Source organism: Nocardioides sp. LHD-245 (assembly GCF_030929495.1).
Taxonomy (GTDB): domain Bacteria; phylum Actinomycetota; class Actinomycetes; order Propionibacteriales; family Nocardioidaceae; genus Nocardioides.
The window spans coordinates 1-113986 of record NZ_JAVFWN010000017.1; the positions used below are offsets into that span (position 1 = coordinate 1).

Genomic DNA, 113986 nt, shown 5'->3' on the forward strand with positions numbered 1-113986 from the left:
GCCGGTTGGCAGGCCCGACATCCGTTCCCCGGGATCGTGATCTGGCGCGATCCCCACGGGGCCCACTACCTGGTCGACCCGACCGGCACGAGACGCATCACCGCCGCGAGCGGTGACGACACACCCACTCACGTCGACATCATGGTCACCAACTTCGTCCTCGACCACGCCGCCTGACCGCTCGATCGATCAGTAGCCGACCAGCTTGGGCTCGGCCTCGATCGCCCGCAGCGATTGCCCCTGCCCGTCGATGGTGACGGTCCCGGGAATGGCCTGCCACCCGCCGTCCGCGATCCGATAGCGGCCGGTGTAGGTCGTCGACAGGCTGGGCAGGTACTCGCCCTTGCGCAGGTAGTTGTGGGTGATCGTGAGATCGGGATACGGCGCCCCCGGCTCGGTCGTGCTCCTCGACTCCCCGTCGCCGAAATGCCACACGAAGGTCGCCGGCGTGGCCTCCAGGGTGACGGGCTGCCCGAGGAGGGTCACGGTCGTGCTGATCGGATCGGTGCTCGTCGTGTAGAAGTTCGTCCTGAAGTTGACCAGGGTCAGCCCGTCGGGTGGCTGGATCGTCAGGGTGCCGGCGGGCAGCTTGAGCTCGGCGAACGCGCGCCGCACGTCCTCGGCTGTGAGAGCTGGGGGCTCATCGGCTCCACACACCATTGCGTTGTCTGATTCGCCGGACTGCGTGCCAACTACAGCTTCAGCTCCGGGGCAAGCCTGCTCACCGATAACGATGTGCGGCCCGGCCGCTCCGTCATCGACCTGTTGTGGAGCGCCGTGGTCCGAACCGGACTGCTGAGACTCGTCCACCTGCTCAACCCAGAACGTTTCATCTGAGGTGCCGGACGAATCACCATCATCCGCATGCGCCGACGGACTGACCAACGACAGCATGACGGCCATCGTCAGAACGCGGGCCTTCAATTGAGTTCCATGACGTCGAGGCGCCAGTGTGTGTCGCCCACCCACAGGACGTAGAGGTTCCAGTCGTCGGCCCCGGGGGCTCGGGCCTCTTTATTGCCGTCGTTCGAGATGATTGTCTGTGCGTCGTGTGAGACCCGAGTTTCGCTGCGGAAGGCGTATATGTCTGACTTTGAAGTCACCTCCGCCAACCTCGTGCGATCGACTCGATGGACACCACCGGCGATCGATCCGCCTGACCGATAGTGTCTTCTGATACCTCGAATGCCCGCCTGACAGCCCTTGCAGGTCGTTGCGGATGCAGCCTTGAGCGCCTTCACATCGCCGGTGACCTGCGCGTAGTTGATCAGGTCCCAGTAGTACGTGATGAACGCCCGGGCGCCTTCCTCGCTCGCCTGCTTGGCCGCCTCCGGAAGCACCGGCTCCGCCGGTGGCGTCGCCGTCGGCGACGGCGTGTCCATGGTCCCGGTCGGGCTCCACGTCGACGTCGGGTCGCGGGGGTCCGGATCGTCGTCGGTGCAGGCGGCCGCGGAGAGCAGCAGGACCAGTGCGGCGGCGAACAGGCCGAGCGCCGGCGGGCCGCCGGCGGTGCGGTGTGTGCGCATGGGTCCTCCCGAGATGTGCAGCGCCCGGACCGGGGACGCGTTCGCGACGCTATCCCGATCCGGGCGGTGCCCGCCACCGAGGCAGCGGCGGGCTGTGGAGGAGCCGGCAGCGCTCAGCGGCTCACCGGGCGCATCACCAGGTGCGCGCCCAGACGCAGTAGTCGGCGGCGCGCAGCCGCTCCAGCGCCTCCGTGGAGAGCGGGGCGGCGGCATCGATGACGACGTACCCGAGGCCGTCCTTGGTCGAGAGCAACTGGTCGACGACATTGTCACCGGCCTCCGCGAAGGTGGCGTTGAGGTCGGCGAGGACGCCCGGCACGTTGCGGTGCAGCAGCCCGAGACGGCGGCCTGCCGGCAGCTCGGGCGGGAGGACGGCAGGCAGGTTGACGGAGAGCGCGGTGCTGCCCTCCAGGGCGAAGCGGGCGAGCTTCTCGGCGACGAACCAGCCGATCTCCTCCTGCGCCTCCTGGGTCGACCCGCCGATGTGCGGGGTCAGGATGACGTTGTCGAGGCCGCGCAGCACCGAGTCGAACGGGTCGCCCTGTGCCTTCGGCTCGGACGGGAAGACGTCGACGGCGGCGCCGGCGATGTGGCCGGAGATCAGGTGGTCGCGCAGCGCCTCGTAGTCGACGACCATGCCGCGCGAGGCGTTGATGAGCATCGCCCGCGGCTTCATAGCAGCGAACTCCGCGGCACCGAAGAAGCCGGCGTTGCCCGCCCGTCCGTCGACGTGCAGGCTGACGACGTCGGAGACCGCCAGCAGCTCCTTGAGGGTGCGCACTCGCCGGGCCGTGCCATGGGCGGGCCGGTCGGCGGTGTCGTAGAAGACGACGTTGAACCCGAGCGCCTCCGCCACGGTCGAGAGCTGGGTGCCGATGTTGCCGTAGCCGACGATGCCGAGCGTCCGCCCGCGCACCTCGTGGCTGCCCTTGGCCGACTTGTCCCACACGCCCTCGTGCATGCGCTGGGTCTTCTCGGGGAGACGGCGCGCGAGGGCGATGATCTCGGCGATGACCAGCTCGACGACGCTGCGGGTGTTGGAGTACGGCGCGTTGAAGACGCCGACGCCCTTCGCGGCGGCCGTCTTGAGGTCGACCTGGTTGGTGCCGATGCAGAAGCAGCCGACGGCGACCAGGTCGGTCGCCTCGTCGAGCACCCGGGTCGTCACGTTCGTGTTGGAGCGGACGCCGAGCAGGTGGACACCGGGCAGCGCGGCGATCAGCTCGTCCTCGGACAGGGAGCCCGGACGCAGCTCCACCTCGTAGCCGCGGCCCTCCAGGGTCTCGACGGCGGCCGGATGGATGTTCTCGAGCAGCAGAGCCTTCACGGCAGAACCTTACGGGGAGCTGATGGTGGGAGCGCGTCCGGCCCAGGTGGCGAGCACGGGGCCCGGGTGAGCTGATCGCGTGACCGACTCAGCTCCAGTCGACGCTGTAGTAGCGCGTCTCCTGGTACTCGCGGATGCCCTCGTTGGCGCCCTCGCGGCCGATGCCGCTCTGCTTGACCCCACCGAACGGCGCGGCGGGGTCCGAGACGATGCCGCGGTTGATGCCGACCATGCCGGCGTCGATCCGCTCGCCGAGCCGCAGCGCGTCCTGGAGCCGCCCGGCGTAGACGTAGGCGGCCAGGCCGAACTCGGTGTCGTTGACCGAGGCCAGCATCTCGGCCTCGTCGGTCCAGGTGACGATCGGCGCCACCGGCCCGAAGATCTCCTCCGACAGGATCGGCGCGCCGACCGGTACGTCGACCAGGACGGTCGGCGGGAAGAACCAGCCCTCGGCGGGGACGCTGCCCTGCACGGCCACCTTCGCGCCGTCGGCCACCGCGGCGTCGACCAGTTTGGTGATGCCGGTCAGGGCCTTCTCGCTGATGACCGGGCCGATCTGGTTGGCCTCGTCCGCGGACGGGCCGACCTTCAGAGCGGAGACGGCGGCCGACAGCTTCGTGACGAACTCGTCGGCCACGTCGGCGTGCACGTAGAACCGGTTGGCGGCGGTACAGGCCTGGCCGCCGCCGCGGAACTTCGCGATCATCGCGCCGGTGACCGCCGCGTCGACGTCGGCGTCGGCGGTGATCACGAACGGCGCGTTGCCGCCGAGCTCCATGCTGGAGTTGAGGACCCGGTCGGCGGCCTGGCGCAGCAGGGCGCGGCCGACGCCGGTGGAGCCGGTGAAGCTGACCTTGCGGACCCGCGGGTCCTCGAGCCAGGCCGTCACGACCGCGGCGGCTGCCGTCGTGGGCACCACGTTGACCACGCCGGAGGGCACGCCGGCCTCGAGGAGGATGCGGGCCACGGCCAGGGCGGTCAGCGGCGTCTCGGCGGCCGGCTTGAGGACGACCGTGCACCCGGCGGCCAGGGCCGGCGCGATCTTGCGGGTGGCCATCGCCGCCGGGAAGTTCCACGGCGTGATCAACGCGGCCACGCCGACGGGCGCGTAGGTGACCAGGGTCTTGGCGTTGCCGGCCGGTGCGTCGCCGTACGTGCCCTCGCCGCGGACGGCCTCCTCCGAGAACCAGCGGAAGAACTCGGCCGCGTAGGTCACCTCGGCCCGGGCGTCGGTGACGGACTTGCCGTTCTCGGCCGCGATCAGGCCGGTGAGCAGGTCCGCGTCGCGGATCATCAGGTCGTAGCAGCGGCGCAGGATCTCCGCACGTGCCCGGGTCGGCGTCGCGGCCCAGGCAGGGAAGGCGGCGGCGGCCGCGTCGACGGCGCGGGTCGCGTCCTCGACGGTGCCGTCGGCGACATTCTCGATGACCAGGCCGGTCGCCGGGTCGTGGACCTCGAAGGTCGTGCCACTCATGGTCGTCTCCAGTCGGTGGGTGGGGTCACGGGTAGAGCCCGCGCAGTTGGTGTGCCTGGGCGACGCGCTCGACGGCGAGTACCGTCGCTGCCGTACGCAGCGGGATGCCGAGCCGGGCGGCAGCCTCGTTGACGGAGCCCCACGCGGCGAGCATTCGCTCGGCCAGCCGGTCCTCGACCTCGTTCTCGCTCCACCAGTAGGCCTGGTTGGCCTGGACCCACTCGAAGTAGGACACGATCACGCCGCCGGCGTTCGCGAGGATGTCCGGTACGACGAGCCGGCCGGCCTCCTGCAGGATCCGGTCGGCCTCCGGGGTGGTGGGTCCGTTCGCGCCCTCGACGATGATGCGCGCCCGCACCCGGCTGGCGTTGTCGGCGCGGAGCACGCCCTCGACGGCAGCGGGGACGAGCAGGTCGACGTCCGCCTCGAGCACGGCCTCCGCAGGGACCTCGTCGCCGTCCGCGAAGCCGACGACCGAGCCGGTCGCGTCGACGTGCTTCTCCAGCGCCGGCACGTCGAGGCCGCCGGAGGCGAACACCGCGCCGTACTGGTCGGACACGGCGAGGACGCGGGTGCCGGCCTCGGCGAGGAAGCGCGCGGCGTACCTGCCGACCTTGCCGAAGCCCTGCACCGACGCGGTCGCGCCCGCCGGGTCGATGCCGCGCGAGCGCAGCGCCGCCAGGGCGACGTGGACCACGCCGCGTGAGGTGGCGGTGGCGCGACCGCGCGAGCCGCCGAGGCTGATCGGCTTGCCGGTGGTGACGCCGAGGACGGTGTGTCCCTGCTGCACGGAGTAGGTGTCCATGATCCAGGCCATCGTCTTCTCGTCGGTGCCGATGTCGGGAGCCGGGATGTCGCGCTCGGGTCCGATGAGCGGGCTGATCTCGCTGGTGTAGCGGCGGGTGACGCGCTCCAGCTCGGCCTGCGAATAGTGCCGCGGGTCGATCCGGACGCCGCCCTTCGCGCCGCCGTAGGGCACGTCGAGCAGGGCGCACTTCCAGGTCATCCACATCGCCAGCGCACGGACCTCGTCGAGGTCCACGTCGGGGGAGTAGCGCAGGCCGCCCTTGGCCGGCCCGCGCGAGAAGTTGTGCTGCACCCGGTGCCCGACGAGAAGCTCGGTGCTGCCGTCGTCGCGGCGTAGTGGGATGCTCACGGTCACCTCCCGGCGCGGGGTGGCGAGCATCGAGTAGAGACCCTCGTCGTACCCGAGCAGCGTGGTGGCCTCCCGCAGCTGCGTGCGGGCGTCGTTCAGCGGCCCGGTCGCCCCCGGGGCTGGGTGGAGGGCGACGGGCTCCTGGAGCGCGGTCATTCAGCTCTCCTGGAAGATCTCGACGAGGAGGTCGAGGGCCTCGGCGAGCAGGTGGTCGGGCATCGAGAGCGGCGGCAGGAAGCGCAGCACGTTGCCGTAGGTGCCACAGGTCAGCACGACCATGCCCCGGGCGTTGGCGGCCGCGGCGATCCGCTTGGTGAGGTCGGCGTCGGGCTCGGGCGGTGTTGAATTCCGGGGCCCGGGCTTGACCAGCTCGACGGCGATCATCGCGCCGCGGCCGCGGACCTCGCCGATGCGCGGGTCGTTCTCCTGCAGCGCGGCCAGCCGCTCGGTCATGGTCTTGCCGATCGTGCGGGCGCGGTCGACCAGGCCCTCGGCCTCGATGGTCTCGAAGACGGCGAGCGCGGCGGCGCAGGCGAGCGGGTTGCCGCCGTACGTCCCGCCGAGGCCGCCGGCGTGGGCGGCGTCCATCAGCTCGGCGCGGCCGGTGACCGCGGCCAGCGGGAGGCCGCCGGCGATGCCCTTGGCGGTCACGATCAGGTCGGGGACGACGCCCTCGTGGTCGCACGCGAACAGCTCGCCGGTGCGGGCGAAGCCGGTCTGCACCTCGTCGGCGACGAAGACGACGCCGTTGTCACGGCACCACGTCGCCAGAGCGGGCAGGAAGCCGTCCGCGGGAACGATGAAGCCGCCCTCGCCCTGGATCGGCTCGATCACGATGGCGGCGAGACTCTCGGCGCCGACCTGCTTCTCGATCACGTCGATGGCCTCGCGCGCGGCCTCGGCGCCGTCCCGGCCACCGTCGCGGAAGGGGTAGGAGAGCGGGGCGCGGTAGACCTCGGAGGCGAACGGGCCGAAGCCCTTCTTGTACGGCATGTTCTTCGCCGTCATCGCCATGGTGAGGTTCGTACGGCCGTGGTAGGCGTGGTCGAAGACGACGACCGCCTGCCGGCCGGTCGCGGAGCGGGCGATCTTGACCGCGTTCTCGACCGCCTCGGCACCGGAGTTGAAGAGCGCCGACCGCTTCTCGTGGGTGCCGGGGGTGAGCTCGTTGAGCTTCTCGGCGACGGCGACGTAGCCCTCGTAGGGGGTGACCATGAAGCAGGTGTGCGTGAACTCGGCGACCTGACGGGTCACGGCCTCGACCACGCGCGGGGCGCTGTTGCCGACGGTGGTGACGGCGATGCCGGAGCCGAGGTCGATGAGCTGGTTGCCGTCGGCGTCGACGAGGATGCCGCCACCGGCGGCGACGATCTGGACCGGCAGGCCGACCGCGACGCCCGAGGCGACGGCCTTGGCCTTGCGCGCGGCGAGCTCCAGCGAGCGCGGGCCGGGGATGGCGGTGACGATGCGTCGCTCCTGCGTGATGCTGGGGCCGCCGGTGGGCTGCTGGCTCATCAGATGTCCTCCGTGGAAGGGATGCCCGGGGTGGCCGGACCGTCTGTCCCGAAGGTAGGGCCGCGGGGCTCTGTCCGCCATGAGCTGTATGCACAATCTGGACTTCTTTGTTGTGAAACACTCGCACCATGGTGACGGTGGCTGACCTGGTCGCGGTGCGCGGTCTCGGGCTGCGCCCGGTGCACGATGCCGCGGGCCCGTCGCTGCGCTGGGTCGCGACGAGCGAGCTGGCCGACCCGACGCCGTACCTCGAGGGCGGGGAGCTGCTGCTCACCACGGGGCTGGGCACGCGCGGCTGGAGCGACGAGTGGGAGCCGTACGTCGACCGGCTGGTCACCGCGGGCGCCGCCGCCCTCGCCGTGGGCGTGGGCCTGACCCACGACCGGCTGCCCGACCGGCTGGTCGCCGCCTGCCGCGCCCGGGGCCTGACCCTGCTGGAGGTGCCGCGCGAGACCCACTTCGTCGCGGTGTCGCGCGCCGCGGCCGAGCTGCTCCAGGACCAGGAGGCCGCGGCGACCCGGCTCGCACTCGACCTGCAGCGTCGGCTGACCCAGGCCGCGCTCGGCCTCGACCTGCGTCCGCTCCTGGAGCGCCTGGCCCAGCTGCTCGACGGTGCGGTGGCCCTGGTCCATCGCGACGGCGAGCCCGAGGAGGGGCCGTTCGGCGCCCACCCGGAGACCCTGGACCTCGCCCTGGTCACCGCCGAGGTGGTCCGGATCAAGGGTCAGGGCCTCGGCGCGGTGTCCACCACCGCCCGCGGCGGCGAGACCACGGTGGTCCGACCGATCGGCATCGCCGGGCGCCCCGAGCTCTACGTCGCGGTGCGCGTGCCCGGCCCGCTCGGCGACCCGCAGCGCTCCGCCGTCAGCACCGCCGCCGTCCTGCTCAGCCTCGCCGTCGAGCGGCGGGCCGAGCGCCGGTCCGCCGAGCGGCGGTTGCTGAGCCGGGCGCTCGAGCTGCTCCTCGCCGGCGACCTGCGCTCGGCCGAGGTCCTGCTCGCCGCCGCCGAGGGCGGCCGGGCAGTGCCCGACCGGCTGCGGGTGCTGCGGATGAGTGGCGCCGAGGATGCCTTACGCGACGCCCTCGACCGGTTGGACGACGAGCTCGCCGGTGAGAGCGTCCTGGCCGGACTGGTCGACGCCGAGCTGGTCGCCGTCGTCGCGCCTGCGCGGGTCCCGGCCGTGCTCGCCGTCGTCACCGGCTCCGGCCTGCGCGCCGGCGTCGGCCGGGCCACGGCGGCGAGCGACGCCCGTCGCAGCGCCGAGTCCGCCGGGCACGCCCTCGACCGCACGACCGGCGCCAGCCCGGTACGCCGCTGGGAGGACGTCGCCGACGCCGGACCGCTCGCGCTGGTGCCCGAGGCGCTCGGCCGGGAGTACGCCGCCACCCTGCTCGCGCCGCTCGACGCCGAGCACCGGGCTACCCTGGCCGCCTTCCTGCGTCACCACGGCTCCCGCGGCGCCGTCGCCGACGACCTCGGGGTGCACCGCAACACCGTGCGCAACCGGCTGGCCGAGATCGAGCGGCTGGCCGGCCTCGACCTCGACGACCCGGCCGCCCGGGTCGGTGCGTGGCTCGCGCTGGAGCTGGCCGCGGACCAGCCGACCGACGGGCTCTAGCGGAGCTCGCTCCGCCGGACCTTTCCGGTCAGCGTCCGGGGGAGCACGTCGAGGAAGGTGTACGCCTTGGGCCGCTTCGGCGGCGCCAGCCGCTCGCGGGCGAAGGTTTGGAGGTCCGCGTCGGTGGGACCGCCGGCGCCGACCACGACGGCCGCGCAGACCCGCTGGCCCCAGTCGGGGTCGTCGACGCCGTACACGGCGACGTCGGTGACGCCGGGACAGGTGCCGAGGACCTGCTCCACCTCGGTCGGGTAGACGTTGACGCCGCCGCTGATGATCAGGTCCTCGCGGCGCCCGTCGAGGTAGAGGTAGCCGTCCGCGTCCAGGCGGCCGAGATCGCCGACGGTGAACGCGGGCCCGTCGGGCGTCTCCCGCCACGCGGCCGCGGTCTTCTCCGGCGCCCCGAAGTACGTGAACCGGGCGAACGGCGGCACCGTGCACCAGATCGTGCCGTCCGGATCGGTGCTCAGCGTGCGGCCGGGCCGGGCGCGCCCGACGGTGCCGGGCCGGGCCAGCCACTCCTCGCTGCGGCACGCGGTGAACTGTCCCTCGGTCGAACCGTAGAACTCCCAGGTCGAGCCGTCCGGGAACGCCTCGACGAGGCGGTGCTTGAGGTCGGTCGGGCAGGGCGCCCCGGCATGTGCGACGAGCCGGAAGCAGGACAGGTCGGGCCTGCCGTGCTCGTCCCAGTGCGCGAACAGGCGCTGCAGGTGGGTCGGCACGCAGAACATCGTGGTCGGCCGCTCCGCCTCGATCGCCGCCGTCACCGCGGCCGGGTCGAACGGGCCCGGGATCACGATCCGGCCGCCCGCGAGGAGCGTGCCGAGCGCGAAGCGCAGCGGGGCCGAGTGGTAGAGCGGGCTCAGCACGAGGTTGACGTCCGCGGGGCCGAGATCCCACAGGTCGCGCTCCTCGGCGACCAGCGCCGCTGCGTCCTCCGGGGACAGCAGCCCCGAGAAGACCCCCTTCGGTACGCCGGTCGTCCCGCTCGTGCAGTGCATCGGCCGGCCCCGGGGCAGCCCGGCCGGCGGGAGGTTGGCGACCACCGCCGCCAGCTCCTCCTCGGTGCGCACCACGGCCGACGGCGCCAGGCCGGCGAGGATCCGCTCCTGCTCGCCGGACGTCAGCCGCGGGTCCAGCGGGATGGGGAAGATCCCCGCGGTGAGCATCCGGAGCACCGCGTCGACGTACCCGTGGGAGCCCGGGAGGAGCAGGGCGACCCGTTCGTTCTCCACGGGGTCACAGTAGGGTCCGCGTGTGCGCGTCGGACTGACCGGGGGGATCGCCTCGGGGAAGAGCACCGTGTCGTCGATCCTGCGCGAGCTGGGGGCGGTCGTGATCGACGCCGACCTGATCGCACGCGAGGTCGTGGCCAGGGGCACGCCCGGTCTCGCGGCCGTGGTCGCGGCCTTCGGGCCCGAGATGCTGACGCCCGAGGGCGAGCTGGACCGGCCGCGGATGGGCGCCCTCGTCTTCGGCGACGAGGCCCAGCGCCGGGTGCTGGAGGGCATCGTGCACCCCCTGGTCTTCGAGCGGTACGCCGAGCTGGAGGCCGCCGCGCCCGCCGACGGGATCGTCGTCCACGACATCCCGCTGCTGGTCGAGTCGGGCCGGGCGGGGGAGTTCGACGCGGTGATCGTGGTCGACGCGCCCGAGGAGCTGCAGATCGAGCGGATGGTCCGGGACCGCGGCTGGACCGAGGAGGACGCCCGCGCTCGGATCGCCGCCCAGGCGACCCGCGAGCAGCGGCGCGCCGTGGCGACGTACCTGATCGAGAACACGGGGTCCCGCGACGACCTGCGCCGGCGGGTGACGGAGGTCTTCGCCGGGCTCGTCGCCCGTTCCGGCCCCGTTCTCGACCAATAGTTGTCAAGCACGGCACAAACGACGCCCGGATCGTCTCCACGCCCCCGGACGGCGTGGTCTACTCCGAGGGCTCGTCGGCGGTGGCGCGGACTCGACACCGCGCCATCGGGAGTCACCACCGGCGGGCATGCCGAGTGGCCCGTCGTGCGATCGCCTCAGGGGTGAGCGTCGCGCGGCGGGCTGCTCCGGCGCGCCGACCGCAGGGTGAGGGAGACCGTCGTCATGGCCGGATCGAGGCATCGGTGCTTCGTCGTGCTCTACGTGGCCGTGCTGGCCTGCCTGGTGACCTTCCAGCTGGTCGTCCTGGAGGGCCACGGGCGCCGTGCGGCGCCCGTGGCCGGCCCCGGATCCTTCGTGCTCGGCCAGGCGGCCGCTCAGGCAGCCATGTCGGGGTCGCCGAGCCGGCGCAGCTTCTGCAGCGCCTCCCGCTCGAGCTGGCGGACTCGCTCCGCCGAGATGCCGTGCTTGACGCCGATGTCGGCGAGCTTGTGCTGCCGGCCGTCGGTGAGGCCGTAGCGGGAGCGGATGATGTCGGCCGCCCGCGGGTCGAGCTGGTCGACCAGGTCGTTGAGGCGGTCGCGGGCCTCGACGTCGAGGACGGTCAGATCGGGACCGGGAGCCGTCTCCTGGGCCATCAGGTCGCCGAGCGAGGTGTCACCGTCCTCGTCGACGGGGGTGTCCAGACTGACGTGCTCGCGGCCCCACGCCATCAGGTCGAGGACCCGGTCGACCTCCAGGCCGAGCTCGGCGGCGATCTCGGCCGGCTCCGGGTCGCGGCCCAGCTGGCGCTCGAGGGTACGGCGGGCGCCGCCGACCTGGTTGAGCTCCTCGACCACGTGGACCGGCAGCCGGACCACGCGGGCCTGCTGGGCGATGCCGCGGGTGATGGCCTGGCGGACCCACCAGGTCGCGTACGTGGAGAACTTGTAGCCCTTCGCGTAGTCGAACTTCTCGACGGCGCGGATCAGGCCGGTGTTGCCCTCCTGGATCAGGTCGAGCATCGGCATCTGGGCCCGGCCGTACTTGCGGGCGATGGACACCACGAGGCGCAGGTTGGCGTTGATGAACTCCGTGACGGCCTTGCGGCCCTCCTCGGCGATCCACTCGAGCTCCGCCTCGCTGGCCTGCTTGGGGGCGCCGCCCTTGCGGCGTCCGACCCGCCCCTGGGCGAGGAGGTGCTCGGCGTACAGGCCGGCCTCGATCGCCTTCGCGAGCTCGACCTCCCGGGCCGCGTCGAGCAGGGGAGTCCGAGCGATCTCGTCGAGGTACAGCCCGACGCTGTCGCGGCCCTCGATCTCCCGCCCGGTGTTCCGCTTCGAGCTCGCCGGCCTCGTCATCGTGGTCGCCATCGCGGTCCCTCCTTCGCCCGTGCGGTGGAAGCCCTCCGCACCTGTGGTTCCAACACCAGGGAGGTACCCGGGATTCCCCAGGACCTTCGGTGTTGCTCTCACCGGCTTTGACGTCCGGCAACCACCAGAAGTTGCGCCGCGCGGCGAATCTCAGGGAGTTCTCAACTTGCCGGCTCCTCCTCGGCCAGGCCGAGCCGGTCCAGGATCCACGCGAGGGAGAACGCCCGGTCCTCCCAGGCGCGGTAGCGGCCCGAGACGCCACCGTGACCGGCGGCCATCTCCGTGCGCAGCAGCACGTCGGCCCGTGGAGCCCGCTCGCGCAGCCGCGCGACCCACTTCGCGGGCTCCACGTAGAGCACCCGGGTGTCGTTGAGCGACGTCTCGGCCAGGATCGGCGGGTACGGCAGGTCGGCGACGTTCTCGTACGGCGCGTAGCCGGCGATCCGCTCGTAGGCGACCGGGTCGTCGCTCGGGTTGCCCCACTCGTCGTACTCGGGGACGGTCAGGGGGAGCGTCGCGTCCAGCATCGTGGTGAGGGTGTCGACGAACGGCACGCCGGCCACGAAGCCGCCGAACGCCTCGGGCGCCTGGTTGGCCACCGCGCCGATGAGCAGGCCGCCGGCACTCGCGCCCTCGGCGACGATCCGCTCGGGTGTCGTCCAGCCGGTCGCGACGAGGTGCCGGGCCGCCGCGATGAAGTCGTCGAACGTGTGCTGCTTGTGCTCCAGCTTCCCGTCGTCGTACCAGTGCCGGCCCATCTCGCCGCCGCCCCGCACGTGGGCGATCGCGAACGCGCCGCCGCGGTCGAGCAGGGAGAGCCGGGCGACCGCGAAGTAGGGGTCGATGGAGGCCTCGTAGGCGCCGTACCCGTAGAGGTGCACCGGCACCGGGCCGGTGCCGCTCTCGCCGCGGACGCCCTTGCGGACGACGAGGGAGATGGGCACCTCGACGCCGTCGACCGAGGGCGCCCAGAGCCGGTGCTCCTCGTAGGCGTCGGGGTCGTAGCCGCCGAGGACCGGCGCCTGCTTGCGCAGCACCAGCTCGCCGGTGCGCAGGTCGTGGTCGTAGACCGCGGAGGGCCGGGCGAGGCTGGTCATGCCCACCCGGATGATCGGCTGCTCGAAGGCCGGGTTGCTGCCGGCGCCCACCGTGGCGAGCTCGCCGGGGAACTCCACGAGGCGGTCGTCCGTGACCGGGTTCTCCGGGTCGTCGCCGAGGTCGAGGATCCGCACCTGACTGCTGCCGCCGCTGCGCTGCTGGACGACCAGGTGGCCGGCGAAGGCGTCGACGTCCTCCAGCCGGACCGCGAGGTCGTGGGGCAGCAGCGGCCTCCAGTCGGCCGGCGCCGTGGGTACGGCGGGCGCGTGGCCCAGCTCGAACTCCGGGCCGGTGGCGTTGTGCAGCACCAGGAACCGGTCCTCGCCGCCGACGACCGCGTGCTCGAGGGAGTACTCCACGCCATCGGTGCGCGTGGCGAAGCAGACCGGCCGGGCCTGCGGGTCGGCCGCGTCGAGGACGTGGAACTCGGAGGTCGTCTTCGAGCTGGCCGCGATCATCACGTAGCGACGGCTGCGGGTGCGGCCGACGCCGACGAAGTAGCGGCCGTCGGGCTCGTGGAAGACCAGCTCGTCGTCGGCCTGCGCGGTGCCGAGGCGGTGCCGCCAGACCTTGTCGGGACGCCAGGCCTCGTCGACGGTCGTGTAGTAGAAATGGTCGGCCCGGCCAGTGTCGGACTCAGCGCCCCAGGTCACGCCGCCGAGGACGTCGGTGAGCACGTCCTCGTGCAGCTCCCGGGTCGCCAGGTCGAGGACGCGGACGGTGTAGCGCTCGTCGCCGACCACGTCGACGGCGTACGCGAGCAGCCGGTCGTCGGGGCTGACCGACGACCCGCCGAGGCTGAAGAACTCGTGCCCCTCGGCGAGCGCGTCGAGGTCGAGCAGCACCTCCTCGCCGGGCAGCGCGGGCTGGTCCGGGGTGGCGTCGGCCGCGGGCTGCGGGGGAGTCCAGTCGTCGGCGTCGGTGACGGGGACGCGGCAGCTCGCGCCGTACTGGCGGCCCTCGAAGGAGCGGCCGTAGTACCAGAACCCGCGGACCCGGGTCGGCACCGAGAGGTCGGTCTCCAGGGTGCGGGCCTTGATCTCGTCGTAGATCCGGCCGCGCAGGTCGGCGAGGTGGGCGGTGCGCTCCTGGGTGTAGGCGTTCTCGGCCTCCAGATGCGCGATGACCGCCGGGTCCTCCTTGACGCGCAGCCACTCGTACTCGTCGGTGCGGGTGTGGCCGTGGTTCGTCGTGGTGACGGGGTGGCGCGGAGCGCTCGGCGGGACGGACATGCCCGGAACGCTACTGCTCATCCGGTTGCTGATCCGAGGGTGGCTCCGCGGGCGGTCGCCAGCGCTCGAGGTCGGGATCGTCGGCGCGGAACGAGCGGACCGGACCCGGCGGGGTGTCGGCGGTCTCGAAGCGCACCGTCACCACCCCTCTGCCCGAGCCCCAGACCCAGCCGCGGCCGTGCTCGGCGTGCACCACGTCCATGCCCGGAGCCCAGGTCGCGCTGCGCCAGCGGGCGCCGGCCTGGTCGGGCTCCCTCGCCTCCTCCGGCTCCTCGGGCTCCGCCGGGGTTTCCGCACCGGGCTCCGGCCCCTCCGCGGCGAACAGGTCCTCCTGGATCCAGTCCGCCAGGCCGGAGACGCCGACGCCGAGCAGCCGGACGCCGCCGGACGTGTCGAGGTCCTCCAGCAGGGTGCGGGCGAGCCGGGCGACCGTGCCGGGGTCGTCGGTGGGCGCGGGCAGGGTCGAGGAGCGGTTGAGGGTCGTGAAGTCGTAGAGGCGGACCTTGATCGTGACCGTCCGTCCCGACAGACCGCTGCTCCGCAGGCGCTTGGCGACCTCACCGGCCTGCCGCGTGATGATCGCGGCCATCTGAGACCGGTCGGTCAGGTCGTTCTCGTAGGTGCCCTCGACGCTCACGGACTTGGTCTCGCGGTCGGCGACGACCGGCCGGTCGTCCTCGGCCCGCGCGAGGTGGAAGAGGGCGCCGCCCTGTGCCTTGCCGACCAGTCGCACCAGCTCGTCCTGGCTGACCCGCTCCAGCTCCGCGACCGTGTGCACGCCGGCCCGGCGCAGCCGCTCGACGGTCGCCGGGCCGACACCGGGGATCACCGACACGTGCAGCGGCCGGAGCAGGTCGAGCTCGGTACCGGGCTGGATCACCACGAGTCCGTCGGGCTTGCGCAGGTCGCTGGCGATCTTGGCGAGGAACTTCGAGGAGGCGATCCCGACCGACGCCGTCAGCCCGCCGGTGGCCTCACGGACCCGGGCGCGCAGCTCCTCGGCGAGCGCCGTCACCGTGGCCACCTCCAGGTCGGGGAGGTCGGCCTGGGCGAGATCGACGAAGGCCTCGTCGAGGGACAGCGGCTCGACCAGCGGCGAGCAGGCGCGCAGCACCGCCATCACCGCGGCGCTGGTCGAGCGGTAGGCCTCGAACCGGCCGGAGAGGTACGCCGCGTGCGGGCACCGGGCGCGCGCCTCCCGCGTCGACATGGCCGAGCGGACGCCGAAGACCCGGGCCTCGTAGGAAGCGGTCGACACCACGCCGCGTCCGCCGGTGCCGCCGACGATGACCGGCTTCCCCCGCAGGGACGGCTTGTCGCGTTGCTCGACCGCCGCGAAGAACGCGTCGAGGTCCAGGTGGAGGACCGAGGCGTGGGCGCGCACGAGCGTCACGTTAGTGCTCACCGGTGACAACCCGGGCCCTCACCTGTCCCCAGGGCGATCTCCCGCCCGGGTCCTCCCCAGGCACCCCCGGTGATCCGGGCGACTGGCGGCCGTCCGCGACACCGTGCTCGTCATGACCACGACCTCCGAGGCACCCCGTCCGCGCACCTCCCTGACCGTCCACGCTCCCGAGGACCTGCTCGCCGCGGCGCCGGTCCTGCTCGGGTTCTGGCCCGAGCAGTCCGTCGTGCTGATGACCTTCGGCGCGCACCACCCGTTCCACGCCCGCACCGACCTGCCGTCCGCGGCCGCGCGGTCCCGGGACGTGCGCCGGCTGGTCGCGGCGGAGCTCCTCGGGCCGGCGCTGCGCCATGACGCCACGCACGCCGTCCTGCTCTACTACACCGACGACACGCCGGCGGCCGAGGCGGTGCACCGCGAGCTGCGGCGCGCCTGCCGGCGTACCGGGCCGGTGCTCGTGACCGCCCTGCTCGCCGACGGCACCCACTACCGCGAGCTCGGCCATCCCGACCCCACCGTCCGGCGTCGACGCCACCCCTACGACGTCCGTGCCCACCCCTTCGTGCTGGCCGCGGCGGTCGCGGGGCGGCGGTTGCACGGCTCCCGCGCCGAGCTGGTCGCCTCGCTCGAGCAGGACCCGGCCGCAGCCGCGGCCGTGAGCAGTGCCCTGGTCGCCGGCCGGCTGGCCGACGCCGGGGTGCCGACCGGCGGGAGGTCGCTCCGCGACGCCGGCGACTGGACCCTGCGTACCGTGCGCGGCCTGCTCGCCGACCAGGCCGTGCCCGATGACGCGGTGCTGGCGCGGCTGCTGTGGGTGATGCAGGCCGCCCGGGTCCGCGACGCGGCCTGGTCCGATCTCCGGGGCCACAACGCCGAGGCGCACCTCCGGCTCTGGTCCGACGCCGTGCGCCGTGCGCCGGACGCCCTCGTGGCGGCTCCGGCCGCGCTCCTGGGCTGGTCCGCCTGGCAGGCCGGCGACGGCGCACTCGCCTGGGCCGCCGTCGACCGCTGCCTCGGCGCCAGCCCGGGCCACCGGATGGCCGAGCACCTGGCCTCCCTCCTCCAAGGCGCCGTGCCGCCGACGCTGTGGAAAGGGGGGTTCGCGTGGGACAGGGGACTCCCGCAGGCATCGTCGACCTCCTGAGCCTCGTTCTGGTGTCGCGTAGCAGGCGAACCGTCCACGGATCGTGGCTAAGGTCGGTGCATGGGAGACGATGTCGCGGCCCAGGAGTTCACGCCCGCCGACCGGACCCGTTACCGGGAGAAGGTCCGTCGCTGTCTCGACGTGTTCGAGCGGATGCTGCGGGAGTCGGCCTTCGACACCGACGATCCGTGGACCGGCGTGGAGGTGGAGCTCAACCTGGTCGACGGCACGGGCGACCCGGCACTGCGCAACGCCGAGGTGCTCGAGGCGATCGAGGATCCCGACTTCCAGACCGAGCTCGGGCAGTTCAACATCGAGCTCAACCTGCCGCCGGGTCCGCTGCGCGCCGGGGGCCTGGAGGGCTACGAGACCCAGCTGCGCGACAGCCTCAACCACGCGGAGCAACGGGCGGCGGCGCTCGGGGCCCACCTGGTCATGATCGGGATCCTGCCCACCCTCGCGCCGGAGCACCTGCGCGCGGAGGTGATCAGTGCCAACCCTCGCTATCGACTGCTCAGCGAGCAGATCCTGCGCGCCCGCGGCGAGGACATCTTCATCGACATCCGGGGCGTCGAGCGGCTGAACGCGACGGTCGACACGATCATGCCGGAGGCGGCCTGCACCAGCACCCAGTTCCACGTGCAGGTGAGCCCCGACCAGTTCGCGGCGTACTGGAACGCGTCCCAGGCCATCGCCGGCATCCAGCTCGCCGTCGCGGCCAACTCGCCCTACCTGCTCGGCAAGCAGCTGTGGTCCGAGACCCGGATCCCGCTGTTCGAGCAGGCCACCGACACCCGTGGCGAGGAGCTCAAGGCCCAGGGGGTGCGTCCGCGGGTGTGGTTCGGCGAGCGCTGGATCACCTCGGTGTTCGACCTGTTCGAGGAGAACGTCCGCTACTTCCCGCCGCTGCTCCCGGTGCTCGACGAGGAGGACCCACTCACCGTCCTGGAGGCGGGCGGCACGCCCAACCTGTCCGAGCTGCGGCTGCACAACGGCACGATCTACCGATGGAACCGGCCGGTCTACGACATCACCGGCGGCCTGCCCCATCTGCGCGTCGAGAACCGGATCCTGGCCGCCGGTCCCACGGTGGTCGACACGGTCGCCAATGCCGCGTTCTACTTCGGCCTGGTCCGGGCCCTCGCCGAGAACGACCGCCCCCTGTGGTCCCAGATGTCCTTCAGCGCGGCCGAGGAGAACTTCCACAGCGCGGCCCGGTTCGGCATCGACGCCGACGTCTACTGGCCCCAGCTGGGCAAGGTGCGGGCGACCGAGCTGGTGGTGCGCCGGCTGCTGCCCCTGGCCCACGAGGGGCTGGCGGCCTGGGGAGTGGATCCGGCGGAGGCCCATCGCTACCTCGACATCATCGAGCAGCGCTGCCTGAGCGGCACCAACGCCGCCGACTGGTTCGCCCGCCGGGTGCAGGAGCGCGATGACGCCGATAGGTACGACGCACTGCGGGCGGTGCTCGCCGACTACCGGCAGCGGATGCACGACAACCAGCCGGTCCACACCTGGGACTGAGAGGGCTCAGGACCGGCGCAGCCGGGTCCACCGCCGACCCACGCCCGAGCGCGGGTCGCACCAGGAGCGGCGGGTGACGACCACCAGGTCGAGGCGGACCCCGAGCTCGCCGCCGGCACAACCGACGGCGGCCGCCCACGCGAGGTCCTCGACGTCGTGGCCCTCGGGCGTACGGGTCAGCCAGATGAGGGGGACGACGTCGGCGGCGAGGTGGTCGCGGCACATCGCCTCCAGAGCCTCGACGCGCAGCGCGAGGTCGAGCGGGCCGTCGCCGGACAGCTCGAAGGAGCGCACTCGCCCGCCGGGGATGCCGACGTGCAGGGCGGGCGGCAGCTGGCAGCGGCCCTCGGCGGCCGCATGGTCGCGCACGGCGCGCCGCAGCACCCGTTCGAGCAGCGTCGGGACCGGCTCCTGGATCATGGGCGGGAGCCTGCCCGATCCGCGGCGGCCACGGGATCCTCCTCCACAGGGAGACGCGCCCTAGGCTCGGCCCATGAGGTCCGGACTGATCAGCGTCGACGAGCTCCGCACCGTCCTCGGAGAGGTGACGGTGCTCGACGTGCGCTACCGGATGGGCGGGCCGGGCGGTCCCGAGGAGTACGCCGCGGGCCATGTCCCCGGGGCGTCGTACGTCGACCTGGACCGCGATCTCGCGGCCGAGCCGGGGGAGCGCGGACGACATCCGTTGCCGGACGTCGCCGTCTTCGAGACGGCGATGCGCCGGGCCGGCGTGAGCCGCGCGCGTCCGGTCGTGGCCTACGACGACTGGGCCGGGCACGCGGCGGCGCGCTGCTGGTGGCTGCTGCGCCACCATGGGCACACCGATGTCCGGGTGCTCGACGGCGGTTGGTCCTCGTGGCGCGCGGCGGGCGGCGAGGCCGAGATCGGCCGGGGTGCGGGGCCCGGCCCGGGTGATTTCACCGCCGTGCCGGGCAGCCTCCCCGCGGTCGACGTCGCCGCGGTGCTCGACGTCTCGGTGCTGGTCGACGCCCGCGCCCCGGAGCGGTACCGCGGCGACGCGGAGCCGGTCGACCCGGTCGCGGGCCGGGTGCCGGGCGCGGTCAACGTGCCGACCAGCCGCAACCTCGACGAGAGCGGACGATTCCGCGACCCGGCGGCGCTCGCGGCCGTCTACGCCGAGGTGGGCGCCGTGCCCGGCGCGGACGTCGCTGTCTACTGCGGATCGGGCGTGACCGCGGCCCACGACGTGCTCGCGCTGGAGCTCGCCGGAGTCACCGCGGCGCTCTACCCGGGCAGCTGGAGCGAGTGGGTGGCCGACCCGTCCCGCCCGGTCGCCACCGGCTGACCTACCAGTGCACGCCCCGGAACAGCTGGGCCATCAGGATCTGCTCGGTCTCGCGGTGGTGGGCGCCGGGTGCCTCCTCGGCCGCGGCGGCGGCCTGAGAGGCGGGCTTCTGGCCCTTCGCCGCGGCCGAGTCCGGGAACACCTGGTAGGCCAGGTTGAGGACACGGAAGGCGGTCCGCGGCGCGATCGTGTGGGCCAGCTCGCCGGCCGTGCCGAGCGCCGTGTTGATCTCGTGGGGCTTGTCGACCATCGCCCTGATCACCACGTCGGCGGCCTGGGCCGGTGAGATGGTGGGGAACTTGTCGTAGATCTTCGTCGGCGCGATCATCGGCGTCCGCACCAGCGGCATGTGGACGTTGGTGAAGGTGATGCCGTGGCCGACGACCTCGGACGAGACGACATTGCTCCATGCGTCGAGAGCGGCCTTCGAGGCGACGTACGCCGAGAACCGCGGCGGGTTGGTCTGCACGCCGATCGAGGAGATGTTGACGATGTGGCCCGACCGCTGGGTGTGCAGCTGCGGCATCAGGCCCATCACGAGCCGGATCGCGCCGAAGTAGTTGAGCTGCATGGTGCGCTCGAAGTCGTGGAACCGGTCCTGCGACAGCTTGAGCGAGCGACGGATCGAGCGCCCGGCGTTGTTGACGACGTAGTCGACGCTCGGCAGGCCCTCGACGAGCTGCTCGCAGAGCCGGTCGATCGCCTCGAGGTCGGAGAGGTCGCAGGGGAACACCTCGGCCCGACCGCCGCGCAGCTCGATGATTGCCTTGGTGGCCTCGAGCTTCTCCTTCCCCCGGGCGACGAGGACGGGGATGCCGCCGGCCTGGGCGACCTTGAGCGCCACGACCTGGCCGATGCCGGACGAGGCGCCGGTGATCACGACGTACCTGTCCTTGAGCGCCGCCACCGCCTTGGCGTCGCGGCCGGTGGCGTCGTCGAGGTTCTCCTCCCAGTAGCCCCACAGCGCCCGGACGTAGGTCTCCAGCGGCGGGACGCTGATGCCCGAGCCGGCGAGTGCCCGCTCGGTGATCCGGGAGTCGAACACCGAGGGGAACGACGTGTGCGCCAGCACCTCGGCCGGGATGCCGAGCCGGCCGACGGTCTGGTCGAGGAGCCGCTGGGCTGGTGCGGAGCGGACCACGGCGTTCATCACGTTCATCGGGCGCAGCGCGCGGGGGATCAGCCCGAGCGGCCCGGCCGTGGTGATCGCACGGTCGACCGGGGTCGCGAAGCGCGGGGCACCGGCCGCGGAGCAGAAGGCGTTGATCATCTCGATCACCGACTGCGGCTCCGGATTGACCAGGTGGAAGGCCTCGCCGTCGTGGCCGGGGACGTGAGCGAGATGGTCCATCGCCTTGGCGACATAGTCGACCGGAACCAGGTTGGTGTCGCCGAGATCGAGCCCGACGAGCGGGAGCCAGGCGGGCAGGGAGTCACGCAGCCGCTTGATCACCGGGAAGAAGTAGTAGGGGCCGTCGATCTTGTCCATAGCGCCGGTCTCGGAGTGGCCCACCACGATCGCCGGCCGGTAGACCCGCCACGGGATGCCGGCCTCCTCGCGGACGATCTTCTCCGACTCGTACTTCGTGCGGTGGTACGGCGAGGGCAGTGGTTGGCCCTCCTCGAACATCGTCTCGTCGAACCGGCCGTGGTAGTCGCCCGCCGCGGCCACCGAGGACACCTGGTGGAACACGCCGGCCCGCAGCTCCTCGGCCAGGGCCAGCGCGTTGCGGGTGCCGTCGATGTTCATCGCGTCGTTCGTCGCGTCGTCGGCGGTGATGTCGTAGATCGCGGCCAGGTGGAAGAAGTGGTCGATCCCACCCGCGTGCTCGGCGACCCACCCGGGGTCGACGCCGAGACCGGGCTGGGTGAGGTCACCGACGACGGGCCGCACCCGGTCCGAGCCCCACTGCCGGATCAGCGCCTCCATGCGCGGGAGCGAGGATGTCCGCACGAGCACGAAGACCGGACCCTCTCGGTGGTCGACGAGCTCGGCGACGAGGTGGCGACCGATGAATCCGGTGGCGCCGGTCACGAAGTAGGCCATGCGCGCACGCTACGCGCTTTTCCTGTCGCCGGGGACGGGCTCGAGCAGTGCTCACCGTCGGCAGCGCGGCGGGAGGCGACCTCCGGGAACTTGCTTTGCTTTCTCGTCGCCGGAGACGCGCTCGACCAAGTCCTATTGGTCGGCAGCGCGGCGGGAGGCGACCTCCGGGAACTTGCTTTGCTTTCTCGTCGCCGGAGACGCGCTCGACCAAGTCCTATTGGTCTCCGCCGCCGAACATGATCTCGTCCCAGCTCGGCACCGAGGCGCGGCCACGCTTCTTCTGCACCGGGCGACGATGCCGCGCACGCTCGGCCTCGGCCGACTCCTCCGCGGCAGCGTCGGCCTCGGGACCAGCGGATTCGGCGGCGGGCTCCCCGGTGGCGCGGATCGGCTCGTCAACCGGGGCGGCGAGCGGCTCGGCGGCCTCGCCGGCCGCGAGGTCCAGGGCCTGGTCGACGGCGTCGCCGACAGCGTCGCCGACGGTCGGCTCGCCGAGGTCGCCCAGCGGGAGCTCCTCGGGAACGGCGGCCAGCCGGCGCTCGCGCACCTGCTGGAGATCGTCGCGGGTCGGCTCGGCGGGCGGCAGCGCGTCGCCGATCAACCAACGGGCGTCGTCGTTGTCGGAGAGGACGTAGTTGCCCGGGGCGTCGTAGGTGAACCGGGCGACGCCACCGCGCTCGGCGGTCTCGAACGTCCCGGTCAGCACCCAGCGGCCGGTGTCGCGCCGGTAGGCGTCCCAGGTGACGGTTGCCGGGTCGCCGCCACGCCCGCGCAGGTGGCCGGTGACGGCGTCGCCGAGCACCCGGCTCTGGTGGGCGCCACCGGCGGACGCGGCCTGCCCCTCGCCCGGGGTGCGGCGCACCGACGCCTTCTGCGCCCGCTCGGCGATGTGCTCGCGCTCGGCGAGCACGGGCGCGACGTACGGCATGATCGCATCCACGGACGTGCCGGCCGCCTCGGCGACCGCTTCCGCGGACTCGCCGGAGCGGATCCGGGTCTGGATCTCGCGGGGCCGGATGCTGCTGCTCATCGAGGTCTCCAATCGACGCGGTGACTCACCGCGCACCGCCGCGCGCAGGTCGGGCGTGATGTCGAGCGTGAACTCGCCACCCTGATCGTCCACGAGCAGCAGGCGACGCCGGTCGGATCCGGCCGAGCGGTCGGCGCCGAGGCTCAGGCGCACGGGGCGATCGGTGCCACCCTGGTCCGCCGTGTCCGTCATGCCGTCCTCGGGTCGTGTGTCCGTCGTCTGCCTGCTGCTGGTCTGTCGGGCCGAGCCTACGCCCCCCACCGGGCCCGCCCTCGGACGTAGAGCCAGGTGTCGCCCTGTCGCCGGAACCGGCTGATCTCGTGCAGCGACCCGGGTTCGCCGTCACGGGTGTAGCGCGCCGCGAACTCGACCATGCCCCGCCGGTCCGTGGGGCCGCCGTCACGGGCCGCCAGCACCTCGAGGCCGGTCCAGGTGATCCGCTCGTCGAGCTGCAGCGACGGCGGTCGGGTGGCGGGATGCCAGGTGTGCAGCAGGTAGGACGCCAGCCCCTTGCCGAACGCCGAGTAGCGCGAGCGCATCAGCGCCTCCGCGGTCGGCGCCGAGCCGGGGGCGCGGTGGTAGGGACGGCAGCAGTCGTCGTACGTGCGCCCGGAGTCGCACGGGCAGGCGGGTCGGATGGCTTCCGGCCGCCGCTCAGTCACCGAGCACCCGGTCGAGGTAGGCGTTGGTGAACACCCGGTCGGGGTCGAGCCGGTCGCGCAGCGCGCGGAAGTCGGTGAGTCGCGGGTAGAGCTCGACGATGTCGGCGAGCGCGAGCGTGTGCAGCTTGCCCCAGTGCGGGCGGCCGCCGTGGGCGCGCAGGATCGGCTCCATCGCCGCGAAGTATGCCGTGTGGTCGGCGCGCCGGTGGGTGTGGAAGGCGAGGTAGAACGAGTCCCGCCCGTACGACGTCGACAGCGGTACGTCGTCGCTCGGTGCGACCCGGATCTCGACCGGGAACGAGACGGCGAGCCCGGAGCGCTCGAACGCGGCGCGACACTCCCGCAGCACGCCGAGGCCGACCTCGCGCGGGACGGCGTACTCCATCTCGCGGAAGACGACCCGGCGCTCGGTCGTGAAGACGTGGTGGGCGATGTCGGTGTAGGTCCGCGGCCCCAGCAGACGCGAGGCGAACCGGTTGGCGGCCGGGATCGCGCGGGGGACCAGGTTGAGGGCGGCGGTCTGCGCGCCGAACACGGTGTTGGACAGGAGATCGTCGTCGAGCCAGGAGCGCCAGCGGGGGAGCGGCTCGGCGGCCGTGAGGTCGGTGCCGACGCGGGTGTTGCGCTTGGTGAGCATCCGGTCGGAGTGCGGGAACCAGTACATGTCGACGTGGTCGTGGGCGGCGGTGAGGTCGTCGAAGGACGCCATCGCGTCGTTCCAGGACATCGGCTGCTCCTCGGCGCGGAGCAGGAACAGCGGCTCGACGGCGAAGGTGATCGTGGTCAGCACGCCGAGGGCGCCGAGGCCGACCCGGGCCAGGTCGAGCACGTCGGGGTTCTCGGTGGCGCTCGCCCGCAGCACCTCACCGGTGCCGGTGACCAGCTCGAGACCGACGACCTGGGCGGCAAGGCCGGCTGCCCGGCCCCCGGTGCCGTGGGTGCCCGTGGAGATCGCGCCGGCGAGGGTCTGCTCGGCGATGTCGCCCATGTTGTGCAGGCTCAGGCCGAGCCGGGCGAGGTCGGTGTTGAGCACCTTCAGCTGGGTGCCCGCGAGCGCGGTGACGGTCAGGGCGTCGCGGTCGACGGCGACGATGCCGCGCATCCCCTCGGGGCGCAGGTGCACGTCCCGTGGGGTCGCGATGCCGGTGAAGCTGTGGCCCGTGCCGGCCGCCTTGACGGTCCGCCCGGCGGCGCGGGCCAGGGACACCGCCGCGGCGACCTCGGCGGCATCGGCCGGCGCGAGCACGTCGAGTCCGCTGGCGGACTCCAGGCCCGACCAGTTACGCCAGGCGCTCGGCAGCGGGGTGCTCATGAGGACGCACGCTATCCGGGACCCCGGCCGCGCGGATCAGCAGTGCGCCGATCAGTGCCACGGCGCCGCCCACCAGGCAGACCAGGTACGCCGGGGAGGCGCCCGCATGGTCGATCACCACCCCGGCGATGGCCGCGCCGGGCGCCAGGCCCACCGCGATGCCGGTCTGGATGAACGCCATGCCCTCGGTCAGCCGGGAGGTCGGCAGCACCTGCTCGGCCAGGGACATGGTGGCGATCAGGGTGGGGGACACCGCGATACCGCCGAGCAACAGCACGAGCGCCATCAGCGGGATGCTCGGGACCAGGGCGAGCGGAGCGGCGGCGAGGAGCATGCCGAACGCGCCGATCCGCAGCCGGGCGAGGGGGCCGCGGCGCCAGGTGATCGCGCCGGACACGACGCCCGCGAGCAGACTGCCGAAGGCCCAGATCCCCAGCAGGATGCCGGCGAGTGACTGGTGTCCCCGCTCGTCGGCGAACGCGACCGTGACCACCTCGGCGGCACCGAAGACGACACCCAGCGCCGCCGCGACCAGGGTCAGCGGCGCGATCGCGCGCCAGGGCATCGGCGGCCGGGCCGTGGTCGTCGCGGTCCGGGGGTGCGCGGGCGGCTCGGTGCTTCGCTGTGCGGCGAACACGTAGGTGCCGGCGAGGCCGCAGACCAGCGCCGTCAGCAGGCCGGCGGCGGGATGGACGCCGGTCGCCAGCATGGTGACCGCGATCGGTCCGAGCAGGAAGACGGTCTCGTCGCCGACGGCCTCGAACGAGAACGCGGTGTGCAGCCGCCCGGGACGATCGGCGAGGTGGTACGACCAGCGCGCCCGCACGCAGCTGCCGACCGAGGGGATCGAGGCGCCGGTCAGCGCCGCGAAGGCGTACGTCGCGCCGTGCGGCCAGCCCCACTGGAGACTGCCCATGGTGAGGGCGAGGCCGACGCCCCAGACCGTGATCACGACGGGCAGCACCCGGCTCTGGCCGTGCCGATCGATGAGCCGGCCCTGGACGACAGCGAAGCAGGCGGTCGCGACCAGCGCGACCGCCGACACCGAGCCGGCGAATCCGTACGAGCCGGTCTCGTGCTCGGCCAGCAGCACGAGGCCGAGGCCGACCATGGAGATCGGCAGCCGGGCGACCAGTCCGGTCAGGCTGAAGAGCGCCGTGGCGGGCGTGAAGATCTGGCGATAGGTCTGCAACATTGCGCCGCTATCGTCCTCCCTACGATGGGCGGGTGCCCAATTCTCAGCAGGCCCGGCCGGGTCCCACTCCGCGCGACGACGCTTCCCCGACCGCCCCCTACGACGCCCTGCTGCTGGTGTCCTTCGGCGGACCGGAGCAGCCCGAGGACGTCGTGCCGTTCCTCGAGAACGTCACGCGCGGCCGGGGGATTCCGCGCGAGCGGCTCGAGGCGGTGGGGGAGCACTACTTCCTGTTCGGCGGACGCTCGCCGATCAACGACCAGAACAAGGCCCTGATCGCGGCCGTCGAGAAGGACCTGACCGAGCACGGCCTCGACCTGCCGGTCTACTGGGGCAACCGCAACTGGACGCCCTATCTCGCCGACACGGTCGCGCAGATGGCCGCCGACGGCGTACGACGTGCGCTGTGCCTGGTGACGTCGGCGTACTCGTCGTGGTCGAGCTGTCGGCAGTACCTCGACAACCTCGAGCAGGCCAGGGCCGCGGTGCCCGAGGGTCTCGCGGCGCCGCGACTCGACAAGATCCGCGCCTACTACGACCACCCGGGCTTCGTCGCCGCCAACGTCGACGGGGTGCTCGCCGCACTGGCCGGCCTGCCGGCGGAGGTCCGGGACCGGGCCCGGCTGGTGTTCGTGACCCACTCCATCCCGATCACGATGAGCGACGCCAGCGGTCCCGAGGGTGGGGCCTATGTCGCCCAGCACCTCGACGTCGCCGGCGCCGTGGCGACCCAGGTGGCCGCGGCCACCGGCGTGGACCGACCGCACGAGCTCGCCTACTGCTCGCGCTCGGGCGCCCCGCACGTGCCCTGGCTGGAGCCGGACGTCAACGACCGGCTGGAGGAGCTCGCCGCGGAGGGGGCCGCGGCCGTCGTGCTGATCCCGGTCGGCTTCGTCTCCGACCACATGGAGGTCGTCTACGACCTCGACACCGAGGCCCTCGCGACCGCGGAGCGGCTGGGCCTGCCGGCCCGGCGGGCGTCGTCGGCCGGCACCCATCCCGCGTTCGTGAGCGCCGTGCGCGAGCTCGTCCTCGAGCGGGCCGCGGCCGAGCGGGGCGAGGAGCCCGCGCGGCCGGCGCTGGGAGTCCGCGGACCGTCGCAGGACCGTTGCCCGCTCGGCTGCTGCGCCGGCACCCGCGCGTGAACACCCCGGCCGCGCTGTGCGCCCTGGCCGAGGAGGTCGCCCGCGCGGCCGCCGTGCTCGTGCGCGAGCACGCCGCGCGCGGCGTCACCGTCGCGGCCACCAAGTCGAGCGACATCGATGTCGTCACCGCCGCCGACCGGGCCGCCGAGGAGCTGATCCGGCGGCTGGTCCTCGACGCCCGGCCCGACGACGCCTTCCTGGGCGAGGAGGGCGGCGCCGCCGATGACGCCGCCGGCACCTCCGGTGTGCGCTGGATCGTCGATCCGATCGACGGCACCGTGAACTTCCTCTACGGCATCCCCGAGTACGCCGTGTCGATCGCGGCCGAGGTCGACGGCGAGGTGGTCGCCGGCGTCGTCATGGACGTCGCCAAGGACGTGCTGTACGCCGGCCATCGCGGCGGCGTACCCACCCGCGACGGCGTGCCGCTCGCCGTCCGGGGGCCGGCTCCGCTCGCGCATCGCCTGGTCGCCACCGGCTTCAACTACACCCGCCCGGTCCGTGAGGTCCAGGCCGCCGCCGCGGCCCGGCTGCTGCCGTCCATCCGTGACATCCGCCGCACCGGATCCTGCGCGCTGGACCTGTGCCGGGTGGCGGAGGGCGCCCTCGACGGGTACGTCGAGGAGGGGGTCCATCTGTGGGACCACGCGGCCGGCGGGCTGATCGCCCGCCTCGCCGGAGCGAGGCTCCTGGTGGGTGTCGGTGCCGCTGGGACGGAGGCCGTCGTGTGTGGCCCCGATCACGGCTTCGACGAGCTTCTGGAGGCGGTCCGGGCCGCGGGCTTCCTCCGGGAATAGCCGGGCGCCGTCGACTGTTCTGGGGACTCGCATCGACCCGGGTATCGCGAACCGGACCCGATGGTGCACAATCTGCCGCGCCACCCGCACGACCAGTGTGGCTGGCGGCCAGCTGAGGGGAGAGAGTACATACGTCATGGCGACTGACTACGACGCACCGCGCAAGAACGAGGACGAGCAGTCCGAAGAGAGCATCGAAGAGCTCAAGGCGCGCCGCCACGACAAGAACTCCGGCAAGGTCGACGAGGACGAGACCGAGGCGGCTGAGTCATTCGAGCTGCCCGGCGCCGACCTGTCCCACGAGGAGCTCGCCGTCGAGGTGAAGCCGAAGCAGGACGACGAGTTCACCTGCATGAGCTGTTTCCTGGTCCACCACCGCAGCCAGTTGGCGGATCCCAAGAAGATGATCTGCAAGGACTGCATCTAGTCCTTGCGTCACGACCTGCCCGCGGCCTGGGTCAGGCGTCGCCCTGACGCAGGCCGGGGGGCAGGTGGCCGGTCGACCTCAGGTAGTAGTTGGCGGCCCGCCGCTGCGCCAGCATCTTGGCCAGCGCGACGAACGTGCCGCTCGCCGCTGCCCAGGCGACGGCCTCCCAGACGTCGACGTCCGGATCGGCCGGGTTGACCGGGGGCTTCTTGCCCGTCGCGGCCCTCCAGCTGGTGTCGAGGCCCTTCTTCGCGACCGCCGCGGCACCGAGCGCGGCGACGAGGGAGAACGTCGACCAGACCTTGGAGCTGTCCTTTGCCATGGGCCGAGCCTACTGGGCCCTACTGGTCGGCGGCGTTGCCCGTCCGTACGGTGTTGAGCGCATCGGCGAGGGCCCGCGGGTGGCGGGAGCTGACCAGCCAGTACGGCGCCGGATCGGCCGGGTCGGTGATCTCCACCTTGACCGACCGGCGCAGGTAGGGACGCAGCAGGAGGTACGCGCGGGCGTCGGCCTCCGGGCCCGAGACGCTCCGGGTGCGCTCGGCGTCGAGCGCCTCGGCCGCGCCGACGTACGTCATCTCGATCTGGGCGCGTCCGGCTCGGAACCAGCCGTCCGAGACGGCGATCCGCGCGCCGCCGTAGGCCCGCAGCGCCGCGACCATTCCGGCCATGACGACGCCCGTCACCGTCCATGCCAGCCAGGCCGCGTGGCCGATGAGGGCGACGATGAGCGTGAGCCAGAGCGTCGCGACGAGCATCGTGCCCTGCGCCCACCACCGCAGCGGGACCCTCAGGCGCTCCTGGTAGCTCGCAGTCTCGCTCACGCTGAGGATGATCCCATCCACCCGGTGAGGGGCAGTCGCTAGGGTCTCCCCGTGCCCGACGACGCCATCTCGGATCTCGTGATCTCCGTCCAGCAGCTCGACCCCGACCTGCCGCTGCCCGCCTACGCCCATCCGGGCGACGCGGGAGCCGACCTGGTCACCAGCGTCGACGTCGATCTGGCGCCCGGCGAGCGGGCCCTGGTGCCCACCGGCGTCGCCGTGGCGCTGCCCGAGGGATACGTCGCGCTGATCCATCCGCGCTCCGGGCTGGCCGCCCGGCACGGCCTGTCCATCGTCAACACCCCGGGAACCGTGGACGCGGGCTACCGTGGAGAGATCAAGGTGCTGCTGATCAACCACGACCCGGTCGAGGCGATCACGCTGCGCCGGGGAGACCGCATCGCCCAGCTGGTCGTCCAGCGGGTCGAGCGGGCCCGGTTCGAGCCGGTCGCCGCCCTTCCGGACAGCGTGCGTGGCAGCGGCGGCTACGGTTCAACCGGAGGATTCCAGCGGTGACAGGCCGATGGGCGTGACGAGGAGGAAACAGTGAGGCTGCGGCGCAAGGCTGCCGACCCGGCGGTCGAGGGCGTGGCGGGGGAGCCCGCCGAGCCCGACGAGTCCGGTCGGCCCCGGGACCTGGCCGCCGCCGGCCCGTTCGACGCCGACGACCTCCCCGAGGACGGTGTGGCCCGGCTCGACCTGGGTTCGCTCCTGGTGGCTCCCAGCGACGGCCGCGAGCTGCGGGTCCAGGTCGACGAGGCATCCGGCACGGTGCGGGCCGTGCTGCTGGCCACCGACGCCGGCGCGCTCGAGTTGCGCGCCTTCGCCGCACCACGCAACGGCGACCTGTGGAGCGAGATCCGGCCGCAGATCGCGGCCGACGCAGCCCGCCGCGGCGGCACCGCCACCGAGCGGGAGGGCCGGTTCGGCACCGAGCTGGTGTGCGAGGTCAGTCTGACCCGTCCCGACGGGCAGGTCGGCACCCAGACCTCGCGGGTCATCGGCATCAACGGACCCCGCTGGCTGCTGCGCGCCACGCTGCTGGGCGAGCCGGCCCGCGATCCCGAGGCGGCCGGTGCGTGGGAGGCCGCCATCGAGCAGGTCGCCGTGCGCCGCGGCAACCACGCCATGCCGGTCGGCGAGCAGCTTCCGCTCTCCCTGCCCGAGGGCGCGGAGCCCCGGGCCGTCCCGGCCACCTGACCCGAGGACGGACGAGGCCAGCGCATGCGCACCAAGAGCCGCCTGAGGCGCACCATCAGCAGATGGGCCAACCCCGACGAGGCCGAGGCCCGCGATCTCCGCAAGACGTTCAGCGGCGACGGCGTGATGTGCATCGGCGACGCCCCGGACCGGGAGCCGGTGCGGCTCCGTGGCACCCTGCGCACGGTCACCCTGCGCCCGCGTGGCGGCGTGCCCGCCCTCGAGGCCGAGCTGTACGACGGCACCGGCACGATCACCGTGATCTGGCTGGGTCGTCGCCGGATCGCCGGGATCGGGCCGGGGCGCGCGCTCGAGGTGCAGGGCCGGGTCGGCACCCAGGACGGCCACCGGATGCTCTACAACCCGAGGTACGAGCTGCTGTGAGCGCCCCGCACCCCGCGATCGGCGTCGACACGGTCGAGGCCCTCGTCCGCCGTCAGCTGGCGACCGCACTCGGAGGCCGGCGCGGCATGATCGAGGCCGCCGTCCCCGGCGTCGTGTTCACCGTCGTCTGGTTGACCACGAAGGAGCTCCAGTGGGCGCTGGTCGGCAGCCTCGTGGTCGCCGGCCTCGCCCTGCTGGCCCGGGTGGCGCAGCGCTCCAGCACCCAGTACGTCCTCAACGCCGTGTTCGGCATCGGCATCGGCTGGGTCTTCGTCCGCTGGGCGGAGAGCTCGGGCGGCTCGGAGTCCGACCAGGCGCTGGCGTTCTTCCTGCCCGGCATCCTGATGAGCCTCGGCTACACCATCGTGCTCGGGTTCACCTGCCTGATCGGCTGGCCGATGCTCGGCTTCATGCTCGGCGGCGTCACCGGTGACGCGACGGCCTGGCACGACGACCCGCTGGTCGTGCGGCTCTGCAGCCGGCTGACCTGGGTGATGCTCCTGCCGGGCGCGATCGGGGTGCTGCTCCAGGGGCCCGTGTGGCTGCTGGGCCACAGCGGCCGTCTCGATCCCGACCAGGCGGTCGTGCTCATCCTGATCCTGCGCACCGGTCTCGGCTGGGCGCTGCGGATCGGGTCGTGGTCGGTGATGATCTGGCTGTTGGCCCGCAACGCGACCCCCTTGGGGTCTCCTGGCGCCGAGCCCGACCCGGCGTAGCTACTTGGCCGGGTGCGAGCCCGGGGCGAGCAGCCGCTCCAGCTCGTCCTCGGCCTCGGCCGGCACGACGAAGAGCAGCTCGTCGCCCGACTCGACCGGCTGCTCCGGGGTCGGCACGTAGACCTGCCCGTCGCGCAGGATCGAGACCAGGGCGCAGTTCTCCGGCAACGGGATCAGGCCGGACTCCTTGCCGACGTACGGCGAGTCCGCCGGCAGCACCATCTCGACCAGGTTCGCGTTGCCCTTGCGGAAGGTGAACAGGCGCACCAGGTCCCCGACGCTCACGGCCTCCTCGACCAGCGCGGACATGATCCGCGGGGTCGAGACGTTGACGTCGACGCCCCACGCCTCCGTGAACAGCCACTCGTTGTTGGGGTGGTTGACCCGCCCCACGGTGCGCGGTACGCCGAACTCCGTCTTCGCGAGCAGCGCGGTCACCAGATTGGCCTTGTCGTCTCCCGTCGCGGCGATCACCACGTCGCACTTGTCGAGACGCGCCTCCTCCAGCGAGGACAGCTCGCAGGAGTCGGCCAGCAGCCATTCGGCATCGGGGACCCGCTCGGGACGGATCGAGGACGGGGACTTGTCGATGAGCAGCACCTCGTGGCCGTTCTCGATCAGCTCGCGGGCGATCGAGCGGCCCACGGCGCCCGCTCCGGCGATGGCGACTCTCATGTCTTCCTGGCCCTCTCAGACTGTTCAATCACCGATCAGTCACCGATCAATCACCGAGCTCGGGCCCGCGGCCGAGCACCTCGTAGGCATGGTCCGCGGACTCCTCGCGGGTGACCAGGTGGAGCATGTCGCCCTCCTGGATGACGCTGTCGCGGTCCGGCAGCAGGCCCTCGCCGAGCCGGTCGATCCAGGCGACCCGGCAGCGGGCCTGCTCCTGGAGCTGGCCCACCCGGGCTCCCACCCAGACCTCGGGGGTCGGGAGGTGGTCGACGCGGATGGTGCCGGACGGGTCGCGGAAGTCCGGCTCGGCACCGGCCGGCAGGATCCGGCGCAGCACCTGGTCGGCGGTCCACTTGACCGTCGCGACGGTCGTGATCCCGAGCCGCTGGTAGACCTCGGCGCGACCGGGGTCGTAGATCCGGGCCACGACCTGCTGGATCCCGAAGGTCTCCCGCGCGACCCGGGCCGCGATGATGTTGGAGTTGTCACCGCTCGACACGGCGGCGAAGGCGTCCGCGCGGCGGATGCCCGCCTTCTCCAGGACCTCCTGGTCGAAGCCGATGCCGGGGATCTTGTCGCCGTTGAAGCCCGGTCCGAGCCGTCGGAAGGCGTCGGGCTCGCTGTCGATGATCGACACGGTGTGGTTGCGGTCCTCGAGACTGCGCGCCAGGGTCGAGCCGACCCGGCCACAGCCCATGATCACGACGTGCACGGTGAGCACGCTATCCCACGTCCGATGCCCTACCGTTGTCGCTCGTGGGTGTCGGAGACGTATCGAAGCGCATCCTGCTCGGACGCAAGCTTCGCAGCGCCCAACTGGGGGAGACGCTGCTGCCCAAGCGGGTCGCGCTGCCGGTGTTCGCCAGCGACGCTCTCTCGTCGGTCGCCTACGCGCCGGACGAGGTCTTCATCATGCTCGCGATCGCCGGCACCGCGCAGTACGTCTGGTCCTGGAAGGTGGCGATCGCGGTCGCCCTCGTGATGGCCGCCGTCATCGCGTCGTACCGACAGACCGTGCACGCGTACCCGTCGGGCGGCGGCGACTACGAGGTGGCGACCGTCAACCTCGGGCGTACGGCGGGCATGACGGTCGGCAGCGCGCTGCTGGTCGACTACGTCCTCACCGTCGCGGTGTCGATCTCGTCGGGGGCCAACTACGCCGCGTCGGCACTGCCGGCGTTCCAGCACCACGAGGCGACCGTCGCGGTCGTCATGGTGCTCCTGCTGATGGCGATGAACCTGCGGGGCATCCGCGAGTCGGGCACCTTCTTCGCGGTCCCGACGTACCTGTTCATGTTCGCCATCCTCGGCATGTGCGCCTTCGGCTTCTTCGAGATGGTCGCGGGGACCCTCCCGATGGCCGAGAGCGCTGACCTCGACATCACGCCGAAGGAGGGCTGGGAGGACCCGATCACCACCTTCGGGCTGGTCATCCTGCTGGCCCGGGCCTTCTCGTCCGGATGCGCCGCGCTGACCGGTGTCGAGGCCATCTCCAACGGCGTCCCGGCCTTCAAACGGCCCAAGAGCCAGAACGCGGCGACCACGCTGCTGCTGCTCGGCCTGATCGCGATCACCATGATGGTCAGCGTCATCGTGCTGGCCAAGCAGATGGGGATCCGGTTCGTCGACCCGCACGAGTTCGGCCGGCTCACGCGTGACGGCCAGCCGGTGCCCGACGACTTCGACCAGCACGCCGTCATCGCCCAGATCGCGCGAGCCGTCTTCTCCGACTTCAGCCCCGGCTTCTACTTCGTCGTGACCGTCACCGGCATCATCCTGGTGCTGGCGGCCAACACCGCCTTCAACGGCTTCCCGGTGCTCGGCTCGATCCTCGCCAAGGACGGGCTCGCGCCCCGCGCCTTCGGGGCCCGCGGCGACCGGCTCGCCTACAGCAACGGCATCGTCTTCCTCGCCGCGATGGCGATCGTGCTCATCGTGGCCTTCGACGCCGAGACCACGAAGCTGATCCAGCTCTACATCGTCGGCGTCTTCGTCTCCTTCAACCTCAGCCAGCTCGGCATGATCCGGCACTGGACCCGGGCGCTGACGACCGAGCGCGACCCCGCCGCGCGGCGGCGGATCTACCGCTCACGCGCCATCAATGCGGTGGGCCTGTCCTTCACCGCCGTGGTCCTGGTCGTGGTGCTGCTCACGAAGTTCCTGGCCGGGGCGTGGATCACGATCCTCGCGATGGGCTTCTTCTTCGCCGTGATGAAGTCGATCAAGAAGCACTACGACAACGTCGAGCGCGAGCTCGCCGCCGACGAGACCGACAAGGCGCTGCCCACCCGGGTGCACGCCATCGTGCTCGTCTCCAAGCTGCACAAGCCGACCCTGCGCGCGCTGGCCTTCGCGAAGGCGACCCGGCCCAACGCGCTCGAGGGCGTCTACGTCTCGGTCGACGAGAAGGACACCGCGCGACTCCTCGACGAGTGGGACGAGCGCAACACCGGCGTCCCGCTCAAAGTGCTGCACTCGCCGTACCGCGAGGTCGTCAAGCCGATCATCGAGTACGCCTCGGCCATCCGGCGGGCCAACCCGCGCGGCGTGGTCGCGGTCTACATCCCCGAGTACGTCGTGGGACGCTGGTGGGAGCAGTTCCTGCACAACCAGACGGCCCTGCGGCTCAAGGGCCGGCTGCTCTTCACCCCCGGCGTCATGGTCATCTCGGTGCCCTACCAGCTGCGGTCCTCCGAGATCGCCCTGGAGCGCGAGGAGCGCGAGGAGCACCGCGTGCGCCCCGGCGACCTGCGGCGGGGCCGGGTCGAGGCCCGCGACGACCGGAACCTCCCACGGTGAGCCGGCCGCAGGCCCGGAGACCGCGGACGCGGACCGCCCGGGGCAGCTCGATGGTGGGTCGCCGCTTCGAGGTCGAGGTCGGCCCGGTCGCGCACGGCGGGCACTGCGTCGCCCGGGTCGAGGACCGGGTGGTCTTCGTCCGCCACACCTTGCCCGGCGAGCGGGTGGTACTGGAGATCACCGAGGGCACCGAGGGGGACCGGTTCTGGCGCGGCGACGCCGTCGAGGTGCTGACCCCGTCGCCCGACCGGGTGCCCGCACCCTGTTCGTACGCCGGCCCCGGCCGGTGCGGCGGCTGCGACCTCCAGCACGTCGCGCTGCCCGCCCAGCGCGAGCTCAAGGCCGAGGTCGTGCGTGAGCAGCTGCGCCGGCTGGCCCGGCTCGAGGTCGACGTCGAGGTCGAGGCGGTCCCCGGCGACGACGCCGGTCTGCGCTGGCGGACCCGTCAGCGCTATGTCGACCTGCCCGGCGGCGGACGTGGCATGCGCAAGCACCGCTCGCACGACACGGTCGCCGTCGACGCCTGTCTCCTGGAGGCGAGGTCCGGGCCGTCGTACGAGGTCCGGGGGAGGGTGTTCGAGGTCGCCGCGGTGCCGGATCAGCAGGCGAGCTTCTGGCAGGTCCACCCGGGCGCCCCGGAGACGCTGGTCGGCGCCGTGCTCGAGGCCCTCGATCCCCAGCCGGGGGAGAGCGCGCTCGACCTGTACGCCGGCGTGGGCCTGTTCAGCCGGTTCCTCTCCGAGGCGGTCGGGCCGACCGGTCGGGTCGCCGCCGTCGAGGGTGACCGCACGGCGTCGGGTCTCTCCGAGCGCAACTGTCCCGGCGTCCTGGCCCGCGCGGGCGACGTCGGCGCCGTCCTCACGGACGGTCTCCCGGAGGAGTGGGCCCGTGCCGACCTGGTCGTCCTCGACCCGCCCAGAGCGGGCGCGAAGCGCGCCGTGGTCGAGCAGGTCGTCGCGCGTGCTCCCCGAAGCGTCGCCTATGTCGCCTGCGACCCGTCGGCGCTCGCGCGCGATGTCGCGAGCTTCGCCGAGCACGGCTACCGGCTCGCGTCGCTGCGCGCCTTCGACCTGTTCCCGATGACGCACCACGTGGAGTGCGTCGCTCTGCTGACGAAAACCAGGTCTGACCTGCAGTGATGCGATTCGGTCGTTGTCGCCGAACCCGGAATGGGCCCAAGGCTCACTTTGGGCTCGTCTTGAAATCGCCGAGCCGCGGATTCTGGCGCTCGGCTGCCGACGCAGCGCGCGAACGCCGCGTCGAGGTCATCCGGGCCCGGGCGACCTTTCGCCGCCGCAGGAGCGCGGCCGCCCTGTCGGGCAGCGCGATGGGCGGCCGCGTCCGTCTTGCGGTAGTCGACCCGCCGGTGAACCTGCCTTGCCACGTGACGTGATGGCGCACCGAGGCCGGCATCAGCTCCCGACGCGGCCCCGGAGCGGGCATGAGCCCTCGCTGCGCGGAGTCAGGAGTTCGTGTACGTCCGGACGACCGAGAAGCGCAGTGACTTGTCGTTGACGTAGGCCTGGGTGAACGCGACCGGGACGTCCGACTCGTCGACGTGAGTGTGCTCGAGTAGAAGCACCGGCACTCCGTCTGCCAGGTTGAGCGCGTCGACAACCTCCTGGTGCGGCATCGTCGGCACGATCTCCGCGACCGAGTACCGCACCTGCCGACCGGCTCGCACCCGCAGGAAGTCGAAGATCGACTCGTCGCCGTTGTCGGGGAGCTCGTTCTCGGGTAGCACCCGCATGGGCACGTGGTCGATCGTGAACACGGCCGGCTGCCCGTCGGCGTAGAACACCCGCCGGATGACGCACAAGTGGGTGACGTCCTCCCAGTCGAAGATCCGACTGATGGACGTAGTCCGCTCCTCGACGCGGACGTCCGTGCTGTCGGTGACGACCTCGTGGCCCATCTCAGCCAGGATCTCGGCGAATGCGCGGTCCTGACTGATGTTCGCCTGGGCTCGCAGGGCGTGCCTGTTGATGTACGTGCCGCGCCCGTGCAGGCGCTGAACGACTCCGTCCTTTTGCAAAGACAACAGCGCCGACCGCACGGTGGCCCGGCTGACCTCGAGCAATGCGGACAACTCGTCCTCGGAGGGGAGTCGGTCCTGACCGGACAAGACCAGTCGCTCGATGAGCGCCGCGAGCTCGTTCTTGGCGACCCGGTGGGCGTCGCGTTGCAGGCGCCCTGTTGTGAGGGATCTGGCCACCATTCTTCAGGCTCCTAGCTGCTGGTCCGGTACCTCGAGTGCGGCCGATCTCCTCGCGGCTTGAGGGACTACGACGGCCGATTGGTCGGGGAGTCACTGAGGCCTGACGTCAGACCACCAGCGGAAGGTATCAGCATGCCTCCCCACCAACAAGTACCCGCCCTCCATGACGGCCGGGTGACGGCGACGTGGGCACAGGTGACATCCAAGGCTGTTGTCAGACGTCTGTCGTCTGTGTAAAAGTGTCACGCAGCATGTACCAGGACGGTCCGACCTCGGCTCCGTCCTTCGATCCGGAGGCCGGAGGTACCGAGCCGCAGCAACTAGATATCGGAAGCGCGCCAGCCCGAGACGAATGCCGCCTCGCCCGAGGACGTGGCCACGGTCGAGGGATCACCCACGTCGACGATGCGACGTGCTCCAGGCGGCATCGCCGGGCGACGGCAGAGCCGATGCCGCCCGACGACAACGCGACGACACACGACGGGGGAGCCAATGAACAGACAACGCGAGGAGAACCCCATGACCGCCAGCACGCCACTCACACCGTCCGTGTGGATGCAGGACTGCACGTGGGAGGAGGTGGCCAGCTACCTGGAGCACGAGCGCATCGTGATCGTCCCGATCGGCGCCACGGAGCAGCACGGCCCGGCCGGGTGTCTGGGTGTGGACAGCTACGTCGCCATCACGCTCGCTGAGGACGTCGCCCAGCGCACCGGCATCTTGTGCACGCCGCCGATCTGGTTCGGCGACTCGTCTCACCACGCGGGTTTCCCCGGCACGATCTCGGTACGCACCGAGACGATGACGCACTTCGTCGGCGACGTCTGTCGGAGCCTGGCGAAGCAGGGCTTCACCCGCATCGTCCTCCTCAACGGGCACAAGGGCTCCAACCTGCCCAGCCTCATCAGCGCGGTCCGCGGCGTCCACGAGGAGGAGTACCCCGGGGTGATGTTCGCCGTGGCCGATCCGCTCCACCTCGCCAAGTCGGCCGCGCCGAGCATCAAGGAGACCAATGAGCACCACGCTGGCGAACTGGAGCTCTCGCACATCCTGCATCGCTACCCCGGTCTCATCCGGGTCGATCGCCTCACCAACGCGAGCGTGGACTTCGACGAGGTTTTCGGTGGGTTTGTCGGGAATGACCTGTTCGGGCCCGCGCCCGACGGCGTCGACATCATGTGGAGCGGAGCCGAGCAGCGCGCGTTCACGCCGACCGGCAGTTTCAGTTCCTCCCTGGGGACCACCGATGCCAAGGGCAAGGCGTATCACGACCACATCGTCGCCCGCCTGTGCGACCTCGTGACGTGGATGCGTGGCTACGACGGGCCCATCGGAGGCCACGGCCCGGGGGAGGCGGCCGAGAAGCGTCGCGCCACGAACTGAACGCGCAGGGTTCTCAGCCGTCGGGCGGCTGATCAAGCGCCACGCATGGCTGACGAACGGCCGCTGCCCGTCTGGGTCGTGGGCTGGACGAGCGCAGGTCTCTCGCTCGGTCGTGCAGCGGTTTGTACACCTGCATGACGTCATACGTCGAACAACCGATCAGCAAGCACGGGCACCGGACGGTGCGAAGGAGGACGACTACCGATGGACCCCCACCTCGCGAACTTCATCTCGCAGATGAACGGCCTCGTGGAGAACAGTCAAGACCCAGCCCACATCGCTACTGAAACGGCCGAGTACCTCAGCGAACTCCTCAGGCACCCCGAGTTCCTCGACGAGCGCTACCGCCAGCCCGACCCGGAGAGGTACCGCCAGCACGTCGTACACGTTCACGAGGAGGGCCTGTACTCGATCGTGTCCTTGGTCTGGAAGCCCGGACAGGAGACGCCGATCCACGACCACCGCTGCTGGTGCGTCGTGGGGGTGCTGCAGGGCAGGGAACTCGAGACCCGGTACGAGTTGCACACCGAGGGTGACCGGCGGGTGCTCGTCGAGGCGCACAACGTGCACTACTCGCCGGGCCAGGTCTGCGCCCTCGTCCCACCGGACGAGGACATCCACAAGGTCGCCAACGACAGCGACGACGCCGAGACCCTCACGATCTCCATGCACATCTACGGCGCGAACATCGCGGAGCTCGGCACCAGCATCAACGAGATCTTCACTGAGCCGCTCGTTGCCAGCGCAGCCGGGGGCTCGGCGCCGCTGTCGTGGCGTGGCGATCACTGACAGCACGCTCCTGGCGGCGGGCGCGCAGCTCCCTCGAACCGACGCCCCCACCCTGCTGACGCGCGTCGCCCCACAAGGGGTGGACGGCGTACGACCCGAAGAAAGGCAACAACGATGGCCGAGAAGATGATGGCGGCAGTGTTCACCGAGCCTGGTGGACCCGAGACGCTGGAGTACCGGGAGATTGACCGCCCTGAACCTCAGCGAGGGGAGGTCCTGATCCGGGTGCGCGCATGTGGGATCAACGGGTTCGACCTGCTCGCGCGCAACGGGCGCTACCACACCGGGCAGGCCAAGCCACACGTTCTGGGCGGCGACGTCGTCGGCACGGTTGTCGGCTATGGTCCCGAATGCGAGGAGCGGGTCGCCGAGGGTGCGAACGTGGCGTTGCACTGGGTTCGCAGTTGCGGCAGCTGCGAACAGTGCCTGCGCGGATTCGAGACGACCTGCCTGCGCTACGGCTATCTCGGGGCGAAGTATCCGGGCGGCTACGCCGAGTATGTGGCGGTGCCCGAGCGCAACGTCGCCGCGCTCGGCGACTACTCCGACCTGCACAAGGCCGCGGCGTTCCCGATGGCCTTCGGTACGTCGTGGCACATGCTCGTCACGCGGGCCGCGCTCCAGCCCGGCGAGTCCGTCCTGGTGCAGGCCGTGGGCAGTGGCATCGGGGTCGCGGCCATCCAGATCGCCAACCTGATCGGTGCCCGGGTCATCGGGTCCGCCGGAGCGCAGTGGAAGCTCGACCGTGCCGTGGAGCTGGGCGTGGATCCGGACCGCCTCATCAACTACACGAGCGAGAATCTGCACGAGGCGGTCATGCGGATCACCGGCAAGCGCGGTGTCGACGTCGTGTTCGAGCACCTCGGTGGTGAGATCTTCGGCGACGCTGTCCGATCGGTCGCGCGCAACGGGCGCCTGGTCACGTGCGGTGGCACGGCCAGCTATGACGTGTCGATGAACATTGCTCACGTGTTCCACAAGCAGGTCTCGATCATCGGGTCGAACAGCGCCACGCGCTGGGAGTTCGAGCAGATCATCAACCTGCTGCGCGAAGGTCGATTCGATCCGATCGTCGACCGAGTCTTCCCGTTGCACGAGGCCGCCAAAGCCCATGCCTACCTCGATGAGCGCAGCGGCTTCGGCAAGGTCGTCCTGAGCGTCGAGCAGTGATGGAGAACTACGCCGCACGTATGCGGTCGAAGACGAGGAGCACGACATGAGCAATCTCGAAAGCTTCCTTTCTCCCAGGTCGATCGCTGTGATCGGCGCGTCCAGGGACCGCAAGAAACCGGGCAATCTGATCCTGCGCAATATCGTTGAAGGCGGTTTCGCAGGCGACGTCTACCCGGTCAATCCGGCAGGCGGTGAGATCGAGGGACTCCAGACGTACGGCACCGTCGAGGAGATTCCCGCCGAGGTCGACATGGCTGTCATCGTGGTGGCGCGAGCTCACGTCGAGAAGGCGATGCACCAGTGCGTCGGCGCCGGCGTTCGCAGCGCCGTGGTCGTGACGGCCGGTTTCGGCGAGGGCGACGAGATGGGACGGGAGACCCAGCAGCGGCTGCGCGAGCTCGCGCAGGGAGCCGGCATGGTCGCCATCGGGCCGAACACCATCGGGTACGTCAACGCTGAGGCCAGGCTCTTTGCCAGCTTCGTTCGTTTCCCCGAGTGGCGCAACGGCTCGGTCGCACTGGTTGCCCAGACCGGAATCTACGCTGGCGCGGTCGTCCACGAGCTGATGGCTCGCCCGTTCCAGAAGCTCGGGATCAAGGTCAGCGTCGACGTTGGCAATCGCATCGCGCTGTCGGACCATGACCTCATCGAGCCTCTCGTCTCCGATGATGACATCAAGGTGCTGGGCTTCTACATCGAGGAGTTCGACGAGGGCGACACGTTCCTGGCGAAGGCGGCCCAGGCGAAGCAGGACAAGCCGATCATCGTGCTCAAGTCCGGCCGCACCGGCCAGGGGGCGCGGGCGTCCATGGCTCACACCGGCTCGCGGACCGGTGACGAGGAAGCCAACGACCGGATGCTGCGGGAGCACGGGCTGGTTCGCGCGGAGGACAACGCCGAGTTCGTCTCCTTCCTCACCACCTTCGCCTACTGCCCGGTGCCAGCCGGCCGCCGGGTCGGCGTCGTCACCTTCAGCGGTGCGCTGGGCATCATGGCGACCGATGCCCTCGTGGACGCGGGGATGGAGATTGCGGACTTCGCCCAGTCGACGCTTGACGCTCTCGACGAGTTGGCGCCCGACTGGCAGGCGATCGGAAATCCAGCAGACCTGTGGTCCGCCGCCGAGGCCGACCCCGCGAAGGCGGCGCAACGGCTCTATCACGCCGTGCTGGAGGACCCCAACGTCGACCAGATGCTGTTCGTCCTCCTGGCCTTGCCCAATGTCGATCACGATGGCATGCGGGAGGTGTTTGAGGACCTGCGGCACCGTCGTCCCGAGGTGCCGATTCACGTCACCCTCGACGGCGCGCTGCGCGGCGCGTGGGCCGCTCGACTCGAAGGCCTCGGCATCGTGGTCCATGACTCTGTGCGAACCGCCGCGCGGGCGATGAACGCGCTGTCGACCTACGCGGAGTACCGCGAAGCGGCGCAGGGGCTCGCGGGTTGATGTCGTCCTCGCCGGCCCACGTCGACCGATCGAGCGACGTCGAGGGTCCCGTCCTCGACGTCGCTCGGATGCGCGCGGACTTTCCCGCGCTGGGCGCCTTCACCCACCTCGACGGTACGGGCGGGACCCAGGTGCCTCGGAAGGTAGCCGAGGCCATCGGACGCGCACTGGTGACCTCGACGTCCCACCACGGCAGTCGTACGCCCCCTGAGCGCACGGCACTGGACGCCATGAGCGCGGCCAGGGCAGGCATCGCCGATCTGGTTGGTGGAGACCCCGCCGGCGTGATCTTCGGCCGCAACATGACCGAGTTGACGTTCCGGATGGCACGCACCATCGCCAAGACCTGGAAGGAAGGCGACGAGATCGTCGTGTCGCGACTCGACCACGGCGCCAACGTCGCCCCGTGGGTCATCGAGGCCGAACGTGCCGGGTGCCTCGTGCGCTGGGTCGACTTCGACCCTGGCAGCACCGAGCTTCGTGCAGACGACGTGGCCGGCGTGCTGTCGGAGAGGACTCGACTGGTGGCGCTGACGGCGGCCTCGAACCTGACCGGCACCCGTGTGCCGGTCCGCGACATCTCGACGATGGTGCACGACGTGGGCGCTCTGCTGTACGTCGACGGCGTGCACCTGACGCCCCACGCTCTCGTCGACATCGAAGACCTGGGCGCCGACTTCTTCGTCGCCGGGACCCACAAGCTGTTCGGGCCACACTGTGCTGCCCTCGTCGCGGCGCCCGCGCTCCTGGAAGCCCTGACCCCTGACCGCTTGCCGAGCGGTCCGCACGAGGTGCCTGACCGGTTCGATGTCGGCACCCCTCCCTACGAGGTGCTCGCTGGTGTCGCCGCGACCGTCGACTATCTGGCCGAGCTTGCCGATTACACGGTGGGCGCCGCCTCTGCTGCGGCTCAGTCGGTCGAGACCATTCGTGGGTCGGTGCGCTCGAGCGGCCAGCGCCGCCAGCAGATCTGCCGCGCCATGGATCTGATCGAGCGACACGAGCGGACCCTGATCGCGCGCATGGAGGAGCGGTTCAGCGCGGTGGTGGGGCTTCGTCGCATGTCCCTGGCGAAGCAGCGGACCCCGACCGAGCTCGTCGTGATGGAGGGGGTTTCGCCCGAAGACCTGTTCCTGCGTTTCGCCGCCGACGAGATCGCCGTCTCGGTCGGACGCTTCCATGCGATGGAAGCGTCTCGCGCCCTGGGGCTGGGAGCCGACGGCGGGGTGCGGGTCGGGCTGGTCGCCTACAACACCCTCGACGAGGTCGACCTGGCCGCCAGAGTGGTGACCCGGTTCCACCAGTAGCGACAGCAAACGGTGGATCGTCCTGGGTGACGTGAGGTGGTCACGGAAGACGCTCGAGGCCGATCATGTCTTTCGTGAGCGAAGAGGGGTCCCCCTCAATCGTGTGGGGGAGCAGTCGATGCTGCGGCGATCCGCAGCAGGTCCCTCGTCGCCTCGGACATTCTTTGGTCCGGCCAGATCGCGGTCAGGGGCCGCAGCAGGTCCAGTTGTGTGGCCACTGCCACGAGTCGCCCACTCTCGAGTTCGGATTCCACCGCCCGGGCGGACACGACAGCCGGTCCTACCCCGGCGAGCGCGGCCCCGACCAGTGCGGTCGTGGACGCCGCCTCCAAGGCGACGCGGGGCTGCATCCGGAGAGCGGACTCGAACGTGCTTCGCGTCCCGCTGCCCACCTCGCGCACGATCCAGCGCGCCTGCCTGAGGCTCTCCGTCGACACGGGCATCTGATAGCGCGCCCACGTGTGAGTCGGGTTCACCACGACGACCAGCCGATCAGAGCCGATGACCCTCCTCGAGACGCCCAGCGGTCGCCCGGCGGCCTCGATGAAGCCCACGTCCGCTGCCCCGCTCCTCACCAGCGCCACGACAGTGTCACTGTTGACGACCTGGAGCCGCGGCTTGAGGTCAGGGGTCCGTACGTGAAGTTCGCCCAGCCACCTCGGCAGGATGAACTCTGCGATGGTGAGGCTCGCTGCGACTTTGAGCTCGTCCGCGCTGTCAGCACTCAGAGCGCGCAGGCTCGTTCGCATCTGGTCCACCGCATGCAGCACGCCCCGCGCCCAGGAGATGATCGCACGACCATCGGTGGTCAGGGTCGATCCGCGCGGCGAACGCTGGATGGCTGACAGCCGCCAGCGAGCCTCGAAAGCGCGAACCCTCACGGTCGCCGCAGGCTGGCTGAGCCCGCACTCTCGCGCTGCCGCGTTGAGACTGCCGTGCTCGTCGATCGCGATCAGGAGACGCAGGGTCTCGAGGTCGAGCTCCGGAGTCATAACCATTCACTATAACGTGCCGTCGAGCTGGCGTCTACCGTGATGGCGGCGCCGAACCCACGCTGGAAACATGTCGACGACGCAGCTCTCGAAGTCCGGAACACAGGGCTTGGTCACGCGCCTCATGGCGCTCCTGCCGCCAGCGTCGGCGGCGTCGTTGGCGGTGGTGATCAGTACGTTCTTCCCGCTGGCAGGACCATTGCTCATCGCGCTGGTCCTCGGCGCTGTTGTCGCGAACACGGGGCTGGCCGCGTTGCCTGCCATGAGTGGCCAGGCGCGCGTGACCAAGACCCTCCTGCGCGTCGGTGTCGTGATGCTGGGCCTGAAGCTGCCTGTGCAAGGTGTGTTCTCGATCGGGTGGAGTGGAGTGGCCGTCATCGTCGTGACGGTTGCGGCGACCTACTCTGCGACCCTGCTGGTGGGCGACAGGCTGAAGCTCGACCGAGGCTTCGTCACCCTGCTGGCGGCCGGGTTCTCGATCTGCGGGGCGGCGGCGATCGCGGCGGTTGACGACGCGGTCAAGGCCAAGCAGCGCTACGTCGCGCTCGCGCTCGCGCTGGTGACGATCTTCGGCAGCGCGATGATCGTGCTCGTGCCGTGGCTCGCCGCCGTTTTCGGGCTGTCCCAACGGCAGGCCGCGTTGTGGGCGGGCGCCAGCATCCATGAAGTCGCCCAGGTCGTGGCGGCGGCGTCGCTCATCGGCGGGGCCGCCATCGCGGTGGCGACGACGGTCAAGCTGGGGCGGGTGGTCCTGTTGGCGCCGCTGTACGCCGCGGCGTCCCGTCGAGGCGAACGTGCCGACGACCAGCGTGGGCCGCTGGTGCCGTGGTTCGTCGCGGGCTTCGCCGTGGCGGTGGCGGTCCGCTCCATGGCGGTGCTGCCGTCCGGCGTGCTCACGATCACCGACGCTGTGACCACCTTCCTCCTCGCCGCCGGGATGTTCGGTCTTGGGCTGGGCATCAGGGCGAGCGAGATCTGGCCGTTGCCGCTCAACGCGTTCGTGTTGGCGAGCTTCTCCACGCTCGTCGCCGGAGGGGTCTCGCTGGGCCTGGTCGTCACGCTCACCTGAACGCACTCGGGGGGGCGTCCGAGGTCCCAGCCGCGACGTCGTCAGGAGACCTCGTCGAGACCGTGGATGTGCTCGGCAGCGAGGCGCGCGAGTGGCGCCTTGTCCACCTTGTTCGTCGACGACAGTGGGAGCTCATCGACGAACCAGATGCGCCGTGGATGGGCTGCTGGCTCGAGCTGGGTGAGGCTGTAGGCCCGCAAGGCGGCCTCGTCCACCGTCTGGCCGGGTACGAGCGCGACGAATGCCACCGGCTTCTTGCCCTTCACGGCGTCGTCGACGGCCACGACTGCCGCTTGCGACACTGCGACGTGGCTCTCGAGCACCAACTCGATCGCGCGCGGGTAGAGGTTCTCGCCACCGCAGATGAACATGTCGTCCTCCCGCCCGAGGCAGTAGTAGAAGCCCTCGGCATCGCGCCGGAACAAGTCCTTGGTGTGGTAGAAGCCGTCCTCGCTGATGGGCGAGGGGATCTCGGGACGTCGGTGATAGCCGGTCATCAGGCCCCTGGAGCGGATCTCGAGTACGCCCTGGTCGTGGCTGACGGTGCCGTGGCTGTCCACGAGGCGCATCTCGACGGCATCGTGTGGCACTCCGACGGACCCGAACGGCACCTCGCGGCCGTCCTTGGGCGCGGTGAATGCGATGGGGCTGGATTCGGTCGTGCCGTAGGTGAAGACGAAGCTGGGCTGGTGGAACACTCGGTCGAGTTCCTGGAGCAGGTCCTTGCCCGCGGGAGCGGAGTTCAGGATGACGGCTCGGACACTGGTGAGATCCGTTCGACGCAGCTGTTCTTGGTCCTGGAGCAGCATCGCGGCCATGGGCGGGACCATGTTGAGATCGGTGATCCGCTGAGACGCGATCGCATCGAGAACGTCCCGACTCCTGAAGCGAGGCAGCAACACGACGCTCTGCCCGGTGGCCAGTGCCCTCTGGAGGGGGCTGAGAGCGCCCATGTGGTAGAGCGGGGCCGACAACAGGAGCCGCGAGCTGATGGAGTCGCTCTCGATGCCCAGGCTCACGACCCATAGGTGGCTGCGGTGGGAGAGGACGACGCCCTTGGGCCGGCCAGTCGAGCCCGAGGTGTAGAGGATCATCGCCGGATCCTCGATGTCGACATCCACCGTCCCGCTCGTACCTGCAGCGCCGTTCTGAGCCTTGGTCTCGGGATGGAGCTCGACGTCCTCGATCGGGTGGACCACCGCGACGTCGGGTAGCAAGGACGTGTAGGCGGACTCGGCGAAGACTGCGGCGAGCCCGGCGTCGAGGACCACGAACTCCACGGCCGGCGCGGGCTGTCGGTAGCTGATCGGCACCGCGGTCAGTCCGGCGCGCATGATCGCGTACAGGGTCACTGCCCAACGAGCGGAGTTCTCGCCCAGCAGCCCGATTCGCTCGCCGGGGGCATGCGCGGTCGCGAGTCGTCGGGCGAGTGCCGAGGCGGCGAGGTCGAACTCGGCGAAGGTGATGGTCAGCGGCTCGGTGCCGGACAGGTCAACCAGTTCGGCAACAGCGTCGCTCGCGACGGCCTCACCGAGGTTCTGGGCAACGAACACGACCGGATCTCCTCTTCTTCGAACGGCCAGGGGACCGCGACCGTACGCGGGCCGGGGTCAGTGAGCAGGGCCCGGCCCCGCACCCTACTCCTCATACGTCTGACGTCTCACGAGCGTCGCTGGAAGCGTGACGGGCTGGGGTCGCTGTCGCGACCCCAGCCCGTCACCGCACCCTTGGCCCTAGGCGGCTCGCGCAGTGGCCCGCGTCCTCACTTCTTGACCGTGTCGGGGAGTGGCTCCGACTGCAGCTCGTGCCATATCTGCTGACGGATCTCGTGGAACTCATCAGTGAAGCGAACTTCCTCGTAGTCCCGGGGGCGGGGGATCGGCACCCGGTGCTCGGCCTTGATCTTGCCTGGCCCGGCTGTCATCACGACGACGCGGTCGGCCAAGGCGATCGCCTCCTCGACGTCGTGGGTGACGAAGAGAACGCTCTTGCCGACACGCTCCCAGATCTTCAGGAACTCACCACCGATGCGGACTCGGGTTTGCGCGTCGAGTGGCCCGAACGGCTCGTCCATGAGGTACAGCGACGGGTCGTAGGCCAAGGTGCGGGCCAGAGCTACGCGCTTTCGCATGCCGCCTGACAGTTGGCGTGGGTAATAGTCGGCGTAGCCATCGAGGTTGACCATGGTGAGAAGCTCTGCGACGCGGTCTCGCTGCTCGCTGGCCGGCACGCCGTTGATCACCAAGGGCAGCCGCACGTTCTCCTTGACGGAGCGCCAGGGGAGCAGAGCATCGTTTTGGAACACCATGCCGACGCCGGGCGGAACGCTGGCATCGCCCAGGTTCTGTCCATCGAGGTAGATCTCCCCGGCGGTGTGGTCCGCGAGGCCGGCGATGATCTTCAGCAGTGTCGACTTGCCGCACCCGCTCGGTCCGACGATCGCGACGAACTCTCGCTCAGCAAGGTCGAGGTTGATGCCGTCGAGGGCCAGATGCCTGACCTTGTTCGTTCGGTAGGACAGCGACAGGTTGCGAACGCTGAGCTTCGTCGAGGTCGGGGCCGCCAGATCAGCGGTCACGGACGCCGTCATCACGGTGCCTTCGGGATGTAGGCGAGGTCGAACACCTCGTCGAACGGGAGGACATCGGCCTCGTCGAGCGCGCCGACGGCCACGAGGTTCTGGGTCGTACTCTCGTAGACCGATTCAGAGACGGCGAGACCGTCGGGAATGGTGGTGAGCCCACGCTGGACCGCATCGGCCAGGACCTCATCACTGACCGGGAACTTCTCCTTCTTCATGGCCTCGACGCCCCAGCTCGGGTCGCCCTCGGCCTTCGTTGCAGCCTCGTTGAGGCCTTCGAGGAAGGCTCGCATGGACTTCTCGTTCTTGCTCACCCAATCGTCCTTCGCCACCGCGATGATGGCCGCGTACTCGAACTCGGGCTCCCAGACCTGACGATAGTCACCCGAGGAGAGCAGCTCGGATCGCTGTGGCTCGCTGACCATTCCGGCGGCAACCTGGCCCTGCTTGATCGCTGAGGCCATCGTCGCGCCGCTGCCAGCACCGATCACCTTGAGGCTCGCGTAGTCGATGTCTTCCTCGCTCGCTGCGATCTTCAACTCGGTATCCGCCAGGCTGCCGGGTGACGTGACGCCGACGGTCTCGCCTTCGATGTCCGCGACGGACTCGATGTTCGAGTCAGCACTCGTCAGGAGCGCGTACGGTGCACGCACGTTGACGCCCGCGAACCCCCGAGTGTCGAGGCCTTGGGCGCGGGTGGAGAGAACGTGCTCGGTCGAGCCCATGAAGATGTCGAGGCTGCCGCCGATGAGTGCCTGCATGGCGTCCGACCCGCTGTCGAAACAGACTTTCTTGACCTCGAGACCATCGGGGAAGGTGTTGGCGTTGATGGCGATCTGGGCTGCCATCGGCGTCATGCCACCGCAGACCATGGCGACACGGACCGTGCCGGCCTTCCCGTCGGCAGTGTCGCCCGACGAGGAGCCGCTCCCGCATGCAGCCAGCGCGAGCGCCAGCGCGACGACAGCAGTGCCGTGCCCTGCCCGTGACAGGTTGTTCTTGTGGATTCTCATGCTTCTCCTACTGGTTCAGGGGGCTGGTCCCGAGATGGGTGCACCTGACGCGTGTCTCCCAAGTCAGGGACGTCGCGTCAGCGGGCGGTACTTGAGGGACACGACCTAGCGGTAACGGAGGACTCTCTTCTCGATGAATGCCACGACCTGCTCGAGCAGCATGGCCAGGACCGTGATGACCAGGAGGCCGGTCATCACGCCGGTGGTGTCGAAGAGGTTGGACGAGAGCTTGATGTAGTAGCCGATGCCCACGCTTGATCCGATGAGCTCGGCGATGATCGCGCCGATGAGGCCGAGGCCGATGGCTAGCCGCAGAGCGGTGAGCATCCAGGCTCCGATCGCTGGCAGCATCACCCAGCGCAGCGTGATCCAGCGCGAGGCGCGGTAGCTCTTTGTCATGTCCAGGAGATCCCTGTCGATGCTCTTCACGCCTTGGTAGACGTTGTAGAAGGCAACGAACAAGACCATGGTCACGACCATCATGACCTTGGAGAAGAGCCCGATGCCGAACCAGACGATGAAGAGCGGAGCCAGGGCCACACGCGGCAGGCTGTAGAGAGCGATGATGTACGGATAGACCCAGCGCCCCGCGATTCGCGACGTTGCCACTGCGATCCCGAGGATCACCCCAGCGGGCAGCCCAATCGCCAGGCCGATGCCGGTCTCGATGACCGTGACCCGCAGGTGCATCCACAGCTCGCCACTCGCCGCAAGATCAACGATCCGCTCCGCGATGAGTGAAGGCTCACTGATGAAGAAGCGGTCGATCCACAGACCGCTGACCAACTGCCACACGGCCAGAAAGCCCACGCCGATTCCGACTTGTCCGGCGACGATGACGAGGCGCTCGCGTCTGTCTGCGCGGCGATCGACCGCGTCTGCAACCGTGTCGGCGCGAGTGTCCTTGTGAGCGGGTGTGGTCGTCCCCACGGGGCTCGGCGTGACCTCGGCCGCGATCGAAGCTCCGGGGACAACCCCGGTTGTGATCGGAACTTCGCTTTTCTGCACTGCCCCTCCAGGAGGTAGTCGGACGTCTGACAACTGCGATTCGCCTTGATGATGCCCGTGATATTGATCACGCGCAAGACATGGTTCGCAGATCGGACGGCGAGCCGTCGACCGCTATTGCCTTCGTCACATCCACGATGCTATAAAACCGACAACGTCAGACGTCTGACAGCAACGGAGGCTGGATGAGCGCCAACGATGTCCCTCGCTCAGGGTACGGGCTCGAACTCGTGCCCGAGGAGGTCCGCAGTGGCATGGGACACAGTGGCATGCCATCGACGCCGATCGGACGTCCCCCTCGCACCACGAGATCTTCGTGGGGCCGGTCTAGGGCGGAGGACAGGATGCTCGTGCACCTGAGGAAGAGCTCCACCCGGAGGCCGGAAGTCCCAACGGGCCCATGGGGACAGCGGGAAGGCTCGAACGGTGCCTCCAGTGCCTGACCAGGACCGCGGCCCCATCGTGGTCGGGATCAGCGGCGGAAGCGGCGCGATCTATGGGGTGCGCATCTTGGAGAGACTGCGGGAGTTCGACGTCGAGAGCCATCTCGTCATCACCCAGCCGGGACTTGCGACACTCCGCTACGAGACTGATTACACAGCCGATGACTTGAAGGCACTGGCGACGACCGTGCACCCGATCAGGAATATCGGGGCGACGATCGCCAGCGGCTCCTTCAAGACCAGAGGCATGATCGTCGCGCCCTGCTCCATCAAGACGCTCTCGGGTATCGCACACTGCTACGGCGACAACCTGCTTCAACGCGCCGCGGACGTGACGCTGAAGGAGCAGCGGAGGCTGGCTCTGCTGGTCAGGGAGACGCCCCTGCATCTGGGACACCTCCGCCTGTTGGTCAGCGCAGCCGAAAGTGGCGCGACCATCGTCCCGCCGCTGCCCGCGTTCTACATACGCCCCCAGAGCGTCGACGACCTGATCGACCACACCGTCGCTCGTGTGCTCGACCTCTTCGACATCGACGTCGGCATGCCGCGCTGGGAGGGACAACAACCCGGATCGCCGACGTGACGGCCAACCCGTCACTCTCCATCGTCTCCCCGCCCAAGGCCCTACCGTCCCGCCACTCTCGGGAATCCCTTCGTCGAGCACATCAAGGAGAGTTCGAGCATGACTTCCGACCTTCGCACCTTTCTCTCGGACCTGGTCGCGACACAACCCGATGCCCTCAAGCGGGTCGACGTTCCCGTTGACCGATCCTTCGGGATCACGGCCTACGGCGCCAAGCTCGACAAGGATCGAAAGTACCCGGCCCTCCTCTTCGACAACGTCGAGGGCGCCACCATCCCCTGCCTGACGAACCTGCTCGCGACCCATGACCGAATGGCGCTGGCCCTGGGACTCGAGGTCGAGGACCTGACCAATGCCTCCGATCGCACCCAGGGCATGCAGCCCCACCCGCCTGTCACTGTCGACGCGGCGCAGGCTCCGGTCAAGGAGGTCATCTGGCGAGACGACGAGGTCGATCTCGGCAAGCTCCCGATCCCGGTGCACAACCAGCTCGACGGCGGGCCGTTCCTCACCGCCGCGGTGTCCCTCATGAAGGATCCTGATTCAGGGGCGATCAACGCGGGAATCTACCGGCACCACGTCTACGATTCACGACGCATGGGTGTGTGGTTCTTCGGCTCTCACGACGGCGGCACCATTCACCGGCGCTACGAGGAGCGGGGCGAACCCACCCCCATCGCGATCGCCATCGGCCATCACCCGGGATTCCTGATGGGAGCCGTCTCGCGCGTTGCCGGCATCGGCGGTGAGTACGACGCGGCGGGGGCCTTCCTCGGAGAGTCGGTCGAGGTCGTCAAGGCTGAGAACTCCGACATCATGGTCCCCGCGCGGGCGGAGATCGTGCTGGAGGGCGTCATCATTCCGGGCGAGATGGTGGAGGAGGGTCCGTTCGCCGAATGGCCGGGCCACTACGTCGGCGGTGGGCCGAAGCCCGTCATCCGCATCGACTGCGTGACCATGCGCGCGGACGCCATCTTCCAGGACATCCAGGCCTCGGGGCGTGAGCACCGCTTGATGGGCGCCCTTCCGCGCATCTCGAGCATCCACACCCGCGTGAAGCAGGTCGTCCCCGGCCTGCAGGCTGTCAACGTTCCGGTTCACACCCGCATGCACTGCTATCTCTCGATCAAGAAGGCACTGGACAGCGATCCGACGCGGGCCGCCTTCGCTGCGTTCAACACTGAGCCGGAGAACCTCCGGATGGTGATCGTCGTCGACGACGACATCGACGTGTTCGACGAGGAGGAGGTCTCGTGGGCGATCGGCACGCGATTCGACGCGACCAAGGACCTCCAGATAATCCCCGAGTGGAATGGGCCGGGCGGGCTCCTTCCGACCAACTGGGAATATGACGAGCAGGGCACGCGCACCAAGAAGATGTCCTCCGGTGTGATCATCGATGCCACCAAGCCGGCTCCGCCGGTGGTCTTCCCTGTTCGGGCCCAGGTGCCCCGGGAGGTCGTCCGGGCCGTGAATCTCGACACGATGCTGGATGTCGCGACTCCGGAGCAACTGCCGTGGATGGAGGCCAGGTGATGCTGGATCTCACCTTGGCCTGCGGACGCTACGACCGGGTGCAGCCGCTGCTCGACGGGCGAGTCCGGCCGGAGGGCATCGAACTCAACACCATCTCCATCGGGCCTGAAGAGTGCTTCTGGCGCATGCTCCAAAACTCCGAGTTCGACGTGGCGGAGATGTCCTTGGCCTCGTACTCGATCGCGACTGCCAACGGCGACGAGCGGTTCGTCGGCATTCCGGCGTTCCTGTCCCGGAGCTTTCGGCACTCCTCGATGTACGTCCGTGAGGATGGCGACATCCGGGCGCCCGCTGACCTGGCGGGCAAGCGCATCGGGGTACCCGAGTACCAGATGACGGCCTCGGTATGGACTCGGGGACTGCTCGTCGACGACTTCGACGTCGACTTGACGGACGTCACCTGGTGCACCGGCGGGCTTGAACAGCCCGGTCGAGTCGAACGCCAGCCGCTGCGCCTGCCGGACTCGGTCCACGTGGAGCCGCTGGCACACGACTCGACCCTGTCGGACGCTCTGGTCGAGGGGGACATCGATGCGTTGATGGCTCCTCGGGTGCCGCGCGTCTTCCGTCAGACGGACGGGATCCGACGTCTGTTCCCCGACTACCGCGCGCGCGAGCTGGACTATTACGAGCGCACGAGCATCTTCCCGATCATGCACCTGGTGGTGGTTCGTCGCGAGATCGTCGAGAAGCACCCCTGGGTCCCGCGGAGCCTCTACAAGGCATTCTGCGAGGCGAAGAGCATCAGCACCGCCGGATTGGCCGATCTACCCGCCCTCCCGTACACGATGCCGTTCCTGCTGGCCGCGCTCGAGGAGCAGGAGGAGGTGTTCGGCGCGGATCCATGGCCCTACGGGCTCGAGCAGAACCGGAACACGCTCGAGACCTTCATGTCCTACCTACGCCAGCAGGGGCTGTGCGAGCGGCCGCCGAACCCCGAAGACCTCTTCAGCCCTTCCACACTCGTCGAATTTCGCATCTAACGGAGATCCCCATGACCACCGCGGCCATACACGAAGGCAGCATGCCCGTGACCATCACCGTCAATGGCAGGACCGAGAAGGCGGAAGTGCCGGGGTTGACGCCCTTGGGCGACTTTCTGCGCGAGAAGCTCGGGTTGACCGGGACCAAGCTCGGTTGCCGTGCGGGAGACTGCGGCTCGTGCACGGTGCTCGTCGATTCTGTGCCCGTCGCTTCGTGCCTCATGCCCGTCGCGCAGGTCGGTGAACGGGCCGTCGCGACCGTTGAAGGACTTGGCGGAGAAGGGGACCTCCACCCGCTGCAAGAGGCGTTCCGGAACAACAACGCCAGCCAGTGCGGCTTCTGCATCCCGGGCATCTTGATGGCGGCGACGGCGTTTCTGGACCGAGCCGAACCGCCGAGCAGGGCGGAGGTCGTGGACGGGCTGTCCGGCAACCTGTGTCGCTGCACCGGCTACGAATCGATCGTGAGCGCGATCGTGGAGGCTCACACATTGAACAGGGAGGCATGATGTCCGGGCCTGCATGGGTCGGCCAGGGAATCCCGCAGGTCGACATGCTTGACAAGTTGCGCGGTTCGACGAAGTACATCGCGGACATCTCTGTATCTGGGATGCTGCACGCGGTGATAGTGCGCAGCCCGGTCGCACACGGGCGGCTGCACGCGGTGGACGTGGACCGTGCCAAGAAGGTCCCAGGTGTGCGCGCAGTGCTGACCTCGGCAGACACTCCACACCGGTTCTTTGGCCCGCACGCGAACGACTGGGAGATCCTCGCCAGCGAGAAGGTGCGCTCCTTCGGTGACGAGATCGCCGCGATCGCGGCCACGACGCTCGACGCCGCCAGGGAGGCCGCGGCCCTCGTCACCGCAACCGTTGAAGAGCTGCCTGCGGTCTTCGATGCTCGTGAGGCCCTGCGGGACGGGGCCCCGACGGTCTGGGAGGACCGACCGGGCAACGTGGCGAACAGCTTCCAGATCTCGCGAGGCAACGTAGAGGAGGCATTCGCGAAGGCAGACCTGGTCGTCACGGACCGCTACTCGACGAACCAGATCTATCACGCGTACCTCGAGCCCATCGGGGTGATGGCCGAGTACCACCCGTCCGGTTCCTACACGCTCACCGTGCCCAGCCACATCCCCTACAAGGCTCGGCTCACCTACGCGGGCGCCCTGGGGGTGCGGCCCGACCAGATCCGCATCGTCGTGCCGCCCATCGGCGGCAGCTTCGGAGCCAAGTACGAGATGATCGAGCCGCTCATCGCGGCCGTTCTGGCGCGCGACACCGGTCGACCTGTCCGCCTGGTTTACGACCGGGAGGAGGACGCACTGATCGCGCGTTCGCGGCCTCCGTTCTGGTTCCACCACCGCATCGGTGTGACGGCCGAGGGGATGTTCATCGCCCGTGAGACCGAGGTCGTCGGAACGGCGGGCTCGAGAGTCTTCTGGTCCCCTGCGGTGCTCGCGACCGCCATTCACCGCGTCGACTCGCTCTACAACTTCCACAACATGGCGGGCACCGGTGCTCTCGCCTACACCAACGAGGCGCCGACGACCTGCATGCGCGGGTTCGGGAACGCGGAGTCTCTGTTCGGCATCGAGCAGATGATCGATGAGATCGGTGAGAAGCTCGGCATCGATCCAGTAGAGCTGCGTCAGCGCAACGCCGTCCGAGAGGGCGAGACGACCCTGCACGGTTGGCACATCAGCTCGTCGAAGCTGCCTGAGTGCCTGGAGCGTGTCAAGGAGGTCTCCGACCTCGACAACCAGCGCCGGGAGACGAGGAAGCAAAGGGGTCTGACCGGCGTGCGGCGGGGGATCGGCGTAGCCATCGCTCACCACGTCTCGGGCTATCGGCCCATTCTCGCGGACTACGATGGCTCCTCGGCCATCGTCCACGCCACGAGCGGCGGGCGAGTGACGCTGTTCGTCGGGGAGCCTGACATCGGGCAGGGGCAGGCGACCGTGCTGTCGCAACTGGCCTGCGACGAACTCGGATGCAGCCCCGACGACGTCAATCTTCAAGGCGTGGACTCGGCGTTGTCACCCGACGCGGTCGGCACGCTCGCGTCCCGCGCGACCACGATGGCCGGCAACGCCGTGGTCGCGGCCGCCAGGTCGGCCCGGCAGAAGCTCGATGCCCTTCTCGCCGACCACTGGCGGACCACGCCGGACCGGCTGCACAGGGAAGGGGAGGTCGTTCACTTCGGTGAACAGTCACTCACCTTCCGTGAGTCCATGGCCCTTTACGCCGCGAGCAACTGCGGTCTCCCGCTGCTCGGCGAAGGGGTACATCGGCCGGCGACCCAGATGCCCGACAAGGACAAGTACGGCAATCCCTCGGCCGCCTACCCCTTTGCCGCCCACGTGGCCGAGGTGGAGGTCGACTGCGACAGCGGGCAGATTCGGGTGACCCGATACTGGGCGGTGCACGACAGCGGGACGATCCTCAACCCGTCGACGGCCCGTGGTCAGGTGGTCGGAGCGATTGCCCAAGGCGTCGGTTGGGCGCTCATGGAGGACGTCAAGGTGGACCTGGGGCGGGTCAGGAACCCGAACTTCCTCGACTACCGCATCCCTGGCTCCGGCGACATGCCGGAGACGTATGTGGAGTTCGTCGACGCCTACGAGCCCAACGGTCCGCATGGAGCGAAGAGCCTGGCCGAGGCGGCGATCAATCCGGTCACGGCCGCGATCGCCAACGCCTTCCACGATGCCACGGGGATTCGCTGCCACGACCTGCCGTTGGCACCTGAGCGAATCTGGGAGCTCCTCACGGGCGCTCGCGCCCAGAGCCCCGCCCACGATGCAGAGGAGGCCCTGATATGAGCCAGCCCGGTTACGCCATTCCTCGGTCCGTGCAGGAGGCCGTGGAGACGCTGGCACGCAGTACTGCAGCCCGGCCGATCGCCGGTGGCACTGATCTCATGGTGCAGATGAGGCTCGGCCACCGACGCCCGGACGTCGTCGTCGACACCAGAGCCATTGAGGAGCTTCATCTCCTCAGGCAGGGCGACCCCACTGTCATCGGGGCGGCGGTGACGTTGCGTCGTTTCCTCGGCGACGCGGAGCTGACCGGGAGCTATCCCGCCTTGGCGCAGGCCGCCAATCTCCTCGGCGGCCGTCAGATTCAGGCTGTTGCCACGTTCGGGGGGAACGTGTGCAACGCGTCGCCCGCTGCGGAGACCGCGACTCCTCTGCTCGTCTATGCCGCGCAAGCAGTCATCGAGAGTCGAGGAGGACGTCGGGAGGTGCCGCTCACTGCCTTCTTCACCGGACCGGGCAAGACGGTGGTCGATGCGGGCGAGCTTCTCGTAGGCCTTCACCTGCCACCGCCGACCGGTGATGAGCGTTCTGCCTATCGGCGTCTGGAGCTGCGACGATCCGTCGACATCGCAGTCGTGAGTGCTTCGAGCTGGGTTCGGGTGGTCGAGGGTCGCATCGCCACCGCGCGTGTCGCGGTCGGGGCCGTGAATGCAGTGGCCATGCGAGTTCCAGCGGCAGAGGCCACGTTGACCGGGGTCGAGGTCGACGATTCGAGAGCCGTCGAGAGAGCGATCGCTCAGGCGGCCGTTGACTGCCGCGATGCCAGTCGCCCGATCGACGACACGAGGGCCTCGGCGCAGTACCGCCTGGCCATGGTCGAGTTGATCGCAAGGCGTGCTCTGAACGACACGATCTTGACAGGCGCACACTAGGGAGGCTTCGACCTCGGCGGGATCAGGGAGTGGGGCTGCCGAGGCTCGCGTCCGGTCAACCGGGCCGTGTGCCGTCGACTGACGTGGACGAGCCTCCTCTCAATGAGCAGGGTGAGGCGCCGTCGCCCGGGAGGAGCGGCCTCAGGCAGAGCAGGCGATCGCGGATGCCACCGGCGCGTTCCCGATGACGCACCACGTCGAGTGCGTGGCGTTGTTGACGAGAGCCGGCTCCGACCTGCGGTGACGCCGTCCGGTGACGTGCCGGTGGGCGGTCAGGTGGACAGCAGCCCGGTCGCCCGGAGCAGCATCGGGAGGACGACGAGGATGCTGCCCAGGACGAGCGGGGCGCCGCAGATGCCGAGGAGGGCCTCTCGCTTCCCCAGCCCGGCGCGTCCGGCGTAGGAGAACGCGAGGAGTCCGAAGCCCGCGGCAGCCAGGAGGAAGGCGAGCACGTAGCCAGCTGACGCGAGATCGAGCCGCTCCGCGTCGCCCGCCATGCCGGTGAGCATGGCCACCGCTTGGGCCAGACTGCCCGCGACGTAGGTGGTCACGGTCGCGAAGGCGGCCCACAGGAGAACGCCCACGACGCTCGGCCGCAGGAAGCTGGGCGGCTCGACGACGGCGAGGACCGCGGTGCCCACGCCGACGAGCTTGACGGCGGCGACGTACCAGTTGACGACCGAGAGGGCGTCGGCGTCAGCGGCATGCGGCCCGGAGGCGAACTTGTCGGTGGCCTCGAACCAGATGCTGATCGCCGCGAAGACTCCGCACCACACCGCGACCGACGCGCCTACGGCTGTGACGAACGGGGGCGGCGGCGCGACGCCTGGCCGGGTGTGCCCGGGGGTGGGTGCCATGACGAGTCCTTCCGAGGGAGTGGTTCTAGCAGGGGCATACTAGAATATTGATTCTAGAACCTGACGTCTGGTGAGCCGGTAGTCTGCGCCGGTGGCCCTCGCCAAGTTCACCCCCGACGGGATCCTCGACGCGTGTGCGGAGGAGGTGCTCGCAAACGGCGGCGACGTGCGGATCGCCGACATAGCCAGCCGGCTGGGTGCCCCCACGGGGTCGATCTATCACCGGTTCGGATCGCGCCAGGAGCTTCTCGTCCGACTGTGGCTGCGCAGCGTCGGGCGCTTCCACGTGGACTATCTGGCCGCCGGGGATCAGGACGACCCGGAGCGTGCGCTGTTGGCCATGGCCGAGTGCGTCGTCGCGTTCAGCCGTGACCATCAGCTGGACGCGGTCGCCATGACGTTGTACCGGCACTCACGTCTGGTGCTGACGGCCCCCGAGTCCTGTCGCGAGGATGTCGAGAACATCAACGTCGGCATACACGACCGCCTCGCGGTGCTGGCCGAGCGGCGTTACGAGCACACGACCGAGCGCCACCGGTTTCTCGTGCGTCTCGCCGCGGCCGAGAGTCCCTACGGGCTCGTCAGGCCCTATCTGTGGAACTCGGTGCCCGCGTCGCTGCCCGAGGTCGTCGTCGCCAGCTCGAGAGCCATCCTCGCCCTCGGCGACTGAACCCGGGGCCGGCCATGAGGACGGATTCCCGGTCCCTCCGGTGAGGGATCACCAGGTACGTCCCTAGAGTGAGGCGCAACACATGTCGGTGCCGGTGCCGACCCCTCACGAACAGGAACCCCCTCATGACCTCCACCCCATCCGCCGTCACCGACGAGATGGTCAACGCCTTCGCCGACACCTACTACGGCGGGCTCAGCTCCAGCATCTACGCGACGCCCGTGCCGCTCGACCCGGCGGACACGGTGCTGGTCCTGATCGACATCCAGGAGTGCATCACCAAGGAGGCGTTCCTCAAGACGTTCGCCGCGCTCGGCGTCGACTCCGAGCCGATGCTGCCGATCCTCGACCGCATCGAGGCCGACATGCGCGCCACGGCGGCCAACATCTCCGCCGTGCTGGAGCGGTGCCGCGAGACCGGGATCCGCCCGATCCATGTGCGCATCCAGTCCCATCTCCCCGACGCCGCGGACACCGGCGCTCTGCACACCTCGGCGGGCATGTTCTATCCGCCGGGCTCGAAGGACTCCGAGTTCCTCCCCGAGGCGATGCCGCGCGAGGACGAGATCGTCCTCAACAAGACCTGCTCCGGCATCCATGTCGGCACCCACATCGACCAGGTGCTGCGCAACCTCGGCGCCCGGAAGGTCCTGGTCGTGGGCTTCTACACCGACCAGTGCATCAGCGCGTCGGTGCGCGACCTGTCCGACCTGGGCTACCAGGTCGACCTGATCGAGGACGCCGTGGGTGCGCTCAGCCCGCAGCGGCACGAGTATGCGTTGCAGAGCATCCGGAAGATCTACGCGAACTCCGAGACCACGGCGACGCTGCTGGGCCGGCTTGCCGAGCTTCCCGCGCGCTAGTGGCGCCCACGGACGCCGGATCGGCCGCGCTGGCGACGGCTGTCGCGGTACGACGGTCGATCCACCAGCATCCCGAGCTGAGCTTCGAGGAGCACCGGACCGCGCGACTGATCCGCGAGCACTTAGACCGGATCGGCCTGCCCTATCGTGCCGGCGTCGCCGGCACCGGTGTGGTCGCCACCCTCGACACCGGTCGCCCCGGCCCGGTCACCGCCTTCCGCGCGGATCTGGATGCCTTGCCGATCGCGGAGGAGACCGAGCAGCCGTTCCGGTCCACGGTGGCGGGCGTGATGCACGCCTGCGGACATGACATGCACACCGGGATCCTGCTCGGGCTGGCCGAGCAGCTGGCTGCCGAGGCCGGTGCGCTGACCGGCACCTTCGTCTTCGTCTTCCAGCCGGGCGAGGAGGCCAACGGCGGCGCGCAGCGGGTCATCGACGCCGGTGGGCTCAGCGACGCCGGGGTCGAGCGGATCTTCGCGCTGCATGTCGTGCCCGAGCTGCCGACAGGCTCGATCGCGCTGCGTGACGGTGCCCTGACGGCGACCGACGACGAGTTCGAGATCTCCGTGGCCGGACGGGAGGCGCACAGCTCGCAGCCCGAGCTGGGCGTCAACGCCGTGTCGGTGGCCGCCCGGATCGTCACGGCGCTCGACGGTCTGTGCGCCACGCTCAGCCCGTTCAGCGTGGCCACGTTGAACGTCGCCTCGGTCCAGGGCGGCGAGGCGGTCAACGTGATCCCCGGCGACGCCCAGGTGCGGGGCATGCTCAGGTGTGTCGAGTCGGCCGACAAGATCCTGCTGCGTGAGCGGCTGAGCACGACGGCCGACGCCGTCGCCGCGTCGATGGGCGCGCAGGCCACGGTGCGGATCGTCGAGGGCTTCCCGCCGGTGGTCAACGATCCGGACCTGACCGCCACGATCCGCGTGGCCGCTCGCGAGGTACTGGATCCGGAGGCGCAGATCGTCGAGCTGGATCGCCCCCACCTGGGCTCGGAGGACTTCGCCTACTACCAGCAGGTGGTGCCCGGCGCGATGTTCATGCTCGGCTGCGAGCGATCCGGCGCCACGGGCGGCGGCTTGCACACGGCCACCTTCGACCCTGACGAGGGCGCCTTGGCCGTCGGTCTGGCGGTCTTCTCGGCGATCGCCCACCAGGTCAACGGCGTGACCTGACCGACACGGTCAGGTCACGGGGCGCGCGGCTGGTCCGCGTCGCGGAGCAGTCACGGCAGACTGGCCGTCATGGCGAACCTGGTCATGACGGACGGGGCGGTCGCGGGACTGCTGGAACCCACCTCGGTGGCGCTGGTGCCGGGCGAGGTGGTCGTGGCGGTGGGGAGACCAGGCCACGGCAACGTCGCCCTCGCCCTGGCCCTCGCCGGGCGGCTGCGGCTGAGCGGCGGCGGCGTCGAGCTCGGGGGCGATCCGGCCCCCGAGCCCCTGCAGCGGGCGGTGGTGCTGGTCGACGTCCCCGGGGTGACGGAGCCGGACGACAGTGTCCCGTTCCGGGTCGTCGTCGCCGAGGAGCTGGCCCTGGCCCGGCTGTCGTCCGGTCCGCACGCGACCTCGGCGTGGCTGCGGGAGCATCGGCTCGGCACCAGTCCGCGGCTGCGCACCGAGGACGTGGCTCCCCTCGACCGGATCCGGTCGCTGACCGAGCTCGGGTCGTCGCGACCCGACGCCCGTTTCCTCGTCCTGCTCTCCCCGGACCGGCACGGACTGCATCGGCGCGACTGGTGGCCGGTCGCCCACGCGGCTGCGGACCGCGGCCTCGGCGTCCTGGTCACGGTCAGCGAGGCGGTCGACCTCGGTGACGTCGCCAACGTGGCAGCGATCGGGGGTGCCGCGTGAACGCCCTGCGCATCGCCTGGAGCGAGCTGTCCCGGCTGCTGAGCATCCGGATGGGCCGGATCACCGTGCTCGCGCTGGTGACCGTGCCGACGATCTATGCCGGCCTCTATCTGTACGCCAACCACGACCCGTACTCGGCACTGGACCGGGTGCCGACGGCCCTGGTCGTCGAGGACGCCGGGGCCACAGGACTCGACGGCGCCCGGCTCGAGGCCGGGCGTGAGGTGGCCGACCAGCTGCTCGACGCCCGGGACTTCGGCTGGCACGAGGTCGACCGTGCGACCGCGAAGGCCGGCGTCGACGACGGCACCTACGACTTCGCTCTGGTGATCCCGCGCGGCTTCTCGGCGGCGCTGTCCAGCAGTGCCGGCGCCGAGCCGGAGCAGGCCCGGATCACGATGATCACCAACGACGCGAACTCCTATCTCTCCACGACCATCGCCAACACCGTCGCCACCAAGGTGCGCGACGCGATCGGCGAGAAGGTCTCCCAGGAGGCGGTCGGCACCTTCCTCCTGGGCATCGCCGACGTCCGCCAGGGCCTGCAACAGGGAGCCGACGGGGCGGGGCAGCTCCAGGACGGGCTGCGCGAGGCGAAGCGCGGCTCCCGCAAGCTCGTCGAGGGGAGTGCCCGTCTCGCCGACGGCGCGGGCGACCTGCGCGACGGCGCCGGGCAGCTGCACGACGGGCTGTCGACGCTGGCGACCCGCACCGCGGCCCTGCCCGGCCAGGCGCGGCAGCTCGCCAACGGCGCCCGCCAGGTCGCCGACGGCGACCAGAAGGTCGCCGACGCGGGCACCAAGGTCGCCGACGCGGTCCACGCCGCCCGGGTCGCGTACGACGGCGGGCGCGCCGACCTCGTCGCCCAGATGAACCAGCTCGGGATCGACCCGGCCGGCCAGGACCGGCTGCTGGCCGTCTACGACCGGGTGGGCGCCAAGGTCCACGCCGGCGACAGCAAGGCCGACGGCGTCCGCAAGCAGCTGAACCAGCTCGCCGCCGGCGCCGGCCAGGTGGCGGCCGGTTCCGACCAGCTCGCCCGGTCGGCGCCGGCCCTGGTCGACGGCATCGCGCAGGCGCGCGACGGAGCCGACGACCTGACGTCGGGCGCCGCCCGGCTGACCCGCGGCGCGGGGACCCTGAACGACGGCACCGTCGAGCTGCGCTCGGGGCTGCGCGAGCTGACCAGCGGTGCGGGCACCCTCCGCGACGGCCTCGCCTCCGGTGTCGACCAGGTCCCCGACACCACCGACGAGTCGCGCCAGCGGATCGCCGAGACCATCGCGAACCCGATCGACGTCCGGGCCCGCAGCGATGCGGCGGCGCGCAACTACGGCGCCGGCCTGGCTCCCTTCTTCCTCGCACTCGCGGCCTGGATCGGCGGGTACGTCCTCTTCCTGCTGGTCCGCCCGCTCTCGAGCCGGGCCCTGGCCGCCAACCAGCACCCGCTGCGGGTGGCCCTCGGCGGCTGGCTGCCGCCGGCGCTGATCGGCGCCGCGCAGATGACCCTGGCGTTCTTGGTGGTCGCGATCGCGCTCGACGTCGGCATCGTCGAGAGCCTGCGCACGTGGCTGTTCATGATCCTGATCTCGGCCACCTTCGTCGCGGTCGTCCATCTCATGAACGCACTGCTCGGCACCCCAGGCCAGTTCCTGGCGCTCGTCCTGATGGTCGTCCAGCTGGTGACCGCCGGGGGCACCTTCCCGTGGCAGACGATCCCCGAGCCCCTGCACTGGCTGCACCAGGTGCTGCCGATGAGCTACGCCGTCGACGGACTGCGTCAGCTCATGTACGGCGGCGACCCCGCCCGCGCGCTGACCGCCGCACTGGTGCTGGCGGCCTATCTCGTCGGGGCCCTGCTGCTCACCTCCCTCGTCGCGCGGCGACAGCGGGTGTGGACGCCGAGCCGGGTGAAGCCGACCGTCGTCCTGTAGTCGGGCCGCCGCCGGTCAGCGCACGACGTCGTCGAGGAAGGCGCAGGAGCGAAGGGATACGACGCCAGGGCCGCGACCTTTCCGGGGTTCTCCGATCTCCGGCTTGTCCTCATGTCGGCTTGAGGTTCTACGGTCACCGGTATGAGCATGGAGTCGATCGCCTGGAACCAGGTGTACCGGGGGATGCACGGGCCGGACGAGCAGCGGGCGTTCAGCGCCGCGACGGCGAAGCGGATCTTCCGCTTCGCGCGGCCGCACCGCCGCAAGCTGGTCGGGTTCGTGGTGCTGAGCGTCCTCACGTCCGGTCTCGCGGTCGCGACACCGGTGCTGGCCGGCGATGTCGTCAACGCGATCATCGCCGTCGACGGCCGGGGGGTCGTGGTCCGGCTGGCCCTGGCCATCGCCGTCCTGGCGGTGCTCGACGCGGCGCTGGGCCTGGTCGCGCGCTGGCTGTCGTCCAAGATCGGCGAGGGACTGATCCTCGACCTGCGCACCGCGGTCTTCGACCACGTCCAGCGGATGCCGGTCGCCTTCTTCAGCCGGACGCGGACCGGCGCCCTCGTCAGCCGGCTCAACAACGACGTCATCGGGGCGCAACGCGCGTTCAGCCAGACCCTGTCCGGCGTGGTCGGCAACCTGGTGACGCTGGTGCTGACCCTCGTCGTGATGCTCGGGATCTCCTGGCAGGTCACGCTGCTCGCCCTGGTGCTGCTGCCGGTGTTCGTGGTCCCGGCGCGGCGGATGGGCCGGCGGCTGGCCGACATCCAGCGCGAGGCCGCCGATCACAATGCGGCGATGGGCAACCAGATGACCGAGCGGTTCTCGGCGCCCGGCGCCACCCTGGTCAAGCTCTTCGGCCGCCCGGAGCAGGAGTCCGCGGAGTTCGCGGCGCGGGCACGGCGGGTTGCGGAGATCGGCGTACGCACGGCGATGGTGCAGACCACCTTCGTGACCGCGCTGACGCTCGTGTCCGCGCTGGCCGTCGCCGTCGTCTACGGGCTCGGTGGCGCGCTCGCCCTGGAGGGGAGCCTCGACGCCGGCGACGTCGTTGCGCTGTCGTTGCTGCTGACCCGTCTCTACGCGCCACTGACCGCCCTGGCCAGCGCACGGGTCGAGGTGATGAGCGCGCTGGTGAGCTTCGAGCGGGTCTTCGAGGTCCTGGACCTGGAGCCGCTGATCACGGACCGTCCTGGTGCGGGCCGGGTGCCCGACGGGCCGGTCGCGGTGGAGCTCGACGACGTGCGCTTCGCCTACCCGTCGGCCGACAAGGTCTCGCTGGCCTCGCTGGAGGCGGTCGCCACGCTCGACACCCGCGGCGGCGAGGAGGTGCTCCACGGCATCTCGCTGCGCGCCGAGCCCGGTCAGGTCGTGGCCCTCGTCGGGTCCTCCGGCGCGGGGAAGTCGACCATCGCGCAACTGGTGTCGCGGCTGTACGACGTCGACGCGGGCGCCGTCCGGCTCGCCGGTGTCGACGTACGAGACCTCACCGCCGCGTCGATCCGCAGCGCGGTCGGGATGGTGACCCAGGACGGACACCTCTTCCACGACACCATCCGCGGCAACCTGCTGCTGGCCCGTCCCGAGGCCGCGGAGCAGGAGTTGTGGGACGCCCTGACCCGGGCCCGGCTGGCCGACCTGGTCGGCGCGCTGCCCGACGGGCTGGACACGGTGGTGGGGGAGCGGGGCTACCGGCTCTCGGGCGGGGAGCGGCAACGGCTCACGATCGCCCGGCTGCTGCTCAAGCAGCCGCGCGTCGTGATCCTCGACGAGGCGACGGCGTCGCTGGACTCGACCTCCGAGGCCGCGGTGCAGGCCGCGTTGGGCGAGGCTCTGGCCGGACGGACCGCGCTGGTCATCGCGCACCGGCTCTCCACGATCCGCGCGGCCGACCTGATCGCGGTGGTCGAGGAGGGACGGATCGTCGAGCGTGGCACCCACGCGGCGCTGCTGGCGGCGCGGGGCAGGTACGAGGAGCTGTACCGCACCCAGTTTGCCGAGGACGCCGTGGTCGCGGACGCGCCGGAGGCCGGGTCGCGTGGAGATCTGCCTTCGGGTCGTGTATCTTGATGTCAAGAGATATCGGGCTTCCGATATCCCTGAGAACTTAGGTCAGCCTCACTATCCGGCCCGCCGTTCGCGGCGGCAGGATGACAGGAGACCTACCAACGATCAGTCGATGGCAGTCGATGAGGACGGAGACGCGATGGCCAGCAAGAACAGCTTCGGCGCCAAGAGCACCCTGGAGGTGGACGGCAAGTCCTACGAGATGTTCCGCCTCGACGCGGTCAAGGGCGACGGGCTGCCCGAGGGTGCCGTCGAGAGCCTGCCCTTCTCGCTGAAGGTGCTGCTCGAGAACCTGCTCCGCACCGAGGACGGCGCGAACATCACCGCCGAGGACATCAAGGCCCTCGCCGGCTGGGACGAGAACGCCCAGCCCGACAAGGAGATCCAGTTCACGCCGGCCCGCGTGATCATGCAGGATTTCACCGGCGTCCCCTGCGTCGTCGACCTCGCCACCATGCGCGAGGCGATGGCCGACCTCGGCGGCGACGCCACCAAGATCAACCCGCTCGCGCCCGCTGAGATGGTCATCGACCACTCGGTGATGGCCGACGTCTTCGGCACCCCCGAGGCGTTCCAGCGCAACGTCGAGATCGAGTACGAGCGCAACCGCGAGCGCTACCAGTTCCTGCGCTGGGGCCAGGGCGCCTTCGACGACTTCAAGGTCGTCCCCCCGGGCACCGGCATCGTCCACCAGGTCAACATCGAGCACCTCGCGCGCACCGTCTTCACCCGTGAGGTCGACGGCGAGCTGCTGGCCTACCCCGACACCTGCGTCGGCACCGACTCGCACACCACCATGGTCAACGGCATCGGCGTCGTCGGCTGGGGCGTCGGCGGCATCGAGGCCGAGGCCGCGATGCTCGGCCAGCCGGTCTCCATGCTGATCCCGCGCGTGGTCGGCTTCAAGCTCTCGGGCGAGCTGCCCGCCGGCTCGACCGCGACCGACCTGGTGCTCACCATCACCGAGATGGTCCGCAAGCACGGCGTCGTCGGCAAATTCGTCGAGTTCTACGGTCCCGGTGTCGCGGCGCTGCCGCTGGCCAACCGCGCCACCATCGGCAACATGTCGCCCGAGTTCGGCTCGACCATCGCGGTCTTCCCGATCGACGACGAGACCACCAGCTACCTGCGCCTGACCGGTCGCTCCGAGGAGCAGATCGCGCTCGTCGAGAAGTACGCCAAGGAGCAGGGCCTCTGGCTCGACCCGGCCGCCGAGCCGCGCTACTCCGAGAAGCTCGAGCTCGACCTGGCGACCGTCGTCCCCTCGATCGCCGGCCCGAAGCGCCCGCAGGACCGGGTCCTCGTCTCCGAGGCCAAGGAGTCCTTCCGCACCGCGCTCGTCGACTACGCCGGCGAGGTGCAGGACACCAAGGGCTACGACGAGGCGGTCGACGAGTCCTTCCCGGGCTCGGACGCCCCCTCGCACGACCCGGCCCAGTCCAACGGTGAGGCCGCCCCCAACGCGCATCTCTCCGCGGCGGCGACCGACGGCGGCCGGGCCTCGGACCCCGTCGAGGTCACGCTCGAGGACGGCACCACCTTCACGCTCGACCACGGTGCCGTGACGATCGCCTCGATCACCTCCTGCACCAACACGTCGAACCCGTCGGTCATGATCGGCGCGGCGCTGCTCGCCAAGAAGGCCGTCGAGAAGGGCCTGACCCGCAAGCCGTGGGTCAAGACCACCCTCGCGCCCGGCTCGCAGGTCGTCAGCGACTACTACGACAAGGCCGGCCTCACGCCGTACCTCGACAAGCTGGGGTTCAACCTGGTCGGCTACGGCTGCGTCACCTGCATCGGCAACTCGGGCCCGCTCATCCCCGAGGTCTCCGCCGCGGTCAACGAGCACGACCTCGCCGTCGTCTCGGTGCTCTCGGGCAACCGGAACTTCGAGGGCCGGATCAGCCCCGACATCAAGATGAACTACCTGGCCTCCCCGCCGCTGGTCGTCGCGTACGCGCTCGCCGGCTCGATGGACGTCGACCTGTTCAACGACCCGCTGGGCAAGGACACCGACGGCAACGACGTCTTCCTCAACGACATCTGGCCCTCGCCGGCCGAGGTCGAGGAGACGATCGCCGGTGCGATCAACTCGCAGATGTTCGCCGACTCCTACGCCGACGTCTTCAAGGGCGACGAGCGCTGGCGCTCGCTCCCCACGCCGGAGGGCAACACCTTCACCTGGGACGAGTCGTCCACGTACGTCCGCAAGGCGCCCTACTTCGACGGCATGCCCGACGAGCCGGCCCCGGTCACCGACATCTCCGGTGCCCGCGTCCTGCTCAAGCTCGGCGACTCGGTCACCACCGACCACATCTCGCCGGCCGGCTCGATCAAGGCCGACTCGCCCGCGGGCAGGTACCTCACCGAGAACGGCGTCGGTCCGCGCGACTTCAACTCCTACGGCTCGCGCCGCGGCAACCACGAGGTCATGATCCGGGGCACGTTCGCGAACATCCGCCTGCGCAACCAGATCGCGCCCGGCACCGAGGGCGGGTTCACCCGCGACTTCACCGTCGCGGACGGCCCCGTCACCACCGTCTACGACGCCTCGGTCAACTACCAGGCCGCGGACATCCCGCTCGTCGTCCTGGCCGGCAAGGAGTACGGCTCGGGCTCCTCGCGCGACTGGGCCGCCAAGGGCACCTCGCTCCTGGGCGTCAAGGCCGTCATCGCCGAGTCCTACGAGCGCATCCACCGCTCGAACCTGATCGGCATGGGCGTCATCCCGCTGCAGTTCCCCGAGGGCCAGGACGCCGAGTCGCTCGGCCTGACCGGCGAGGAGACCTTCTCCTTCTCCGGCATCACCGAGCTCAACGAGGGCACCACGCCCTCGACCGTGAAGGTCACCACCGACACGGGCGTGGAGTTCGACGCGGTCGTCCGCATCGACACCCCCGGTGAGGCGAACTACTACCGCAACGGCGGCATCATGCAGTATGTCCTGCGCAACCTGCTGCGCGGCTGACGCCGACCGCTCCTGCTCGATCCGACGGCCCACTCCCGGACGGGGGTGGGCCGTCGGCGTCCGTCGGGGACCGCTGACTACGGTGGGTCCATGCTCGTCGCGTTCAGCATCAGCCCCTCCAGCTCCGACGACACCGGGGGCGTCTCCGAGGCGGTGGCCGCCGCGGTCCGGGTGGTCCGCGCGTCCGGGCTGCCCCACGAGACGACGTCGATGTTCACGACGATCGAGGGGGAGTGGGACGAGGTGATGGCGGTCGTGAAGCAGGCGGTCGACGTCGTCGCCGCGACCTCGCCCCGGGTCGGGCTGGTGCTCAAGGCCGACATCCGGCCCGGGTTCACCGGCGAGCTCACCGCCAAGGTCGAGCGGGTCGAGCGGGCGCTCGAGCAGTGAGCCAGCCGCCGTATCCGCCGTATCCGCCGCCTCCGCCCTACGGGCCGCCGCAGGGCGCGCCTCCGCCGCCGTACCGGCCGCCGCCCGCCTTCCCTCCGCCCGGGTTCGCGCCACCCCCGCCCCGGCGGTCGCGCTCGCCGCTGCCGATCGTGCTCGCGATCCTCGCCGCGGTCGTGGTGATCGGCGCCGCGGTCCTGGTGCCGGTCCTGCTGTCCGACGATGACGAGGACGCCGGCGCCGACGATTCCGGCCGCTCGGCGTCCAGCGGTGCGACGGCCGACACGAGCAACCTCGACGCCGTCGAGGAGTACGACGGTCTGACCATGCAGCACCTCCCGGTCGGGGCGGAGCACGACTACCCGCAGTCCCCGCCGGTGGGCGGCGACCACGCGCAGTACTGGCTCGAGTGCGGTGTCTACGACGAGCCGGTGCCGGAGGTCAACGTCGTGCACGACCTCGAGCACGGCACGGTCTGGTTGACCTACCGCGATGACGAGGTCGACGCCGCGGGCGTCCAGCGGCTCGCCGACCAGCTGCCGGTCAACGGGATCCTGTCGCCCTACCCCGATCAGGAGGCGCCGGTCGTGATCACGGTCTGGGGCCGCCAGCTGGCGCTGACCGGTCCGGACGACCCGCGGATCGCCCTGTTCGTCGCCGCGTACGGCGCCGGCGACACCGCGCCCGAGCCGTTCGCGTCCTGTCACGGCGGCGTGGCCCCGGGCGACCTGCCGTCGACGGGCACCAACGCCTGATCCCGAGTGCCGGCGAGGACTAGGGTCGGATCGTGACCTCTCTCACCGTCATCCCCGTTCCCGGCCACGGCGCGGAGGACGTCGTCGTGGCGACCTCCGGGCCCGACGAGGGCTGCGTCTACACCGGCACCGACGACGGCGCGATCTTCCGGGTCGGTCCCGACGGGCAGCGCGTCGAGCGGGTCGCCCACACCGGTGGTCGCCCACTCGGGATCGAGTTCGCGGCCGACGGCCGGCTGCTGGTCTGCGACGCCCGGCGCGGGCTGCTGTGGGTCGATCCGGCGACGGGCGGTGTCGAGGTGATCACGGCCGAGGTCGACGGCCGGCCGATGGTCTTCTGCAACAACGCGGCGATCGCCGAGGACGGCACGATCTGGTGGTCGGACTCCTCGACCCGGTTCGAGATCGACCGCTGGAAGGACGACTTCGTCCGCAACACCCGCACCGGGCGGCTGCTGCGCCGCGACCCCGACGGCACCGTCGCCGTGGTGCTCGACGGCCTGGCGTTCGCCAACGGCGTCGCCCTGTCGGCCGGCGGCGACTTCGTGTGCGTGGCCGAGACCGGAGCGCGCACTGTCGTGCGGCACTGGATCAGCGGACCGAGCAAGGGCATGCGCGACCGGCTGTGCAGCGACCTGCCGGGCTACCCCGACAACATCGCGCGCGGGTCCGACGGGCTGGTCTGGATCACCATCGCCAGCCCTACCGACCCGCTCGTCGAGCGCCTGCAGCGCGGCCCGATGGCGCTGCGCAAGCTGGCCACCAAGCTGCCCGACGCGCTGCAGCCGCAGCCCCGGCAGACCGTGCGTGTCGTCGCCTACGACGAGCGCGGCGCACTGGTCCACGACCTCGACGTCAGTCCGGGCGAGCACGGTGCGGCGTACCACATGGTGACCGGGGTGCGGGAGCACGAAGGCCGGGTCTGGCTGGGCAGCCTGCACGAGTCGGCAATCGCCGTCTACGACCGCTGACGCCGTAGACTCGCCCTCATGTCTGTGCTCGAGACCATCACCGGACCGCGTGACCTGCGGGCCCTGTCCGAGGACGAGCTCACCCAGCTGGCGGCCGAGATCCGGGACCTCCTGATCCGCACCGTCGCGACCAACACCGGTCATCTCGGGCCCAACCTCGGCGTGGTCGAGCTGACCCTCGGGATCCACCGCGTGTTCGACTCGCCGCGGGACAAGATCGTCTTCGACACCGGGCACCAGTCCTACGTCCACAAGCTCGTCACCGGTCGCGCCGCCGACTTCGGCACCCTGCGGCGCGAGGGCGGGCTCAGCGGCTACCCCAGCCAGGCGGAGTCCGAGCACGATCTGGTCGAGAACTCCCACGCCTCGACCGCGCTCAGCTACGCCGACGGCATCGCCAAGGCGTTCCGGATCCGCGGCGAGGACCGGCACACCGTGGCCGTCATCGGCGACGGTGCGCTCACCGGCGGTATGGCCTGGGAGGCGCTCAACAACATCGCGATCCAGCACGACTCGCGGCTCGTGATCGTCGTCAACGACAACGGCCGCTCCTACACGCCCACCATCGGCGGGCTCGCGACCGCGCTGACCAGCCTGCGCACCAACCCGCGCTACGAGACCGTGCTCGACATCGTCAAGCGCCGGCTCAACGCGGTGCCGGGTGTCGGCGCGGCGGCCTACGACGCGCTGCACGCGATGAAGAAGGGCCTCAAGGACGCGCTCGCGCCGCAGGGCCTCTTCGAGGACCTCGGGCTCAAGTACGTCGGCCCGGTGGACGGTCACGACCGCGCCGCCGTGGAGCAGGCGCTCGGGCAGGCCAAGCGCTTCGGCGGGCCGGTGATCGTGCACGCCATCACCCGCAAGGGCTTCGGCTACGACCCGGCCGAGCGGCACGAGGCCGACCAGTTCCACGCTCCCGGCCCCTTCGACGTGCAGACCGGCGCCGAGAAGCCCAAGGGCCCGATCTGGACCGACCACTTCGCCGACCACGTGGTGCGGATCGGTGAGCGCCGCCCCGACGTCGTGGCGATCACCGCCGCGATGATGCACCCGGTCGGCCTCGACAAGTTCCAGGACCGGTTCCCCGAGCGGACCTTCGACGTCGGCATCGCCGAGCAGCACGCCGCGACCTCCGCGGCCGGTCTCGCGATGGGCGGCCTGCACCCGGTGTTCGCCGTCTACGCCACCTTCCTCAACCGGGCCTTCGACCAGGTCCTGATGGACGTCGCCCTGCACCGCTGCGGCGTGACCTTCGTGCTCGACCGCTCCGGGGTGACCGGCGACGACGGCGCCAGCCACAACGGCATGTGGGACATGTCGCTGCTGCAGGTCGTCCCCGGCCTGCGGCTGGCTGCGCCACGCGACGTGACCCGGATGCGCGAGCTCCTCGACGAGGCCGTGGAGGTCGCCGACGCGCCCACCGTCGTCCGGTTCCCGAAGGGACCGCCGCCCGAGGACGTCCCGGCCGTCGACCGGGCCGGCGGCTGCGACGTCCTGGTCCGTGAGGGCGCCCGCGACGTGCTCGTGGTGTCGGTGGGCTCGATGGCCCCGGTCGCCGTCGACGTCGCCCAGCGCCTGGTCGCCCAGGGCATCGGCGTCACCGTCGTCGACCCGCGCTGGGTCAAGCCGGTCGACCCGGCCCTCGTCGATCTCGCTCGCACCCACCGCCGGGTGGTCACCATCGAGGACAACGGGGTGGTGGGCGGTGTCGGAGCGGTGCTGCTGCAGACCCTGGCAGCCGCCGACGTGCGCACGCCGGTGCGGATCCACGGCATCCCGCAGGAGTTCCTCGACCACGCGAAGCGGGCCGCGATCCTCGACCGGATCGGGCTCACGCCCGCGGTGATCGCCTTGGAGATCGTCCACGACATCGCCGCGGAGACCGTCCCGGAAGGACGGGCGCTCCTCGATGTCGACGGCCCGCGCTAGGACGCTCGTCCCCGCGCTGGCGCTGCTCCTGCTGCCGCTCACCGCCTGCTCCGACGACCCGCCGCCGCCGACGTCTTCGGACACCGGGTACGACGCCGTCAGCGTCCTGATGCAGCGCGCGCTCGACAAGCGGGCGCGCGGCCTGCGCACCCGCGACGTCGCCCGCTTCCGGCGCAGCCTGGATGCCGCCGACCACGGGCTGGTCGCCGAGCAGCAGACGTACTTCGACAACCTCGCCCAGCTGCCGGTCGGCGAGCTGCGCTACGAGGTCGCCGCGGACACGATCACCCCGGTCGAGGGGAGCGAGGACTACTGGGTCGAGGTGGTGCTCGTGCTCGGCCTCGACGGGTACGACGCCGCGCCGGCCCGCACCCGCGACCGGTTCCTGTTCACGCCCTCGCCCGGCGGCGGGCGTCTGGTGATCACCTCGACCACCGACCATGCCTGGGAGACCGCCCACCCCGGCAATGCCCAGCCCTGGGACCTCGGGCCGGTCCGCGTCGAGCAGTCCGTCGGCGTCCTGGGCATCTTCGACGACACCACCGTGCGGCACGCCGGCGCGGTGCTCGACGCCGCCGGGAACGGCCGCTACGACGTCCGGAGCGTCCTCGGCAGCACCGGCGACGGCGTCACCACCGGCGTGGTGGTCTACGCGTTGCGCGACCCCGCCTTCCTGCGCGGACTCGCGGACCAGACCGTGGGCGACCCCGACCGCGCGGACGGGCTGACCATCGCCGTGCCCGTCGACGGAACCGACGCCCGCAAGGGCGTCGCGTCCTATCGGATCTTCCTCAACCCGCGGGTCCTCGACCAGCAGGCCGGCGTGCTGGGCCGGCTGGTGCGTCACGAGCTCACCCACGCGACGCTCGGCGCCCGGGGACACGGCGCGCCGCTCTGGCTGAGCGAGGGCATCGCGGAGTACGTCTCGGTGCGGCCGATGGCGCCCACCCGACGCCGGCTCCCGGCGCGGGCGCTCGACATCGCCGCGACGGCGACCGCGCTGCCCGGCGCGGCCGAGTTCGGGGGCGGGGACGCCGAGGGCTGGTACGCCGTGTCGTGGTGGGTGTGCGAGTACATCGCCGGCACCTACGGCGCCCCGGTGCTCCTCCTGCTGCTCGACCGGCTCGCCGACGGCGCCGATCAGGCCCAGGTCGTCCCGGACGTTCTCGGCGTGACTCCTGCCCAGCTGGCCCAACGAGGTGTAGGACTGATGGAACGCACCTACTCGGGTTAGGAGTGCCATGAGTCTGTTCCGGATCAAGTCGGTCGAGCAGTCGATCGCCGACACCGACGAGCCCGACCACCGCCTGCGCAAGGACCTGTCGGCGCTCGACCTCACCGTGTTCGGCGTCGGCGTCATCATCGGAGCGGGCATCTTCGTGCTCACCGGCACGGTCGCGGCCAGCAACGCGGGCCCGGCGCTCGCCCTCAGCTTCGTGATCGCGGCCGTCGCGTGCGGGCTCGCGGCGCTCTGCTACGCCGAGCTCGCCTCGACGGTCCCGGTGGCCGGCAGCGCCTACACCTTCAGCTACGCGACGCTCGGCGAGCTCGTGGCCTGGATCATCGGCTGGGACCTCGTGCTCGAGTTCACCGTCGGCGCGGCGGCCCTCTCGACCGGATTCTCCGCCTACCTGCAGGAGGTCCTCGACATCGTCGGCGTCACCCTGCCGGCGCAGATCAGCTCCGCGGCCACGGGCGTCGTCGACCTCCCGGCGGTGGTGATCGCGCTGCTGGTCACCTTCCTGCTCATCCGGGGCACGAAGTTCTCCAGTCGGTTCAACCAGTTCGTCGTCGCGCTCAAGCTGGTCGTCGTCGCGGCGGTGATCGTGGTCGGCATCGCACACATCGACGTGAGCAACTGGACCCCGTTCATCCCGGACGCCCAGCCGGCTCCCGAGTCCGGCGGCGGCTTCGCCGACGTCCCGCTGATCACCAGCCTGCTCGGCCTCGAGCCCGCGGTCTTCGGCGTCGCCGGCGTGATCTCCGGCGCGGCGATCGTGTTCTTCGCCTTCATCGGCTTCGACATCGTGGCCACGACCGCCGAGGAGACGAAGAACCCCCAACGCGACGTCCCGATCGGCATCCTCGCCTCGCTGGCGATCGTGACCGTGCTCTACGCCGCGGTCAGCCTGGTCGTCACCGGGCTGCGCAGCTACCAGGACATCGACCCCGACAGCGCCGCCCCGCTCGCCGACGCCTTCCAGGCCTCCGGCGTCGACTGGATGCCCGACCTGATCTCGATCGGCGCCTGCGTCGGCCTGGTCGTGGTCGCGATGATCCTGATGCTCGGCCAGTCCCGGGTCGGCTTCGCGATGGCCCGCGATGGCCTGCTCCCACGCGCCCTGGCCAAGGTGCACCCCACCTGGGGGACGCCGTACCGGATCACGATCGTGACGGGCGTGGCGGTGGCCGCGCTCGCCGGCCTCGTCGACCTGAGCACGCTGGCCCACCTGGTCAACATCGGCACGTTGTTCGCGTTCATGCTCGTCAGCATCGGGGTCGTGGTGCTGCGGCGGACCCGTCCCGACCTGCCGCGCGGCTTCCGCACCCCGCTCGCGCCGGTCGTCGCCGCGGTGTCGACCCTGATGTGCTTCTACCTCATGCTCAACCTGACCGGTGACACCTGGATCCGGTTCCTGGCCTGGATGGCGATCGGCATCGTCGTCTACGCGGTCTACGGCCGCAGCCACAGCCGCCTGCAGCCGCCGCGGCCGGGGGAATAGGCTCTCCCGTGTGATCCCTTCGCCCCGGCTCGTCCACATCGTCGACGAGGTGCCCGAGCTCGACGGGGTGGAGAACCTCGCACTGGTGGTGGCGCTCGAGGGTTTCCTCGACGCCGGCAGCGCCGGCGCGCTGGCCTGCCAGCATCTGGTCCGCGCGGGCGCCTTCTCGGCCGACGGCGGCGGGGTCGTGGTCGCGACCTTCGACGTCGACCAGCTGCACGACTACCGTGCCCGCCGTCCGCCGCTGACCTTCGCCCGCGACCACTACGAGGCCTACGAGGCCCCGCGGCTGGTGGTCCGGATGCTGCGCGACGCCGGCGGGACGCCGTACCTCCTCCTGCACGGGCCGGAGCCCGACATCCGCTGGGAGGCGTTCTGCCGCGGTGTGCGCGAGGTCATCGAGCGCCTCGACGTCGCGCTGGTCGTGTCGATGGGCTCGGTGCCGATGGCGGTGCCGCACACCCGGCCGATCGCGATCACCCACCACGCCAACAATCCCGACCTGCTCACCGGGACCAGCCCGTGGCGCGGCGAGCTGCGGGTGCCGAGCAGCGCCCAGGCCCTGCTCGAGGTCCGCCTCGGCGAGTGGGGCCACGACGCGCAGGGCTTCGTCGCGCACGTGCCGCACTACCTCGCCCAGCTCGACTACCCGCGCGCCTCGGTGTTCCTGCTCGAGCAGGTCGAGCTGGCCGCCCGGCTCACCGTCGACCTCGACGAGCTGCGCGCCGCAGCCGACGAGCGCGAGGAGGAGATCGGGCGCTACCTGTCCGCCAACAGCGAGGTGCAGGACGTCGTGACCGCGTTGGAGCAGCAGTACGACACCTTCGCGCGCGCCGAGGAGGAGGGCAGCAGCCTGCTCGCCGAGGACGAGCCGTTGCCGACCGGCGAGGAGATCGGCCGGCAGTTCGAGCAGTTCCTGGCCGGCCTCGAGGGACCCGACGAGACGGGAGGCGCATCGTGAGCGCCCGGGGGATGGGGGAGGCGACCCGCAAGCTGGTCTCGCTGCTCGACCTCGAGCAACTCGACACCGACCTCTTCCGCGGCCAGCAGCCCGAGACCATCCGGCAGCGGGTCTACGGCGGCCAGGTCGCCGCCCAGGCCCTGATCGCCGGGACCCGGACGGTCGACGAGGGCATGCACGTGCACTCGCTGCACTCCTACTTCCTGCTGCCCGGCGACTACACCGTGCCGATCATCTACGACGTCGAGCGGATCCGCGACGGCAGGTCCTTCGCCACCCGGCGGGTGCTCGCGCGCCAGCACGGCCGGCCGATCTACTACCAGTCGCTCAACTTCCAGCGTGCCGAGGAGGGGCTCGAGCACCAGGACGCGATGCCCCAGGTCAAGGCGCCCGAGGAGGGCCTGGACCTGATGGCGCTGATGGCCGACCGCGGCGCCGACGACGGGCTGAGCAAGGAGTGGGCGGCCCTCGACGTGCGCTGGCTCGGCAGCTCGGCCCACGGCATGGAGCCGGACCCGATGCACCCGGCGCAGACGCAGGTGTGGATCCGGGTCGACGGCCGGCTGAGCGACGACCCCACCGAGCATCTCGCCACGTTCACCTACGCCAGCGACGTGTCGCTGCTCGGCGCGACGCTCGCCGCGCACCCGGAGCACGGCCCCCACAAGGTGCAGATGGCCTCGCTCGACCACACCATCTGGTTCCACCGGCCGTTCCGGGCCGACGAGTGGTGGCTCTACGACCAGTGGTCCCCGTCGGCCAGCGGCGGACGGGGCCTCGCGCTGGGCCGGATCTTCACCCAGGACGGGACCCTCGTCGCCACGGTCGCCCAGGAGGGACTGATCCGGCCGCGTCGCTAGAGCGCGGTCGTGCGGCCCAGCAGGTGGGGGGCACCGGTCTTCGGGTTCACCAGCGTGAAGTCCCAGCCGGTGGAGTTGGCCTCGGCGCCGAACCGCGCCTTGCCGGGCAGGAAGATCGGCTTCTTGAACGCGACCTCGACCCGGACCGCGTCGGGCAGCCGGTTCTCCAGCGCCGCGATGCAGCGGGCCTTGCTCCACATGCCGTGGGCGATGTGGCGCGGGAAGCCGAGCGCCTTGGCCGTCAGCGGGTAGAGGTGGATCGGGTTCCGGTCCCCGGACACCGCGCCGTAGCGGCGGCCGAGGTCGCCGGGCAGGCTCCACACCGGACCCTTGGCGTCGATCGCGGCGAGCGCGATCCCGGGGTCACCGCCCTCCTTGTCGCCCTTCCCGACCCGCAGGTACGTCGACACAGACTCCCACACGACCTCGCCGTCCACGGTGCCGGTGACGTTCATGTCCCAGGCGCGGCCCTTGGTGCTGGCCCGCAGGTTGTCGGCCGTCAGTGACAGCGACACGGTCTCGCCGACCGCCACCGGACGATGCTGGACGATGGTGTTCTCCAGGTGCACCGAGCCGATGGCCGGGAAGGGGAACCTCGGGTCGGTCATCAGCTGCAGGTGCAGCGGGAAGGCCAGCATGTGCAGGTAGGGCACCGGCGCGACGTCGCGGTTCGGGAAGCCGCACACGGCGGCGTACCGCTCGACCTCCGAGCGTTCCACGAGGACGTCGTCGCGCGACAGCGTCAGGTCCGGGAGCGCGCCGCCGGTCTTCTTGATGCCGGGGAGCTGGTTCACGCCGGGGACCGCGGGCAGCGCGGCCTTGAGCATCACGGGGAGGGCCATGCCACCCATGATCAGGCCCCCAGCATCATCTGGCCGCAGACCCGCACGACGTTGCCGTTGACGGCGGTCGAGGCGGGGGAGGCGTACCAGGCGATGGTCTCGGCGACATCGACCGGCAGGCCGCCCTGGGACATCGCGTTGAGGCGCTGGCCGACCTCGCGGGTCGCGAACGGCACGGCCGCGGTCATCTGGGTGATGATGAAGCCCGGCGCGACGGCGTTGATCGTGATCCCGTCCTTCAGCTTCTCGCTGAGCGAGTCGACGAAGCCGATGACGCCGGCCTTGGAGGCGGCGTAGCTGGTCTGGCCCAGGTTGCCGGCGATGCCCGCGATCGACGCGACGCCGATGATCCGGCCGTTGTCGTTGATGACGTCCTGGGCGAGCAGCTCGGTGGTGATCCGCTCCGGCGCCTCCAGATTGATCTGCAGCACCTTGCCGAAGCGCTCCGGGGTCTGGTTGGCGAGCTTCTTGTCCATCGTCACGCCCGCGTTGTGCACGACGATGTCGACGCCGCCGTGCTTCTCCTTCAGGTGATGGGCCATCCGCTGCGGGGCGTCGGCCGCGGTGATGTCGAGGGTGAGCCAGTCGCCGTCGAGCTCCTTCATCACCTGCACCAGGCCGTCGGCGGCCTGGGGGACGTCGAGGCCCACGATCGTCGCGCCGTCGCGGTGCAGCACCCGAGCGATCTCCTCGCCGATGCCGCGGCTGGCGCCGGTCACGAAGGCGACCTTGCCCTCGAGTGGCCGGGTCCAGTCGGTGAGTGCGGAGCCGTGGGTCTCGGCGTGGGCACCGATCCGGACGACCTGGCCCGAGACGTACGCCGACTTGGGGCTCAGCAGGAAGCCGAGCGTCGAGAGGACCGAGTCCTCGTAGCCCTCGGCGACGTAGACCAGCTGGACGGTGCCACCCTTGCCGACCTCCTTGCCGAGGCTGCGGGTGAAGCCCTCGAGCGCACGCTGGGCGATCCGCTCGCTGCCCTCGACCAGGCCGGGCGGCGTGCCGAGCACGACGATGCGGGCACAGCTCTTCAGACTGCGCAGCACGGGAGTGAAGAAGGCCTGGAGCTCGACCAGCTCCTCGACCGTGCTGATGCCGGTGGCGTCGAAGACCAGGCCCTTGTACGTCGCGCCCTCGGCCTGGCCGCTCACCGAGTCGATGCCGAGGACGTCGAGCAGACCGGGCAGCGACTCGGCCAGCCGACCGCGGCCGCCGACGAGAACGGTGCCGTCCACCAGCGGGGCGCCGGCCGTGTAGCGGTCCAGCTTGGTCGGGTTCGGCAGTCCGAGGTTCTTGACGAGGAGCCTGCCGATCGGGGAGCTCACGAAGCCCTGGTACTTGTCAGTCATGTGCACTATGTAACTAGATGTGTAACTCTGAGTCCACATTTCGTGATCTCGCCCTCAAAGGGTTCTCCGGAGGGGGCGGCTGAGTGAGGATTGATCCATGACCGAGACCGTTCGTCGCGCCGCCGTACTCGGCGGTAACCGCATTCCGTTCGCCCGCTCCAACGGCGCGTACGCCACCGCCTCCAACCAGGAGATGCTGACCGCCGCGCTCGACGGCCTCGTGGCCCGTTTCGGGCTGGAGGGTGAGCGTCTGGGCGAGGTCGCCGGCGGTGCCGTGCTCAAGCACAGCCGGGACTTCAACCTGGTCCGCGAGTCCGTGCTCAGCACCCGCCTGGCCCCCGAGACCCCGGCCGTCGACCTGCAGCAGGCCTGCGGCACCGGTCTCCAGGCGATCAACTACATCGCCAACAAGATCAAGCTGGGCCAGATCGACTCCGGCGTCGGGGGCGGCGTGGACACCACCTCGGACGCACCTGTCGCGATCTCCGAGAAGCTGCGCAAGAAGCTGATCCAGCTCAACAACGCGCGCTCCGCCAAGGACCGCCTCGCGATCCTGGCGAGCCTCCGCCCCGGCGACATCGGCCTCGCGATCCCGTCCAACGGCGAGCCGCGCACCAAGCTCTCCATGGGCGAGCACCAGGCGCTGACCGCCCTGGAATGGCAGATCACCCGCGAGGCCCAGGACGAGCTGGCCGTCGCCTCGCACCACCACCTCGCGGCGTCGTACGACGAGGGCTGGCAGGACGACCTGATCTCGCCGTTCCGCGGCCTGGAGCGCGACAACAACCTGCGGGCCGACTCGTCCCTGGAGAAGCTCGCCAAGCTCAAGCCCGTCTTCGGAAAGGGGGAGGCGGCCACCATGACCGCGGCCAACTCGACGCCGCTGACCGACGGCGCCTCCGCCGTCCTGCTCGGCTCCGAGGAGTGGGCGGCCGCGCACGGTCTCGAGGTGCTCGCCTACTTCGTCGACTCCGAGGTCGCCGCCGTCGACTTCGTCAACGGCGCCGAGGGCCTGCTGATGGCGCCGGCGTACGCCGTGCCGCGGATGCTCGCGCGCAACGGCCTCACCCTGCAGGACTTCGACTTCTACGAGATCCACGAGGCCTTCGCCTCGCAGGTCCTCTCGACGCTCGCCGCGTGGGAGAGCCCGGTCTTCTGCAAGGAGCGTCTCGGCCTCGACGCGCCGCTCGGCTCGATCGACCGCGCCAAGCTCAACGTCAAGGGCTCCTCGCTCGCCGCGGGCCACCCGTTCGCCGCGACCGGCGGCCGGATCGTGGCCAACACGGCCAAGCTCCTCCAGGCCAACGGCGGCGGCCGGGCGCTGATCTCGGTCTGCGCGGCCGGCGGCCAGGGCGTCGTCGCCATCATGGAGCGCTGACCTTCCGTACGCCGAACGGCCCGTCCCTGCGCGCGAGGGACGGGCCGTTCGGCGTATGAGCTCAGGGGGTGACGAGCGCGAGCGCCGAGCGCACCAGGTAGGAGCGGACCTGCTCCGCCGAGATCTGCCCGACCGTCGGGATGCCGGGTGCCGCCTCGCTGACCAGGATGCCGAGCCGGGCCAGCTGCAGTGCGCCGAGGCCGCTGGCGTAGAGCGCGTTGGCCAGCAGCACGGGGTCGTCGCTGAGGTCGAAGGCACCCTCCTTGACCCCCTGCGTGAGGGTGTCGGACAGCACGGTCAGGCACGACGTGATGCCGCGGCCGAGCCGGAACAGCGGGCCCTCCGCGATCTCGTCGAGCAGCTCGTCGCCCGGCCGGACCATGAGTGCCTGGGCGCAGTCGACGAACGCCGGGTGCGCGACGCCGTAGTCGACGAACGAGCCCACGATCCGCTCCAGCCGCTCGCCCGGCGAGCCCTCGCTCGCGGCGGCCCGGGCCATCGCGTCGTGCAGCTCCTCGAGGTAGCCGACCAGGGTGAGCGCGAACAGCTCCTCCTTGCCGGTGAAGTGCCGGTAGACGATCGCCCGGTTGATCCCGACGGCGCTGGCGATCTCCTCGATCTGGACGTCGCGCACGCCCTTGGAGTCGAAGATCTGGCGGGTCGCGGTGATGATCTCCGCCTGGCGTGCCTTGCGGCGCGCGGCCGCCGCTCTGCGGCGCCCATCGGTGGCTGGTGCGTTCGTCGCCATGGGATGAGTGTACGAGATGTGCAACTCGGTGTTGCAACAGCTGTGACGAGATCGAGACGCTTCAGAGCAGGGACCGTACCGTCTCGATCGTGTCCGCCTCGTCGGCGGACTTGTCGTCGCGGTAGCGCACCACCCGGGCGAAGCGCAGGGCCAGGCCGCCGGGATAGCGGGTGGAGCGTTGCAGGCCGTCGAAGGCGATCTCGACGACCTGTTCGGGCCGCACGGTGACGACCCAGCCGTCGTCGTCCACCTGGAGCTCGCGGAAGCGCTCGGTCTGCCAGGCGAGCATCTGGTCGGTCATGCCCTTGAAGGTCTTGCCGAGCATCACGAACCCGGTGGGCGAGGACGGGTCGCGGGCGCCGAGGTGGATGTTGGAGAGCCAGCCGCGGCGGCGGCCGGAGCCGTGCTCGACGGCGAGGACGACCAGGTCGAGGGTGTGCACCGGCTTGACCTTGACCCAGGCCGCGCCGCGGCGGCCGGCGTCGTACCCGGCGTCGGCGGACTTCACCACGACGCCCTCGTGGCCCGACGCCAGGACGGCCGAGGTGAACGCCGTGGCCTCGGCGACGTCGGTGCCGATCCAGCGCTGCACCCGGTGCTCGGCCGGGACCAGGTCCTCGAGGATCCGCCAGCGCTCGTGGGCGGGCCGGTCGATGAGGTCGGTGCCGTCGAGGTGCAGGACGTCGAAGAAGTACGGCGTCACGGCGGCGCCGCCCGCCACGACCTCGGTGGCGGCGCGGGATGCCGTCTCCTGGAAGGGGCGGGGGCGGCCGTCGGCGGCCAGCGACAGCGCCTCGCCGTCGAGCACCACCCGGGTGGCGGGCAGGGCGCGGGCGATCGCGACGACCTCGGGCAGCCGGTGGGTGATGTCGTCGAGGCTGCGGGTGGCCACGACGACGTCGTCGCCCGAGCGGTGCACCTGGATCCGGATGCCGTCGAGCTTGGCGTCGACGCCGACCAGGCCGGAGCCGGCGCCGGCGGCCTTCGCGACGGCGGCGTCGACGTCCGGCGCGGAGGAGGCGAGCATCGGCAGGACCGGGCGGCCGACGGTCAGGCCGACCCCGGCGAGGGCGTCGGTGCCGGCGAACGCGGCGTCGACGACGTACGTCGAGCCGCCGGCCAGCATCGCCGCCCGCCGGACCGCGGACAGGGGCACCTCGGCGGCAGCCGCGAGGGCCTCGGTCACGACCGCCTCGAGGGCGCCCTGGCGGACCTCGCCGACGGCGACGGCGCGCAGCCACTCCTGCTCGGGCGCGGTCGCGCGGCCGAACAGGTCGGCGACCGCGGCACCGCGCAACCCGGCGGAGCCGGGCCCGGCCAGCAGCGACATCGCCGCGAACGCGGCGTCGACCTCGCCGACCTCCAGCGTGGACGCGGGCGCGGGGGAGGGCAGGGACTGGAGGCCCCGCCAGCCGAGCCCGGTACGGCGCTGGCGGAGTCGCCCGCCGAGGTAGTGGGCGACGAGGGCGCGCTCGCCGGGGTCGGCGGCGAGCAGCAGCTCGCTGATCAGCCGGGTCTTCTCCTTGCGCGAGCGCGTCGCGGCGACCCGGCGGGAGACGTCGACGAGGTCGCGGAGCAGCATCGGCTCAGCGGGAGGCTTCCAGCGACGCCGCGGTCACGGCGCCGTCGATGACCTGCTCGTAGATCAGGTCGAGGTCGAGAGCCTCGGCGCTGGTGCCGGACAGGTCGCCGAAGTAGCCGGCGACCTCCAGCGACACGAAGCCGTGCAGCGAGGCGAAGAGCGCCATCGCGCTCTGCAGCAGTCGGTCGTCCGAGAGGCCCGCGGAGCGGACCATGACGGCCAGCGCCTCGATCGCGTCGAGCGCCGCCGTGAAGAACGCCTCGCGGTCGATCGGCGGCCGGGTGAGGGCGGCGTAGCGCTGCGGGTGGCTGCGGGCGAAGGCGCGCAGGGCGTGGCTGAGGGCGCGCAGGCCGTCGATGCCGGCGTGGCCCATGGCTGCGGCGCGGACGTGCTCGCCGAGCAGGCGCATCGCGCGGACCTGGATCAGCGCCCGCAGGTCCTCGAGGTTCGCGACGTGGTTGTAGAGCGAGGACACCCGGGCCTCGAGCTCGGCCGCGAGCGAGGTCATCGTGAGTGCGTCGTACCCGTCGCGGTCGACGAGCCGGTCCGCCGCCTGGAGCACCGCCTCCTGGTCGAGGCGGGTCCGGCGACCGCGGGTGGTGTCGATGCTCAACTGCCCTCCGGAGCCTGAGGATGTGCGTTCCGAACGAAAGGGATTCGTCCTTGCGCGAGAGAGCCTAGTCCGTCGCGAGCCGAAGCGCAGCGCGCCGCGCGTCGCCGTACAGTGCTGCGATGACCTCCCCGGCCGCCGAGGCCACGCCCGACGCGACCCGGGCCTGGCAGCCGGGGCGTCCCGTCCCGGTCGGCGCGCTGCTGCGTCAGCAGCGCCGCGGGGCCGGCGACCCGACCCACCGGCTGGCGGTCGCGGGGCGGCACTGGCGGGCGACGCGGACCCCTCAGGGGGTGGCCGCGCTCGCCGTCTCCGAGCAGGACCGCGACGGCCTGGTCGCCGCGTCCGCGTGGGGTCCGGGCGCCGGTTGGGCGCTCGACCAGCTGCCCGCGCTGCTCGGCGACCTCGACGACTGGTCCGGCTTCGAGCCCCGGCACCCGGTGCTGGCCGAGGCGCGGCGACAGCACCCGCATCTGCGACAGGGCCGCACCGGACTCGTCCTGGAGTCGCTGGTGCCCGCGATCATCGAGCAGAAGGTGACCGGTCAGGAGGCCTTCTCCTCCTTCCGGGCCCTCGTCCGGCGGCACGGTACGCCGGCGCCGGGCCCCGGGGCCGCCCACGGCCTGATGGTCCCGCCCGACGCGGCGACCCTGCGACGGATCCCGTCGTGGGAGTGGCTGCGCCTCCACATCGACCCGGCGCGCAGCCGGACGGTGGTCCTGGCCGCCCAGCGTGCCGATGCGCTGGAGCGAGAGGACGCACCGACCGGGGAGCTGACGGGGGAGGAGCTGGAGCGGAGGCTGCGGACCCTGCCGGGGATCGGGGTGTGGACCGCGGCGGAGGTGCGGCAGCGGACGCTCGGCGACCCGGACGCCGTGTCCTTCGGCGACTACCACGTCGCCAAGGACGTCGGCTGGGCGCTGGAGGGCCGCCTGTTCGACGACGCGGAGCTGGCCCGCTACCTGCGCCCGTGGGCGGGCCAGCGGGGTCGGGTGCCGTTCCTCGTGGCGGCGGCGCGGCTGCACCGACCGCGGCGCGGCCCGCGGATGGCGCCCCGTCGTCACCTCGGGCACCGTGACCAAATGGCGTGATAAGTGTTACACCGAGCAACAGGCAGTCGCGGGGGCGGTCGGGTTCGGAGCCCCGGTGTGGCAGGCAGGGGTACGTATGGGAGGGCCGGGAGCGGTGTTTGCCGTCGTGGGCCATGACGTCGGGCGGGTCACGCCCGTTGTCGGGGGCATGGACGACGTGAGGCGGGCGCGCGGATGAGCGCGGTGGCCGCCGGAGGACGTTCCCTCCTCGACAACATGACCGGCCGGTTCCGCGCGGGCGTGGTCACGACCGGAGAGCTCGTGAAGCTCGCGGTGGAGTCCATCCAGTGGGGCTTCTCCGACATCGTCGCGCGGCGCTTCTCGTGGTCCGAGTTTCTCCTGCAGTGCTGGTTCATGACCCGGGTCTCGCTGCTGCCGACCATCCTGGTGGCCATCCCCTTCGGCGTCATCACCTCCGTCCAGATCGGAGCGGCGGCCAACCAGATCGGCGCCCAGTCCTTCATCGGCGCGGTCAACGGCATCGGTGTGCTCCGGCAGGGCGCGCCGCTCGTGACGTCCCTGATGATCGCCGGCGCCGTCGGCTCCGCGGTCTGCGCGGACCTGGGCGCCCGCACCGTGCGCGAGGAGATCGACGCGCTCAAGGTCATGGGCATCTCGCCGATCCAGCGACTGGTCGCACCCCGGATCCTCGCCGCGCTCGTCGTATCGCTGCTGCTCACCGTGATCGTCGCGATGACGGCGATGATGACGGCCTTCGTCATCGTGGTCGGCGGGGGCCAGATCTCGTCCGGCACCTATCTCGACTCGTTCGTCGGCCTGGCCCAGCCGGGCGACCTGGTGCTCGCGGAGCTCAAGGGCCTCATCTTCGGCTTCGTCGCGATCATCGTCTGCGCCCACAAGGGGTTGAGTGCGCGCGGCGGTCCCAAGGCCGTCGCCGACGCCGTCAACCAGGCCGTCGTCCTCAGCGTGATCCTGCTCGCCGTGATCAACGTCGGCCTGACCCAGGCCTACGTCATGCTCTTCCCCGGAGGTGCCTGATGTCCGAGGTCCAGCTCGGTCGCGGACTCGGGGCGCGGGTCTCCGACGCCGTCGTCGGCCTCGTCGATGCCGTGATGAGCACGCTCGCGATGTTCGGCTCCTTCGTGAGCTTCGCCGGCAAGGTCTTCCGCGAGATCCCGGCGACCCTCGCCCTCTATCCCAAGGAGGTGCTGCGCCAGATCAAGGACATCGCCTGGGGCAGCGGCGCCCTCCTGGTCGGCGGCGGCACCGTCGGCGTGATGATCCTGCTGTCCGTCGCCGCCGGCACGTCGATCGGCATCGAGGGCTTCAACGGTCTCGAGATCGTCGGCCTCGCCCCGCTGACCGGCTTCATCTCCGCGAGCGTCAACACCCGCGAGCTCGCGCCGCTGATCGCGGCGCTGGCCCTCGGTGCCCAGGTCGGCTGCCGGTTCACCGCCCAGATCGGCTCGATGAAGATCCACGAGGAGATCGACGCCCTCGAGGTGATGGCGGTCAGCGCGGTGCGCTACGTCTGCACCACGCGCGTGATCGCCTGCATGGTCGCGATCCTGCCGCTCTACCTGATCGGCCTGATCGGCAGCTATGTCGCCTCCCAGCTCTCGGTCGTGGTCCTGTTCGGGCAGTCGCCCGGTCAGTACGACCACTACTTCTCGACCTTCATCCAGCCCAGGGACATCGTCTTCTCGATCGTCAAGATCCTGATCTTCTCCCTGACCGTCGCACTGATCCACTGCTGGTACGGCATGCGGGTCGCCGGCGGCCCGCAGGCGGTCGGCGAGGCCACCGGCACCGGCATCCGGGCCAGCATCGTGTCCATCGTCGTGCTCGACATGGTCCTCACCCTGGTGTTCTGGGGCGGCGACCCGGGCTTCCGGATCTCGGGGTGAGGTGAGGACATGGCACGCGAGGTCTCCCGCAACGAACTGGCCCGCCGCGGCCTGATCGCGCTCGTCGCGCTCGCCGTCATCGGTGCGTTCATCACGCTGCGCAGCAACGGCACGTTCGGCTCCCGGCCGCAGGTCACCGCCGAGGTCGCCAACGCCGGCGGCGCGCTCCGCACCGGCTCCGACGTCAAGATGAACGGCGTCATCGTCGGCAAGGTGTCCCGGATCAGCCGGGCCGCCTCCGGCGGCGTCACCGTCGACATGGAGATGTCGAAGCAGGACCTGGACGTCGTACCCGGCAACGTCGTGGCGCGCATCCTGCCGGCGACCGTCTTCGGCACCACCTTCGTCGATCTGGTGGTGCACGGAGCCGCGTCGGGCGAGCTGAAGGCCGGCGCCGAGGTCCCGGCCGACAGCACCCAGGAGACGCTGGAGCTGCAGCAGGCCCTCGACGACATCGACCGCCTGGTCAAGGCGCTCGGCCCGGCCGAGCTCGCCTCCGCGATCGGCTCGGCCGCCGAGGCACTCGACGGCCGCGGCGGCCGGATCGGGGCCACCGTCCGTACCCTCAACGGCTACCTCGACCGGATCAACCCGCGGATGCCGCAGGTCCGCGAGGACCTGGAGGCGCTCGCCTCGACGACCCGCCTCGTCGACGAGATCGCGCCGGCCCTCCTCGACGCGACCGACGACGTCCTCGTCACGCTGCACACGATCGTCACCCAGGAGGCGGCCATCACGGCGCTGATCAGCGGAGGCACCAACCTGGCCCGCACGTCACGGGGCTTCCTGGAGAAGAACCAGCAGAAGCTGGTGGACTTCATCAACGGCTCGGCCGTCCTGCTGGACGCGGTCTACGACAACCGCAAGGCCGGCATCACCGACGCGCTGGCCGTCAACATCCTGCTCGGCACGACCCTGCCGCAGGCCGTGCGGGGCGGCTTCGTCAGGACCGACGGCACGCTCCGCCTCTCGCCCCCGCCGTACTACACCAGCGGCCAGCGGCCGGCGTACCGCACCGGCAGCACCGACCCGGCCGGCGTCGGCCGGCTGTGGGGGGAGGGCCGATGACCGGACTGCGCTCGATCGCGATCAAGTTCGCCGCCTTCGCGGTGGTCAGCGGCCTGATGCTGCTCCTGCTGGTCAACACCATGCAGAACGGCGTCAGCGGCGGCACCCACGAGTTCACGGCCGAGTTCGCCGACGTCAGCGGGCTGCGCGTCGGCGACGACGTCAAGGCGGCCGGAGTCCGGGTCGGCCAGGTCAAGGGCATCGAGGCGACCGCCGACGGCGCCGAGATCAAGGTCGAGGTGGTCGACGACCAGCCGTTGCTCGACTCCACCAAGCTGGTCATGCGCTACCAGAACCTGCTCGGCCAGCGGTACATCTCGCTGGTCCAGGGCGCCCAGCGGGGTGGCGAGCTGAAGGACGGCGCCACGATCCCGGTCGCCCGCACCGACCCGGGCTTCGACCTGACCGGCCTGCTCAACGGCTTCCGGCCCCTGTTCAAGGTGCTCCAGCCCGGTGACGTCAACCAGCTGGCGACCTCGCTGATCAAGGTCCTCCAGGGCGAGGGCGGCACCGTCGAGCAGCTGCTCCAGCAGACCGGCCAGCTCAGCAACTTCCTCGCGGACCGCGACGCGGTGATCGGCGAGGTGATGACCAACCTCAAGCCGGTGCTCGACAACATCGCCGGGAAGGGCGACGAGCTCTCCCAGACCGTCGCCGAGCTGCGCGGCCTGATGACCGGGCTCGCCGAGGACCGCAGGTCCATCGGCGCCTCGATCGACGGGGTGAGCCGCCTCGTCGGCGCGACCAGCTCGCTGCTCAAGGAGGTCAAGGTGCCCCTCACGAAGACCACGGACCGGCTGGTCACGGTCGCGGACATGTTCGAGCGGTCCCGCAAGAGCCTGGTGGAAGCGATCCCGGCGTTCACGACCGTGTTCGACTCGCTGGGACGCGCGACGTCGTACGAGAACGCGCTCAACGTGTACGTGTGCTCGCTCTCGATCGCGCTGACCGAGAACGGCTCCGGCATCAACCCGGTCGGCAACAACGGGCCCTGGTCGGCGGCGTGCCGATGAAGCCCATGAACGAGCGGAACCCGCTGCGTGTCGGCATCGTCACCCTCGTGATCCTCGGCCTGGTGGGTGTGGCCGTGATCGTGCTCAGCGTCAGCACCTTCGGCACGAAGACGTACACCGCGGTCCTCGAGCACACCGCGGGCCTGCGCCAGGGCGAGGACGTCCAGGTGCACGGCGTGATCTCCGGCGAGGTGACCGGCATCGAGCTCCAGAAGGACCACGTCCTGGTCACCTTCGCCCTCGACTCCGGGATCAGCCTGGGCGAGCGGTCGTCGGCGACGGTCAAGGTCGCGACCCTGCTCGGCACGCACTACCTGGAGGTCGACCCGAACGGGTCCGGCAGCCTCGCCGGCGGCCAGATCCCGCTCGAGCGGACGTCGGTGCCCTACAACCTGCAGGACGTCATCGAGGAGGGCTCCGAGGCGCTCGGCGAGCTCGACCCGGAGCTGCTCGCCCAGGCACTGACCGCCATGGCCGGCACGCTCGGCGCGAGCAAGGAGGAGATCGGCCCGGCGCTCGAGGGCGTGGCCCGGCTCTCCGAGGTCGTCTCGAAGCGGTCCGACCAGGTCGGCGACCTGCTGGAGTCCACCCGGAAGGTCACCGACCAGCTCTCGGCCAGCAGCCAGGACATCGTCGGCCTGATGAAGCAGACCAACCTGGTCGTCAGCGAGATCACGGCCCGCCGGGAGGCCATCCACCGGCTGCTGGTGGAGACCACGGACCTCTCCAAGGCCCTCACCGCGATCGTGAAGTCGACCGACGGCAAGCTCGAGCCGGCCCTGACGGACGTGCGGGCAGTGCTCGACACGCTCAACAGCCAGGACAAGCAGCTGACCAAGCTGCTGGAGCAGATGGCTCCCGCGCTGCGCTACGTCGCCAACGCGACCGGCAGCGGGCCCTACCTGCCGCTCTACGTCAAGCCGCCGGCGATTCCGGCCGACGACACCACCTGCAAGCTGGAAGGGACGTGCCAGCGATGAGCCGTGCTCTCCACAGGCGTGCCCTGCGCGCCGCTGCCGCGGTCGTCGCCACCGTCGCGGTCCTCGGCACCACCGGGTGCGGTCTGGTCGGCGGGGCGGACAAGATGACCGTGAAGGCCTACTTCGCCGACGCCGCCGGCCTCTTCGTCGGCAATGACGTCGGCGTCCTCGGCGTCACCATCGGGTCCATCTCCGCGATCGAGCCCGCGGGCGACAAGGTCCTGGTGACCATGGAGATCGACGCGGACCAGCCGGTGCCGGCCGATGCCGGGGCCGTCGTGGTGGCCCGGTCGGTCGCCACCGACCGGTACGTCGAGCTGACACCCGTCTACCGCGAGGGCGCGAAGCTGCGGGACGATGCGACCATCGCGCTGGACCGCACCCGGACGCCGGTCGACTTCGACCAGGTGCTGGAGTCGCTCAACGACTTCGCCACGGGCATCGGCGGCAACGCCGAGACGACCAAGGCCGTCCAGCAGTTCATCGATGCCGGTGCCGAGGCTCTGCAGGGCCGTGGCCCGCTGCTCAACCAGACGATCCACGCGCTCGCCGACGGCGTCGACGGGATCGCCAGCCACCGCGAGGACATCGCGGCGACCCTGCGCTCTCTCGACGTCCTGCTGACCACGATCTCCGCCAACGAGGACACCGCCCGCACCTTCATCCAGCAGGTGTCCCAGGCGTCCCAGCTGCTCGCGGACGAGCGGGGCAACTTCCAGAAGGCCCTGCGGTCGCTCGACAAGGCGGTCACGACCGTCGCGAGGTTCGCGGTCGACAACCGCGAGTCGATCGTCGCCAGCCTCGACGGCTCGACCACGCTGATGAACACCCTGCTGAGCAAGCAGGACCAGCTCGCCGAGATCCTCCGCGTGATGCCGCTGGCGCTGCAGAACCTGCAGCTGGTGCAGGGCGATCGTCTCCCGGTCCGGATCGACCCGCTGATCCTCGACCCGCTGGGTGGACTCCTGCAGCAGGTCTGCCAGGGCCTGCTGGGGCCGCTGTGCAACATCATCAACGGCACGCAGCCGGGATCGTGAGGCAACGGTGACTGCGATGACTGCGATGAGCACGCGGGCCGGCGTCGCGACCCTGCTCGCCCTCGTGCTGGGCGTGCTGTCGGCCTGCAGCACGACGATGCGCGACCTGCCCGTCCCGGGCACGGGGGTCGCGGGCGACACGATCGAGATCGAGGCGCAGTTCGACGACGCCCTCAACCTCGCGGTGGGTGCGCCGGTGAAGGTCAACGGCGTCGACATGGGCAAGGTCAAGTCGATCGAGCCCGACGACTTCACCGCCCGCGCGACGCTGACCGTGAAGAAGGACGCGACGGTGCGGGAGGGCGCCCAGGCGCGGCTGCGTTACACGACTCCGCTCGGCGAGCTCTTCGTCGACGTCACCAACCCGGCCACCGGCCCGGAGCTCGCCGACAAGGCCGTGCTGGGCCGCGAGAGCACTCGGACCGCGCCGTCCGTCGAGGACGCCCTGGCCCAGGCCTCGCTGCTCGTCAACGGCGGTGGCCTGGACCAGCTGCAGACCGTCACCGAGGAGCTGAACACCGCGCTGAGCGGCAACGAGGCGGACTACCGGGCCCTGCTCGACAAGGCGTCCGTCTTCCTCACCCAGGCCAACGCGACCACCCAGGCGATCGACGGGGTCCTGTCCTCGATGAACTCGCTGTCGACGACCTTGAACGGCCGCAAGAAGACCATCAACCGGGCGCTCAAGGAGATCCGGCCGGCAGCCAAGGTGCTGCGGGAGAAGACCCCCGCGTTCACCGAGCTGCTCGCGGAGGTGGAGAAGTTCAGCGGGGCCGCCAACGACACCGTGGCCAAGACCCGCACCCAGCTGCTCAGCATGCTCAGCGAGCTGGAGCCGGTGCTGGCGGAGTTCGCCGCCAACAACGGCACCTTCGAGAAGTCGCTGCAGGCGGTGACCCAGGCGTCCGGCTCGGCGGACGCGGTCATCGGCACCGACTACCTCAACATCGCGCTCGAGCTGCACGTCGACAACCTCAACATCGACGGGCTGCTCACCGGTGCCGTCAACGGCCTGGTCACCGACCTGCTCGACCTGATCGGCCTCGGCGACCTGCTGCCCGGACTGCTGGGCGGTGGCAAGGCGGGTGGCAAGGCCACGAACGGCGCGGGTACCCCGCCCGCCGTGCCCGCCCCGGGCGGCGCGGGCACGGCGTCCGACCCGCTCGGGCTCAACGGCCTGCTCGGCGCACTGTTCGGACGGGGGGCCTGAGATGGTGAGGAAGATCCTGGGCGACCGGCTCTACCTGAGCCTCGCCGGCATCCTCGTGGTGCTGGTCGTGACGACGGCCTACATCTTCGCGGCGGTCCTCGACCAGCCGCTGACCTCACGGCCGGTCGAGGTGAAGGTGCAGCTCGCGCAGACCGGCGGCCTGTTCGAGGGCTCGGTGGTGACCTACCGTGGCATCAAGGTCGGCAAGGTCCGCTCGATCGTGCCGTCGGCCGAGGGGGTCGAGGCCACGATCGCGATCACCACGGGGACCGAGATCCCGAAGGACTCACTGGCCCGGGTGCGCAGCCTCTCGCCGGTCGGCGAGCAGTACCTCGACTTCCAGCCCAAGCAGGCGACGGGTCCCTATCTCGCGACCGGCGACGTCGTACCCGCCGAGTCGACCGACCTGCCCAAGAGCCTCAGCTCGACGGTGGTCGCGGTCAACAACGTGCTGCGCCAGATCGACGACAAGAAGCTGCGGATCGTCCTCGGCGAGCTGAGCACCGGCCTGAAGGGCACGGGAGACGACCTCGGCCAGATCCTCGACCAGGGCAGCGCCATCCTCCAGACCCTCGACGAGGTGTGGCCCGAGACCGACCGGGTCATCGGAAACGCCGGCAGCGTGCTGTCCATCGCGACCGACAACGCCGACTCGCTGCGCCGGCTCGCGACCTCCGCCCGGCAGTTCGCCAGGTTCCTGCGCGACTACGATCCGGAGCTGCGTGACCTGCTGAAGCGGGGCCCCGGCCAGCTCGACGACCTGGTCAAGCTGGTCGAGGACGCCAACCAGGTGCTGCCCGGGTTCTTGTCGACAGGGGTAAGTTTCACCGACGTGTTCCGTTCCTACGAGCCCCACCTGCGGAGTCTGCTGCAGAACTACTCGCCAGGGCTCAGGTCCCTGCTGTCGAAGGTCCGCGACGGTGAGCTGCGGATCGAGCTGATCCCCGACATGGACCCGCGGTGCAGCTACGGCACCACGCGCCTCGACCCCAAGCGGACCGAGCGCCGGGCGCTGCAGAAGGACGGCCGCTGCGATGCCTCCTTCGCCACGCTCCAGCGCGGTGCCGCGCACGCCCCGGGGCCGGTGCGGTGACCCGGGAGTCCCGGTCCGGCACGCTGCTCGTCGCGCTGGTCGCGGCCCTGGTCGCCAGCCTCGCGGTCATCGGCTGGCTGGTCGCCCAGGAGCGGGGAGCCGGCGACGACCTCGCCGACGCCCGGTCGCGGGCGCAGGCGCTCACGGCGCAGGACGACGCGGAGAAGGCGGCGCTCGAGGCGGCGAAGGAGGTGCTGGTCCAGATCACGACGTACTCGTGGAAGGACGGCGAGCACGACTTCGCCTGGCTCGACAAGATCGCCAACACCGAGCTGAAGGACAAGCTCGCGCCCAATGTCGGCGACCTCCAGAAGGCGATCGTCGACGGCAGGGCCACCGCGAAGGGGCAGGTCGTCGACGCGGTGGGACGTGCGATCGACGACAGCCAGGTCGAGGTGCTCGCGTTCGTGGACCAGGCCATCACCGACGAGACCAACGCCGACGTGAAGATCGAGGAGCAGCGCGTCAGCATGACGATGAGGCTCGTCGACGGCAGCTGGCTGGTCGACCGGCTCGAGCTGCTCAGCGGCACCAACAACGGCGAGGCCGCCCCGTAGCGCGCGAGACCACCCACCTCGCTAGATTGACGCGCGTGGCGCACGACGACAACGACCCGCTGGCCGGCCTCAGGACCGTGCTGCGCCGCGTCCTGCTGACCCTGATCGGCGTGCCCTTCCTGGTGGCGATCGCGATGTCGCTCGTCGATTCCTACCGGCGCCGCGGCAAGCGGCCCAAGCCGTTCCCGACGACACCGCCGCGCACGGTCGCGGTCGGCGACGGGAACGTCACGACCTACACCTTCGGGCGCGATCTCTACGACGACATGCTGGCCGCGATCGACGGCGCCCAGCGTCAGATCCTCTTCGAGACCTACATCTGGAAGGGCGACGCGACCGGGGAGCGGTTCAAGCGCGCGCTGATCGCCGCCGCCGAGCGCGGCGTCGACGTCTACTGCATCTACGACGGGTTCGCGAACCTGGTGGTCTCGCCGGCGTTCCAGCACTTCCCCCCGAGCGTGAAGGTGCTGCGCTACCCCGTCTACTCGGCCGGCTGGCGCTTCTTCGACCTGCGCCGCTACGGCCGCGACCACCGCAAGATCCTCGTGGTCGACGACAACGTCGGGTTCGTCGGCGGCTACAACATCGGCTCGGCGTACGAGTCGGAGTGGCGCGACACCCACGTCCAGATCACCGGGCCCGCCGTCTGGGACCTCAAGCGGGCGTTCGCGGACTTCTGGAACCTCAACCGGCGCCGCCGCCTGCGCGGCTCCGAGCGACCGCTGCTGCTGGAGACCGCGTCGACCTGGGAGCCCCGGGTGCGGGTGCAGCGCAATGTGCCACGGCTGTGGATGTTCCCGATCCGCGCTATGTACATCGAGGCGATCAATCGGGCCAGCCGCAACGTGTGGATGACCCAGGCCTACTTCCTGCCCGACGAGGACTTCATCGACGCGGTCAAGGCGGCCGCGCGGCGCGGCGTCGACGTCCGCCTGCTGCTGCCGCTCAAGTCCAACCACATCGTGGCCGACTGGATCTCCCGCGGCCACTTCACGCAGCTGCTCGACGCCGGTGTGCGGATCCTGCGCTATCGCGACGCCATGGTGCACGCCAAGACCGCAACGGTCGACGGCACCTGGGCGACCGTCGGCACCGCCAACATCGACCGGCTCAGCCTCACGGGCAACTTCGAGATCAACGTCGAGATCATCGACGAGGGCTTCGCCCGCGAGCTCGAGCAGATCTTCGAGGTCGACCAGTCCCACTGCCTGGAGCTCACCAGCGGTGAGTGGGAGGCGCGCGACGTGCACCGCAAGTTCACCGAGCTGGTGCTCGCCCCGCTGCGCCCGCTGTTGTGAGGCGGACGCCGGCGTCGGCCTGCTAGGCTGCGTGCTGTTGTAACAGTGTGTTGCACTCGGGGTTGCAACAACGTGGGGCCGGCTCCGCCGGTCCGACTCGTCGCTCGGCCCTTCGCCGTTCCGAACCGAGGAGAAGCCCATGTGGTTCCGCGCACCCGTCCGCGACCTGACCGGAAAGCAGGTCCTGGTCACCGGCGCCGCCAGCGGCATCGGTCGTGCGGTGGCCGAGCAGGCGGCCGAGCGAGGCGCGGTGCTGCACCTGACCGACGTCCAGTCCGAGCGCCTGGCGGAGGTGGCCGCCGCCATCCGCGCCCGCGGCGGGCAGGTCGGCACCGCCGAGGTCGCTGACGTCTCCGACCACGCCCAGGTGCGGCGTCTCGCCGCCCACGTGACCGAGCGCGCCGGGGCCATGGACGTCGTGCTCAACGTCGCGGGCATCTCGGTCTGGGGCACGGTCCGCAGCCTCGAGCCCGAGCACTGGCAGCGGTTGGTCGACGTCAACCTGATGGGACCGATCCACGTCATCGAGGAGTTCGTCCCGCCGATGATCGACGCGGGCCGCGGCGGCCAGCTGGTCAACGTCTCCTCGGCCGCCGGCATCATCGCGATGCCCTGGCATGCCGCCTACAGCGCGACCAAGTTCGGTCTGCGCGGTGTGTCCGAGGTGCTGCGCTACGACCTGCGCAAGCACCGGATCGGCGTCAGCCTGGTCTGCCCCGGCGGAGTCGACACCGGCCTGGTCGAGACCCTCAAGATCGCGGGCATCGACCAGCAGAGCAAGGCGTTCGTCCGCGCCCGCGGGCACTTCCAGAAGCGCGCGGTCTCACCGGAGCAGGCCGCCGCGGCGATCTGGAAGGGCGCTCTGCGCAACAGGTACTGGGTCTACACCTCGCCCGACATCCGGCTGGCGCACTGGCTCCAGCGCTACTTCCCGCCCGGGTACGCCGTCGCGATGCGGGTGTTCAACTACGGCGCCAACAAGGTGCTGCCCGCGGTCGAGCAGGCGCGGCGGGCCGCATGACCGGAGCCGACGAGCCGCGGATCCCGCCCGGCGGCTGGCGCGAGGTCGGCCCGTTCGTGGCCGCCTTCGCCCGGATCGCCGGCCGGGTCCAGGGCACCGAGCCGCCGGCGGTCTTCCTCACCCTGGGCCGTCACCGCCGGCTGTTCTGGGGCTGGCTGCACTTCGCGGGCCGGCTGATGCCGGGCGGACGGCTGTCGCGGCGGGAGTCGGAGCTGGTCATCGTCCGGGTCGCGGCGCGCCGCGGGTCGGCGTACGAGCTGGAGCAGCACCGACGCCTGGCGCGGCGGGCCGGGCTGTCCCGCGACGAGGTGGCCGCGATCGAGGCGGGGGAGACCGGCGAGGGCCTGAGCGCCCGCGAGCGGCTGCTCCTGCGGGCCACCGACGAGCTGCTCGCCGACCAGGACCTCTCCGACCCGCTGTGGGCCGAGCTCGGGGTGCACTTCGAGGATCGCGAGCGGATCGAGATCCTGATGCTCGTGGGCCACTACGCCATGCTCGCCACGGCCCTGCACGCCCTGCGGGTGCAGCCCGACCGCTCGCGCTGAACCCGGCGGGTCGGGCGCTGTCGGCGCGCCCTCGTACGCTGGAACCATGCGTCCGGTCACCGATCTCGAGCGTCGTGTCGCGCCCTTCCACGTGCAGTCCGACTACCAGCCCTCCGGGGACCAGCCGGCCGCCATCGCCGAGATCACCAAGCGCATCAACGACGGTGTCCCGGACGTGGTCCTGCTCGGCGCGACCGGCACCGGCAAGACCGCCACGGTGGCGTGGGTGGCCGAGCAGGTCCAGCGTCCGCTGCTGGTGCTCCAGCCCAACAAGACGCTGGCCGCGCAGTTCGCCAACGAGCTGCGCCAGCTCTTCCCCGACAATGCGGTCGAGTACTTCGTCTCCTACTACGACTACTACCAGCCCGAGGCCTACGTCCCGCAGACCGACACCTACATCGAGAAGGACTCCTCGATCAACGAGGAGGTGGAGCGCCTGCGCCACTCGGCGACCAACAGCTTGCTCACCCGCCGCGACGTGATCGTGGTGTCGACCGTGTCGTGCATCTACGGCCTCGGCACCCCGCAGGAGTACGTCGACCGCATGGTCCGGCTCCGGGTGGGGGAGGAGCACGACCGCGACTCCGTGCTGCGCAGGCTGGTCGAGATCCAGTACACCCGCAACGACCTCGCCTTCACCCGTGGCACCTTCCGGGTCCGGGGCGACACGCTCGAGATCTTCCCGGTCTACGAGGAGCTGGCGGTCCGGATCGAGTTCTTCGGCGACGAGATCGAGCGGCTGATGACGCTGCACCCGGTCACCGGCGAGGTCATCACCGAGGACCAGGAGCTCTACGTCTTCCCCGCCAGCCACTACATCGCCGGTCCCGAGCGGATGGAGCGGGCGATCAACGGCATCGAGGCCGAGCTCGCCGAGCAGCTGTCGACCTTCGAGCGGCAGGGCAAGATGCTCGAGGCGCAGCGGCTGCGGATGCGGACGACGTACGACATCGAGATGATGCGCCAGGTCGGCTCGTGCTCGGGCATCGAGAACTACTCGATGCACATGGACGGCCGCAGCCGGGGGAGCGCACCGAACACGCTGCTCGACTACTTCCCCGAGGACTTCGTCCTGGTCGTCGACGAGTCCCACGTCGCCGTCCCGCAGATCGGCGGCATGTACGAGGGCGACATGTCACGCAAGCGCAACCTGGTCGAGCACGGCTTCCGGCTGCCGAGCGCGATGGACAACCGGCCGCTGCGCTGGGAGGAGTTCCTCGAGCGGATCGGGCAGACCGTCTATCTCTCCGCGACGCCGGGCAACTACGAGCTCGACAAGGTGCAGGGCGACGTCGTCGAGCAGATCATCCGCCCGACGGGCCTGGTCGACCCGCAGGTCGTGGTCAAGCCGACCAAGGGCCAGATCGACGACCTGATCCACGAGATCCGGCTGCGCGCGGAGAAGGAGGAGCGGGTCCTGGTCACCACGCTGACCAAGAAGATGTCCGAGGACCTCACCGACTACCTCCTCGACGCCGGCATCCGCACCCGTTACCTGCACTCCGAGGTCGACACCCTCAAGCGGATCGAGCTGTTGCGCGACCTGCGACTCGGCCTCTACGACGTGCTCGTCGGCATCAACCTGCTCCGCGAGGGACTCGACCTGCCGGAGGTCTCCCTGGTCTCGATCCTCGACGCCGACAAGGAGGGCTTCCTGCGCTCCGACAAGTCGCTCATCCAGACGATCGGCCGCGCGGCGCGCAACGTGTCCGGCGAGGTCCACATGTACGCCGACCGGATCACCCCGTCCATGGAGTCGGCCATCGACGAGACCACCCGTCGCCGGGCCAAGCAGGTCGCCTACAACGAGGCCCACGGGATCGACCCGCAGCCGCTGCGCAAGAAGATCGCCGACATCACCGAGATGCTCGCTCGTGAGGACGAGACCACCCAGGAGCTGCTGCAGACCTGGGCCGACGTCGGCCAGAAGGGCCGGGCCGGGGGAGTCAAGCCCAAGAAGTCGCCGACCCCGCAGCTGCGCAGCACCGACATCGGCGGGCACGCCGCCGAGCTGGCCGGCCTGCCGAGCTCCGACCTCGCCCAGCTGATCCAGGACCTCACCGACCAGATGAAGGCGGCAGCCGCCGAGCTGCAGTTCGAGCTGGCCGCCCGGTTGCGCGACGAGATCGGCGAGCTCAAGAAGGAGCTCCGCCAGATGCTCGAGGCGACCAAGTGAGGAGGAAGCGCCGACCGAGGAACGAGGTCGAAGTGCTTCCGACGAGCGCAGGAGCGCGGGAGCGCCAGCGAGCGCCGGCGACCAAGTGAGGAGGAAGCGCCGACCGAGCACGGCGTGACTCGGGTCGGGGCGACCCCGTTGGACGTGAGAAGTCGGGTGAGAAACGTCCACGGCCGGCCCTGTCGCCTTGGTCACAACGAGAACGTGTTCTAGTATCGCCCCGTTGCCGGAGCAGGACCGGCGACAACCGTGGGGAGAGGAGTCGGCGCGTGGCGTTCAATGCCATGGCGGTCGTGCGTGGCCCCGGCGAGATCGCGCTGATGGTCGTCGAGGTCACCGTGCGGATCTTCACCCGTCCGTTCCAGTTCCGCGAGTTCCTCGAGCAGGCCTGGTTCGTCACCAGCGTGACGCTGGTGCCGACGATCATGGTCTCGATCCCCTTCGGCGCGGTCATCTCGCTGCAGGTCGGCAACCTGACCGGGCAGCTGGGCGCCCAGTCCTTCGCCGGAGCGACAGCCGTCCTCGCCACCGTGCGCGAGGCGGCGCCGATGGCCGCCGCGATGATCATCGCCGGCGCGGCCGGGTCGGCGATCTGCTCCGACCTGGGCGCGCGCAAGATCCGCGAGGAGATCGACGCCATGGAGGTGCTCGGCATCGATCCGCTCGAGCGCCTCGTCGCGCCCCGTGTGGTCGCGACGACGTTCGTCGCGGTGATGGTCAACGGCATCGTGATCGCCGCGGGCATCGGCGGCGGCTACTTCTTCACCGTCATCGTCCAGGGCGGGTCCGCCGGCGCCTTCCTGTCGACCTTCGCCGGACTCGCCTCGCTCCCCGACCTCTACGTCGCGATGATCAAGGCGCTCATCTTCGGCTGGCTGGCCGCGATCATCGGCGCCTACAAGGGGCTCAACGCGGGCGGCGGACCCAGCGGGGTCGGCCGCGCCGTGAACGAGACGGTGATCATCGCGTTCATGGCGCTGTTCTTCCTCAACGCCGTGATCACCGCCATCTACTTCCAGGTCGCACCCCCGGCGGGTCTGTGATGGCGGCGGCAGGCGAGTTCCTCGGCGACGCCTACAAGAGCGGACGGGCCTCCCTCGAGGGGTACGGCGACCAGCTGCTCTTCTACGTCAAGGCGCTCACCTGGGCGCCGCGTGCGATCCGGCGCTACCCGCGCGAGATCGCCAACACCCTGGCCGAGGTCACCTTCGGCGCGGGCGGCCTCAGCCTGATCGCGGGCTCGGCCGGCGTGATCGCGTTCATGGCGTTCTTCGCCGGGACGGAGGTGGGCATCCAGGGCTACGCCTCGCTGAGCCAGATCGGGGTGGCGAAGTTCAGTGCCTTCATCTCGGCCTACTTCAACACCCGCGAGGTCGCCCCGCTGGTCTCCGCGATCGCCTTGGCCGCCACGGTGGGCTGCGGCTACACCGCCCGCCTGGGCGCGATGCGGATCTCCGAGGAGATCGACGCCCTCGAGGTGATGGGCATCCCGTCGCTGCCGTTCCTCGTCACGACCCGGATGGTCGCCGCGTTCATCGCGGTGATCCCGCTCTACCTCGTGGCCCTGTTGGCGTCCTTCCTCTCGCCACGCCTGATCGTGGTCTACATCTACGGGCAGGCGCCGGGGACCTACGACCACGCCTTCTTCCAGTTCCTGCCGCCGATCGACATCCTGTGGTCGTTCTTCAAGCTGCTCTTCCTCGCCGTCGCGGTGATCCTCATCCACTGTTACTACGGCTACACCGCCTCGGGCGGCCCGGCCGGCGTGGGCAGGGCGGTCGGCAGGGCCATCCGGACGAGCATCGTGACCATCGTGGTGGCCAACTTCTTCCTGAGTTTCGCGATCTGGGGATCCACCACCACGGTCAGGATCACGGGGTGAGCCGCCGATGCTGGTGAACATCCATCACGACAGCGCCAAGGAGCACAACCGGCTCCTCCTGGCCGGCGTCGTCTTCCTCACCGTGATCGCGGTGCTCATCTGGCTCTCGATCGCCATCTACAACAAGACCTTCGACAACGTCACGACGGTGACCGTCAAGGCCGACCGGGCCGGCCTCCAGCTGGCCAAGTTCGGCGACGTCCGGATCCATGGCGTGCTCGTCGGACGGGTCGACAAGATCGACCAGGACGGCGAGCAGGCCGAGATCACCCTCGCCCTCGAGCCGGACGCGGCCGAGCGGATCCCCGCCAACGTCGGCGTCCGGATCCTGCCGACCACGCTTTTCGGCCAGAAGTTCGTCGCCCTGGTCCGTCCCGAGACCGCCTCCGGACAGCTGCGCGACGGCGACGTGATCCCGTCGGACCGGGTCGAGACGAACGTGGAGCTGAGTCAGGTGCTCGCCGACCTGTTCCCGTTGCTGCGCGCGGTCCGGCCCGCCGACCTCAACGCCACGCTGCACGCCCTGGCGACGGCGCTGGAGGGGCGGGGCGAGCAGCTCGGCGCGACGATGGAGCAGCTCGGCGACTACATCGGCGCGATCAGCGACCACCTGCCGACGCTGCGTGAGGACCTGATCGCCCTCGCCGACGTCGCCGACGCCTACGACCTCGCCGCGCCCGATCTGCTCGACGTGCTCGACAACGTCACGGTCACCAGCAAGACGGTGACGGAGAAGGCCCAGGAGCTCGACGTCTTCTTCTCCGATCTCACCGGCCTGTCCGACACCGCCACCCGCTTCCTGGGCGACAACGAGCAGAACCTGATCCGGATGGGTCAGGTCACCGCCCCGGTGATCGACCTGCTCGCCGAGTACTCCCCGGAGTTCCCGTGCCTGATCCGCGGTGCGGCCAACTATGCGCCGATCCTGTCCAAGACGTTCGAGGGCAATGTGGTCAAGCAGTACATCGAGTTCTTCCAGCCGCAGTTCCGCCCCTATGACGAGCGCGACCTGCCCCAGTACGGCGAGGTCGGCCACGGCCCCTGGTGCGCGGGACTGCCGAACTTCACCGTCCCGGGGACCCCGAACCCGCTCGACCAGGGCTCCGACATCGACGAGAAGGGCGGCTTCTCGCCGCTGCCGCTGCAGGGCCTGCTCGGCCGGCCGGCCTCGATCGACAGCGGGTACGCCGGCAGCGTGGCCGAGCAGCGGGTCGTCAACGCGATGCTGGCCGGTGAGAGCGGCACCGACGATCCGTCGGCGTACGGCGCCCTCGGCTCGCTCCTCTACGGACCTGTCGTCCGCGAGGGGAAGGCCGCCGGATGAGCGTCCGCAACCAGCGCAACGCGGTCACCGCCGCCGCGGCGATCAAGCTCGGCGTGTTCACGCTGGTGTCCGTGTTCGTGACCGGCCTGCTCGCCGTGATCATGGGCAACATCGGCTTCGGCGAGCGCAACGAGTACCAGGCGATCTTCACCAACGCGACCATGCTGGAGAAGGGCGACGACGTCCGGGTGGCGGGCGTCAGCGTGGGCGAGGTGAAGAAGGTCGAGCACTACCGGCGCTCGATGGCCAAGGTGACGTTCAAGGTCGACTCCGGCGTCGGCCTGACGACCGCGTCGCGGGCCAACATCCGCTTCCTCAACCTGGTCGGCGACCGCTACATGAGCCTCGAGCAAGGGACCGGTGCCGCCGAGGCCGAGGCGCTGGCCGACGGTGCCACGATCCCGGTCGGCAACACCGAGCCCGCGCTCGACCTGACCGTCCTCTTCGACGGCTTCAAGCCGCTGTTCGCCGCGCTCACGCCCGACCAGGTCAACGAGCTGAGCATGAACCTGGTCCAGGTGCTCCAGGGCGAGGGCGGCACGGTGCGCAGCCTCCTCGACCACACGGCATCGCTCACCACGACCCTGGCCGACCGCGACCAGCTGATCGGCGACGTCGTCACCAACCTCACCCAGACCCTCAAGACCGTCGACGACCGTCACGAGCAGCTGAGCACGCTCATCGTGGAGCTCAAGGACTGGATGACCGACCTCGCGAAGGACCGGGACACGATCGGCTCGTCGCTCGACAACATCTCCGAGCTCACGGTGGCCGTCGCCGACCTGCTCCGCCGCGGCCGGCCGCTGCTCAAGGAGGACATCGCCGCGCTGCGTGAGCTGTCCAAGCTGCTCAACCAGAAGGAGAACCGGGCCAACCTCGCCGAGCTGCTCGACCGGATGCCCGAGACGATGACCGACCAGACCCGCACCGGCACCTACGGCTCCTGGTACCAGTACTACGTCTGCGGCGTCTCGGCGAGCATCCGGCTCCCGCTGATCGGCGACCTGCCGATCATCAAGGAGATCCAGAAGTTCATCACCGACTTCTCCTTCAAGTCCACGGCCCCGAGGTGTCAGGACCGATGACCCATCCCGCTACGAAGGCCCGCGACGCACGCGTACTCCGCCTCGGTGTGATCACCCTCGTGGTGATGGTCCTGGTCTCGGCCGCCACCTTCAACCTCGGCAAGTTCCCCGGCTTCCGCGGCACGACCTACCACGCCGAGTTCAGCGACGCCAGCGGCATCCGCAAGGGCAATATCGTCCAGGTCGGCGGCATCCGCGTCGGCCGGGTCACCGCCATCTCGCTCGCCGGCGACCGGGTCGACGTGAAGTTCGAGGTCGACGGCGACGTCGAGTTCGGCAAGGACAGCAGCGCCTCGATCGAGGTGCTCAACCTGCTCGGCGAGAAGTTCCTCGACCTCCAGCCGGCCGGCAAGGGCCAGCTCGCCGAGGGAGGCACGATCCCCGTCGAGCGCACCCAGGCGGCGTACGACATCGTCGGCGTGTTCGGCGATCTCACCACCACGACCGAGGAGATCGACACCGACCAGCTGGCGCAGGCGCTCGACACCGTGGCCGACACGCTCGACGAGTCGGCGCCCGAGATCCAGGCGTCCTTCGACGGCATCTCGCGGCTCTCGCAGAGCATCGCGTCGCGCGACGCCGAGATCCAGACCCTCTTCGAGAGCTCGAAGGAGGTCACTCGGGTGCTCGCCGACCGCAGCGAGGACATCGTCGAGCTGATGAAGAACAGCGACCTGGTCTTCCAGGAGCTGACGAAGCGCAAGGACGCGGTCCACGCCCTGCTGGTCAACGCCCGCGCACTCGCCCGAGAGCTGCGTGGCGTGGTCGAGGACAACCAGGAGCAGATCGGGCCCGCGCTCCAGGAGGTCGACGGACTCGTCTCCTTCCTGGTGTCCAAGAAGGACAAGCTCAAGGCGACGCTCGCCGCGCTCGGCCCCTACGTGTCCATCCTCAGCAACATCATCGGCACCGGTCCCTGGTTCGACGCCTATGCGGCGAACCTGCTGGCCCTGCCCACCGGTGAGTTCGTCCCCGGGTTCGACGGGTGATCGCGATGGTGACCTCCGTGCTCAAGCGTCTCGACCGCCGCGTCCTCGCCCTCGTCGGCGCGGCCCTGCTGGTCGCCGTCGCGGTCAACCTGGTCCGCTCGCCGACGGAGATGAAGACCGTCACGGCGCACTTCCCGCGCGCCGTCAGCGTCTACGAGGGCACCGACGTGCGGATCCTCGGCGTCAACGTCGGCAAGGTGACCGCGGTGACTCCCGAGGGCAACTCGGTGCGGGTCGAGATGGAGTACGACGCGTCGTACCGCGTGCCCGCCGAGGCCCAGGCCGTGATCGTGACCCCGACCCTGGTCGCGGACCGCTATGTCCAGCTGACGCCCGTCTTCCGAGGCGGTGACGTGATGGCGAGCGGCGCCGATATCGCGCTGCCCAAGACGGCGGTGCCGGTCGAGCTGGATCGCATCTACGGCAGCCTCCAGGCGCTCACCCGCGCCCTGGGCCCCAACGGCGTGAACGCGGACGGCACCCTCGACCACCTGCTCGAGGCCGGCACCAAGGCCTTCGCGGGCCAGGGTGCCAAGGGCAACCAGATGATCCGCGACCTCGCCGACGCGGCGCAGACCTTCGGCGACGGCGCCGGCCCGCTCTTCGAGTCCGTCACCCAGCTGGCGCGGTTCACGACGACCCTCGCCGAGAACGACACGCTGGTGCGGGCCTTCATGCAGGACCTCACCGGCGTCTCGGCCATGCTCGCCGAGGAGAGCGACGAGCTCCAGAAGGCGGTCGCCGCGGTCGCCAGGGCCGTCGGGAGCGTGAAGGGCTTCGTCCGCGACAACCGCGACGCGTTCGTCGCCGACGTCCGCAAGCTCACCGAGGTGATGAGCACCATCGCCTCGGAGAAGGAGAACATCGAGACCGCGGTGAAGGTCGCGCCGGTGGCGATGGGCAACCTCGCCATGGGCTTCGACCACGTCAGCGGCAGCCAGAACTCCCGGATGGCCATCGGTGGGCTGGTGTGGGACGTCGACGGCGTGGTCTGCGCCTTCATCCAGCAGCACCCCGCGATGCCGGCGGCGCTCAAGGACACCGCCTGCGACCTGATCGAGAAGCTGATCGAGCCGATCCTCACCAAGCTGCCCTGGCTCCCGCCCGAGTTCAAGAGCTATCTGCCCCGGCAGGCCGCCGCCAAGGACGGCGTCCAGGTGCCCGACGTGGCGGACGTGTCCTACTCGACCGGCGACGACGCCACGGTCATGACCCTGCTCGGAGGTGCGTCATGACCGCCCCGCTCCGCCGATGGCGCGCCCTGGTGGCGATGCTGCTCGGCACCGCCCTCCTCACCGGCTGCAGCAGCTTCGACGGCGCCTACGACCTGCCGTTGCCCGGTCACCCGGTCGACGCCGACGAGGCGTTCGAGGTGACCGCGTACTTCCGCGACGTCCTCAACGTGGTGCCTCGGTCGCCCGTCATGGTCGACGACGTCGTCATCGGAGAGGTCACCGAGGTCGAGCGGGCGGGGTGGAACGCGAAGGTCGTCCTGCGGCTGCGCGACGACGTCAAGCTGCCCGACAACACGATCGCGGACATCCGTCAGGTCTCCCTGCTCGGCGAGAAGTACGTCGCCCTGGAGGCGCCCCAGGAGGAGGCGGCGACCGGACGGCTGGGGGAGGGCGACGAGATCGCGCTCGCCAAGACGGGCCGCAACCCCGAGGTCGAGGAGGTCCTCGGTGCGCTGTCCTTCCTGCTCAGTGGCGGCGGCGTCGCCCAGCTCGGCACCATCACCCGCGAGGCGAACCTGGTCATGTCCGGACGTGAGGACCGGCTGCGCAACCTGCTCTCCTCGCTGGACTCGGTGGTGGGGACCATCGACCAGCAGAAGCTGGACATCATCCAGGCGCTGGAGTCGCTCAACAACCTGACCACGACGCTCAATGCGGAGAAGAAGACGATCGGCGACGCGCTCGACGCGGTGGGACCCGCGGTCGAGGTGCTCGCCGCCCAGCACGAGGAGCTGATCGAGATGCTCGGCTCGCTCGACCAGCTCGGCAAGGTCGGCACCCGGGTCATCAACGCCAGCAAGGAGGACGTGCTCCGGATCCTCAAGGACCTCAGCCCGGTCCTGCGCCGCCTGACCGAGGCCGACGAGCAGCTCGCGCCCGGGCTCAACCTGCTGGTCAGCTTCCCCTTCCCCCAGGCGGCCAACAACATCGTCCAGGGCGACTACGCCGACACGATCATCCGGGCCGACCTCGACTTCGCCAACCTGTACAAGACCCTGGGCCTGCCGGAGATCCAGCTGCCCGACCTCGGTGAGGTCCTCGACCAGGTCGGCAAGTGCCTCAAGAGCGGCAGCTTGACCAGCGCGGCCTGCCTGAAGGTGCTCAGCGACGTCAACCTGCTCGCGGACCTGCAGACCAAATGCCAGGACCCGGCGATCAAGAACAGCCCGGTCTGCAAGCTGCTCACCTCCCTGCCGAACCTCGATCTGGGCGGTCTCCTCGGCGGTTCCAACGGACTGCTCGGCCCGAACAGCCCGCTCGGCGGCCTGCTCAAGGGCCTGACCGGAGCGCGACCGTCCGCCCACCACACCTCGACCGAGGACCTGCTGGGCGGAGGTGTCGCGTCGTGAGCAGGGGAGTCCGGATCCGGCTGATGGCCTTCGTGGCGCTCAGTGCCATCGGCATCACCTACATCGGTGCCACCTACCTCGGCGTCATCGACCGGATCACCGGCCGCGGCATCACCGTCACGGCGAGCCTGCCCGGCTCGGGTGGTCTCTTCGAGGGCAGCGAGGTGACCTACCGCGGGGTCAAGATCGGCCGGGTCTCGAGGATGGACACGACCGACGACGGCGTCGACCTGACCCTCGACCTCGAGGAGGAGACCCGACTGCCGCTGGACGCGCGGCTCTACGTCCACAACCTCTCGGCGGTGGGCGAGCAGTACCTCGACTTCCAGCCCGCCGACGTGAAGGGCCCCTACGCGAAGGACGGCTCGACCTTCGCCGGCGACGAGCGCTCGCTTCCCGTCGACGAGGGCGACCTGCTCGTCGACCTCAACCGATTCGTGGGCTCGGTCGACAAGGAGAGCCTCGCGAAGGTCGTCGAGGAGCTCGGCCTGATGTTCACCGACACCGGCGCCGACCTGCAACGGCTCCTCGACGGCGGCTCGGCGTTCATCGCCGAGGCGAGCGCCCACACCGAGGAGACGATCCAGCTGCTCGACAGTGGCCTCGCGGTGCTGAAGACGCAGCAGGGCCAGAAGGAGAACATCCGCCGCTTCGCGACGGACCTCGACACCATCACCACCGCCCTGCGCGGCAGCGACGGCGACCTCCGCACGGTCCTCGGCTCGACTCCGGGCGCGGCCCGGGCGCTGACCAAGCTGCTCGAGGAGCTGGAACCGACGATCCCCGTGCTCCTCGGCGACCTGATCACCGTCGACCAGGTCCTGCTCAGCGAGCTCGACGGCATCGAGCAGCTCCTCGTCACCTACCCGGCGCTCATCGCCGGCGGGCCGACCGGCAGCACCGCCGACGGCTGGGGTCACGTCAATCTGCAGTTCGACTACAGCGTGCCGCCCTGCACCCAGGGCTACGTGCCCCCGGCGGAGTGGCGCTCCACGCAGGACCTGACCGATGCCAAACCGGCCGACGTCAACTGCACGGCGGGGCCGCCGTACGTCATGCGTGGGAGCAAGTACGCGCCGGGAAACCGGAAGAACCGGGCCTCGCCCGGTCGCGTCTACAGTGGCACCTACGATCCGTCCACCGGCCAGGTGCCCGGACTGGTCGACACCACGGGGAACCCGGTCGAGCTGCGGCAGCCGGAGGACCTGTCCGTCCTGGGAGGGGATGCGTGGAAGTGGCTGTTGGTGGGTCCGGTGGCGAGCAGGTGACGGACGAGCGGAGCCGGGTCCGCCTCAACGTCGCCCTGTACGTCGCCGTGGTGGTCTGCGGCTGCGTCGCGCTGCTGCTCCTCTACCTCCACGTGAGCACCTCCGACAACGAGGTCAACGGCACCGATGTCGTGCCGGGCGCCGGCCAGGACGTCGGCCGTGGCACCGTCGAGGCGGTCCGGCTCGCCAACGACACCGAGCAGGAGCGCATCGCCGCCCAGCTCGACGCCGCGACCAAGATGGTCACCGCGTTCGTGAACTTCGACTACGAGGAGCCGCAGAGCACCATCGAGGCGGTCAAGTCGATGGCCACCGGCACCTTCCTCTCGCAGTACTCCCAGGGGGCGAAGGACCTCGAGAAGCTGGCCGCCGAGGCCCAGTCCGACATGGTCGCCGAGGTGGTGTGGGCCGGGCTGGTCGCCGGCGACGACGACACCGCGACGGCCATCGTGGCGACCAGTGGCACGGTCCGGAACAAGACGACCGAGTTCCAGCCCGAGGCCCGCAACTACCGCATCCAGGTCGATCTGGTGCTGGAGGACGGTCGCTGGCTGACCAAGGACCTCCAGTACGTCGCCCTGGGTTGATGCTGCGCAGGATGAGGAAGAGATGAATCGCCCCACCCCCCGCAAGCCCGCCAGCTCCCGCGGCCAGACGCCCCGTCCGCGCCGGCTCGCCGGCCGGCCGGGCACCGCCCGGCCGGCCTCGCCCGACGAGAAGGTCGACGAGCACCTCGACGACGAGATCGACGAGCAGGCCGACGAGCACCTCGACGAGATCGACGAGCAGGCCGAAGGCTCGGCGGCCCCCGGAGGCCGTGGCCCCGGCCTGTTGGCCCGCCCGCGCACGACCCGGGTGCTGATCACGGTGCTCGCCCTGGTCACGCTCGCGCTGGTCGCCGAGTTCGCCCTGCTCCTGGTCGACCGCTTCGGCGACGACGAGCCGTCCACGCGGGTCAGCGACGCCGGCGGCCTGAGCGTCCCGAAGGGACGACCGGTGGTGATCCCCGCGCTCCAGTGGCGCGACGGCGTCGAGGCCGCGGCGAAGGCGGCCCAGGAGCTGGTCTCGGTCGACTACAGCAAGTACGACGAGGAGGTCGCCCGCGCCGTCGAGCTCACGACCGACCGCTACGAGCAGGACTATCTCAAGACGATCGGCGACGTGAAGGAGCAGGGCATCGCCCAGGAGCTCAAGGTCCAGGCCAGCGTCGTCGCCCAGGGTGTCGTCCGCGCCAACCGGACCCGGCTCGAGGCGCTGGTCTTCCTCAACCAGGTCGTGGAGCGCAAGCGCGACGGCGAGAAGGAGACCGTCGTGACGCCCTACCGGGTGCTGGTCACGATGGTGAACACCGACCACGGCTGGCTGGTCGACCGGCTCGACACCGACGACCCGTCGGCCACGCCGAGCCCGGAGGCGCCGAGCCCGGGGCCGACAGAGCAAGACAAGACCGAATAGTCGTGTCTCCCACGCCCCCGCCTGCTACGCGACGTTTCCGACTCGATCTGGCTGCGTTGGCGTCGCTCGACGTGCGATCCAGCACGCCGTCGCTCCGCCGCCTTGCCAGATCGGCCGGAAACGCCGCTCGCTACGACGGCGACGTGCGAGACACGACTAGCTAGAACACGTTACAGTTCCGTCGTGGCCACCCCAGGAGAGAGCATCGTCGACTGTGATCTGGCCGTGGTGGGCGCGGGCCCGACCGGTCTGTTCGCCACCTACTATGCCGGATTCCGCGGGATGCGGGTAGCACTGATCGACTCGCTGCCCGAGCTCGGCGGCCAGATCACCGCCATGTACCCCGAGAAGGCGATCCTCGACGTCGCCGGGTTCCCGAGCGTCAAAGGCCGTGACCTGGTCGAGGGTCTGGCCGCTCAGGCGCTCAGTGCCAAGCCCGAGCAGCTGCTCGGCCGCACCGCCACCGATCTCGCGGTCGACGACGACGGTCTCACGCTCCGGCTCGACGACGGCACCGACGTCCGGGCCAAGGCGCTGGTCATCACCGCCGGCATCGGGAAGTTCAGTCCGCGCCCGCTGCCCGCGGCGCAGGGCTGGGTCGGCCGCGGCGTGGAGTTCTTCGTCCCCGGGTTCGAGGCCTACCGCGACCAGGACGTGGTCATCGTCGGCGGCGGCGACAGCGCGTTCGACTGGGCCGTGCACCTGGAGCCGGTCGCCCGCTCGGTGACGCTCGTGCACCGGCGCGACGCGTTCCGGGCCCACCAGCGCACCGTCGAGCAGGTCCAGGCGTCCTCGGTCAGGATCGTCACCAGGGCCGAGGTCGCCGCACTCCGCGATGCCGATGGCGGGAGCGCCGGCCCGCTCGCCGAGGTCGAGCTGACGGTCGACGGCGAGTCGCACCGGCTGCCGGCCCAGGCCGTGGTCGCCGCGCTCGGCTTCATCGCCGACCTCGGTCCGCTGCAGCAGTGGGGACTGGAGACCCACCGCCGCCACATCGTCGTCGACCCGTCGATGCGGACCACCCTCCCGCGCGTGTTCGCCGCGGGCGACATCACCGAGTACACCGGCAAGGTCCGGCTGATCGCGGTCGGTTTCGGCGAGGCGGCGACGGCCGTCAACAACGCGGCCGTGGTGATCGACCCGACCGCCCACGTGTTCCCCGGACACTCCTCGGAAGGGAGCTGAGCATGAGCGCTGGCCGCGATCAGGTCAAGCTGACCGAGGAGGAGGTCCAGGGTCTGCTCCAGGAGAACCTCAAGGTCCAGGTGGCGGCCAACGGCCGCGACGGGTTCCCGCATCTGACCACCCTCTTCTACGACGTGCTGGACGGCCGGATCGCGTTCTGGACCTACGGCCGCAGCCAGAAGATCCTCAACCTCGAGCGGGACCCGCGGGTGAGCGCGCTCGTCGAGGACGGCACCGACTACTTCGAGTTGCGCGGCGTCTCCATCGAGGGCCGGGCCGAGATCGTGCGCGAGCACGACCGGATCCTCGAGATCGGCAAGGCCGTGTCCGTGCGGATGTTCGGCGTCGACTCGTTCGAGGCGCTCGGCGAGATCGGCGCTCAGACGGTCGAGAAGCAGGCGACCAAGCGGGTCGGCGTGATCGTCCACCCCGATCGCGTGGCGTCCTGGGACCACCGGAAGATGACGTGAAAGGCAGCATGTCCATGAAGATCAAGGTCGACTTCGACCTGTGCGAGTCCAACGGCCTGTGCGAGGCGATGGCCCCCGAGGTGTTCGAGCTGGACGACGACGACTTCCTCCAGCTGCACACCGAGCACACGACCGACGAGAACATCGAGAACGTCAAGCGTGCCGTCGCGGCCTGCCCGCGCGCCGCCATCACGCTGGTGGAGGAGTGAGCATGGAGGCGACGACGTCGCTGGACGGCAAGGTCGCGATCGTCACCGGCGCCGGTGCGGGTCTGGGGCGCGCAGAGGCGGTCGCTCTGGCGCGTGCCGGTGCCCGGGTCGTCCTCAACGACCTGCCGGGTGCCGGGGACGAGGCGGCCGAGGAGATCCGCTCCTTCGGGGGAGAGGCGGTCGTCGTACCCGGTGACGTGAGCGAGCGCGCCACCGCCGACGCCATGGTCGCGGCCGCGATCGAGCTCGGTGGTCTCGACATCGTGGTCAACAACGCCGGCATGACCCGCGACCGGATGCTCTTCAACCTCGGCGACGACGAGTGGGACGCGGTCATCGCGGTCCACCTGCGCGGCCACTTCCTGCTCTCCCGCAATGCCGCGGCCTACTGGCGCGGCAAGGCCAAGGAGAGCGAGTCGGGCACCGTCTACGGCAGCATCGTCAACACCGCGTCCGAGGCGTTCCTCGGCGGATCGCCGGGGCAGGCCAACTACGCCGCCGCCAAGGCCGGCATCGCCGCGCTCACGCTGTCGACGGCCCGCGGGCTGTCGCGCATCGGCGTGCGGGCCAACGCGATCTGCCCCCGTGCCCGGACGGCGATGACCGCCGAGGTGTTCGGCGAGGACGCCTCCGGCAAGGCGGTCGACCCCTATTCGGCCGACCATGTCGCGCCGCTCGTCGTCTACCTGGCCTCGCCCGCCGCGGCGCGGATCACCGGCCAGGTCTTCGTCGTGTACGGCGGGATGGTGGCCCTCGTCGCCGCGCCGGTCGTGGAGCAGCGCTTCGACGCCGCCGGCGACCTGTGGACCGGCGACGACCTCGACAAGCAGCTCGGCGGCTTCTTCGCCGACCGCGACCCGAACGTCGGCTTCGCCGCCGACTCGATCATGAGGCTGAGTGTGTGATGGGACGACTCGACAACAAGACCGCGATCGTCACCGGCGGCGCGATGGGCCAGGGCGCGGAGATCGCCCGGGCCTATGTCGCCGAGGGGGCGAGGGTCGTGATCGCCGACGTCGCCAAGGAGCAGGGCCAGTCGCTGGCCGACGAGCTCGGCGGCGCCGCACACTTCGCGCACCACGACGTGAGCGACGCCGGCTCCTGGGCGAGCGTCGTCGACGACGCGAACGCCCGCTTCGGACCGGTCGACGTGCTCGCCAACAACGCCGGCATCCTGCGCTTCGGCGACATCGAGCGGATGCCCGCCGAGGAGGTCGAGCTGCTGTGGCGGGTCAACCAGCTCGGCTGCTTCCTCGGGATGCAGGCGGTCACCCGCACGATGCGCAAGAACGGCGGCGGCTCGATCATCAACGCCTCGTCGGTCGAGGGCCTGGCCGGCATGCCGTCGTGCACGGCGTACGCCGCCACCAAGTGGGCGATCCGCGGCATGACCAAGTGTGCGGCCATGGAGCTCGGTCCCAAGGGCATCCGGGTCAACTCGGTGCACCCCGGGATGATCGACACCCCGATGACGCGGGTCCACGGCGGCGACGCCGCGATGGAGTACGGCGCCAGCAAGGTGCCGCTGCGCCGGGTGGGCACGCCCGGCGACATCGCGCCGGTCTACGTCTTCCTGGCCAGCGACGAGTCGTCGTACATCAACGGTGCCGAGATCGCCGTGGACGGCGGCGTGACCAGCACGCACGCCTTCGGGGCCTGAGTCTTGTCAATCCCTCAGGATCAGGCCGACCGCGGTCTCCATGTGCGCCGCGGTCTCCGCGGCGGTGGAGCGCCCGGTCACCCACGCCACCAGCGCGGAGAGCCACACGTCGCCGATGACGCGCGCGATGGCGACGTCCTCGTCGGTCAGCGCGCCCTCGTCGGGGACGCCGCCGTGCATCGCGTGGGTGACGATCGAGGTCATCGCCATGCCGACGACGTGGATCTCGTTAGTCACGCTGCTGTCGGCGAACATGAAGGCGCGGGTGAGTGCCTCGGTGAGCTTCGGGTCGCCCTGCATGCCGCGGGCCATCCGCTTGAGGACGTACAGCACCCGCTCGGCCTGCGTGTCGCCCGGGATCTCGCGCTCACCGAGACGGGCCGAGGCCTCGTCGAACTGGCGGCCGAGGGCGGAGACGAGCAGGTGGATCTTCGAGGGGAAGTACCGGTAGAGCGTGCCGAGGGCCACGTCGGCCCGCTCGGCTACCGCGCGCATCTGGACGGCGTCGAAGCCGCCCGACTTGGCCAGGTCGTAGGTCGCGTCGAGGATTCGCTTGCGGCGCTCCCGCTGTGCGGCCGATCCGAGATCGTCGGACGTGGACGGGTTCGCGATGGTCACGAGAGGTCCCCCTGCGGTGCTGTGAAGAGTCGGGTCGATATGGACCCAGTGGATAGGCTACCGGCAAGTAGCGCATAATTTGGAACACGTTCCACTACGTTTTCGTTTCGGACTGCTCCCCGGGAGCAAGGCCTTGGGGAGAGTTACCTGTGCGGATCGCGATGCTGTCCTATCGCAGCAAGACCCACGTCGGTGGGCAGGGCGTCTACCTGCGTCACCTGAGCCGTGAGCTCACCCGGCTGGGACACACCGTCGAGGTGTTCTCGGGTCAGCCCTATCCGACACTCGACGAGGGCGTCGCGCTGACGAAGGTCCCCAGTCTCGATCTCTACCGCGAGCCCGACCCGTTCCGGGTGCCCAGGCTGCGCGAGTTCCGCGACCTGATCGACGTCCAGGAGTTCGCGATCATGTGCCTGGCCGGCTTCCCCGAGCCGCGCACGTTCTCGCGCCGGATCGTGAAGGTGCTCGCGGAGCGCCGGGGCGACTTCGATGTCGTGCACGACAACCAGGTCCTCGGACACGGCATGCTCGACGTCGAGGACGCCGTGGGCGCCCCGATGCTGACCACGATCCACCACCCGATCACCTTCGACCGGCGCATCGACCTCGCGCAGACCCGCAACCCGTGGCGCAAGCTCACCCTGCGGCGCTGGTACGGCTTCCTGCGCATGCAGGCCCACATCGCGCGCCGGGCCCGCTGGATCCTCACGCCCTCGGAGGCGTCCAAGCGCGACATCGCCCGCGACTTCGCGGTCGACCCGGCCAAGATGCAGGTCATCCTGCTCGGCGTCGACGACAACTTCGTGCCCCCCAGTGAGCCTCGTGTGCCGGGCCGGATCATGGCGATGGCGAGTGCGGACGCCCCGATGAAGGGGGTCGCGACGCTGCTCGAGGCGTTCGCCAAGCTGCGCACCGAGCGCGCCGTGGAGCTGGTCCTGGTGACCCGCCCCGCTCCCGGTGGCCGCACCGAGAAGCTGATCGAGAAGCTCGGCATCGGCGACGCCGTCCGGTTCGCCCACGGGCTGAG

At 70.5% G+C, this 113986-nt stretch carries 105 protein-coding genes (1 of these 105 cut by a window edge); 72 read left to right on the forward strand and 33 right to left on the reverse strand.

Features of this window, described 5'->3' with window-relative positions; all coding sequences use genetic code 11:
• Positions 1–189: 189 nt before the first annotated feature.
• The 6 genes from RB608_RS22760 to gabT form a co-directional block, all read right to left on the reverse strand.
• On the reverse strand, positions 190–903 hold the full coding sequence (locus tag RB608_RS22760) for a PKD domain-containing protein (RefSeq protein WP_308090357.1): 714 nt from the start codon (positions 901–903) through the stop codon (positions 190–192).
• Between the two features lie 17 nt (positions 904–920).
• On the reverse strand, positions 921–1526 hold the full coding sequence (locus tag RB608_RS22765; protein WP_308090358.1) for a DUF6318 family protein: 606 nt from the start codon (positions 1524–1526) through the stop codon (positions 921–923).
• A gap of 133 nt (positions 1527–1659) precedes the next feature.
• Positions 1660–2853: a phosphoglycerate dehydrogenase gene (gene serA, locus RB608_RS22770; RefSeq protein WP_308090359.1), complete on the reverse strand. Its 1194-nt coding sequence runs from the start codon at positions 2851–2853 to the stop codon at positions 1660–1662.
• An 88-nt stretch (positions 2854–2941) separates the two neighbouring features.
• Entirely contained in the window at positions 2942–4327 is a 1386-nt protein-coding gene (locus RB608_RS22775) for an NAD-dependent succinate-semialdehyde dehydrogenase (RefSeq protein WP_308090360.1), read from the reverse strand.
• Positions 4328–4352: 25 nt separating this feature from the next.
• Positions 4353–5639 carry a Glu/Leu/Phe/Val dehydrogenase gene (locus RB608_RS22780; RefSeq protein ID WP_308090361.1) on the reverse strand — a complete coding sequence of 429 codons (1287 nt, stop codon included), beginning with the start codon at positions 5637–5639 and terminating at the stop codon, positions 4353–4355.
• Positions 5640–6998, reverse strand: a complete 1359-nt coding sequence (gene gabT / locus RB608_RS22785; RefSeq protein WP_308090362.1) for a 4-aminobutyrate--2-oxoglutarate transaminase — start codon at positions 6996–6998, stop codon at positions 5640–5642.
• Positions 6999–7126: 128 nt separating this feature from the next.
• On the opposite strand from gabT, the gene RB608_RS22790 reads away from it, so the two are divergent.
• A complete protein-coding gene (locus RB608_RS22790; protein WP_308090363.1) occupies positions 7127–8617 on the forward strand; it encodes a PucR family transcriptional regulator ligand-binding domain-containing protein in 1491 nt (496 codons plus the stop codon).
• On the opposite strand, the gene RB608_RS22795 is transcribed toward RB608_RS22790, so the two are convergent.
• On the reverse strand, positions 8614–9852 hold the full coding sequence (locus tag RB608_RS22795) for an AMP-binding protein (protein ID WP_308090364.1): 1239 nt from the start codon (positions 9850–9852) through the stop codon (positions 8614–8616). The two genes, RB608_RS22790 and RB608_RS22795, sit on opposite strands and share 4 nt — an antisense overlap.
• Before the next feature lie 22 nt (positions 9853–9874).
• Between RB608_RS22795 and coaE the strand changes: the two genes are divergently transcribed.
• Positions 9875–10483: a dephospho-CoA kinase gene (coaE, locus tag RB608_RS22800; RefSeq protein ID WP_308090365.1), complete on the forward strand. Its 609-nt coding sequence runs from the start codon at positions 9875–9877 to the stop codon at positions 10481–10483.
• A gap of 374 nt (positions 10484–10857) precedes the next feature.
• Here the strand turns inward: coaE and RB608_RS22805 are convergent, their stop codons facing one another.
• From RB608_RS22805 to RB608_RS22815, 3 genes are all read right to left on the reverse strand, one after another.
• Positions 10858–11832 carry a sigma-70 family RNA polymerase sigma factor gene (locus RB608_RS22805; RefSeq protein WP_308090366.1) on the reverse strand — a complete coding sequence of 325 codons (975 nt, stop codon included), beginning with the start codon at positions 11830–11832 and terminating at the stop codon, positions 10858–10860.
• Positions 11833–11993: 161 nt separating this feature from the next.
• A complete protein-coding gene (locus RB608_RS22810; RefSeq protein WP_308090367.1) occupies positions 11994–14162 on the reverse strand; it encodes a S9 family peptidase in 2169 nt (722 codons plus the stop codon).
• Between the two features lie 10 nt (positions 14163–14172).
• Complete coding sequence (locus RB608_RS22815) at positions 14173–15546, reverse strand: DNA polymerase IV (protein ID WP_308090507.1); 1374 nt, start codon at positions 15544–15546, stop codon at positions 14173–14175.
• Between the two features lie 133 nt (positions 15547–15679).
• Here RB608_RS22815 and RB608_RS22820 point away from each other — a divergent pair, with 133 nt between their 5' ends.
• Both RB608_RS22820 and RB608_RS22825 read left to right on the forward strand, forming a co-directional pair.
• Positions 15680–16711 (forward strand): DUF4192 domain-containing protein, encoded by a 1032-nt coding sequence (locus RB608_RS22820; RefSeq protein WP_308090368.1) that lies wholly within the window; start codon positions 15680–15682, stop codon positions 16709–16711.
• A 60-nt stretch (positions 16712–16771) separates the two neighbouring features.
• The gene (locus RB608_RS22825) at positions 16772–18235 is read left to right on the forward strand and encodes a glutamate-cysteine ligase family protein (protein WP_308090369.1); all 1464 of its coding nucleotides are present in this window, start codon (positions 16772–16774) and stop codon (positions 18233–18235) included.
• A 6-nt stretch (positions 18236–18241) separates the two neighbouring features.
• Here RB608_RS22825 and RB608_RS22830 read toward each other — a convergent pair whose 3' ends face one another.
• Positions 18242–18655, reverse strand: coding sequence for a hypothetical protein (locus RB608_RS22830; RefSeq protein ID WP_308090370.1), 414 nt, complete (start codon positions 18653–18655; stop codon positions 18242–18244).
• 73 nt (positions 18656–18728) lie between these two features.
• Here RB608_RS22830 and RB608_RS22835 point away from each other — a divergent pair, with 73 nt between their 5' ends.
• Positions 18729–19541 (forward strand): sulfurtransferase, encoded by an 813-nt coding sequence (locus RB608_RS22835; RefSeq protein WP_308090371.1) that lies wholly within the window; start codon positions 18729–18731, stop codon positions 19539–19541.
• 1 nt (position 19542) lies between these two features.
• Here RB608_RS22835 and RB608_RS22840 read toward each other — a convergent pair whose 3' ends face one another.
• The 5 genes from RB608_RS22840 to RB608_RS22860 all read right to left on the reverse strand — a co-directional run bounded on the left by RB608_RS22840 (position 19543) and on the right by RB608_RS22860 (position 25787).
• On the reverse strand, positions 19543–21588 hold the full coding sequence (locus RB608_RS22840; RefSeq protein WP_308090372.1) for an SDR family oxidoreductase: 2046 nt from the start codon (positions 21586–21588) through the stop codon (positions 19543–19545).
• A 214-nt stretch (positions 21589–21802) separates the two neighbouring features.
• Complete coding sequence (sepH, locus tag RB608_RS22845) at positions 21803–22810, reverse strand: septation protein SepH (protein ID WP_308090373.1); 1008 nt, start codon at positions 22808–22810, stop codon at positions 21803–21805.
• A gap of 56 nt (positions 22811–22866) precedes the next feature.
• Positions 22867–23280: a YchJ family metal-binding protein gene (locus RB608_RS22850; RefSeq protein ID WP_308090374.1), complete on the reverse strand. Its 414-nt coding sequence runs from the start codon at positions 23278–23280 to the stop codon at positions 22867–22869.
• Positions 23273–24592 carry a D-arabinono-1,4-lactone oxidase gene (locus tag RB608_RS22855; RefSeq protein WP_308090375.1) on the reverse strand — a complete coding sequence of 440 codons (1320 nt, stop codon included), beginning with the start codon at positions 24590–24592 and terminating at the stop codon, positions 23273–23275. Before RB608_RS22855 ends, RB608_RS22850 begins: the two co-directional genes overlap by 8 nt.
• The gene (locus tag RB608_RS22860) at positions 24561–25787 is read right to left on the reverse strand and encodes an MFS transporter (protein WP_308090376.1); all 1227 of its coding nucleotides are present in this window, start codon (positions 25785–25787) and stop codon (positions 24561–24563) included. The genes RB608_RS22855 and RB608_RS22860 overlap by 32 nt, the downstream gene beginning before the upstream one ends.
• A gap of 32 nt (positions 25788–25819) precedes the next feature.
• Between RB608_RS22860 and RB608_RS22865 the strand changes: the two genes are divergently transcribed.
• From RB608_RS22865 to RB608_RS22875, 3 genes are all read left to right on the forward strand, one after another.
• Positions 25820–26932 carry a ferrochelatase gene (locus RB608_RS22865; protein WP_308090377.1) on the forward strand — a complete coding sequence of 371 codons (1113 nt, stop codon included), beginning with the start codon at positions 25820–25822 and terminating at the stop codon, positions 26930–26932.
• Positions 26929–27729, forward strand: coding sequence for an inositol monophosphatase family protein (locus RB608_RS22870; RefSeq protein ID WP_308090378.1), 801 nt, complete (start codon positions 26929–26931; stop codon positions 27727–27729). The genes RB608_RS22865 and RB608_RS22870 overlap by 4 nt, the downstream gene beginning before the upstream one ends.
• 136 nt (positions 27730–27865) lie before the next feature.
• Positions 27866–28156 (forward strand): DUF4193 domain-containing protein, encoded by a 291-nt coding sequence (locus RB608_RS22875; RefSeq protein ID WP_179726422.1) that lies wholly within the window; start codon positions 27866–27868, stop codon positions 28154–28156.
• Positions 28157–28187: 31 nt separating this feature from the next.
• On the opposite strand, the gene RB608_RS22880 is transcribed toward RB608_RS22875, so the two are convergent.
• Positions 28188–28478, reverse strand: coding sequence for a DUF4235 domain-containing protein (locus RB608_RS22880; RefSeq protein WP_308090379.1), 291 nt, complete (start codon positions 28476–28478; stop codon positions 28188–28190).
• Positions 28479–28497: 19 nt separating this feature from the next.
• Positions 28498–28980, reverse strand: a complete 483-nt coding sequence (locus RB608_RS22885) for a DUF3093 domain-containing protein (protein WP_308090380.1) — start codon at positions 28978–28980, stop codon at positions 28498–28500.
• Positions 28981–29046: 66 nt separating this feature from the next.
• Between RB608_RS22885 and dut the strand changes: the two genes are divergently transcribed.
• From dut to RB608_RS22905, 4 genes are read left to right on the forward strand one after another with little or no spacing between them, the layout of a single operon-like run.
• Complete coding sequence (dut, locus tag RB608_RS22890) at positions 29047–29496, forward strand: dUTP diphosphatase (protein ID WP_308090508.1); 450 nt, start codon at positions 29047–29049, stop codon at positions 29494–29496.
• A gap of 30 nt (positions 29497–29526) precedes the next feature.
• Complete coding sequence (locus RB608_RS22895) at positions 29527–30180, forward strand: DUF3710 domain-containing protein (RefSeq protein WP_308090381.1); 654 nt, start codon at positions 29527–29529, stop codon at positions 30178–30180.
• A 24-nt stretch (positions 30181–30204) separates the two neighbouring features.
• A complete protein-coding gene (locus tag RB608_RS22900) occupies positions 30205–30564 on the forward strand; it encodes an OB-fold nucleic acid binding domain-containing protein (RefSeq protein WP_308090382.1) in 360 nt (119 codons plus the stop codon).
• Positions 30561–31280 carry a DUF3159 domain-containing protein gene (locus tag RB608_RS22905; RefSeq protein WP_308090383.1) on the forward strand — a complete coding sequence of 240 codons (720 nt, stop codon included), beginning with the start codon at positions 30561–30563 and terminating at the stop codon, positions 31278–31280. Before RB608_RS22900 ends, RB608_RS22905 begins: the two co-directional genes overlap by 4 nt.
• Here the strand turns inward: RB608_RS22905 and RB608_RS22910 are convergent, their stop codons facing one another.
• Both RB608_RS22910 and RB608_RS22915 read right to left on the reverse strand, forming a co-directional pair.
• Positions 31281–31955 (reverse strand): TrkA family potassium uptake protein, encoded by a 675-nt coding sequence (locus RB608_RS22910; RefSeq protein ID WP_282399833.1) that lies wholly within the window; start codon positions 31953–31955, stop codon positions 31281–31283.
• A 46-nt stretch (positions 31956–32001) separates the two neighbouring features.
• Positions 32002–32667 (reverse strand): TrkA family potassium uptake protein, encoded by a 666-nt coding sequence (locus tag RB608_RS22915; protein ID WP_308090384.1) that lies wholly within the window; start codon positions 32665–32667, stop codon positions 32002–32004.
• A gap of 44 nt (positions 32668–32711) precedes the next feature.
• Here RB608_RS22915 and RB608_RS22920 point away from each other — a divergent pair, with 44 nt between their 5' ends.
• A complete protein-coding gene (locus RB608_RS22920) occupies positions 32712–34754 on the forward strand; it encodes an APC family permease (protein ID WP_308090385.1) in 2043 nt (680 codons plus the stop codon).
• The gene (locus RB608_RS22925) at positions 34751–35893 is read left to right on the forward strand and encodes a TRAM domain-containing protein (RefSeq protein WP_308090386.1); all 1143 of its coding nucleotides are present in this window, start codon (positions 34751–34753) and stop codon (positions 35891–35893) included. The genes RB608_RS22920 and RB608_RS22925 overlap by 4 nt, the downstream gene beginning before the upstream one ends.
• A gap of 323 nt (positions 35894–36216) precedes the next feature.
• Here RB608_RS22925 and RB608_RS22930 read toward each other — a convergent pair whose 3' ends face one another.
• Positions 36217–36972: a GntR family transcriptional regulator gene (locus tag RB608_RS22930; RefSeq protein ID WP_308090387.1), complete on the reverse strand. Its 756-nt coding sequence runs from the start codon at positions 36970–36972 to the stop codon at positions 36217–36219.
• A 519-nt stretch (positions 36973–37491) separates the two neighbouring features.
• Here RB608_RS22930 and RB608_RS22935 point away from each other — a divergent pair.
• The 5 genes from RB608_RS22935 (at position 37492) to RB608_RS22955 (ending at position 43071) form a co-directional block, all read left to right on the forward strand.
• Entirely contained in the window at positions 37492–38355 is an 864-nt protein-coding gene (locus tag RB608_RS22935; RefSeq protein WP_308090388.1) for a creatininase family protein, read from the forward strand.
• A 204-nt stretch (positions 38356–38559) separates the two neighbouring features.
• Complete coding sequence (locus tag RB608_RS22940) at positions 38560–39144, forward strand: cysteine dioxygenase family protein (RefSeq protein WP_308090389.1); 585 nt, start codon at positions 38560–38562, stop codon at positions 39142–39144.
• 114 nt (positions 39145–39258) lie between these two features.
• A complete protein-coding gene (locus RB608_RS22945; protein WP_308090390.1) occupies positions 39259–40314 on the forward strand; it encodes a zinc-binding dehydrogenase in 1056 nt (351 codons plus the stop codon).
• Positions 40315–40360: 46 nt separating this feature from the next.
• On the forward strand, positions 40361–41764 hold the full coding sequence (locus RB608_RS22950; RefSeq protein ID WP_308090391.1) for a CoA-binding protein: 1404 nt from the start codon (positions 40361–40363) through the stop codon (positions 41762–41764).
• Positions 41764–43071, forward strand: a complete 1308-nt coding sequence (locus tag RB608_RS22955; RefSeq protein WP_308090392.1) for a cysteine desulfurase-like protein — start codon at positions 41764–41766, stop codon at positions 43069–43071. The genes RB608_RS22950 and RB608_RS22955 overlap by 1 nt, the downstream gene beginning before the upstream one ends.
• A 95-nt stretch (positions 43072–43166) precedes the next feature.
• On the opposite strand, the gene RB608_RS22960 is transcribed toward RB608_RS22955, so the two are convergent.
• A complete protein-coding gene (locus RB608_RS22960; protein WP_308090393.1) occupies positions 43167–44063 on the reverse strand; it encodes a LysR family transcriptional regulator in 897 nt (298 codons plus the stop codon).
• Between the two features lie 70 nt (positions 44064–44133).
• On the opposite strand from RB608_RS22960, the gene RB608_RS22965 reads away from it, so the two are divergent.
• Positions 44134–45132, forward strand: coding sequence for a putative sulfate exporter family transporter (locus RB608_RS22965; RefSeq protein ID WP_308090394.1), 999 nt, complete (start codon positions 44134–44136; stop codon positions 45130–45132).
• A gap of 41 nt (positions 45133–45173) precedes the next feature.
• Here the strand turns inward: RB608_RS22965 and RB608_RS22970 are convergent, their stop codons facing one another.
• The 4 genes from RB608_RS22970 to RB608_RS22985 all read right to left on the reverse strand — a co-directional run bounded on the left by RB608_RS22970 (position 45174) and on the right by RB608_RS22985 (position 49734).
• Positions 45174–46685 carry a class I adenylate-forming enzyme family protein gene (locus tag RB608_RS22970; RefSeq protein ID WP_308090395.1) on the reverse strand — a complete coding sequence of 504 codons (1512 nt, stop codon included), beginning with the start codon at positions 46683–46685 and terminating at the stop codon, positions 45174–45176.
• Positions 46686–46894: 209 nt separating this feature from the next.
• Positions 46895–47710, reverse strand: coding sequence for an ABC transporter ATP-binding protein (locus tag RB608_RS22975; protein WP_308090396.1), 816 nt, complete (start codon positions 47708–47710; stop codon positions 46895–46897).
• Positions 47711–47721: 11 nt separating this feature from the next.
• Positions 47722–48726, reverse strand: a complete 1005-nt coding sequence (locus RB608_RS22980; protein WP_308090397.1) for an ABC transporter substrate-binding protein — start codon at positions 48724–48726, stop codon at positions 47722–47724.
• Positions 48727–48831: 105 nt separating this feature from the next.
• Entirely contained in the window at positions 48832–49734 is a 903-nt protein-coding gene (locus RB608_RS22985) for an ABC transporter permease (RefSeq protein ID WP_308090398.1), read from the reverse strand.
• A gap of 435 nt (positions 49735–50169) precedes the next feature.
• Between RB608_RS22985 and RB608_RS22990 the strand changes: the two genes are divergently transcribed.
• The 6 genes from RB608_RS22990 (at position 50170) to RB608_RS23015 (ending at position 56972) form a co-directional block, all read left to right on the forward strand.
• Entirely contained in the window at positions 50170–50760 is a 591-nt protein-coding gene (locus RB608_RS22990) for a UbiX family flavin prenyltransferase (RefSeq protein WP_308090399.1), read from the forward strand.
• A gap of 99 nt (positions 50761–50859) precedes the next feature.
• On the forward strand, positions 50860–52296 hold the full coding sequence (locus RB608_RS22995; protein WP_308090400.1) for a UbiD family decarboxylase: 1437 nt from the start codon (positions 50860–50862) through the stop codon (positions 52294–52296).
• Entirely contained in the window at positions 52296–53279 is a 984-nt protein-coding gene (locus RB608_RS23000) for a hypothetical protein (protein WP_308090401.1), read from the forward strand. The genes RB608_RS22995 and RB608_RS23000 overlap by 1 nt, the downstream gene beginning before the upstream one ends.
• 11 nt (positions 53280–53290) lie before the next feature.
• Complete coding sequence (locus RB608_RS23005; RefSeq protein ID WP_308090402.1) at positions 53291–53788, forward strand: 2Fe-2S iron-sulfur cluster-binding protein; 498 nt, start codon at positions 53291–53293, stop codon at positions 53786–53788.
• Positions 53789–53832: 44 nt separating this feature from the next.
• On the forward strand, positions 53833–56103 hold the full coding sequence (locus RB608_RS23010; protein ID WP_308090403.1) for a xanthine dehydrogenase family protein molybdopterin-binding subunit: 2271 nt from the start codon (positions 53833–53835) through the stop codon (positions 56101–56103).
• Positions 56100–56972: an FAD binding domain-containing protein gene (locus RB608_RS23015; protein ID WP_308090404.1), complete on the forward strand. Its 873-nt coding sequence runs from the start codon at positions 56100–56102 to the stop codon at positions 56970–56972. The genes RB608_RS23010 and RB608_RS23015 overlap by 4 nt, the downstream gene beginning before the upstream one ends.
• A gap of 272 nt (positions 56973–57244) precedes the next feature.
• On the opposite strand, the gene RB608_RS23020 is transcribed toward RB608_RS23015, so the two are convergent.
• Complete coding sequence (locus RB608_RS23020; protein ID WP_308090405.1) at positions 57245–57829, reverse strand: hypothetical protein; 585 nt, start codon at positions 57827–57829, stop codon at positions 57245–57247.
• 91 nt (positions 57830–57920) lie between these two features.
• Between RB608_RS23020 and RB608_RS23025 the strand changes: the two genes are divergently transcribed.
• The 15 genes from RB608_RS23025 to RB608_RS23095 all read left to right on the forward strand — a co-directional run bounded on the left by RB608_RS23025 (position 57921) and on the right by RB608_RS23095 (position 76767).
• Positions 57921–58499: a TetR/AcrR family transcriptional regulator gene (locus RB608_RS23025; RefSeq protein ID WP_308090406.1), complete on the forward strand. Its 579-nt coding sequence runs from the start codon at positions 57921–57923 to the stop codon at positions 58497–58499.
• Between the two features lie 125 nt (positions 58500–58624).
• Complete coding sequence (locus RB608_RS23030; protein ID WP_308090407.1) at positions 58625–59362, forward strand: isochorismatase family cysteine hydrolase; 738 nt, start codon at positions 58625–58627, stop codon at positions 59360–59362.
• The gene (locus RB608_RS23035; protein ID WP_308090408.1) at positions 59362–60537 is read left to right on the forward strand and encodes a M20 family metallopeptidase; all 1176 of its coding nucleotides are present in this window, start codon (positions 59362–59364) and stop codon (positions 60535–60537) included. Before RB608_RS23030 ends, RB608_RS23035 begins: the two co-directional genes overlap by 1 nt.
• A gap of 69 nt (positions 60538–60606) precedes the next feature.
• Positions 60607–61215: a hypothetical protein gene (locus RB608_RS23040; protein ID WP_308090409.1), complete on the forward strand. Its 609-nt coding sequence runs from the start codon at positions 60607–60609 to the stop codon at positions 61213–61215.
• Positions 61212–63149, forward strand: coding sequence for a YhgE/Pip domain-containing protein (locus RB608_RS23045; protein ID WP_308090410.1), 1938 nt, complete (start codon positions 61212–61214; stop codon positions 63147–63149). Before RB608_RS23040 ends, RB608_RS23045 begins: the two co-directional genes overlap by 4 nt.
• A gap of 141 nt (positions 63150–63290) precedes the next feature.
• Positions 63291–65216: an ABC transporter ATP-binding protein gene (locus RB608_RS23050; protein ID WP_308090411.1), complete on the forward strand. Its 1926-nt coding sequence runs from the start codon at positions 63291–63293 to the stop codon at positions 65214–65216.
• 136 nt (positions 65217–65352) lie between these two features.
• Complete coding sequence (locus RB608_RS23055) at positions 65353–68181, forward strand: aconitate hydratase (protein WP_308090509.1); 2829 nt, start codon at positions 65353–65355, stop codon at positions 68179–68181.
• Positions 68182–68271: 90 nt separating this feature from the next.
• The gene (locus RB608_RS23060) at positions 68272–68571 is read left to right on the forward strand and encodes a thiamine-binding protein (RefSeq protein ID WP_308090412.1); all 300 of its coding nucleotides are present in this window, start codon (positions 68272–68274) and stop codon (positions 68569–68571) included.
• Positions 68572–68720: 149 nt separating this feature from the next.
• A complete protein-coding gene (locus RB608_RS23065; RefSeq protein ID WP_308090413.1) occupies positions 68721–69323 on the forward strand; it encodes a DUF3105 domain-containing protein in 603 nt (200 codons plus the stop codon).
• A gap of 32 nt (positions 69324–69355) precedes the next feature.
• On the forward strand, positions 69356–70294 hold the full coding sequence (locus tag RB608_RS23070; protein ID WP_308090414.1) for an SMP-30/gluconolactonase/LRE family protein: 939 nt from the start codon (positions 69356–69358) through the stop codon (positions 70292–70294).
• An 18-nt stretch (positions 70295–70312) separates the two neighbouring features.
• Positions 70313–72223: a 1-deoxy-D-xylulose-5-phosphate synthase gene (dxs, locus tag RB608_RS23075; protein WP_308090415.1), complete on the forward strand. Its 1911-nt coding sequence runs from the start codon at positions 70313–70315 to the stop codon at positions 72221–72223.
• Positions 72204–73457 (forward strand): hypothetical protein, encoded by a 1254-nt coding sequence (locus tag RB608_RS23080; protein WP_308090416.1) that lies wholly within the window; start codon positions 72204–72206, stop codon positions 73455–73457. The genes dxs and RB608_RS23080 overlap by 20 nt, the downstream gene beginning before the upstream one ends.
• Positions 73458–73464: 7 nt before the next feature.
• The gene (locus RB608_RS23085; protein ID WP_308090418.1) at positions 73465–74946 is read left to right on the forward strand and encodes an amino acid permease; all 1482 of its coding nucleotides are present in this window, start codon (positions 73465–73467) and stop codon (positions 74944–74946) included.
• A gap of 10 nt (positions 74947–74956) precedes the next feature.
• Positions 74957–75907, forward strand: a complete 951-nt coding sequence (locus tag RB608_RS23090; protein WP_308090419.1) for a PAC2 family protein — start codon at positions 74957–74959, stop codon at positions 75905–75907.
• A complete protein-coding gene (locus RB608_RS23095; RefSeq protein ID WP_308090420.1) occupies positions 75904–76767 on the forward strand; it encodes an acyl-CoA thioesterase II in 864 nt (287 codons plus the stop codon). Before RB608_RS23090 ends, RB608_RS23095 begins: the two co-directional genes overlap by 4 nt.
• Here the strand turns inward: RB608_RS23095 and RB608_RS23100 are convergent.
• Entirely contained in the window at positions 76764–77609 is an 846-nt protein-coding gene (locus RB608_RS23100; protein WP_308090421.1) for a MaoC/PaaZ C-terminal domain-containing protein, read from the reverse strand. The genes RB608_RS23095 and RB608_RS23100 overlap by 4 nt on opposite strands.
• A gap of 11 nt (positions 77610–77620) precedes the next feature.
• Positions 77621–78955, reverse strand: a complete 1335-nt coding sequence (locus tag RB608_RS23105) for a 3-oxoacyl-ACP reductase (protein ID WP_308090422.1) — start codon at positions 78953–78955, stop codon at positions 77621–77623.
• 97 nt (positions 78956–79052) lie between these two features.
• Here RB608_RS23105 and RB608_RS23110 point away from each other — a divergent pair, with 97 nt between their 5' ends.
• Complete coding sequence (locus RB608_RS23110) at positions 79053–80333, forward strand: acetyl-CoA C-acetyltransferase (protein ID WP_308090423.1); 1281 nt, start codon at positions 79053–79055, stop codon at positions 80331–80333.
• Between the two features lie 61 nt (positions 80334–80394).
• Here RB608_RS23110 and RB608_RS23115 read toward each other — a convergent pair whose 3' ends face one another.
• The 3 genes from RB608_RS23115 to RB608_RS23125 all read right to left on the reverse strand — a co-directional run bounded on the left by RB608_RS23115 (position 80395) and on the right by RB608_RS23125 (position 83276).
• Positions 80395–81081, reverse strand: coding sequence for a TetR/AcrR family transcriptional regulator (locus tag RB608_RS23115; RefSeq protein WP_308090424.1), 687 nt, complete (start codon positions 81079–81081; stop codon positions 80395–80397).
• A 61-nt stretch (positions 81082–81142) separates the two neighbouring features.
• A complete protein-coding gene (locus RB608_RS23120) occupies positions 81143–82663 on the reverse strand; it encodes an ATP-dependent DNA ligase (protein ID WP_308090425.1) in 1521 nt (506 codons plus the stop codon).
• A gap of 4 nt (positions 82664–82667) precedes the next feature.
• On the reverse strand, positions 82668–83276 hold the full coding sequence (locus RB608_RS23125) for a WHG domain-containing protein (protein WP_308090426.1): 609 nt from the start codon (positions 83274–83276) through the stop codon (positions 82668–82670).
• 119 nt (positions 83277–83395) lie between these two features.
• On the opposite strand from RB608_RS23125, the gene RB608_RS23130 reads away from it, so the two are divergent.
• The 29 genes from RB608_RS23130 (at position 83396) to RB608_RS23270 (ending at position 112341) form a co-directional block, all read left to right on the forward strand.
• Entirely contained in the window at positions 83396–84364 is a 969-nt protein-coding gene (locus RB608_RS23130) for a DNA-3-methyladenine glycosylase 2 family protein (RefSeq protein WP_308090427.1), read from the forward strand.
• Between the two features lie 174 nt (positions 84365–84538).
• A complete protein-coding gene (locus RB608_RS23135; protein ID WP_308090428.1) occupies positions 84539–85363 on the forward strand; it encodes an ABC transporter permease in 825 nt (274 codons plus the stop codon).
• Positions 85363–86232: an ABC transporter permease gene (locus RB608_RS23140; RefSeq protein ID WP_308090429.1), complete on the forward strand. Its 870-nt coding sequence runs from the start codon at positions 85363–85365 to the stop codon at positions 86230–86232. The genes RB608_RS23135 and RB608_RS23140 overlap by 1 nt, the downstream gene beginning before the upstream one ends.
• A gap of 9 nt (positions 86233–86241) precedes the next feature.
• The gene (locus RB608_RS23145; protein ID WP_308090430.1) at positions 86242–87300 is read left to right on the forward strand and encodes an MlaD family protein; all 1059 of its coding nucleotides are present in this window, start codon (positions 86242–86244) and stop codon (positions 87298–87300) included.
• A complete protein-coding gene (locus RB608_RS23150; RefSeq protein WP_308090431.1) occupies positions 87297–88313 on the forward strand; it encodes an MlaD family protein in 1017 nt (338 codons plus the stop codon). Before RB608_RS23145 ends, RB608_RS23150 begins: the two co-directional genes overlap by 4 nt.
• Before the next feature lie 5 nt (positions 88314–88318).
• Positions 88319–89293, forward strand: coding sequence for an MlaD family protein (locus RB608_RS23155; protein WP_308090432.1), 975 nt, complete (start codon positions 88319–88321; stop codon positions 89291–89293).
• Positions 89290–90330, forward strand: coding sequence for an MCE family protein (locus tag RB608_RS23160; RefSeq protein ID WP_308090433.1), 1041 nt, complete (start codon positions 89290–89292; stop codon positions 90328–90330). Before RB608_RS23155 ends, RB608_RS23160 begins: the two co-directional genes overlap by 4 nt.
• Positions 90331–90355: 25 nt before the next feature.
• The gene (locus RB608_RS23165) at positions 90356–91540 is read left to right on the forward strand and encodes an MCE family protein (protein ID WP_308090434.1); all 1185 of its coding nucleotides are present in this window, start codon (positions 90356–90358) and stop codon (positions 91538–91540) included.
• A 1-nt stretch (position 91541) separates the two neighbouring features.
• Positions 91542–92633, forward strand: a complete 1092-nt coding sequence (locus RB608_RS23170; RefSeq protein WP_308090435.1) for an MlaD family protein — start codon at positions 91542–91544, stop codon at positions 92631–92633.
• Positions 92630–93190: a hypothetical protein gene (locus RB608_RS23175; RefSeq protein WP_308090436.1), complete on the forward strand. Its 561-nt coding sequence runs from the start codon at positions 92630–92632 to the stop codon at positions 93188–93190. The genes RB608_RS23170 and RB608_RS23175 overlap by 4 nt, the downstream gene beginning before the upstream one ends.
• A gap of 35 nt (positions 93191–93225) precedes the next feature.
• Positions 93226–94488 carry a phospholipase D-like domain-containing protein gene (locus RB608_RS23180; protein WP_308090437.1) on the forward strand — a complete coding sequence of 421 codons (1263 nt, stop codon included), beginning with the start codon at positions 93226–93228 and terminating at the stop codon, positions 94486–94488.
• A 139-nt stretch (positions 94489–94627) separates the two neighbouring features.
• Positions 94628–95509 (forward strand): SDR family oxidoreductase, encoded by an 882-nt coding sequence (locus RB608_RS23185; RefSeq protein WP_308090438.1) that lies wholly within the window; start codon positions 94628–94630, stop codon positions 95507–95509.
• Entirely contained in the window at positions 95506–96054 is a 549-nt protein-coding gene (locus tag RB608_RS23190; RefSeq protein WP_308090439.1) for a carboxymuconolactone decarboxylase family protein, read from the forward strand. Before RB608_RS23185 ends, RB608_RS23190 begins: the two co-directional genes overlap by 4 nt.
• 46 nt (positions 96055–96100) lie before the next feature.
• Positions 96101–98230: an excinuclease ABC subunit UvrB gene (gene uvrB / locus RB608_RS23195; RefSeq protein ID WP_308090441.1), complete on the forward strand. Its 2130-nt coding sequence runs from the start codon at positions 96101–96103 to the stop codon at positions 98228–98230.
• 284 nt (positions 98231–98514) lie between these two features.
• Entirely contained in the window at positions 98515–99273 is a 759-nt protein-coding gene (locus RB608_RS23200) for an MlaE family ABC transporter permease (RefSeq protein ID WP_392391045.1), read from the forward strand.
• Positions 99273–100112, forward strand: a complete 840-nt coding sequence (locus RB608_RS23205) for an ABC transporter permease (RefSeq protein ID WP_308090442.1) — start codon at positions 99273–99275, stop codon at positions 100110–100112. Before RB608_RS23200 ends, RB608_RS23205 begins: the two co-directional genes overlap by 1 nt.
• A 7-nt stretch (positions 100113–100119) precedes the next feature.
• Positions 100120–101436 (forward strand): MCE family protein, encoded by a 1317-nt coding sequence (locus RB608_RS23210; RefSeq protein WP_308090443.1) that lies wholly within the window; start codon positions 100120–100122, stop codon positions 101434–101436.
• Positions 101433–102521 carry an MCE family protein gene (locus RB608_RS23215; RefSeq protein ID WP_308090444.1) on the forward strand — a complete coding sequence of 363 codons (1089 nt, stop codon included), beginning with the start codon at positions 101433–101435 and terminating at the stop codon, positions 102519–102521. Before RB608_RS23210 ends, RB608_RS23215 begins: the two co-directional genes overlap by 4 nt.
• Complete coding sequence (locus RB608_RS23220; protein ID WP_308090445.1) at positions 102518–103510, forward strand: MlaD family protein; 993 nt, start codon at positions 102518–102520, stop codon at positions 103508–103510. The genes RB608_RS23215 and RB608_RS23220 overlap by 4 nt, the downstream gene beginning before the upstream one ends.
• Positions 103511–103515: 5 nt before the next feature.
• Complete coding sequence (locus RB608_RS23225) at positions 103516–104745, forward strand: MCE family protein (protein WP_308090446.1); 1230 nt, start codon at positions 103516–103518, stop codon at positions 104743–104745.
• Positions 104742–106094, forward strand: a complete 1353-nt coding sequence (locus RB608_RS23230) for an MCE family protein (RefSeq protein WP_308090447.1) — start codon at positions 104742–104744, stop codon at positions 106092–106094. The genes RB608_RS23225 and RB608_RS23230 overlap by 4 nt, the downstream gene beginning before the upstream one ends.
• Positions 106091–107362, forward strand: coding sequence for an MlaD family protein (locus RB608_RS23235; RefSeq protein WP_308090448.1), 1272 nt, complete (start codon positions 106091–106093; stop codon positions 107360–107362). Before RB608_RS23230 ends, RB608_RS23235 begins: the two co-directional genes overlap by 4 nt.
• A complete protein-coding gene (locus RB608_RS23240) occupies positions 107359–107949 on the forward strand; it encodes a hypothetical protein (RefSeq protein WP_308090449.1) in 591 nt (196 codons plus the stop codon). Before RB608_RS23235 ends, RB608_RS23240 begins: the two co-directional genes overlap by 4 nt.
• 22 nt (positions 107950–107971) lie before the next feature.
• A complete protein-coding gene (locus RB608_RS23245) occupies positions 107972–108817 on the forward strand; it encodes a hypothetical protein (RefSeq protein ID WP_308090450.1) in 846 nt (281 codons plus the stop codon).
• Positions 108818–109000: 183 nt separating this feature from the next.
• A complete protein-coding gene (locus RB608_RS23250; RefSeq protein ID WP_308090451.1) occupies positions 109001–110002 on the forward strand; it encodes an NAD(P)/FAD-dependent oxidoreductase in 1002 nt (333 codons plus the stop codon).
• Between the two features lie 2 nt (positions 110003–110004).
• A complete protein-coding gene (locus RB608_RS23255) occupies positions 110005–110472 on the forward strand; it encodes a pyridoxamine 5'-phosphate oxidase family protein (RefSeq protein ID WP_308090452.1) in 468 nt (155 codons plus the stop codon).
• 14 nt (positions 110473–110486) lie between these two features.
• Positions 110487–110681, forward strand: coding sequence for a ferredoxin (locus RB608_RS23260; RefSeq protein WP_308090453.1), 195 nt, complete (start codon positions 110487–110489; stop codon positions 110679–110681).
• Positions 110682–110683: 2 nt separating this feature from the next.
• Complete coding sequence (locus RB608_RS23265) at positions 110684–111586, forward strand: 3-oxoacyl-ACP reductase (RefSeq protein WP_308090454.1); 903 nt, start codon at positions 110684–110686, stop codon at positions 111584–111586.
• Entirely contained in the window at positions 111586–112341 is a 756-nt protein-coding gene (locus RB608_RS23270; RefSeq protein ID WP_308090511.1) for a glucose 1-dehydrogenase, read from the forward strand. The genes RB608_RS23265 and RB608_RS23270 overlap by 1 nt, the downstream gene beginning before the upstream one ends.
• A gap of 6 nt (positions 112342–112347) precedes the next feature.
• Here RB608_RS23270 and RB608_RS23275 read toward each other — a convergent pair whose 3' ends face one another.
• Complete coding sequence (locus tag RB608_RS23275; protein ID WP_308090455.1) at positions 112348–112959, reverse strand: TetR family transcriptional regulator; 612 nt, start codon at positions 112957–112959, stop codon at positions 112348–112350.
• A gap of 149 nt (positions 112960–113108) precedes the next feature.
• On the opposite strand from RB608_RS23275, the gene RB608_RS23280 reads away from it, so the two are divergent.
• A protein-coding gene (locus RB608_RS23280) for a glycosyltransferase family 4 protein (RefSeq protein WP_308090456.1) crosses the window boundary here: on the forward strand, positions 113109–113986 show its 5' portion. The gene runs 379 nt beyond the window's last position; 878 of the gene's 1257 nt are visible here — the first part of the coding sequence; it begins with the start codon at positions 113109–113111; the stop codon falls past the right edge of the window.

What these genes read in the sequence shown, in the direction of transcription:
- RB608_RS23215 (WP_308090444.1), top strand. Translation starts at nt 101,433, where the DNA reads ATGAGCGTCCGCAACCAGCGCAACGCGGTCACCGCCGCCGCGGCGATC.
- RB608_RS23015 (WP_308090404.1), top strand. Translation starts at nt 56,100, where the DNA reads ATGAGCCAGCCCGGTTACGCCATTCCTCGGTCCGTGCAGGAGGCCGTG.
- RB608_RS23255 (WP_308090452.1), top strand. Translation starts at nt 110,005, where the DNA reads ATGAGCGCTGGCCGCGATCAGGTCAAGCTGACCGAGGAGGAGGTCCAG.
- dxs (WP_308090415.1), top strand. Translation starts at nt 70,313, where the DNA reads ATGTCTGTGCTCGAGACCATCACCGGACCGCGTGACCTGCGGGCCCTG.
- RB608_RS23185 (WP_308090438.1), top strand. Translation starts at nt 94,628, where the DNA reads ATGTGGTTCCGCGCACCCGTCCGCGACCTGACCGGAAAGCAGGTCCTG.
- RB608_RS23050 (WP_308090411.1), top strand. Translation starts at nt 63,291, where the DNA reads ATGAGCATGGAGTCGATCGCCTGGAACCAGGTGTACCGGGGGATGCAC.
- RB608_RS23260 (WP_308090453.1), top strand. Translation starts at nt 110,487, where the DNA reads ATGAAGATCAAGGTCGACTTCGACCTGTGCGAGTCCAACGGCCTGTGC.
- RB608_RS23030 (WP_308090407.1), top strand. Translation starts at nt 58,625, where the DNA reads ATGACCTCCACCCCATCCGCCGTCACCGACGAGATGGTCAACGCCTTC.
- RB608_RS23085 (WP_308090418.1), top strand. Translation starts at nt 73,465, where the DNA reads ATGAGTCTGTTCCGGATCAAGTCGGTCGAGCAGTCGATCGCCGACACC.
- RB608_RS22805 (WP_308090366.1), bottom strand. Translation starts at nt 11,832, where the DNA reads ATGGCGACCACGATGACGAGGCCGGCGAGCTCGAAGCGGAACACCGGG.
- RB608_RS23165 (WP_308090434.1), top strand. Translation starts at nt 90,356, where the DNA reads ATGAGCACGCGGGCCGGCGTCGCGACCCTGCTCGCCCTCGTGCTGGGC.
- RB608_RS22765 (WP_308090358.1), bottom strand. Translation starts at nt 1,526, where the DNA reads ATGCGCACACACCGCACCGCCGGCGGCCCGCCGGCGCTCGGCCTGTTC.
- RB608_RS22965 (WP_308090394.1), top strand. Translation starts at nt 44,134, where the DNA reads ATGTCGACGACGCAGCTCTCGAAGTCCGGAACACAGGGCTTGGTCACG.
- RB608_RS22790 (WP_308090363.1), top strand. Translation starts at nt 7,127, where the DNA reads ATGGTGACGGTGGCTGACCTGGTCGCGGTGCGCGGTCTCGGGCTGCGC.
- RB608_RS23135 (WP_308090428.1), top strand. Translation starts at nt 84,539, where the DNA reads ATGAGCGCGGTGGCCGCCGGAGGACGTTCCCTCCTCGACAACATGACC.
- RB608_RS22860 (WP_308090376.1), bottom strand. Translation starts at nt 25,787, where the DNA reads ATGTTGCAGACCTATCGCCAGATCTTCACGCCCGCCACGGCGCTCTTC.
- RB608_RS22980 (WP_308090397.1), bottom strand. Translation starts at nt 48,726, where the DNA reads ATGAGAATCCACAAGAACAACCTGTCACGGGCAGGGCACGGCACTGCT.
- RB608_RS22780 (WP_308090361.1), bottom strand. Translation starts at nt 5,639, where the DNA reads ATGACCGCGCTCCAGGAGCCCGTCGCCCTCCACCCAGCCCCGGGGGCG.
- RB608_RS22955 (WP_308090392.1), top strand. Translation starts at nt 41,764, where the DNA reads ATGTCGTCCTCGCCGGCCCACGTCGACCGATCGAGCGACGTCGAGGGT.
- RB608_RS22900 (WP_308090382.1), top strand. Translation starts at nt 30,205, where the DNA reads ATGCGCACCAAGAGCCGCCTGAGGCGCACCATCAGCAGATGGGCCAAC.
- RB608_RS22950 (WP_308090391.1), top strand. Translation starts at nt 40,361, where the DNA reads ATGAGCAATCTCGAAAGCTTCCTTTCTCCCAGGTCGATCGCTGTGATC.
- RB608_RS22760 (WP_308090357.1), bottom strand. Translation starts at nt 903, where the DNA reads ATGGCCGTCATGCTGTCGTTGGTCAGTCCGTCGGCGCATGCGGATGAT.
- RB608_RS22910 (WP_282399833.1), bottom strand. Translation starts at nt 31,955, where the DNA reads ATGAGAGTCGCCATCGCCGGAGCGGGCGCCGTGGGCCGCTCGATCGCC.
- RB608_RS23080 (WP_308090416.1), top strand. Translation starts at nt 72,204, where the DNA reads ATGTCGACGGCCCGCGCTAGGACGCTCGTCCCCGCGCTGGCGCTGCTC.
- RB608_RS23060 (WP_308090412.1), top strand. Translation starts at nt 68,272, where the DNA reads ATGCTCGTCGCGTTCAGCATCAGCCCCTCCAGCTCCGACGACACCGGG.
- RB608_RS22840 (WP_308090372.1), bottom strand. Translation starts at nt 21,588, where the DNA reads ATGGCCTACTTCGTGACCGGCGCCACCGGATTCATCGGTCGCCACCTC.
- RB608_RS23160 (WP_308090433.1), top strand. Translation starts at nt 89,290, where the DNA reads ATGAGCCGTGCTCTCCACAGGCGTGCCCTGCGCGCCGCTGCCGCGGTC.
- RB608_RS22775 (WP_308090360.1), bottom strand. Translation starts at nt 4,327, where the DNA reads ATGAGTGGCACGACCTTCGAGGTCCACGACCCGGCGACCGGCCTGGTC.
- RB608_RS23205 (WP_308090442.1), top strand. Translation starts at nt 99,273, where the DNA reads ATGGCGGCGGCAGGCGAGTTCCTCGGCGACGCCTACAAGAGCGGACGG.
- RB608_RS22935 (WP_308090388.1), top strand. Translation starts at nt 37,492, where the DNA reads ATGACCGCCAGCACGCCACTCACACCGTCCGTGTGGATGCAGGACTGC.
- sepH (WP_308090373.1), bottom strand. Translation starts at nt 22,810, where the DNA reads ATGACGGACACGGCGGACCAGGGTGGCACCGATCGCCCCGTGCGCCTG.
- RB608_RS22945 (WP_308090390.1), top strand. Translation starts at nt 39,259, where the DNA reads ATGGCCGAGAAGATGATGGCGGCAGTGTTCACCGAGCCTGGTGGACCC.
- RB608_RS23130 (WP_308090427.1), top strand. Translation starts at nt 83,396, where the DNA reads ATGACCTCCCCGGCCGCCGAGGCCACGCCCGACGCGACCCGGGCCTGG.
- RB608_RS23270 (WP_308090511.1), top strand. Translation starts at nt 111,586, where the DNA reads ATGGGACGACTCGACAACAAGACCGCGATCGTCACCGGCGGCGCGATG.
- RB608_RS23225 (WP_308090446.1), top strand. Translation starts at nt 103,516, where the DNA reads ATGGTGACCTCCGTGCTCAAGCGTCTCGACCGCCGCGTCCTCGCCCTC.
- RB608_RS22820 (WP_308090368.1), top strand. Translation starts at nt 15,680, where the DNA reads ATGACCACGACCTCCGAGGCACCCCGTCCGCGCACCTCCCTGACCGTC.
- RB608_RS22835 (WP_308090371.1), top strand. Translation starts at nt 18,729, where the DNA reads ATGAGGTCCGGACTGATCAGCGTCGACGAGCTCCGCACCGTCCTCGGA.
- RB608_RS23010 (WP_308090403.1), top strand. Translation starts at nt 53,833, where the DNA reads ATGCTTGACAAGTTGCGCGGTTCGACGAAGTACATCGCGGACATCTCT.
- RB608_RS23170 (WP_308090435.1), top strand. Translation starts at nt 91,542, where the DNA reads ATGGTGAGGAAGATCCTGGGCGACCGGCTCTACCTGAGCCTCGCCGGC.
- RB608_RS22930 (WP_308090387.1), bottom strand. Translation starts at nt 36,972, where the DNA reads ATGGTGGCCAGATCCCTCACAACAGGGCGCCTGCAACGCGACGCCCAC.
- RB608_RS23100 (WP_308090421.1), bottom strand. Translation starts at nt 77,609, where the DNA reads ATGGCCCTCCCCGTGATGCTCAAGGCCGCGCTGCCCGCGGTCCCCGGC.
- RB608_RS23150 (WP_308090431.1), top strand. Translation starts at nt 87,297, where the DNA reads ATGACCGGACTGCGCTCGATCGCGATCAAGTTCGCCGCCTTCGCGGTG.
- RB608_RS23210 (WP_308090443.1), top strand. Translation starts at nt 100,120, where the DNA reads ATGCTGGTGAACATCCATCACGACAGCGCCAAGGAGCACAACCGGCTC.
- RB608_RS22940 (WP_308090389.1), top strand. Translation starts at nt 38,560, where the DNA reads ATGGACCCCCACCTCGCGAACTTCATCTCGCAGATGAACGGCCTCGTG.
- RB608_RS23120 (WP_308090425.1), bottom strand. Translation starts at nt 82,663, where the DNA reads ATGCTGCTCCGCGACCTCGTCGACGTCTCCCGCCGGGTCGCCGCGACG.
- RB608_RS23190 (WP_308090439.1), top strand. Translation starts at nt 95,506, where the DNA reads ATGACCGGAGCCGACGAGCCGCGGATCCCGCCCGGCGGCTGGCGCGAG.
- RB608_RS23245 (WP_308090450.1), top strand. Translation starts at nt 107,972, where the DNA reads ATGAATCGCCCCACCCCCCGCAAGCCCGCCAGCTCCCGCGGCCAGACG.
- RB608_RS23040 (WP_308090409.1), top strand. Translation starts at nt 60,607, where the DNA reads ATGGCGAACCTGGTCATGACGGACGGGGCGGTCGCGGGACTGCTGGAA.
- RB608_RS23105 (WP_308090422.1), bottom strand. Translation starts at nt 78,955, where the DNA reads ATGACTGACAAGTACCAGGGCTTCGTGAGCTCCCCGATCGGCAGGCTC.
- RB608_RS23265 (WP_308090454.1), top strand. Translation starts at nt 110,684, where the DNA reads ATGGAGGCGACGACGTCGCTGGACGGCAAGGTCGCGATCGTCACCGGC.
- RB608_RS22880 (WP_308090379.1), bottom strand. Translation starts at nt 28,478, where the DNA reads ATGGCAAAGGACAGCTCCAAGGTCTGGTCGACGTTCTCCCTCGTCGCC.
- RB608_RS23020 (WP_308090405.1), bottom strand. Translation starts at nt 57,829, where the DNA reads ATGGCACCCACCCCCGGGCACACCCGGCCAGGCGTCGCGCCGCCGCCC.
- RB608_RS23140 (WP_308090429.1), top strand. Translation starts at nt 85,363, where the DNA reads ATGTCCGAGGTCCAGCTCGGTCGCGGACTCGGGGCGCGGGTCTCCGAC.
- RB608_RS22995 (WP_308090400.1), top strand. Translation starts at nt 50,860, where the DNA reads ATGACTTCCGACCTTCGCACCTTTCTCTCGGACCTGGTCGCGACACAA.
- uvrB (WP_308090441.1), top strand. Translation starts at nt 96,101, where the DNA reads ATGCGTCCGGTCACCGATCTCGAGCGTCGTGTCGCGCCCTTCCACGTG.
- RB608_RS22875 (WP_179726422.1), top strand. Translation starts at nt 27,866, where the DNA reads ATGGCGACTGACTACGACGCACCGCGCAAGAACGAGGACGAGCAGTCC.
- RB608_RS23230 (WP_308090447.1), top strand. Translation starts at nt 104,742, where the DNA reads ATGACCGCCCCGCTCCGCCGATGGCGCGCCCTGGTGGCGATGCTGCTC.
- gabT (WP_308090362.1), bottom strand. Translation starts at nt 6,998, where the DNA reads ATGAGCCAGCAGCCCACCGGCGGCCCCAGCATCACGCAGGAGCGACGC.
- RB608_RS23055 (WP_308090509.1), top strand. Translation starts at nt 65,353, where the DNA reads ATGGCCAGCAAGAACAGCTTCGGCGCCAAGAGCACCCTGGAGGTGGAC.
- RB608_RS23145 (WP_308090430.1), top strand. Translation starts at nt 86,242, where the DNA reads ATGGCACGCGAGGTCTCCCGCAACGAACTGGCCCGCCGCGGCCTGATC.
- RB608_RS22810 (WP_308090367.1), bottom strand. Translation starts at nt 14,162, where the DNA reads ATGTCCGTCCCGCCGAGCGCTCCGCGCCACCCCGTCACCACGACGAAC.
- RB608_RS22960 (WP_308090393.1), bottom strand. Translation starts at nt 44,063, where the DNA reads ATGACTCCGGAGCTCGACCTCGAGACCCTGCGTCTCCTGATCGCGATC.
- RB608_RS23155 (WP_308090432.1), top strand. Translation starts at nt 88,319, where the DNA reads ATGAACGAGCGGAACCCGCTGCGTGTCGGCATCGTCACCCTCGTGATC.
- RB608_RS22825 (WP_308090369.1), top strand. Translation starts at nt 16,772, where the DNA reads ATGGGAGACGATGTCGCGGCCCAGGAGTTCACGCCCGCCGACCGGACC.
- RB608_RS23220 (WP_308090445.1), top strand. Translation starts at nt 102,518, where the DNA reads ATGACCCATCCCGCTACGAAGGCCCGCGACGCACGCGTACTCCGCCTC.
- RB608_RS22855 (WP_308090375.1), bottom strand. Translation starts at nt 24,592, where the DNA reads ATGAGCACCCCGCTGCCGAGCGCCTGGCGTAACTGGTCGGGCCTGGAG.
- RB608_RS23115 (WP_308090424.1), bottom strand. Translation starts at nt 81,081, where the DNA reads ATGGCGACGAACGCACCAGCCACCGATGGGCGCCGCAGAGCGGCGGCC.
- RB608_RS22830 (WP_308090370.1), bottom strand. Translation starts at nt 18,655, where the DNA reads ATGATCCAGGAGCCGGTCCCGACGCTGCTCGAACGGGTGCTGCGGCGC.
- RB608_RS23110 (WP_308090423.1), top strand. Translation starts at nt 79,053, where the DNA reads ATGACCGAGACCGTTCGTCGCGCCGCCGTACTCGGCGGTAACCGCATT.
- RB608_RS23000 (WP_308090401.1), top strand. Translation starts at nt 52,296, where the DNA reads ATGCTGGATCTCACCTTGGCCTGCGGACGCTACGACCGGGTGCAGCCG.
- RB608_RS23005 (WP_308090402.1), top strand. Translation starts at nt 53,291, where the DNA reads ATGACCACCGCGGCCATACACGAAGGCAGCATGCCCGTGACCATCACC.
- RB608_RS23200 (WP_392391045.1), top strand. Translation starts at nt 98,515, where the DNA reads ATGGCGGTCGTGCGTGGCCCCGGCGAGATCGCGCTGATGGTCGTCGAG.